The 115,343-nt window shown below is 51.5% G+C and carries 115 protein-coding genes and 1 tRNA gene (2 of these 116 running past the window's edge); 12 read left to right on the forward strand and 104 right to left on the reverse strand.

Translation table 11 applies throughout. The features are described from left to right. The 13 genes from CXIVA_RS11475 to CXIVA_RS11535 form a co-directional block, all read right to left on the reverse strand. Positions 1-11, reverse strand: partial view of a Holliday junction resolvase RecU gene (locus CXIVA_RS11475; RefSeq protein ID WP_013978206.1) — the start only. The gene continues 532 nt to the left of window position 1, outside the view; the window shows 11 of its 543 coding nt (coding positions 1-11); the start codon lies at positions 9-11; its stop codon lies beyond the left edge, outside the window. Beyond that, on the reverse strand, positions 11-979 hold the full coding sequence (locus CXIVA_RS11480) for an RluA family pseudouridine synthase (RefSeq protein WP_013978207.1): 969 nt from the start codon (positions 977-979) through the stop codon (positions 11-13). The genes CXIVA_RS11475 and CXIVA_RS11480 overlap by 1 nt, the downstream gene beginning before the upstream one ends. Before the next feature lie 3 nt (positions 980-982). Continuing rightward, positions 983-1,636 (reverse strand): HAD family phosphatase, encoded by a 654-nt coding sequence (locus CXIVA_RS11485; RefSeq protein ID WP_013978208.1) that lies wholly within the window; start codon positions 1,634-1,636, stop codon positions 983-985. 151 nt (positions 1,637-1,787) lie between these two features. Then, positions 1,788-2,414, reverse strand: a complete 627-nt coding sequence (locus tag CXIVA_RS11490) for a hypothetical protein (RefSeq protein WP_013978209.1) — start codon at positions 2,412-2,414, stop codon at positions 1,788-1,790. Positions 2,415-2,425: 11 nt separating this feature from the next. Then, on the reverse strand, positions 2,426-2,917 hold the full coding sequence (gene coaD / locus CXIVA_RS11495; RefSeq protein WP_013978210.1) for a pantetheine-phosphate adenylyltransferase: 492 nt from the start codon (positions 2,915-2,917) through the stop codon (positions 2,426-2,428). Positions 2,918-2,963: 46 nt separating this feature from the next. Beyond that, positions 2,964-3,566 carry a 16S rRNA (guanine(966)-N(2))-methyltransferase RsmD gene (gene rsmD, locus CXIVA_RS11500; protein WP_278244628.1) on the reverse strand — a complete coding sequence of 201 codons (603 nt, stop codon included), beginning with the start codon at positions 3,564-3,566 and terminating at the stop codon, positions 2,964-2,966. A 20-nt stretch (positions 3,567-3,586) separates the two neighbouring features. After that, positions 3,587-4,057, reverse strand: coding sequence for a CinA family protein (locus CXIVA_RS11505; RefSeq protein ID WP_013978212.1), 471 nt, complete (start codon positions 4,055-4,057; stop codon positions 3,587-3,589). A gap of 12 nt (positions 4,058-4,069) precedes the next feature. Then, the gene (gene pgsA / locus CXIVA_RS11510) at positions 4,070-4,612 is read right to left on the reverse strand and encodes a CDP-diacylglycerol--glycerol-3-phosphate 3-phosphatidyltransferase (RefSeq protein WP_013978213.1); all 543 of its coding nucleotides are present in this window, start codon (positions 4,610-4,612) and stop codon (positions 4,070-4,072) included. Continuing rightward, complete coding sequence (gene rimO / locus CXIVA_RS11515; protein ID WP_041729101.1) at positions 4,609-5,937, reverse strand: 30S ribosomal protein S12 methylthiotransferase RimO; 1,329 nt, start codon at positions 5,935-5,937, stop codon at positions 4,609-4,611. Before rimO ends, pgsA begins: the two co-directional genes overlap by 4 nt. Further along, positions 5,937-6,269, reverse strand: coding sequence for a DNA-directed RNA polymerase subunit omega (gene rpoZ / locus CXIVA_RS11520; RefSeq protein ID WP_013978215.1), 333 nt, complete (start codon positions 6,267-6,269; stop codon positions 5,937-5,939). Before rpoZ ends, rimO begins: the two co-directional genes overlap by 1 nt. A gap of 1 nt (position 6,270) precedes the next feature. Further along, on the reverse strand, positions 6,271-6,909 hold the full coding sequence (gmk, locus tag CXIVA_RS11525) for a guanylate kinase (protein ID WP_013978216.1): 639 nt from the start codon (positions 6,907-6,909) through the stop codon (positions 6,271-6,273). Between the two features lie 3 nt (positions 6,910-6,912). Further along, positions 6,913-7,167 (reverse strand): DUF370 domain-containing protein, encoded by a 255-nt coding sequence (locus CXIVA_RS11530; protein WP_013978217.1) that lies wholly within the window; start codon positions 7,165-7,167, stop codon positions 6,913-6,915. Positions 7,168-7,174: 7 nt separating this feature from the next. Then, positions 7,175-8,053 (reverse strand): YicC/YloC family endoribonuclease, encoded by an 879-nt coding sequence (locus tag CXIVA_RS11535; protein WP_013978218.1) that lies wholly within the window; start codon positions 8,051-8,053, stop codon positions 7,175-7,177. A 164-nt stretch (positions 8,054-8,217) separates the two neighbouring features. On the opposite strand from CXIVA_RS11535, the gene CXIVA_RS11540 reads away from it, so the two are divergent. After that, positions 8,218-9,960, forward strand: coding sequence for an NFACT RNA binding domain-containing protein (locus tag CXIVA_RS11540; RefSeq protein WP_013978219.1), 1,743 nt, complete (start codon positions 8,218-8,220; stop codon positions 9,958-9,960). A gap of 32 nt (positions 9,961-9,992) precedes the next feature. Here the strand turns inward: CXIVA_RS11540 and recG are convergent, their stop codons facing one another. From recG to CXIVA_RS11555, 3 genes are all read right to left on the reverse strand, one after another. Then, the gene (gene recG / locus CXIVA_RS11545) at positions 9,993-12,050 is read right to left on the reverse strand and encodes an ATP-dependent DNA helicase RecG (protein ID WP_013978220.1); all 2,058 of its coding nucleotides are present in this window, start codon (positions 12,048-12,050) and stop codon (positions 9,993-9,995) included. 144 nt (positions 12,051-12,194) lie between these two features. Beyond that, positions 12,195-13,826 (reverse strand): DAK2 domain-containing protein, encoded by a 1,632-nt coding sequence (locus CXIVA_RS11550; RefSeq protein ID WP_347475650.1) that lies wholly within the window; start codon positions 13,824-13,826, stop codon positions 12,195-12,197. Between the two features lie 50 nt (positions 13,827-13,876). Beyond that, a complete protein-coding gene (locus CXIVA_RS11555) occupies positions 13,877-14,233 on the reverse strand; it encodes an Asp23/Gls24 family envelope stress response protein (protein WP_013978222.1) in 357 nt (118 codons plus the stop codon). A gap of 203 nt (positions 14,234-14,436) precedes the next feature. On the opposite strand from CXIVA_RS11555, the gene rpmB reads away from it, so the two are divergent. Further along, on the forward strand, positions 14,437-14,622 hold the full coding sequence (gene rpmB / locus CXIVA_RS13950; RefSeq protein WP_013978223.1) for a 50S ribosomal protein L28: 186 nt from the start codon (positions 14,437-14,439) through the stop codon (positions 14,620-14,622). Positions 14,623-14,816: 194 nt separating this feature from the next. On the opposite strand, the gene CXIVA_RS11560 is transcribed toward rpmB, so the two are convergent. The 17 genes from CXIVA_RS11560 to proB form a co-directional block, all read right to left on the reverse strand. Then, the gene (locus tag CXIVA_RS11560; RefSeq protein ID WP_013978224.1) at positions 14,817-15,266 is read right to left on the reverse strand and encodes a GerW family sporulation protein; all 450 of its coding nucleotides are present in this window, start codon (positions 15,264-15,266) and stop codon (positions 14,817-14,819) included. A gap of 9 nt (positions 15,267-15,275) precedes the next feature. Beyond that, entirely contained in the window at positions 15,276-16,193 is a 918-nt protein-coding gene (locus tag CXIVA_RS11565) for a hypothetical protein (protein ID WP_013978225.1), read from the reverse strand. Continuing rightward, positions 16,190-16,537 (reverse strand): hypothetical protein, encoded by a 348-nt coding sequence (locus CXIVA_RS11570; RefSeq protein WP_013978226.1) that lies wholly within the window; start codon positions 16,535-16,537, stop codon positions 16,190-16,192. The genes CXIVA_RS11565 and CXIVA_RS11570 overlap by 4 nt, the downstream gene beginning before the upstream one ends. A gap of 32 nt (positions 16,538-16,569) precedes the next feature. Then, a complete protein-coding gene (locus CXIVA_RS11575) occupies positions 16,570-17,010 on the reverse strand; it encodes an NUDIX hydrolase (RefSeq protein WP_013978227.1) in 441 nt (146 codons plus the stop codon). Between the two features lie 61 nt (positions 17,011-17,071). Then, a complete protein-coding gene (locus CXIVA_RS11580; RefSeq protein WP_013978228.1) occupies positions 17,072-18,583 on the reverse strand; it encodes a penicillin-binding transpeptidase domain-containing protein in 1,512 nt (503 codons plus the stop codon). Further along, a complete protein-coding gene (locus CXIVA_RS13955) occupies positions 18,468-19,961 on the reverse strand; it encodes an FtsW/RodA/SpoVE family cell cycle protein (RefSeq protein ID WP_013978229.1) in 1,494 nt (497 codons plus the stop codon). The genes CXIVA_RS11580 and CXIVA_RS13955 overlap by 116 nt, the downstream gene beginning before the upstream one ends. Before the next feature lie 9 nt (positions 19,962-19,970). Beyond that, positions 19,971-22,145 (reverse strand): U32 family peptidase, encoded by a 2,175-nt coding sequence (locus CXIVA_RS11590; protein ID WP_013978230.1) that lies wholly within the window; start codon positions 22,143-22,145, stop codon positions 19,971-19,973. 25 nt (positions 22,146-22,170) lie between these two features. Beyond that, positions 22,171-22,506 (reverse strand): cell division protein ZapA, encoded by a 336-nt coding sequence (locus CXIVA_RS11595; protein ID WP_013978231.1) that lies wholly within the window; start codon positions 22,504-22,506, stop codon positions 22,171-22,173. Between the two features lie 9 nt (positions 22,507-22,515). Continuing rightward, a complete protein-coding gene (gene ruvB / locus CXIVA_RS11600) occupies positions 22,516-23,520 on the reverse strand; it encodes a Holliday junction branch migration DNA helicase RuvB (protein WP_013978232.1) in 1,005 nt (334 codons plus the stop codon). Between the two features lie 21 nt (positions 23,521-23,541). Further along, the gene (ruvA, locus tag CXIVA_RS11605) at positions 23,542-24,159 is read right to left on the reverse strand and encodes a Holliday junction branch migration protein RuvA (protein WP_013978233.1); all 618 of its coding nucleotides are present in this window, start codon (positions 24,157-24,159) and stop codon (positions 23,542-23,544) included. 3 nt (positions 24,160-24,162) lie between these two features. Further along, the gene (locus CXIVA_RS11610) at positions 24,163-24,669 is read right to left on the reverse strand and encodes a Gx transporter family protein (protein WP_013978234.1); all 507 of its coding nucleotides are present in this window, start codon (positions 24,667-24,669) and stop codon (positions 24,163-24,165) included. A 16-nt stretch (positions 24,670-24,685) separates the two neighbouring features. Continuing rightward, complete coding sequence (locus CXIVA_RS11615) at positions 24,686-25,087, reverse strand: NusG domain II-containing protein (RefSeq protein WP_013978235.1); 402 nt, start codon at positions 25,085-25,087, stop codon at positions 24,686-24,688. Beyond that, positions 25,080-26,543: a tRNA (N6-isopentenyl adenosine(37)-C2)-methylthiotransferase MiaB gene (miaB, locus tag CXIVA_RS11620; protein WP_242822933.1), complete on the reverse strand. Its 1,464-nt coding sequence runs from the start codon at positions 26,541-26,543 to the stop codon at positions 25,080-25,082. The genes CXIVA_RS11615 and miaB overlap by 8 nt, the downstream gene beginning before the upstream one ends. Before the next feature lie 26 nt (positions 26,544-26,569). Then, complete coding sequence (larC, locus tag CXIVA_RS11625; protein ID WP_013978237.1) at positions 26,570-27,946, reverse strand: nickel pincer cofactor biosynthesis protein LarC; 1,377 nt, start codon at positions 27,944-27,946, stop codon at positions 26,570-26,572. Further along, positions 27,939-28,697, reverse strand: coding sequence for a nickel pincer cofactor biosynthesis protein LarB (gene larB, locus CXIVA_RS11630; RefSeq protein ID WP_242822900.1), 759 nt, complete (start codon positions 28,695-28,697; stop codon positions 27,939-27,941). The genes larC and larB overlap by 8 nt, the downstream gene beginning before the upstream one ends. A gap of 11 nt (positions 28,698-28,708) precedes the next feature. Beyond that, a complete protein-coding gene (locus CXIVA_RS11635; protein WP_013978239.1) occupies positions 28,709-29,278 on the reverse strand; it encodes a 5-formyltetrahydrofolate cyclo-ligase in 570 nt (189 codons plus the stop codon). Next, the gene (proB, locus tag CXIVA_RS11640) at positions 29,275-30,162 is read right to left on the reverse strand and encodes a glutamate 5-kinase (RefSeq protein ID WP_013978240.1); all 888 of its coding nucleotides are present in this window, start codon (positions 30,160-30,162) and stop codon (positions 29,275-29,277) included. The genes CXIVA_RS11635 and proB overlap by 4 nt, the downstream gene beginning before the upstream one ends. A gap of 120 nt (positions 30,163-30,282) precedes the next feature. Between proB and CXIVA_RS11645 the strand changes: the two genes are divergently transcribed. Continuing rightward, positions 30,283-31,320 carry an FAD:protein FMN transferase gene (locus CXIVA_RS11645; protein WP_083835030.1) on the forward strand — a complete coding sequence of 346 codons (1,038 nt, stop codon included), beginning with the start codon at positions 30,283-30,285 and terminating at the stop codon, positions 31,318-31,320. Between the two features lie 104 nt (positions 31,321-31,424). On the opposite strand, the gene CXIVA_RS11650 is transcribed toward CXIVA_RS11645, so the two are convergent. The 7 genes from CXIVA_RS11650 to rsxC all read right to left on the reverse strand — a co-directional run bounded on the left by CXIVA_RS11650 (position 31,425) and on the right by rsxC (position 37,362). Further along, entirely contained in the window at positions 31,425-32,087 is a 663-nt protein-coding gene (locus CXIVA_RS11650) for a hypothetical protein (protein ID WP_148267822.1), read from the reverse strand. Positions 32,088-32,270: 183 nt separating this feature from the next. Next, entirely contained in the window at positions 32,271-33,101 is an 831-nt protein-coding gene (locus tag CXIVA_RS11655) for an RnfABCDGE type electron transport complex subunit B (protein WP_013978243.1), read from the reverse strand. Between the two features lie 12 nt (positions 33,102-33,113). Further along, positions 33,114-33,689 (reverse strand): electron transport complex subunit RsxA, encoded by a 576-nt coding sequence (gene rsxA, locus CXIVA_RS11660; protein WP_013978244.1) that lies wholly within the window; start codon positions 33,687-33,689, stop codon positions 33,114-33,116. Between the two features lie 12 nt (positions 33,690-33,701). Then, positions 33,702-34,454 carry an electron transport complex subunit E gene (locus CXIVA_RS11665; RefSeq protein ID WP_013978245.1) on the reverse strand — a complete coding sequence of 251 codons (753 nt, stop codon included), beginning with the start codon at positions 34,452-34,454 and terminating at the stop codon, positions 33,702-33,704. Further along, the gene (locus tag CXIVA_RS11670) at positions 34,451-35,080 is read right to left on the reverse strand and encodes an RnfABCDGE type electron transport complex subunit G (protein WP_013978246.1); all 630 of its coding nucleotides are present in this window, start codon (positions 35,078-35,080) and stop codon (positions 34,451-34,453) included. The genes CXIVA_RS11665 and CXIVA_RS11670 overlap by 4 nt, the downstream gene beginning before the upstream one ends. Beyond that, the gene (locus CXIVA_RS11675) at positions 35,080-36,018 is read right to left on the reverse strand and encodes an RnfABCDGE type electron transport complex subunit D (RefSeq protein WP_041727915.1); all 939 of its coding nucleotides are present in this window, start codon (positions 36,016-36,018) and stop codon (positions 35,080-35,082) included. The genes CXIVA_RS11670 and CXIVA_RS11675 overlap by 1 nt, the downstream gene beginning before the upstream one ends. Before the next feature lie 18 nt (positions 36,019-36,036). Continuing rightward, positions 36,037-37,362 (reverse strand): electron transport complex subunit RsxC, encoded by a 1,326-nt coding sequence (gene rsxC / locus CXIVA_RS11680; RefSeq protein WP_013978248.1) that lies wholly within the window; start codon positions 37,360-37,362, stop codon positions 36,037-36,039. A 160-nt stretch (positions 37,363-37,522) separates the two neighbouring features. Between rsxC and CXIVA_RS11685 the strand changes: the two genes are divergently transcribed. Then, on the forward strand, positions 37,523-38,653 hold the full coding sequence (locus CXIVA_RS11685) for a ribonuclease H-like domain-containing protein (protein ID WP_041727918.1): 1,131 nt from the start codon (positions 37,523-37,525) through the stop codon (positions 38,651-38,653). A gap of 81 nt (positions 38,654-38,734) precedes the next feature. On the opposite strand, the gene CXIVA_RS11690 is transcribed toward CXIVA_RS11685, so the two are convergent. The 46 genes from CXIVA_RS11690 to nuoE all read right to left on the reverse strand — a co-directional run bounded on the left by CXIVA_RS11690 (position 38,735) and on the right by nuoE (position 89,838). Then, on the reverse strand, positions 38,735-40,657 hold the full coding sequence (locus tag CXIVA_RS11690; protein WP_013978250.1) for a bifunctional 4-hydroxy-3-methylbut-2-enyl diphosphate reductase/30S ribosomal protein S1: 1,923 nt from the start codon (positions 40,655-40,657) through the stop codon (positions 38,735-38,737). Continuing rightward, the gene (cmk, locus tag CXIVA_RS11695; RefSeq protein WP_013978251.1) at positions 40,654-41,358 is read right to left on the reverse strand and encodes a (d)CMP kinase; all 705 of its coding nucleotides are present in this window, start codon (positions 41,356-41,358) and stop codon (positions 40,654-40,656) included. Before cmk ends, CXIVA_RS11690 begins: the two co-directional genes overlap by 4 nt. 2 nt (positions 41,359-41,360) lie before the next feature. Next, the gene (locus CXIVA_RS11700) at positions 41,361-42,611 is read right to left on the reverse strand and encodes an NAD(P)/FAD-dependent oxidoreductase (protein ID WP_041727920.1); all 1,251 of its coding nucleotides are present in this window, start codon (positions 42,609-42,611) and stop codon (positions 41,361-41,363) included. A 7-nt stretch (positions 42,612-42,618) separates the two neighbouring features. Continuing rightward, complete coding sequence (gene scpB / locus CXIVA_RS11705) at positions 42,619-43,188, reverse strand: SMC-Scp complex subunit ScpB (protein ID WP_013978253.1); 570 nt, start codon at positions 43,186-43,188, stop codon at positions 42,619-42,621. Continuing rightward, positions 43,169-43,960, reverse strand: coding sequence for a segregation/condensation protein A (locus CXIVA_RS11710; protein ID WP_013978254.1), 792 nt, complete (start codon positions 43,958-43,960; stop codon positions 43,169-43,171). Before CXIVA_RS11710 ends, scpB begins: the two co-directional genes overlap by 20 nt. A 148-nt stretch (positions 43,961-44,108) precedes the next feature. Further along, complete coding sequence (locus tag CXIVA_RS11715) at positions 44,109-46,193, reverse strand: polyribonucleotide nucleotidyltransferase (protein ID WP_013978255.1); 2,085 nt, start codon at positions 46,191-46,193, stop codon at positions 44,109-44,111. A gap of 156 nt (positions 46,194-46,349) precedes the next feature. Next, positions 46,350-46,616: a 30S ribosomal protein S15 gene (gene rpsO, locus CXIVA_RS11720; protein WP_013978256.1), complete on the reverse strand. Its 267-nt coding sequence runs from the start codon at positions 46,614-46,616 to the stop codon at positions 46,350-46,352. A gap of 186 nt (positions 46,617-46,802) precedes the next feature. Next, complete coding sequence (locus CXIVA_RS11725; RefSeq protein WP_013978257.1) at positions 46,803-47,723, reverse strand: bifunctional riboflavin kinase/FAD synthetase; 921 nt, start codon at positions 47,721-47,723, stop codon at positions 46,803-46,805. A gap of 11 nt (positions 47,724-47,734) precedes the next feature. Next, positions 47,735-48,673: a tRNA pseudouridine(55) synthase TruB gene (gene truB / locus CXIVA_RS11730; protein ID WP_013978258.1), complete on the reverse strand. Its 939-nt coding sequence runs from the start codon at positions 48,671-48,673 to the stop codon at positions 47,735-47,737. After that, positions 48,666-49,640, reverse strand: a complete 975-nt coding sequence (locus CXIVA_RS11735) for a bifunctional oligoribonuclease/PAP phosphatase NrnA (RefSeq protein ID WP_013978259.1) — start codon at positions 49,638-49,640, stop codon at positions 48,666-48,668. The genes truB and CXIVA_RS11735 overlap by 8 nt, the downstream gene beginning before the upstream one ends. 5 nt (positions 49,641-49,645) lie before the next feature. Next, positions 49,646-50,056: a 30S ribosome-binding factor RbfA gene (rbfA, locus tag CXIVA_RS11740; RefSeq protein ID WP_013978260.1), complete on the reverse strand. Its 411-nt coding sequence runs from the start codon at positions 50,054-50,056 to the stop codon at positions 49,646-49,648. Between the two features lie 6 nt (positions 50,057-50,062). Continuing rightward, positions 50,063-52,768, reverse strand: a complete 2,706-nt coding sequence (gene infB, locus CXIVA_RS11745; protein ID WP_013978261.1) for a translation initiation factor IF-2 — start codon at positions 52,766-52,768, stop codon at positions 50,063-50,065. 17 nt (positions 52,769-52,785) lie between these two features. Continuing rightward, entirely contained in the window at positions 52,786-53,094 is a 309-nt protein-coding gene (locus CXIVA_RS11750) for a ribosomal L7Ae/L30e/S12e/Gadd45 family protein (RefSeq protein ID WP_013978262.1), read from the reverse strand. Beyond that, positions 53,081-53,356 (reverse strand): YlxR family protein, encoded by a 276-nt coding sequence (locus CXIVA_RS11755; RefSeq protein WP_013978263.1) that lies wholly within the window; start codon positions 53,354-53,356, stop codon positions 53,081-53,083. The genes CXIVA_RS11750 and CXIVA_RS11755 overlap by 14 nt, the downstream gene beginning before the upstream one ends. A 29-nt stretch (positions 53,357-53,385) precedes the next feature. Further along, positions 53,386-54,678, reverse strand: a complete 1,293-nt coding sequence (nusA, locus tag CXIVA_RS11760; protein WP_013978264.1) for a transcription termination factor NusA — start codon at positions 54,676-54,678, stop codon at positions 53,386-53,388. 79 nt (positions 54,679-54,757) lie between these two features. After that, entirely contained in the window at positions 54,758-55,225 is a 468-nt protein-coding gene (gene rimP, locus CXIVA_RS11765; RefSeq protein WP_013978265.1) for a ribosome maturation factor RimP, read from the reverse strand. Positions 55,226-55,437: 212 nt separating this feature from the next. Continuing rightward, positions 55,438-55,509 (reverse strand) — tRNA-Glu (locus tag CXIVA_RS11770). Between the two features lie 155 nt (positions 55,510-55,664). Beyond that, on the reverse strand, positions 55,665-56,021 hold the full coding sequence (gene rplT / locus CXIVA_RS11775; protein WP_013978266.1) for a 50S ribosomal protein L20: 357 nt from the start codon (positions 56,019-56,021) through the stop codon (positions 55,665-55,667). Between the two features lie 42 nt (positions 56,022-56,063). Beyond that, positions 56,064-56,261, reverse strand: coding sequence for a 50S ribosomal protein L35 (gene rpmI / locus CXIVA_RS11780; RefSeq protein ID WP_013978267.1), 198 nt, complete (start codon positions 56,259-56,261; stop codon positions 56,064-56,066). Positions 56,262-56,289: 28 nt separating this feature from the next. After that, positions 56,290-56,829: a translation initiation factor IF-3 gene (gene infC, locus CXIVA_RS11785; RefSeq protein ID WP_013978268.1), complete on the reverse strand. Its 540-nt coding sequence runs from the start codon at positions 56,827-56,829 to the stop codon at positions 56,290-56,292. Between the two features lie 223 nt (positions 56,830-57,052). Further along, entirely contained in the window at positions 57,053-57,916 is an 864-nt protein-coding gene (locus CXIVA_RS11790; protein WP_013978269.1) for a chorismate mutase, read from the reverse strand. 41 nt (positions 57,917-57,957) lie between these two features. Next, the gene (locus CXIVA_RS11795; protein WP_013978270.1) at positions 57,958-62,445 is read right to left on the reverse strand and encodes a PolC-type DNA polymerase III; all 4,488 of its coding nucleotides are present in this window, start codon (positions 62,443-62,445) and stop codon (positions 57,958-57,960) included. Between the two features lie 2 nt (positions 62,446-62,447). Further along, entirely contained in the window at positions 62,448-63,494 is a 1,047-nt protein-coding gene (gene ispG / locus CXIVA_RS11800) for a flavodoxin-dependent (E)-4-hydroxy-3-methylbut-2-enyl-diphosphate synthase (RefSeq protein ID WP_013978271.1), read from the reverse strand. A gap of 17 nt (positions 63,495-63,511) precedes the next feature. After that, positions 63,512-64,552, reverse strand: a complete 1,041-nt coding sequence (rseP, locus tag CXIVA_RS11805) for an RIP metalloprotease RseP (protein WP_013978272.1) — start codon at positions 64,550-64,552, stop codon at positions 63,512-63,514. A 1-nt stretch (position 64,553) separates the two neighbouring features. Next, positions 64,554-65,696, reverse strand: coding sequence for a 1-deoxy-D-xylulose-5-phosphate reductoisomerase (gene dxr / locus CXIVA_RS11810; RefSeq protein ID WP_013978273.1), 1,143 nt, complete (start codon positions 65,694-65,696; stop codon positions 64,554-64,556). Positions 65,697-65,716: 20 nt separating this feature from the next. Further along, positions 65,717-66,517, reverse strand: a complete 801-nt coding sequence (locus CXIVA_RS11815; RefSeq protein WP_041727924.1) for a phosphatidate cytidylyltransferase — start codon at positions 66,515-66,517, stop codon at positions 65,717-65,719. Positions 66,518-66,595: 78 nt separating this feature from the next. After that, positions 66,596-67,318 carry an isoprenyl transferase gene (locus CXIVA_RS11820; RefSeq protein WP_013978275.1) on the reverse strand — a complete coding sequence of 241 codons (723 nt, stop codon included), beginning with the start codon at positions 67,316-67,318 and terminating at the stop codon, positions 66,596-66,598. Between the two features lie 104 nt (positions 67,319-67,422). Continuing rightward, complete coding sequence (gene frr / locus CXIVA_RS11825) at positions 67,423-67,977, reverse strand: ribosome recycling factor (protein ID WP_013978276.1); 555 nt, start codon at positions 67,975-67,977, stop codon at positions 67,423-67,425. 27 nt (positions 67,978-68,004) lie between these two features. Continuing rightward, entirely contained in the window at positions 68,005-68,706 is a 702-nt protein-coding gene (pyrH, locus tag CXIVA_RS11830) for a UMP kinase (RefSeq protein WP_347475630.1), read from the reverse strand. Positions 68,707-68,793: 87 nt separating this feature from the next. After that, complete coding sequence (locus tag CXIVA_RS11835) at positions 68,794-71,637, reverse strand: DNA translocase FtsK (protein ID WP_013978278.1); 2,844 nt, start codon at positions 71,635-71,637, stop codon at positions 68,794-68,796. A gap of 15 nt (positions 71,638-71,652) precedes the next feature. Further along, positions 71,653-72,525, reverse strand: coding sequence for an undecaprenyl-diphosphate phosphatase (locus CXIVA_RS11840; RefSeq protein ID WP_013978279.1), 873 nt, complete (start codon positions 72,523-72,525; stop codon positions 71,653-71,655). 22 nt (positions 72,526-72,547) lie between these two features. Beyond that, positions 72,548-73,999 (reverse strand): glycogen synthase, encoded by a 1,452-nt coding sequence (locus CXIVA_RS11845; RefSeq protein ID WP_013978280.1) that lies wholly within the window; start codon positions 73,997-73,999, stop codon positions 72,548-72,550. A 17-nt stretch (positions 74,000-74,016) separates the two neighbouring features. Continuing rightward, positions 74,017-74,745, reverse strand: a complete 729-nt coding sequence (locus CXIVA_RS11850; protein ID WP_013978281.1) for a YebC/PmpR family DNA-binding transcriptional regulator — start codon at positions 74,743-74,745, stop codon at positions 74,017-74,019. A 98-nt stretch (positions 74,746-74,843) separates the two neighbouring features. Beyond that, on the reverse strand, positions 74,844-75,752 hold the full coding sequence (locus CXIVA_RS11855; protein WP_013978282.1) for a hemolysin family protein: 909 nt from the start codon (positions 75,750-75,752) through the stop codon (positions 74,844-74,846). A gap of 18 nt (positions 75,753-75,770) precedes the next feature. Next, complete coding sequence (alr, locus tag CXIVA_RS11860; protein ID WP_013978283.1) at positions 75,771-76,943, reverse strand: alanine racemase; 1,173 nt, start codon at positions 76,941-76,943, stop codon at positions 75,771-75,773. Then, the gene (locus CXIVA_RS11865) at positions 76,930-78,471 is read right to left on the reverse strand and encodes a bifunctional ADP-dependent NAD(P)H-hydrate dehydratase/NAD(P)H-hydrate epimerase (RefSeq protein ID WP_013978284.1); all 1,542 of its coding nucleotides are present in this window, start codon (positions 78,469-78,471) and stop codon (positions 76,930-76,932) included. The genes alr and CXIVA_RS11865 overlap by 14 nt, the downstream gene beginning before the upstream one ends. A gap of 87 nt (positions 78,472-78,558) precedes the next feature. After that, the gene (locus CXIVA_RS11870) at positions 78,559-79,194 is read right to left on the reverse strand and encodes a redox-sensing transcriptional repressor Rex (protein WP_013978285.1); all 636 of its coding nucleotides are present in this window, start codon (positions 79,192-79,194) and stop codon (positions 78,559-78,561) included. Positions 79,195-79,246: 52 nt separating this feature from the next. Then, positions 79,247-81,178, reverse strand: coding sequence for a ribosomal protection-like ABC-F family protein (gene abc-f, locus CXIVA_RS11875; RefSeq protein WP_013978286.1), 1,932 nt, complete (start codon positions 81,176-81,178; stop codon positions 79,247-79,249). A gap of 17 nt (positions 81,179-81,195) precedes the next feature. After that, a complete protein-coding gene (locus CXIVA_RS11880; RefSeq protein ID WP_013978287.1) occupies positions 81,196-82,407 on the reverse strand; it encodes an NADP-dependent isocitrate dehydrogenase in 1,212 nt (403 codons plus the stop codon). A 92-nt stretch (positions 82,408-82,499) separates the two neighbouring features. Then, positions 82,500-83,156: a GntR family transcriptional regulator gene (locus CXIVA_RS11885; protein ID WP_013978288.1), complete on the reverse strand. Its 657-nt coding sequence runs from the start codon at positions 83,154-83,156 to the stop codon at positions 82,500-82,502. 13 nt (positions 83,157-83,169) lie between these two features. After that, a complete protein-coding gene (locus CXIVA_RS11890) occupies positions 83,170-84,552 on the reverse strand; it encodes a 2-isopropylmalate synthase (RefSeq protein ID WP_013978289.1) in 1,383 nt (460 codons plus the stop codon). Positions 84,553-84,817: 265 nt separating this feature from the next. Continuing rightward, positions 84,818-86,569, reverse strand: a complete 1,752-nt coding sequence (locus CXIVA_RS11895) for an NADH-dependent [FeFe] hydrogenase, group A6 (protein WP_013978290.1) — start codon at positions 86,567-86,569, stop codon at positions 84,818-84,820. Positions 86,570-86,582: 13 nt separating this feature from the next. After that, entirely contained in the window at positions 86,583-88,370 is a 1,788-nt protein-coding gene (gene nuoF, locus CXIVA_RS11900; protein WP_013978291.1) for an NADH-quinone oxidoreductase subunit NuoF, read from the reverse strand. Positions 88,371-88,380: 10 nt separating this feature from the next. Beyond that, positions 88,381-88,758, reverse strand: a complete 378-nt coding sequence (locus CXIVA_RS11905; RefSeq protein WP_013978292.1) for a (2Fe-2S) ferredoxin domain-containing protein — start codon at positions 88,756-88,758, stop codon at positions 88,381-88,383. Between the two features lie 22 nt (positions 88,759-88,780). After that, entirely contained in the window at positions 88,781-89,344 is a 564-nt protein-coding gene (locus CXIVA_RS11910) for an ATP-binding protein (protein WP_013978293.1), read from the reverse strand. Next, positions 89,344-89,838, reverse strand: a complete 495-nt coding sequence (gene nuoE, locus CXIVA_RS11915; RefSeq protein ID WP_041727927.1) for an NADH-quinone oxidoreductase subunit NuoE — start codon at positions 89,836-89,838, stop codon at positions 89,344-89,346. The genes CXIVA_RS11910 and nuoE overlap by 1 nt, the downstream gene beginning before the upstream one ends. Positions 89,839-90,056: 218 nt before the next feature. On the opposite strand from nuoE, the gene CXIVA_RS11920 reads away from it, so the two are divergent. From CXIVA_RS11920 to CXIVA_RS11940, 5 genes are all read left to right on the forward strand, one after another. After that, a complete protein-coding gene (locus CXIVA_RS11920; protein ID WP_013978295.1) occupies positions 90,057-90,410 on the forward strand; it encodes a DRTGG domain-containing protein in 354 nt (117 codons plus the stop codon). Beyond that, positions 90,403-90,825 carry an ATP-binding protein gene (locus tag CXIVA_RS11925; RefSeq protein WP_013978296.1) on the forward strand — a complete coding sequence of 141 codons (423 nt, stop codon included), beginning with the start codon at positions 90,403-90,405 and terminating at the stop codon, positions 90,823-90,825. Before CXIVA_RS11920 ends, CXIVA_RS11925 begins: the two co-directional genes overlap by 8 nt. Before the next feature lie 62 nt (positions 90,826-90,887). Further along, positions 90,888-92,261 carry a [Fe-Fe] hydrogenase large subunit C-terminal domain-containing protein gene (locus tag CXIVA_RS11930; protein WP_013978297.1) on the forward strand — a complete coding sequence of 458 codons (1,374 nt, stop codon included), beginning with the start codon at positions 90,888-90,890 and terminating at the stop codon, positions 92,259-92,261. 20 nt (positions 92,262-92,281) lie between these two features. Continuing rightward, positions 92,282-92,626 (forward strand): hypothetical protein, encoded by a 345-nt coding sequence (locus CXIVA_RS11935; protein ID WP_013978298.1) that lies wholly within the window; start codon positions 92,282-92,284, stop codon positions 92,624-92,626. Next, entirely contained in the window at positions 92,610-93,329 is a 720-nt protein-coding gene (locus CXIVA_RS11940) for a PHP domain-containing protein (RefSeq protein ID WP_013978299.1), read from the forward strand. The genes CXIVA_RS11935 and CXIVA_RS11940 overlap by 17 nt, the downstream gene beginning before the upstream one ends. Positions 93,330-93,438: 109 nt before the next feature. On the opposite strand, the gene leuS is transcribed toward CXIVA_RS11940, so the two are convergent. From leuS to CXIVA_RS11955, 3 genes are all read right to left on the reverse strand, one after another. Then, positions 93,439-95,850, reverse strand: a complete 2,412-nt coding sequence (leuS, locus tag CXIVA_RS11945) for a leucine--tRNA ligase (protein ID WP_013978300.1) — start codon at positions 95,848-95,850, stop codon at positions 93,439-93,441. 259 nt (positions 95,851-96,109) lie between these two features. Continuing rightward, positions 96,110-96,370, reverse strand: a complete 261-nt coding sequence (locus CXIVA_RS11950) for a hypothetical protein (RefSeq protein ID WP_013978301.1) — start codon at positions 96,368-96,370, stop codon at positions 96,110-96,112. A 170-nt stretch (positions 96,371-96,540) separates the two neighbouring features. Next, on the reverse strand, positions 96,541-98,616 hold the full coding sequence (locus CXIVA_RS11955) for an elongation factor G (RefSeq protein WP_013978302.1): 2,076 nt from the start codon (positions 98,614-98,616) through the stop codon (positions 96,541-96,543). Between the two features lie 225 nt (positions 98,617-98,841). On the opposite strand from CXIVA_RS11955, the gene aroF reads away from it, so the two are divergent. Beyond that, positions 98,842-99,855 (forward strand): 3-deoxy-7-phosphoheptulonate synthase, encoded by a 1,014-nt coding sequence (gene aroF, locus CXIVA_RS11960; RefSeq protein WP_013978303.1) that lies wholly within the window; start codon positions 98,842-98,844, stop codon positions 99,853-99,855. Continuing rightward, entirely contained in the window at positions 99,855-100,955 is a 1,101-nt protein-coding gene (locus CXIVA_RS11965) for a prephenate dehydrogenase (RefSeq protein ID WP_013978304.1), read from the forward strand. The genes aroF and CXIVA_RS11965 overlap by 1 nt, the downstream gene beginning before the upstream one ends. A 101-nt stretch (positions 100,956-101,056) precedes the next feature. Here CXIVA_RS11965 and CXIVA_RS11970 read toward each other — a convergent pair whose 3' ends face one another. From CXIVA_RS11970 to CXIVA_RS13565, 9 genes are all read right to left on the reverse strand, one after another. Then, the gene (locus tag CXIVA_RS11970) at positions 101,057-101,959 is read right to left on the reverse strand and encodes a radical SAM protein (RefSeq protein ID WP_013978305.1); all 903 of its coding nucleotides are present in this window, start codon (positions 101,957-101,959) and stop codon (positions 101,057-101,059) included. Positions 101,960-101,971: 12 nt separating this feature from the next. Next, on the reverse strand, positions 101,972-102,985 hold the full coding sequence (locus tag CXIVA_RS11975) for a polyprenyl synthetase family protein (RefSeq protein WP_013978306.1): 1,014 nt from the start codon (positions 102,983-102,985) through the stop codon (positions 101,972-101,974). A 26-nt stretch (positions 102,986-103,011) separates the two neighbouring features. After that, positions 103,012-103,992, reverse strand: a complete 981-nt coding sequence (locus CXIVA_RS13560) for a prenyltransferase (protein ID WP_013978307.1) — start codon at positions 103,990-103,992, stop codon at positions 103,012-103,014. Between the two features lie 122 nt (positions 103,993-104,114). Next, entirely contained in the window at positions 104,115-104,399 is a 285-nt protein-coding gene (locus tag CXIVA_RS11985) for a 4Fe-4S dicluster domain-containing protein (RefSeq protein ID WP_013978308.1), read from the reverse strand. Then, positions 104,400-105,692 carry an FAD-dependent oxidoreductase gene (locus tag CXIVA_RS11990; RefSeq protein WP_013978309.1) on the reverse strand — a complete coding sequence of 431 codons (1,293 nt, stop codon included), beginning with the start codon at positions 105,690-105,692 and terminating at the stop codon, positions 104,400-104,402. Positions 105,693-105,713: 21 nt separating this feature from the next. Continuing rightward, the gene (gene tatC / locus CXIVA_RS11995; protein ID WP_013978310.1) at positions 105,714-106,517 is read right to left on the reverse strand and encodes a twin-arginine translocase subunit TatC; all 804 of its coding nucleotides are present in this window, start codon (positions 106,515-106,517) and stop codon (positions 105,714-105,716) included. After that, positions 106,501-106,755: a twin-arginine translocase TatA/TatE family subunit gene (gene tatA / locus CXIVA_RS12000; RefSeq protein ID WP_013978311.1), complete on the reverse strand. Its 255-nt coding sequence runs from the start codon at positions 106,753-106,755 to the stop codon at positions 106,501-106,503. The genes tatC and tatA overlap by 17 nt, the downstream gene beginning before the upstream one ends. A 165-nt stretch (positions 106,756-106,920) precedes the next feature. Further along, positions 106,921-107,565, reverse strand: a complete 645-nt coding sequence (locus CXIVA_RS12005) for a response regulator transcription factor (protein ID WP_013978312.1) — start codon at positions 107,563-107,565, stop codon at positions 106,921-106,923. Beyond that, positions 107,562-108,716, reverse strand: a complete 1,155-nt coding sequence (locus tag CXIVA_RS13565; protein WP_013978313.1) for a sensor histidine kinase — start codon at positions 108,714-108,716, stop codon at positions 107,562-107,564. Before CXIVA_RS13565 ends, CXIVA_RS12005 begins: the two co-directional genes overlap by 4 nt. Before the next feature lie 224 nt (positions 108,717-108,940). On the opposite strand from CXIVA_RS13565, the gene CXIVA_RS12015 reads away from it, so the two are divergent. Further along, on the forward strand, positions 108,941-109,987 hold the full coding sequence (locus CXIVA_RS12015; RefSeq protein ID WP_013978314.1) for a 4Fe-4S binding protein: 1,047 nt from the start codon (positions 108,941-108,943) through the stop codon (positions 109,985-109,987). 79 nt (positions 109,988-110,066) lie between these two features. Here the strand turns inward: CXIVA_RS12015 and CXIVA_RS12020 are convergent, their stop codons facing one another. The 6 genes in view from CXIVA_RS12020 to CXIVA_RS12045 are tightly spaced (at most 33 nt apart) and all read right to left on the reverse strand, a layout consistent with a single transcriptional unit that may run on beyond the window. Continuing rightward, complete coding sequence (locus CXIVA_RS12020; RefSeq protein ID WP_013978315.1) at positions 110,067-111,062, reverse strand: electron transfer flavoprotein subunit alpha/FixB family protein; 996 nt, start codon at positions 111,060-111,062, stop codon at positions 110,067-110,069. Between the two features lie 14 nt (positions 111,063-111,076). Continuing rightward, positions 111,077-111,874, reverse strand: a complete 798-nt coding sequence (locus tag CXIVA_RS12025) for an electron transfer flavoprotein subunit beta/FixA family protein (protein ID WP_013978316.1) — start codon at positions 111,872-111,874, stop codon at positions 111,077-111,079. A gap of 33 nt (positions 111,875-111,907) precedes the next feature. Continuing rightward, positions 111,908-112,252 carry a twin-arginine translocase TatA/TatE family subunit gene (locus CXIVA_RS12030; RefSeq protein WP_013978317.1) on the reverse strand — a complete coding sequence of 115 codons (345 nt, stop codon included), beginning with the start codon at positions 112,250-112,252 and terminating at the stop codon, positions 111,908-111,910. 31 nt (positions 112,253-112,283) lie between these two features. Beyond that, entirely contained in the window at positions 112,284-113,534 is a 1,251-nt protein-coding gene (gene nrfD / locus CXIVA_RS12035; protein WP_013978318.1) for an NrfD/PsrC family molybdoenzyme membrane anchor subunit, read from the reverse strand. Further along, entirely contained in the window at positions 113,531-114,223 is a 693-nt protein-coding gene (locus tag CXIVA_RS12040; RefSeq protein ID WP_013978319.1) for a 4Fe-4S dicluster domain-containing protein, read from the reverse strand. The genes nrfD and CXIVA_RS12040 overlap by 4 nt, the downstream gene beginning before the upstream one ends. Further along, a protein-coding gene (locus tag CXIVA_RS12045; RefSeq protein WP_013978320.1) for a molybdopterin-dependent oxidoreductase crosses the window boundary here: on the reverse strand, positions 114,223-115,343 show its 3' portion. It continues 1,468 nt past the right edge of the window; only the last 1,121 of its 2,589 coding nucleotides appear in the window; the start codon falls outside the window, past its right edge; its stop codon occupies positions 114,223-114,225. Before CXIVA_RS12045 ends, CXIVA_RS12040 begins: the two co-directional genes overlap by 1 nt.

Below are 115,343 nucleotides of genomic sequence, written 5' to 3' on the forward strand. Positions count from 1 at the left end.
CAGGTAGACATCAGCGGGCGCACTCCTTTACTACTGTTTGGTAATCTGCCGGAACGTCAGCAGTTACTGTGGTTCCGTCCGGAAATTCCATGCGCCAGGCATGGAGAAGCTGACGGTTCAGGCCGGTGCGGCGGCGCCACTCCTGATTACGCTGGGCATCCCCGTACTTGGGATCTCCCAGAATCGGATGCCCCACCGAGGCCAGGTGTGCCCGGATCTGGTGGGATCTTCCGGTAATCAGATGCACGCGGAGTTCGGTACAGCCCTCCAGAAACTGTATGGGTTCATAGACCGTTTCGATCCGGACACTGCCCGGCAGTTCCTGATCCGATACGGAAACCCGGTTGGTTTTCCGGTCTTTGGCCAGCCATCCGGTGAGATGACGGCCTTCCTGCATGGTCCCGCATACGACACAGCGATAATATTTTGCCGCGGTACGGTCTTTCAGCAGACGGCTCAGCTCCTGCAGGCCGGCGATGGTCTTTCCTGCCAGAATCAGTCCGGAGGTATTGCGGTCCAGACGGTTGCAGACGGACGGCCGAAAATCACGGAGATCCTCTTTCCGGAGGCTTCCGGTCTCCAGCAAATAGGAAAGGATCCATTCGTTTACCGAATAGTCTGTCGGTTTTGCCTTCTGGGAAAGCATGCCCGCCGGTTTGTTCAGTACCAGGATGTCTGCGTCTTCATATACCACAGGGATCTGTTCCCGGCGGTACCGTGGATCTGCGTTCGGTTTTGCAAAATCTTCTGCCGGCGTATGGGACGCGAATTTTACAAACGTGTCATGTGAAAAATAGATTTTGATGGAATCCGCTTCTCTCAGGATTTCCTGGCCGGTCATTTTCCGGTCATTTAAGACAATATTCTTTTTCCGCATCATTTTGTGCAGAAATCCGGAAGATGCACCGCCAAGCAGCTTGGAAAGATATTTGAAGGATTTCTGTCCGGCCTGATGTTTCCCGATAATAAACTCTTCCACTGCTTAACTCTCCTGTTCCATATGAAGAAAATCTTTAATATAATAATCTGCCATCTGCTGTTTTACAGTTTTCAGATCAGCGGAATAGGAGTCTTCTACGGCGCATACTTCCATTCCCGCGTTTTTTCCTGCCAGGATGCCATTGGGCAGATCTTCGAATACCAGACACCGGTCGGGCTTGATCTGCATTTTGCGGGCAGCGCGCAGATAAACATCCGGGGATGGTTTGCCCTGCTTTACTTCATCGCTGGTGGTCAGGGCGTCAAACAGCCCTTTCAGATGGTTGCGGTGGAGAAACACATCCAGCAAAAGCCTGGAGTTGCTGGTGGCAATGCCGGTCCGGATTCCTTTGCGTTTCAGGTGGTGCAGGTATTCCAGCGCGCCGGGTTTCAGTTTTACTTCTGTGGCATACCGTTCCATGGCCATGCGGTTCCACAGTTGCTTCAGTTCCTCCAGTGTCTCGGGAAGATGGAAGGTATCGATGAAATACTGGGCTGTCTCAGTAAAACTCATACCTTCGATATCCTTCTGCAGGCTGTCCGGCACCGGGATCTGTCTGGAGGCAAAAAACGTCCGGTCAATATCGGTCCAGACCCACATGGAGTCAGCGAGGGTTCCGTCCAGGTCAAATAAAACCGCCTGTTTGTCTGTGAGCATAAATTCTTTCCTCTTCTGCTTCTGTTCTGCCGGAAAATCCCATGGGAACCCCAGAGGAACGACAGTCCAACAAAAAATCCGGCATCTGGATATTTGTGCAAATTCCGGATGCCGGTTATAAACAAGGGATATCTGTGTTCTTGGATCCCGGTTACTCCTCGTCTCCGGAGGAAGCAATGACCGAGATGCCGTCTGCCGCAGCGTCAGCGGACGCAGTCTGGGAATCTGTATCAGCAGCCTGGTCCTGTTCGTGGAGTTCGCCGCGGTTGGTGTTGACCAGGTTCAGGTTTTCCTGCAGGGACGCAATGAGATTGGTGTAGTTTTCATTGTTTACTGCAATGGCATTGCTGATGATCGAGGCCAGGTTCGCCAGAAGCTGGTCTGTATAGGTGATGGCGCTGGTGCGGATGTCATTGGCGTCATCGGTGGCCTTGTCCAGAATCTCCTGGGCCTGGTTGGAAGCGATGGTCACTACTTCATTGGCCTGGGCGTATGCCTGCTGCATGATCTCATGCTCGGTAATCATCTCCTGGGCGCGCGCCTTGGTCTGTTCGATCAGGGCGTCTGCCTTTTTCTGCGCGTCTGCCAGAATGGCATCCTTATTGCTTACCATTTTGGAATACCGTTTGATCTCATCCGGTGTGCTGTTTTTCAGGGCATCGATGATCTCATCCACTTCATCTTTGTTGACGATGATCTTTGTATTGGACAAGGGCTGAAATTTGCAGTTTTCAAAGTAATCTTCCAGTTCTGCGATAATTTCTTCTATACGACTCATGCTGTGCTCCTTTATGCTTCCTTGTTTTTGCTGAATTTCGACCGAACCCTGTCCGCAATGGACGGGGGAACAAAGTGAGAAATGTCGCCGTTGTACTGAGCGACTTCCTTGACAATGGTCGAACTCAGATAAGAATATTTGAGATTGGTTGTCAGAAAAATCGTATCCAGTTTCGGGTTTACGATACGATTGGTCTGCGCGATCTGCAGTTCATATTCAAAATCCGTCACTGCGCGCAGCCCCCGCACAACGATGGTGGCTCCGACCCGGTCGGCGTATTCCGCCGTCAGGCCGTCAAAGGTATCTACGCTTACATTTGGAATATGCGCAGTCAGATCTTTAATCATACTAACACGTTCATCCGTAGAAAACAACGGATTTTTTGCGCTGTTGCACAAAACAGCCACGATCAGTTTGTCTGCCATCTGCGCAGAACGCTCAATAATGTCAAGGTGACCGTAAGTTAACGGGTCAAAGCTGCCCGGATAGATTGCAATGCTCATATTGTTTCAGCTGAAATTTCAGCTCTCCTTTCCTGAATCACCGTGATCAGTTTCTGACACGTTTCAAAAATACATGCTGGTTTGTTTTGTATCGTTTGTCTTTCGTAATTTCGTAGATGCCGTCCCTGGTATAGACAGAAATATCCGTATCCATAGAGGTTTCCACAATAATCAGCGTCTCTTCCGTAATCGCAGAGGAGCGGGCCAGATAGTCCAGAGCCTGGATTTCCAGCTCTTTGCCATACGGCGGATCCAGAAACACCAGATCAAACACATACCGGCGCTCCATGGTCGGCAGTGCTGTCAGCGCATCCATAACCAGAAGATTGCATCTGGACTGAAACTTTGTGAAATTGATGTTTTCCTGAATGACTGCTGCCGCCTTGCGGCTGTTTTCCACAAGGACCGCTTTTTCTGCTCCGCGGCTGACTGCTTCCAGCGCCAGACTGCCGCTTCCAGCAAAAAGATCCAGCACTACGCTTCCCGGCACTCTGGTCTGGATCATGTTAAACAGCGTTTCTTTTATTCTGTCCGTCGTCGGTCTGGTATCAGAACCGGGCAGGGATTTCAGGGGGAGACTGCGGGCAGTTCCTGCAATTATTCTCATAGGGTTCCTTTCTGTATGAAATCTGTTTCCCGCCGGGGAAATTCCAACAGGGTTTCATCGATTCAGGGGTTCTTTAACTTACACAGAAGAATCTCCAGGGCGCGCTGTACGGCCTTGTCCCTGATCCGGCTGCGGTCCCCGGTAAATAGATTCCGGTAGACACTGACCGTCCCGCGGGCATAGCAGCCGAGATAAACCAGTCCCACCGGTTTGTCTGCTGTTCCGCCGGTGGGTCCGGCAATTCCGGTAGACACGATGGCGTAGTCACTGCCTGCCGCCCGCGCGCATCCGGACGCCATCTCCGCCGCAGTCTGCGGGCTTACGGCGCCAAAGGTATCCAGCGTGTGTCTGGATACGCCCAGAAGCTTATGCTTGGCTTCGTTGGAATAAGTAATATATCCTTCCTGATAGACGGCAGAGGCCCCGGAGGGATCAATCAGAGCCGCGGCAATCCGGCCGCCGGTACATGATTCTGCCGTGGACACACAGCAGTGCATCCGGGTCAGTTCCGCTACGATCGCATCCTGTATCATACTTTATCCCCTCTAACTCTGTTCTTTCATCACATCTTTGTTTTTGATCAGATAATCCACCAGGGAAACCACGGTTAAAACCAGGGCGGCATAGGTGAGCACGGTGGTGAAAATCCAGTAACCCGGAACCGGAAGGTTCAAAAGGAGGAAAATGACCATCGCCATCTGGCAGACAGTTTTTGCCTTGCCCCACATGCTCGCGGCAATGACCACCTGATTGTCTGCGGCAATCAGCCGGAAGCCGCTGATAATGAATTCCCTCGCGATAATGATGATCACAATCCAGGCCGGAAGCCTGCCCATGTCTGTCAGGCAGATCATCGCCGAACACACCAGCAGTTTGTCCGCCAGCGGATCCATAAACTTGCCGAAATTTGTAATCAGGTTATATTTTCGGGCGATTTTTCCGTCCAGCATATCCGTCAGGCTGGCAACAAGAAATATCACCAGAGACAGATAATCGCCTGCAGTTCCAAGTACGTCCGTCAAAAGGAAAAAGACAAAAAACGGAATCAGAATCACCCGGAACATCGTCAGTTTATTTGGTAAATTCATAGCTGCTTCAACTCTCCAATCAGGTCATATTCATGGGCCCCGGTAATGACCGCTTCCACGATACTGCCGGACATCAGTTCGTAATCGCAGCCGACAAATACATAGCCGTCTACATCCGGGGCATCCCGGTAACTGCGTCCGATATAAGTGTCTTCCTCGGCAATCCGGCCCTCAATGATTACCGGCAGGGTCCTGCCGATCATTTCCCGGTTTTTGTCAAAGATTACCTCTTCCTGCAGTTCCATCAAAGCGTCCCGCCATTCTGCTTTCTGCTCTTCCGTGTGCTGCTGCGCAAAGGCCGCCGCCGGTGTGTCTTCTTCCCTGGAATAGGCAAATACTCCCAGACGGTCAAATTCGGCATCATTGACAAACTGCATCAGTTCTTCGTGCTGTTCTTCTGTCTCGCCCGGGAATCCGGCAATCAGTGTGGTGCGAAGAGCCGCATCCGGCATTTTTTCCCGTATCATATGTATTTTTTCGATAATGTCTTCCCGGCTGGTACGCCGTCCCATCCGACGCAGTATCTCCGAATTAATGTGCTGGATCGGCATATCCAGATAATGGCAGACCTTGCGGTTGCGCACCATGGCGTCCAAAAGCGCTTCGTCGATTTCTTCCGGATAGCAGTACATGATACGGATCCATTCCAGGCCTTCGACTGCGTTGAGACGGTCCAGAAGCTCCGGCAGAGCCTTTCTTCCATACAGATCGGTGCCGTAGACTGTGGTTTCCTGGGCGACTAAAATCAGTTCCTTCGTGCCGCCCGCTGCCAGGCGGCGGGCTTCCTCCACAAGATCTTCCATGGGTACGCTGCGGTACGGTCCCCGCAGGGACGGAATAATGCAGTAGGTACAGTGTTTGCTGCAGCCTTCGGAAATTTTCAGGTAAGCATAATAGCCTCCGGTGGTCACGCTTCGTCCCTCCGGATGTGCCTCAATATCATCCAGGCTGCGGAACGATTCATAATACTGTCCTGCCAGCACGCTGCGGATGGCCCGGGCAATCTCTCCGGTTGTATTTGTGCCGATGACCGCGTCCACCTCGGGAATTTCCCTGTGGATCTCCTCCCGGTAGCGTTCTGCCATGCAGCCGGCAACAATCAGGGCCTTCAGTCTGCCGGATGTCTTATACTCTGCCATTTCCAGTATGGTCTGGATGCTCTCTTCTTTTGCGTCATTAATAAAGCAGCAGGTATTTACTACGATGACGTCTGCCTGGGATTCCTCATCGGTAACGGTGAAATCCTCATGCACCAGGCTGGAGAGCATATATTCCGAATCCACCCGGTTCTTGTCACATCCCAGGGAAATAAACAACACTTTCATCATAAGGACGGTTCTTCCGATTCTTCTGATTCTTCTGGTTCTTCCAGGTCTTCAAAAAGATCCTCGTCTTCGGCATCTGCCGCGCTGTCTTCTGCCTGGTAGCCTTCCGGTACAATATTTACTTCACCGCGGTACAATTCTTCAACGGCAATGGATAACGGCTTCCGGTCCGGATCCTTGACTTCGATGGTGGGCTCATCCCCGTCAATCAGCTGACGGGCCCGTTTTGCGGAGGCGATGACAATGGAATATCTGCTTTTGATAAAGGGCTCGTCCCCTCCTTCGCGTTCATTGATTGCTGCGATTAATTCCGTAAAAGATGGATGGATCATTTCAGTGTTCTCCTTTCGAAAATGCTCTGAGTTCTTCTTTGATTCTGTGGATTCTGTCCATATTGTAAACCATGCGGTGCTTTTCATTCTGAATCAGATCATAGACCTGTCTGACACAGGCATCCAGCTGATCGTTGATCACCAGATAATCATAGGCTTCACATCCGTCAGCTTCTTCATAGGCCCGGCTAAGCCGCGACAGAATAACCTCCGCCGTCTCGGTGTCTCTTCCCACCAGACGCTGCTTCAGCTCTTCCGCGGAAGGAGGCGTTACAAAAAGCAGAAGGGTATCGGGATATTTCTCCCGGATTTTCATTGCGCCCTGCACTTCTATTTCCAGGATCACATTTTTTCCCGCTGCCAGCTGCCGGTCCACATACGCGCGGGGAGTCCCGTAATAATTATCGACATACTGCGCGTACTCCAGCAGTTCATCCTGCAGAATCATCTGTTCAAACGCTTCCCGGCTCTTGAAAAAATAGGAAACGCCCTCTTTTTCCCCTTCCCGGGGAGCTCTTGTGGTTGCTGAAATGGAAAGGGCGAATTCATCCGGATGCTGTGCCATCAGCTCCCTGACAATTGTGCCTTTTCCGGATCCGGAAAATCCGGATATAATAGTTAAAATTCCCTGTTGACTCATGGTTTATTCACCGCCTTGTTCTTTTTCTGCAAATCTGCTGCTTAAAGTATCTGTCTGCAACGCCGACAGAACAATATGACGGCTGTCCATGATCAGGATACTCTTGGTTTTGCGCCCCTGGGTTGCATCAACAACGTCGTCTGTTTCTTTTGCTTTCTGGATCATCCGCTTTGCCGGCGCGGAGTCTGAATTGATCACTGCCACGACGCGGTCCGGGTTCACCAGGTTGCCATATCCGATATGAATCATTTTTTTCATGTGCCGCCTATTCTATATTCTGAATCTGTTCACGGATTTTTTCAATACCGGTCTTTAAATCAATTGCCAGGTCAGAGGTGGCCAGGTCATTGGCTTTGGAAAGAATGGTATTGGCCTCGCGATTCATTTCCTGGGCGAGGAAATCCAGCCTGCGGCCCACATCACCCCCGTTTTCCAACACCTGCCGCATCGAATGGATATGGTTTTTCAGGCGTACGGTTTCTTCATCGGTGCAGATTTTGTCAGAAAACAGCACCAGTTCCGATGCCAGCCGGTTTTCATCGATCTGAACATCTCCCAGCAGTTCCTTGGCCTGGGCTTCGATCCGGCTCCGGTAATCCGATACAATTCCCGGGGCCCGGGCTTCGATCTGCGCCACGTCTGCATCCAGCTGCTCCAGCTTGCCCAGCAGATCCTTTCTAAGGGAACTGCCCTCTTTTTTGCGGGCCTCGATAAGCTGTTCTGCCGCTTCGCAGACGGCAGTCTGCAGATCCTTCCACACTTCTGTTTCGTCCGGTTCTGCATCTTCTGCTGTCAGTACATCCGGAAAATGCACAATGGAAGACACAGAGATATCATTCTTCAGGGAAAAATCCTCCGCGACCTGCCGGAAATATCTGACATATTCGGCCGCAAGGCTCTGATTGTAACGAAGCGACGATGCTTCCTCTGACAGCTCTTCGCAGTAAAGACTGAGATCCACCTTGCCGCGGTGGATCATAGTTTTCAGAAGGCTGCGGATCTGTACTTCAAAAGCATTCAGCCGCCGGGGCATCCGGATATTCAGTTCCAGGAACCGATGATTCACGGACTTGATTTCTACGGTGATTTTTCTGGCGGAATTGGTGATCTCACTTCTGCCAAATCCGGTCATGCTTTGAATCATAACAGGAACATCCCTCCTTGTGATGACATAATTCAATACATTATACTTTTTTTTCCACTTCAAGTCAAACAGAAACCGTTGAAATTTTATCCTGTCCGGCTATAATGATTAGAGCGCGAAAAACTGCGCATGGATGAAACAACAGGAAAGAAAGGAAACTGCTTATGGCTTATGATGGAATTGCGGTATCCAATATACGGCACGATCTGGCAGAAGAATTCACCGGGGGACGCATCAGCAAAATTGCGCAGCCGGAAAAAGACGAACTGCTTCTGACACTGAAGGGGACGGACGGACAAAAACGTCTGCTGATTTCCGCCAGCCCTTCTTTGCCGGTGATCTATCTGACAGAGGAAAATAAAAAAAGTCCCATGACTGCCCCTAATTTCTGCATGCTGCTGCGCAAACATGTTTCCGGGGGACGTATTGTAAACATTACGCAGCCGGGCTTCGAAAGAATTCTTATTTTTGAAATCGAGCACCTGGATGACCTGGGAGATCTCTGCAGGAAACAGCTGATCGTCGAACTGATGGGCAAGCACAGCAATATTATTTTCTGCGACGCGTCCGGCAGGATCCTGGACAGCATCAAACACATCTCCGCCAATATCAGCTCCGTCCGGGAAGTGCTTCCGGGCAGACAGTATTTTATTCCCAGACAGGAGGGAAAAACATCTCCTCTGGATCTTACGGATGGACAGGCGCTGATTCAGAGACTGAAGAGCCGTCCCATGCCGGCTGCCCGGGCCATTTACTCCTCCTATACCGGATTCAGCCCGCTGGCTGCACAGGAAATCTGTTACCGGGCCGGTATTGACGGAGATGCCCCTGTGGACTCTGTCACTGCGCTGCAGTGGGACCGGCTGGCCGAAACATGGATTCATTTTATGGATGCCATACGAAACGGTGACTTTTACCCGAATATGATTCTGGATGAGGGAAGACCCCTGGAATTTGCCTCTTACCATCTCACGATGTACCGTGACAAGGAAACCGTACCCTATGATACCGTTTCCCATCTGCTGGTGGATTACTACGCGAAAAAAGCCGCTGATACAAGAATCCATCAGAAATCTGCCGATCTGCGCCACCAGGTCAATGTGCTCCTGGAACGCACGCGGAAGAAATATTATCTTCAGCAAAAACAGAAAAAAGACACGGAAAAAAGGGATAAATACCGGAAATACGGGGAAATGATCCACGCGTACAGCTATCTGCTGAAAAAAGGTATGGCCGGCTTTGAAAATACGGATTACGAAACAGGAAAACAGATGCAGGTCCCCCTGAACAAGGATCTGACTCCTATGGAAAATGCCGCGAAATACTTTGCCCGCTACAACAAGCTCAAACGCACGGACGAAGCGCTCACGATCCAGCTGCAGGAAACCAAAGATGACCTGACCCACTTGGAATCCATTGCCGCATCGCTGGAAATTGCGGAAAATGAAGCCGATCTTGTCCAGATCCGCCAGGAACTGGCAGATGCAGGCTATCTGAAACGTCCTTCCGGAAAACAGAAGAAAAGCAGGGAAGTCAGCCAGCCGTACCACTATCGCTCTTCCGACGGCTTTGACATTTATGTGGGAAAAAACAATATTCAGAACGATGCCCTGACCTTCCGGTTTGCCCAGGGGAACGACTGGTGGTTTCACGCCAAAGGCATGCCGGGCTCCCATGTAATTGTCCGCTGCAAAACCGGTGAACTGCCGGACCGTACCTTTGAAGAAGCCGGACGGCTGGCAGGATACTATTCCGCCGGACGGGGCAGCGAAAAAGTGGAGATCGACTATCTGCAGAAAAAAAATGTAAAAAAACCAAACAAGGCAAAACCCGGTTTTGTGGTTTACTACACAAACTATTCCCTTACGATAGATACTGATATTACCGGCATAGAGCGGATCGAATAACCCGGGAGCAGCGGATCTGATGAAAACCGTCTTTACAGATTTAAATCCGTCCCATCTGCCTGCTGCAGCTCCTCCAGGCGCTGTGCCAGGCGGATGTGTTCCGGCCGGGTCAGATCCGGATCCTCCCGCAACGTATCCGCGGCTTCCCGGGCGGCATCCTGCAGCAGCTTCATATCCCGAAAGACATCGCCCACCTGAAAGGAAAAGGATCCGCTCTGCCGGATACCGAAAAACTCACCGGGACCCCGCAGTTTTAAATCTTCCCGGGCAATTTCAAATCCATCGTTGGAATGATTCAGAATCTCCAGACGGGGATTTTTTTCTTTGCCCTGGTTTCCCTGCATAAAAATACAGTAAGACTGAAGATCCCCCCGTCCGACCCGTCCCCTGAGCTGATGCAGCTGCGCCAGGCCGAAGTGCTCCGCGTTTTCAATCATCATTACGGTGGCATTCGGCACGTCCACGCCTACTTCAATCACCGTAGTCGCCACCAGAATCTGTATTTTCTGCTCCAGAAACTGTTCCATAATCCGGTTTTTTTCGTCCGGTTTCATTTTTCCGTGCAGGACGCCCACCTGATAGTTTCCGTTATAGTATTCCCGCAGCCGCCGGGAATAGTCTGTCACATTCTCCCCGTCCATCCCTTCGGACTCTTCCACAAGGGGACACACAATGTAGGCCTGATGGCCGGCCTGAAGTTCCTTTTCAATAAATGCATAGGCTTTCTGACGGTAGGAACCGGTCACAACACAGTTTTTTACCGGCAGCCGGCGGGCAGGCAGTTCATCGATGACAGAAATATCAAGATCTCCGTAAAGAATAATGGCCAGTGTACGCGGAATCGGCGTCGCGCTCATCACCAGAATATGGGGATGTTCGCCCTTGGCCGCGAAGGCAGCCCGCTGCCGGACACCGAATCGGTGCTGTTCATCGGTAACCACCAGCGCGAGCCGGCGGTATGCGACAGCGTCCTGAATCAGCGCATGGGTCCCGACAATCAGGGCGCCCTGTCCGGTGCGAATTTTTTCCAGCGCTTCCCTGCGGGCAGCTGCCTGCAGGGAACCGGTAAGCAGCACGACTTCGCAGTCCGCCCCCGCGCGCTGACAGAAATCGGTCAGTTTCTGATAATGCTGCCGAGCAAGCACATCGGTAGGCGCCATAATCGCCGCCTGGTAACCGCTGTGCACCGCATCCAGCATGGCAAGAAAAGCGACAATGGTTTTTCCGGATCCCACATCCCCCTGGATCAGGCGCTGCATCACTGATGCGCCCCGCATGTCTGCCTGCACTTCCCGCAGCGTACGCAGCTGAGCATGGGTCAGGGCATAGGGCAGCTGCCGGATCCGGCGGTCCGTAAATCCGTCATCCACAAAGGAAAAACTGTTGGGTTCCTGAAGGGTCTGGGACCGGGAACGATGCATCTGCAGCAGAAACAGATAGAATTCATCAAAGGCGAAACGGGTTCTGGCCGCGATACAGGCGGTTTCATCCTCCGGGAAATGCATGTTGCGGACCGCAAAATCATAAGGCATCAGATGGTGTCTCTGCCGTATGTCCTCCGGCAGATATTCCATATCCCGGGGCAGATCTTCCAAAACTGCCGTCACCGCCTTCCGTACTGCCTGATTTTTCAGACCTTTTGTAAGGGCATACACCGGCTGGATGGTCTGCGCCAGGGCAGCATATTCTTCCGGTGTGTAAATTTTCGGCTGTTCCAGGAAATAATCCCTGTTTTTCTGTATCAGCCGGCCGTAAAACACATAGTCGCGTCCCCGCTGCAGCAAAGAACGTATATACGGCATCCGGAACCAGATCATACGGATGCGGCCGAAGGAGGCCGGTACATCCATGATGGCTGTTTTTTTCGGGGTTTTCGCGTTTACCACAGGTGGACGCATCACCTGCAGGTGCAACGCCGTCATCGTTCCCGACACACAGGCATCCGGTTCGCGGACCGGCGGATACTGCTCATAATCTCTTGGAAAATACAGCAGCAAATCCCGGATACTGAAAATCCCCAGTGCATGATAATATTCGGCTGTTTTTTTTCCGATTCCACGGATTGCTTCGATCGGTTCCTGTGCCTGCATGGTCCGCTCCTTCTATATTATATAAAATCTGCTGCTGTCCGCCGCGTCTGTCTGTAAACTATTTGAAAAAGGACTGCTCCATCAGCAGAAAGATCTGATCTAGCAGTCCTGTACGCCCGTTGCGCATACGGTATGTGAAAATACTTATTCCACGGAAATAATATAGTAATATACCGGCTGTCCGCCATACTGAATATCGACTTCGCATTCCGGGAACAGCGTTTCGAATTTTTTCCCCAGTGCCTCTGCGTCCTCCTCGGCAGTATCCGCCCCGTAGTACAGGCTGATAATCGAGGACTCCTCATCTACCATTTTTCCAGTCATGGCAGCGGCAACTTCGGCAAGATCCGTCCCGTTGCTCAGGATCTTCTTCCTGCCAATTCCCATATAATCCCCTTTGCTGATCGTGATTCCGTCAATTACGGTATCCCGCACCGCATAGGTGACTTCGCCGGTTTTGACCGTCTGAATCACTTCTTCCATGCCGGCCCGGTTTTCTTCCGCTGACTGTTCCGGAATGTAATTGATCAGCGCTGTCACTCCCTGGGGAACGGTAGTGGTGGGGATGACGATCACTTCTTTTTCTCCGGACAGAGAAGCGGCCTGGTTAGCGGCAAGGATGATATTGGAATTGTTGGGGAATACAAAAACAGATTTTGCGTTCACCTGTTCGATTGCCTTCAGAAAATCATCCGTGCTCGGATTCATGGTCTGTCCGCCGGAAATCACATAATCCGCGCCAAGGCCTTCAAATACCTCGGTCAGGCCATCGCCGGCAGCCACCGCGATAAATCCCACTTCCTTCATTTCCTTCGGCTTTGCCGGTGCGGAACCGGCAGCCTGCTCTTCCGACAGTTTCTGGCTGTTCTTAAAGAGACGCTCCTGGTGCTCTTCCCGCATGTTGTCAATTTTGATCCGGCTCAAAGAGCCCATGGTAAGACCGCGCTGCAGCGCATTGCCCGGGTCATTGGTATGGACGTGTACCTTCACCATATCATCATCCGCCACCAGAACGATGGAATCACCGATCCGGTTCAGATATGCCCGGAATTTGTCTTCTTCTTTTTCCGACAGGGGCCGGTTCAGTACAACGATAAATTCCGTACAGTAACCGTACTTGATTTCGGCTTCCGTCTCTTTTGAAATCTTCATGACCCTGGCAGCAGGCGCGGCCTCGATGGTATAATCAATCTCTTTTCCCTGGAAGGCGTCTCTGGCTCCCTTTAACACCTGAACCAGGCCCTGTCCGCCGGAATCCACGACACCCGCTTCCTTTAATACCGGAAGCATCTCCGGTGTTCTGGATAATACATGGTCCGCTTCCTGAATCAGCGCATCGATGTATTTTGAAAGATCATAGGCGTCATCACCGGCCAGTTCCAGCGCCTTATTGGCGACTCCTTTGGCAACGGTAAGAATGGTGCCTTCCTTCGGCTTCATAACAGCTTTGTATGCCGTCTCCACCGCTTTGTCAAAGGATTCGGAAATCACAAACTTATCGATGGTTTCGTATTTTTCAATGACTTTTGTAAATCCGCGAAACAGCTGGGAAAGAATTACGCCGGAATTGCCCCGCGCGCCCCGCAGGGATCCGGATGAAATGGCTTTTGCCAGGGTTTTCATCGTCACTTCCGTCAGGCTGTCCACTTCTCTTGCGGCTGACAGGATTGTCATGCTCATATTCGTTCCGGTGTCGCCGTCCGGAACCGGAAAAACATTCAGTTCGTTAATCCATTCTTTCTTTGCATCAAGATTTTTCGCCCCGCTCAGGAACATCTTCTGCAGAAGATTGGCGTCAATCACAGTTTTATCCACAGTCCTTCCCCCTAATCAATTACACGGACACCTTCAACGTAGATATTGATTTCGTCGATGGTCATTCCTGTAAATTCTTCTACTTTATATTTGACGGTACTGATCAGATTGTCCGCTACTGTTAGGATGCTGACGCCATAAGATACAATGACATGAAAATCCAGTACAATATGGTTGTCCTGCATCTGTACGGTGATGCCGTGATGCAGATAATCTCTTTTCAGCAGTTTTACAAGTCCGTCTTTCATATTGACTGCAGCCATTCCAACGATGCCGAAACATTCTACGGCCACAGATCCTGCATAGGTGGCAATGACCTGTGAGTCTATGATTACAGTTCCTAATGAATTATCAATCTGGCCTTTCATACTGGTCCTCCAACTTACTGCGGCAGCCGTTCATCCGTCTGCCGCATTATCAGTTCAAAACTATACAACTTATTATACAGAAATTCAACTCAAAAATAAACAGTACCGGGGAATATCATGAAGTTTAAAAAAAGTGTTGCATTATCCGGTTTCATCTGTTAAAATATCGTTTGTTGTAATGATTATTCGAGGAGGTGTTACGCATGGCAAAATGTAGTATTTGTGGAAAAGGTGCTCATTTCGGTAACAATGTCAGCCATTCACATAGACGTTCAAACAGAATGTGGAAGTCCAATATCAAGAAAGTGAAATGCAATGTCAACGGTGCTCCGAAAAGAATTTACGTTTGCACTTCCTGTCTTAGATCCAATGCTGTAGAGCGTGCATAAGTACAGAATACAACCAGAAAAGAGATCGCCTGATACAGGCGGTCTTTTTATTTTGTCCGTTTCCGTCATCGGAACCTGACGAAGGCTGTCCATGGATCGAAAAAACTTCCCGCCGCAGTTACAGACGGGAAGTTTTTTTCGATCATTGAAATCCGGATCCTGACGGGAAGCAGAATCCGCAAAACCGGCTTCTGCTACTCGGTCTCCAGATCCAGCTTTTCTTTCAGCTCTTCTTCTGCTTTTGCCCGGGCTTCCTTACGGGCTTTTGCCTTCTCCGGATACTGTTTTGCCTCTCTGTGATCCATAAAGCGATTGACAAAATCCGGTATCATATCGATCAGTTTGGTAATGCCGTCCTGACTTTTAATATTTACCATACGGACCGAACCATCCTGTACGACAATGACTGCGGTGGGGGAAATCTTCCCGCCGATGCCGCCTCCGGTTCTTCTCTTTTTTTCTCCCGCAAAGGCTCCGGCGCCCATACCGAAGGAAACATCGGTCAGCGGAAGCAATGTGGTATTGCCCAGCTGCACCGGTTCGCCGATGACTGTCTTGCTGGACAGGAATCCTTCCATGCCTTTCATGAGAGATTCTACCGTAGTTCCGAAAGAGTTTTTGTTTGTTGTATTGCTGTCTGTCATGAGATTTCGTTAACCTGCCTTTCGTATGGTGCGAATCAGTGTTCTGACTTCTTTTCTTCGAATCAGTGCCACCAGGAATATCAGAAGATATATCAGCTGGATCCTTCCGCCTGCGCGGAGGGTTCCGTTAAAATAGGTAACATCCGTTTCAAAATCCGGCTGCAGATCCAGATCACTGGCCATAAGAGCCGGCAGAAGGCTGATCCCGCCGCACAGAAGACCGGTGTAAGAGGGATCCGCAAAGCCAAAGGCGATGCTGCCGGTGAGCTTTCTCGGCCGGTAATGGTAAAGCAGTCGTTTTACCCTTGGAATCAGTATGGGCAGAACTTCGCTTTCCCGTATCCGGCGGATAACAGCAGGAAGTCTGTGGGCCATCCCGCCCAGCGCGGAAGCTCTGTCTGAAAATTTTTCCTTCTTGTTTCCCTTTCTGCTTCTGCCGGTGTCCCGGAAGGTTTCCCCGCTGCTGTCTTCCAGGAATTCCTCCTGCGGCGGTATGCCATCTGCCTGCTGTCTGTCAGCGGCATCCGGTTCTACTTTCGGTCCGGCTGTCTGACGTACCGATTCCTGACCGGCTGCCTGGAACTCTGTCTGGTCCGGAATATGATTCGGAGATTCTTCTGCGTGTTTTCGCCTGCGCCTTTTTCGTGAATGTCTGCGCCGCCCGGTCTTCTCTTTTCTCGGAAACAGCTGTACGCCAAACAGCCGGATGCTGTACCTGGTTCCGGTATCCGGATCATAGGCAAACGACAGGCGCAGGACACCGAAAAGCCAGCGGGCGCGCGCAGCTGCGGTACGGGCTTCACTGTCCCCCTGTGCCTGGTATACAATCGGCGCAAAGAGAACCAAAGCCAGGAGCGCCAGAATCACACAGAGAACGCAGAGAAGCACCAGACCGATAATTTTGAGGACTGCAAACAGAATCATCATAAGCAACGGTTCCTCCTGCTTCCCGGTGACGGTCTGCCCTGTTCCATATAGCTGCGGACATCAAAATCGCCCCGGGCATGATACACCTCACGAATCACTGTTTCCGTCAGATCCAGCGCCTCCTTCCGATACCCCGCAATTCCAAGAATATGCAGCTGCCGGGAGGGATATCCCTGCTGGAGCAGGCAGCTGCTCGGAATAATTTCAAACAGGGCGCCTTCTGCCCCTGACCATGCCAGAAGATATACCGAAGGATGTATCATACGGTTGGAAATTCGATATTTCAGCATGGCGCATCTGCCTTTCACAGACGCTCCCAAAAACAAGTTTTCGTACCAGTGCATACAAATTCTCCCATCTTTCCGAAGACGACGGCTCAGTTCTCCCACTGTCTGTTTCGGCGCAGTGCCTGGTATTGCCGGTAGGCCTGTTCCAGAATGCTTTTTTCATTGGAAAACTTCAGCAGATGGATTGCTTCATGGTACTTGTAATATCCGCTGTCTGTAAAATACTCTTCTCTTTGCGGTCTGCTGAAATAGCTGTTGCTCTGCATCAGGTACCAGTGAACGGTCTTTTCCACCTGGTTGTTGGGAATATGGAAGGAATAGGAACTTTCTCCGACGTAGCGCACAATCTGCGCGGAAACGCCGGTCTCTTCCTTCACTTCTCTGAGTGCTGTGTTTTCACAGGTTTCGCCTTCCTCCATGGTTCCCTTTGGAAGCACCCATCCTTCATAACGATTTTTATACTGCTTATACAGAAGCAGTATTTTTCCCCGATAGATCACTATTCCACCGCAGCTTGTTGCTTGGATCATATCCAGCCTCCAGACATTCGACTTTTTTCAAGTATACGCTTTTTCCGGCAGGGATGCAACTTCAGGCAAAGTAGGTGTCAAAAACTTTTTCCGCAACCGGAACTGCAGAGGAGGACCCGCTGCCGCCGTTTTCCACGATTACGGCAATGGCGATATCACGTTTTCCCTTTTTACTGGCAAATCCCACAAACCAGCCGTGGCTGTCCCCCTTTTCATTGTATTCCGCGGATCCGGTCTTGCCATAGGCCTGATAGGAATCATCTGCCATGGCTCTGGCCGTGCCTTCCGTCACCACGCCGCGCATAAATTTTTTCAATACCGCGGCATCCGACGGATCCATAATGGACCCGTATGTTTCCGGGGACCAGGAGCTGACCGTCAGACCGGTATCATTTTTCACACGATCCACCGCATAGGGTTTCATGACGACACCGTTATGATCAATGGCAGCGGCGATCATTGCCATGTGCAGGGGGGAAACCAGGGTATCGCCCTGTCCGATTGCCGTGGTCATGATCTTTGCGGTTCCCTGTTTTTTCTCTAAAGTAAAACGGCTGGACGCCGCGGAAAACAGATTTGTGGGCAGAGGCTGGTTAAACATCATACGGTCAGCAAGGGTACGGTATTTCTTTATATTCAAATCCAGCCCAATGGTGGAAAAAGCGGTGTTGCAGGATTTTTCGAATGCTTTCTGCAGATTCACCGTGCCGTGGGCCGTATTCCCATAGCAGTGAATCGTGGTTTTTCCCTTTGTCACGCTTCCGGTACAGTGATGGGAATAGTCTTTGTAATTTTTATGCTCATGTATGTACTCCAGGGCTGTCAGGATCTTAAAGGTGGATCCCGGTGGATACAGACCGTTGGAGGCCCGGTTTAACAGGACGCTGCTGCTGCCGTCACTGGTGACCTTCTTCCATTTAGCTGCCAGTGTTTCCGGATCAAAATCCGGCTTGGATACCATGGACAGCACTTTTCCGGTTTTTACGTCCAGGACGACTACCGCGCCCTTCCGGTCGCCCAGCGCCTGATAGGCCGTTTTCTGCACCTTGTAGTTCAGGGTCGTAACGACTGAATCTCCCTGGGATTTTTTTCCAAGCAGGTCATTGTAGATCTGCTTCAGAAAAAAGGTGTGGGAACGGAGCAGGCTGAAGTTATATTTTGATTCGATTCCGGATTTTCCGTTATTTGTATATCCTGCCACATGGGCAAACATCCTGCCGCTGGGATAGCTGCGTGTTTCTTTCCCTTTTTCGTCTGTTTTGCTTTCCGCGATTGTTTTGCCATCGGCGGTGAGAATACTGCCCCGCAGCACACGCTCCGCGTAAAGATTCATGCGTGTATTATGGGAATTGCTGATGACACTTTCACTTCGGACCACCAGGAAAAATATAAAGTAGGCAATCAAAGCGAGGAACAGGAGAATGAAAAACACGTTGATCAGATGAAATTCGAATTTTCTACCACCGTTCCTCCTCAGATTCTCCGGATTCCCCTCCGGACTGTCCGGATAACGGATTCCTCTTCTTCTGTTTTCTTCTGCTGCCGCTCTGCGGGACGCGGTTGTCTGATCCATATTCTTCTGCTTTCCGGTTCTGCGGCTGGTATTGTGCGATTTGTCTGATTTGGTTTTCCGAAGCATAGAGTTCTCCCTCGTTATGACGCAAAATATATAATCCCTGAATAATGGCAAACATGAAAATGCTGACAAAGATCGAGCTTCCTCCGTAGCTTACAAATGGAAGCGTCAGTCCTGTAGACGGAATGAATTTGATGACACCGCCGATATTCAGAAAGACCTGTACCCCGTATACGCAACTGAATCCAAGGGCAATCAGCTTGTAAAACAGATCCTGGATCGACATGGCCACATTAGTGATGATAATAAAGCAGCTTAAGCATACCAGAATGATGCAGATGGAAAAAATCCCGCCGAATTCCTCTCCGATGGCGGCAAACACGAAATCGGAAGACCCTACCGGAATAGACTCCGGTTTGCCCTGAAACAGGCCGGTTCCGAACCATCCGCCGGTACCGATGGCAAACATCGCCTGGGCCACCTGGTAACCGCCTCTGTTGTAATTGGCAAAGGGATCCTTCCAGGCCGCCACACGTACTTTCACATGGCTGAACATCTTGCCTGCCGCAGCTGCGGCCAGAGCGCCCAGGCCAAATCCGCCAAGCAGATAGATTCCCTTGCGGGATGCCACATACAGCATCACAATATAGGTACAGAAAAAAATCAGCGCGGCCCCAAGGTCGTTGGAAGCCACCAGAATCATGACATGCAGCGCGGCCACCACCGTCGTAAGGACCACCTGTTTGAACTCTGTCGTTTTGGCATACATACAGGCTACGTAGAATACAAACAGTATTTTCACAAATTCGGAAGGCTGGAAGGTAATGCCGCCTACTGTAAATGTGATGTGGGCACCGCCGGAAGTCCGGCTGAATACCAGCACGGCACCCAGGGCAGCGATTCCTATGGCTGCATAAACCCAGGTGAATTTCCGCAGAAGCCTGAACTTGACAATCAGCTGGGGAATAAAAATGGATACCACCACTGCCAGTGCCGCCATCTCCAGCTGCCGGACTGCGTAAGCGGGATTCAGCCGGGTCAGAACAATAAAACCGATGAGCAGAAGCATGCACATATGATTGATGATTAAGCGCTCCGCGTATTTATAGATGACCCGATAGATCAGAAATACCACCAGTATCAGAGCAACCCCGGCGGCATAAAGAAGCCAGACCGTCAGCTCCAGCCGGACCGTAAATATCACCAGATAACAGATAAAATGCAGGGCAAACATGCACCGCGTCTGTCTGGCAAACAGCGAACGGGTTCGCCGTTCACTCATACGGGTATTTAATAACAGAAAGCTGGTCAGGGTATATTCCGCAAACAGAATCAGCACCACATATTTTGCCAGCTGTGACAGTAAATGAACCATAGGTACCTCTTATTTTACCCCGCGGTGAAAATGTCCGCGGCTGAATTTATGTTCAAAAGTCTTTTTATCAGGCGCCTGATAGCCGCCGGCAGTTCCCAGCGCCTGCTCATATTCCCTGAGAATGCGTCCCGCTTCCTGTCCGGTTTCATCCGTAAAAACAATTCTCCAGGCGGAGGGATGGATCGCATGTAATTTTTCCGCATGATCCAGCAGATATAAGGGCCGGCTCTGGTAAATTATATTCATGCAGTTGGAGCAATCCCGCTTCACCGGCAGATAATTCTGATATCTGTCCGCAAGGAGCAGTCCCTCTGCCGCGGAGGGATTCTCTTTGGCGCAGCTGTCATAATTGCGGTACAGACACTGGGCCGACAGCATCAGGGGGATTCTTCCGTAAATCATCAGTTCCGCGCCTTCGGAGCACTGATGCATCAGCTCGCCGGCATTCAGTTCCAGGGGCAGGGTATAATTCTTAATTCCCATTTCGCGGAATGCCCCGCAGGCTCTGCGGGAAAAGACATATACGCCGGCATCCAGCACTATCTTCTGTCTGGAAATGGAGGGATTGTTCCACACAAGTCCGAGACTGTCATAGCTTCTGACCAGATAGCGGTCAAATCCCAGCAGATGAGCCCGGTCATCGCTGCGCATCACATAGGAAAAACAGTAACCTGCCTCTTTGCCGGATCTGCGGATCCTGTCACGGTCCTCTTCCAGAATTTCCAGCAGGGTTTCCTTCGGATAGTCCAGGTCGATTCCCTGTACAAAATCACATGCCGCGGCTGCCTGCATCTGTTCCCTGGTGGCGGCAGTCACATACAGCAGCGGAGCATCTCCGGAAGATACGGGATCGGAAGCGTCCGAAAAAAGCGCAGGCTGTTCCGAATCCCCGGATCTGCGGTAGGAGGAGGCGATCTGCGCTTCCAGCTGTTCCAGCGCCTCCCGGCGCAGTTCGTTGATTCTGCCAATGGGGAGGAACAGTCCCTCTTCCAGCTCCACTTCCGCCTCCGTCAGTACAAAGGGCGTATCCCCGGTTTTTTTCAGCTGTTTTTTTATCTCCCGGGCTGAAATCGGCCGTTTCTGCGCCGGCACCAGTTCCTCTGACATGGCTGCGGCAGTAAAGTCCCCGGCCTGGGCCGTCAGCACCGCCGGCGCACCCAGACTGCCGTAAAACGCCATCTGCACCGGAAGCCTCCGTTTGTGCGTGAAAGACGGACTGCCGCTGCCGGAACTGTGGGAAGGACTGTGATCCGCAAGCATTTTGCGGCCGTTTCGGCAGAAATAATAGCCAGCAGTAAAACCGGAACGGTTTCCATATGCCAGCAGCCGATCCCGGTCTTTCTGACGGACGGCAAACCCGGAAGGATCCGATTCATACAGATCCAGATAATAGCGGTAGATTTCTGTCACTCCCGCGGCGTACTCCAGCTGCTTCATGCGTCCCTCAATCTTGAAGGAGTCGATGCCTGCGCGGCACAGGTCCGGAAGCAGGTCTACCGTACACAAGTCTTTCATGCTGAGGGGATACAGTTCCCCGGAGGAAAGGGGCTGCCGTCCGTCTCCTTCCTTTTTCCAGAGTGTATAGGGAAGGCGGCAGGGCTGCGCGCATCTGCCCCGATTGCCGGAACGTCCCCCATACAGACTGCTCATCAGACACTGTCCGGAATAACTGTAGCACAGCGCGCCGTGGATAAAGGTCTCAATTTCCAGTCCGGTTGCCTTCCGGATGGCGGAGATCTCTTTTAAGGAAAGTTCCCGGGCCGTTACAATCCGCTCCGCTCCTGCAGCTTTCAGAAATTCTGCGCCGGTCCTTCCGGCGACAGACAGCTGGGTGCTGCCATGGATACTCAGTTCCGGAAAATTGCGGTGCAGGAAGCGGATAACGCCAAAATCCTGCACAATTGCCGCATCCAGACCATGCATGTACAGAGGACGGATAAAATCATACAGATCCCGGTCAAATTCCCTGTTTTTCACCAGGGTATTCACCGTCAGATGAATCCTGCTTCCCCGGACATGGGCGTAATCAATGATTTCAAATAATTCTTCCTGCGATAAATTGCCTGCGTAGGCTCTGGCCCCAAACTGGTTTCCGGCCAGATATACCGCATCCGCCCCGGCATCAATCACTGCCTTGGCGATGGAAACGGATCCTGCCGGTGCCAGTAATTCGTGCTGTTTCATGCCGTTCCTCCATATGTTCCGAACTTCAGTGTTTCTTTCTGCGTGTCAGTTCTTCATATCTGGTCTGGAGAGCTGCCAGCTCCTGCCGGGTCATGTTCAGTTCCTCCCGGACCTGTTTTAAATCTGTCTCCATCTGTGCAGACAGTTCCCGCTCCTTCATCAGATCATCCGCAATATTGATCTGAATCATCAGCTCCTTTGTGTCTGCACTCATGCGGCGTCCGACAGATTCCTGGTCAATCTCCGCGATTTTCCGGTTCAGATAGGCCGCAATTTTCTGGAGATATTCTTCATTTTCGTTTCCTGACATGGTGAAGATTTTTCCGCCAATGAGTACCTGTGTATTCGATTTGCCGTTCATACTTCCTCCTTACTGCCGATCCGGACAGTCCAGACCAAAATGGCGGTATGCGTATTCCGTAACTACGCGTCCGCGGGGAGTACGGTTAATCAAGCCGTTTTTCACCAGATATGGTTCATAAACATCTTCGATCGTTCCCGCGTCTTCTCCGACCGCCGCTGCCAGAGTATCCAGCCCGATGGGGCCGCCGTTGAATTTCTGAATCATCGTCATCAGAATCGTCCTGTCGTTTTTATCCAGTCCGAGGCGGTCCACTTCCAGCAGATCCAGGGCAAAGGCGGCAATTTCCTGCGTAATGACCCCGTCATATTTTACCTGGGCGAAATCCCGGACCCGCTTCAGCAGGCGGTTGGCCAGACGGGGCGTGCCTCTGGACCGGGAGGCCAGTTCTTTTGCCCCTTCTGCGTCGATGGTAACCCCCAGGGTATCTGCGGACTGCCGAATAATCTGTTCCAGCTGGGGCACGGTATAGTATTCCATATGTGAAATTACACCAAAGCGGTCCCGCAGCGGTGCGGACAGCAGTCCGGCCCGGGTGGTGGCGCCCACAAGAGTAAACCGGGGCAGGTCCAGCCGGATGGAACGGGCCGCTGCTCCTTTCCCGATCATAATATCGATGGCGTAATCCTCCATCGCCGGATAAAGCACCTCTTCTACCTGCCGGTTCAGACGGTGAATTTCATCCACAAACAAAATATCGTTCTCCTGCAGGCTACTTAAGATGGCCGCCATTTCTCCCGGTTTTGCGATGGCCGGTCCGCTGGTCACCTTGATCCGCACGCCCATTTCGTTGGCAATGATTCCGGCCAGGGTGGTTTTCCCCAGTCCCGGAGGGCCGTAAAAAAGCACATGATCCAGCGCTTCCTTCCGCTGCCGGGCTGCTTCGATATAAATCCGAAGCATGCCTTTGATCTTATCCTGACCGATATAATTATCCAGAGTCATGGGACGCAGACTTTTTTCTGTTTTCAGGTCTTCTTCCTGCACCTGTGTGGCTATGACTTTTCTTTCCATAATATCCGTCTGCCTCTTCTCTTATAACGTAGACAGCCGCTTTAATGCCTCCTTCAGAATCGTTTCCGTGTCACTGTCGTCGGAAATGGAAATCTGGGACAGAATCCTTGCGGCGTCAGAAGCGGAATACCCCAGAGCCACCAGGGCCATGGATGCCTCGGACCGCTGCCGGGATCTGCTGTCTGCAACGGCAGCATCCGCAGGCGCTTCCGCATCTGTATCGGGCAGAATATCCTCCGGGTGTATTTTGTCTTTCAGTTCAATAATCAGCCTCTGGGCTGTTTTTTTGCCGATCCCAGGCGCCCGCGCAATCGTCTTGTCGTCCCCGCTCAGGACTGCGAAGCGCAGTTCATCCGCCGAGAAAACAGAGAGAATCGCCAGTCCTCCTTTCGGACCGATTCCGCTGACTGTGATCAGCATACGAAACAGATTCACATCTTCACGGTTTAAAAACCCAAACAGCGTGAAGCTGTCTTCCCGCACATTGGTATAGGTATACAGCTTCACCGGTTCGCCCAGCGCAGGCAGCTGATCCAGAATTCTCCCGGATACCTGTATATTGTAGCCGATTCCGTGATTATCTACAACAATATGGTCAGCAGCCGTTTCTTCCAGCGTGCCTTTAATGTATGCATACAACGCTTAATTCGCTCCTTTCTGGAAAAATTTTCTGACGCGCAGAATCAGCTCCTGGGACACCAGACCGATGATCAGGCCGGTGACCAGCCCAGCAATCAGAAGAACCGGCAGATAGCTGAAAATATTATAAGAATTCACGACAAGAGCCGCCACGATCAGCTGGCCGATGTTGTGGCAGATTCCGCCCACCGTACTGACCGTAACCACCCGGTACCGCCCGGTCTTCTTGATCAGCATCATAACCGTCAGACTCAACAGGGCGCCGGCCAGACTGTAGATGATACTGAACAGATTGCCAAACAGAAAGCCTGCCAGGATCACACGGACGATGGAAATCAGATACGCTTCCCTGCTGCCCATGCAGTACAGCAGGACCACAATCACCAGATTCGTGAGCCCCAGCTTCATGCCCGGAACCCCGAAAAAAAACGGAATCAGAGATTCCACATAACTGAGAATCAGAGCAAGCGCCAGAAATATTCCAAGAAAGGCAAGATTTTTATGTTTCATCTGTTAAAACTGCTCCTCACTTTACAACTGCATCCACAGAAGAGTCCTCGCCTCCCCGGATGCTGACCACTACCTTGTTTGGAAGGCAGACAATCGTCTCCCCCTTTGCGTGGATCTTTCCCTGATGAACACAAAGTTTATCGGGGCAGTCCGCCTCTATCATTTTTGCATAACCGTCTGAAATCTGAAGGACGTTTGCAGTGGTTCCGTGAATACGGATCGGTATTGTTCTGGATTCCGACAGACGGTAGGTTCCATAGACCTTGCCGTCCACCGTAACGACTGCCTGAGCGCCGGATGCGCGATGTCTGATCTTCCATACTCCAAACACAGACAGGCAGACGGCCAGAAGAATCAGAATGAGAATCAGATCCCGACGGCCCATTCGTTTATTTGCGTTCTGCTTGTTTTCACTCATCCGCTTCCAATGCTCCAATGTAATAAAATCCCCGGCATTCTTTCAGATGCACCGGAAGAATCTTGCCGATCATCGCCTCGGTTCCCGGGAAATGGACGATGCTGTTGTTCTCCAGACGGCCGGTGACCAGAGAGGGATCCTGCCGGTTGATGCTCTCTACCAGTACACGCCGGGTCTGTCCGCAAATTTTCTGCGCATTGCGGGCACCGCTTTGCTGGACTTCCTTCAGCAATCGGTCAAACCGCCGGTTGATCACATCCTCCGGGACCTGATCCTCCATGGAAGCCGCAGGCGTTCCGGTCCGTTTGGAATAAATAAATGTAAACGCGCTGTCAAACTGTACACGCCGGACCACATCCATGGTTTCTTCAAAGTCTTCATCCGTTTCCCCAGGAAAGCCCACAATAATATCCGTTGTCAGGGCGATATCCGGCATAGCTGTACGGATCCGGTCAACCAGGGCCAGATAAGATTCCTTCGTATACCTGCGGTTCATGGCCTTAAGAATCCTGCTGCTGCCGGACTGCAGCGGCAGATGAATATGGCGGCAGATTTTGCGGGAGGATGCCATCACCCCAATCAGCTCGTCAGAGAGGTCCTTCGGGTGGGAAGTCATAAAACGGATGCGCTCCAGGCCGTCAATCTGTTCGACCTGCTGCAGCAGCCGGGCAAATGTGATTTCCTCCGGAAGGCCTTTGCCGTAGGAGTTTACATTCTGTCCCAGAAGCATAACTTCCTTCACGCCGTCCGCCACAAAGTTCCGGATTTCCTGCAGAATTTCTTCCGGTTTGCGGCTGCGTTCCCGTCCCCGCACATAGGGTACAATGCAGTAGCTGCAGAAATTGTTGCAGCCGAACATAATATTTACGCCCGTTTTAAAAGAATAGGTCCGCTCGTTTGGAAGATTCTCCACGATATCCTGCGGCGCATCCCAGACATCCACCACCATGCGGTCGGACTCCAGTGTCTGGACAATCAGTTCCGCGAATTTATAAATATTGTGGGTACCGAAAATCAGATCCACAAAGGAATAACTCTCCCGGATCCGCTGCACAACGGTCTCTTCCTGCATCATGCATCCGCACAGCGCAATCACCATATGGGGATTTTTCTTTTTGTATCCGTGCAGATATCCCAGATGGCCGTATACTTTATTGTTCGCGTTTTCCCGTACGGTACAGGTGTTGTAAACCACAAAATCCGCGTCTTCCCGGTCAGTTTTCCGATAACCCGCAGCCTCCAGAATTCCGGTCAGCTTTTCGGAATCCCTGGCATTCATCTGACAGCCAAACGTACGAATACAGAACGTAAGTCTCCTGCCCGCCTGTGCGCAGCGCTCTGCCACCAGCTGTCTGGCCCGGCTGACAAAATAATACTGGCGCCAGGGTTCCTCCTTCGGCGCGGGACGGTTCAGGTCCACTGCCTCCAAATAATCCTGCATGGTTCTGGTATCCATTGTATTCATATTGCTTTATTCTTCCTTTATTCTTTGATTTTGGAAGCTTTTCCTGATTCGAAGGCTTCCAGTTCCATGATTACCCGCCGGTAAACATCCGGATAGCGCAGGCCGGTATTTCTGCAGATTGCCGCAATGGAGTCGTATTCCGGATAAATACGGGTCCTGCCGCCAAATTCGGTGGATTTCACAGCTACTAACCCCAGTGTGGTATCCACCGTATCTTCTTTTCGCTTCAGAATCGTGCGTTCCATCTCTGCCCGGCGAATTCCGATAGTCGTGGTCTGGGCAAAGATGATGTCTTCCATTTTCTCCCGGTCCCGCGGACTGCAAAGCACATTCAGCTGATAGGCGGGCCGGTTTTTCTTCATAAAAATAGGAGTGTAATTCACATCTCTGGCGCCCTGTTCCAGCAGCTGTTCCATAACAAATCCCAGTTCCTCACCCGGGCAGTCATCCAGATTGCATTCCAGCTTGATGACACGGTCCGCTTCACCCGATGCACTGCCGGAGCCGTCTGCGGACGCGATCATGTAAACACGCAGCACACTGGCAGCTTCGTATTCACGTTTTCCCGCACCCATGCCGCATTTTAATACACGATAGGTTTCCGGAAGCTGCGCAGATGTCATAAGCGCAGCGGCAATCGCTGCTCCTGTGGGGGTGACATATTCTCCTTCCCGGTTCATGGAATGAAGCATCAGCCCATTTGCCGCCGCAATATTTGCCACTGCAGGCACCGGGATCGGCAGAATGCCATGGGCACAGCGTACGGTGCCGCTGCCCTCGCAGATCCTTGGAATAATCACCTGATCGATTCCCAGATTGTCAAAGCAGACTGCGGCAGCCGCGATGTCCACGATGGAATCCACGGCACCCACTTCATGGAAGTGAACCTCCTCCAGTGTGCTTCCGTGCGCTTTTGCCTCCGCTTCTCCGAGAATGGTGAAAATCCGTTCTGCGATTTCCCTGGCGTGTTCGGTCATGGCAGACTGCCGGAGAATGTCTGTCACCTCCCGGTACCCTCTGTGACAGTGGGTATGGGAATGCCCTGCATGGTGATGTTCTTCATGGGTATGCGCTTCGTGGTGATGGTCTGCATGGTGATGTCCTTCCTGCGCATGTTCGTGTTTCGGATGTTCCTCTTCCCTGTGCGTATGTCCGTACAGATAGTCCATATCATGATCATGGTTTTCAAGAGCTTCATCCAGAATCACCTGGAAATCACAGCAGTCCAGGCCTGATTTTTTTACGCGTCTGATTTCTGTGCGAAACCCTTTCAGGGGCAGCGATGCCAGCGCTTCCTGAAGCACCTGGGGATCGGCGCCCAAATCCAGCAGCGCAGCCACTGTCATGTCTCCGCTGATTCCGGAATTACATTCAAAATATAAACTTTTATTCATGATTCTTTACTCCCAGTCGATTGATCTGTGTGGCAAGATAACCTGCGCCAAACCCATTGTCGATATTTACAGCTGCCACTCCGTTGGCACAGGAATTCAGCATGGAAAGCAGGGCGGATACTCCGCCGAAGCTGGCTCCGTATCCCACGGAAGTCGGCACGGCAATCACCGGGCAGCTGACCAGTCCGCCGATTACGCTGGCCAGGGCTCCTTCCATCCCGGCACAGGCAATCACACAGCTGGCCCCCTGAAACACATCCAGGTGGCGCAAAAGCCGGTGCAGGCCGGCCACTCCCACGTCATACAGCCGTTCCGTCCGGGTGCCGAAAAATTCGGCGGTCTGGGCCGCCTGCTCTGCTACGGGAATATCGGAAGTTCCGCCGGTGCAGACAACGATCTTGCCGATGCGTGTTTTCCCCGGTTTTTCTGCTTTTAATATTCCGGACTGCGGATCATACTGCAGCTGCGGCAATTCTTTGGCGCAGTACCGGTACTGTTCCAGAGATGCCCTGGTTCCGAAGGCTTCTCCGTCCACTTCAATGAGACGCTTATATATGGCAAGCAGCTGTTCGTTGGTCTTGCCGGAACAGTAAACCACTTCCGGAAAGCCGGAGCGAATCAGCCGCTGGCTGTCCAGCCGCGCAAACTCCATTTCCTCAATGGGTCTGCGGGCCAGAAGGCCTTCCGCTTCTTCCACGGTCATGGAACCGTCTCTTACCTGTTTTAAAATATCTGATATACTTTGCATCATCTATATCCTGGCTACTCGTTCATTCTTTCATTATAATATACGCCGGTTTCTGTAAAAATCCGGTCCACTGACACATCCCGCTCATCCACAGGGATTTCCGGAAGAAAAAAACGGTTGGAGCAGATACCGGCAGAATCAATCTGCGGGTAAGCGGACAGATATCTGTCATAGTATCCCTTCCCGTATCCCAAGCGGAAAAAACGGCTGTCATAGACCAGACCGGGCACAAAACAAATGGAAGACCGAAGGTTTGCCGGGACTTCGGTCTGGGGTTCCATCACATGAAAACAGCCTTCTGCAAAATCTTTTCTCAGATTCGTTACCTGATAGAAATCCATGGTATCCCCATGCACACGGGGAAACGCCACCTGTTTTCCGATCTGAAGCAGCTGCGCGGCAAGGGGCAGAAGATTGATTTCATGCTCCAGCGGATAAAACAGCAGATATTCCTCATAGGCATCGAAATCCAGATGCTCCATAATCTGTTCGATAATCTGTGCGGAAGCCTGATAATTATCTTCTTTTGAAACAGCATTCCGCAGCGCCATATACTCTTTTCTGACTTCCTGCTTGCTTTTCATTGTTCTCCTCCATTATCCTCGCCGATGTCTACGCTGTCCCGGATAAATTCCCGCAGATCGAAGGAACTCTCTTTCTGTCCGCGGAAAAATGTGCCGCGGAACTTTCCTTCCATAATCTGATGGAGAATTCCCACATCCGCGCCATTGGCAATGATCATGTCCGCGCCTGTGCGGGTGACAATTTTAGCTGCGGTAAGCTTTGTGGTCATCCCGCCGGTGCCGACGGTGCTTCCGGTGCTGTCTTTTGCCATGGCGGAAATGTGATCATCCATGGATGTGACCTGTTCAATCAGTCGGGCGTCGGGATTTTCTCTGGGATCATCGGTATACAGTCCGTCAATATCTGACAGAAGGATCAGAAGATCCGCGTGAATCAGGGATGCCACAATGGCTGACAGGGTATCATTGTCCCCGAACTGCATCAGACAGCTTAACTCATAGGTGGATACCGTGTCATTCTCATTTACGACAGGAATGATTCCCAGGCGGAACAGCTCTTCAAAGGTGTTTTTCGCGTTGGACCTGGAATGGTCATGGAACATCGTGTTTTTTGTCAGAAGCACCTGCGCAGCCGTCTGATTGTATTCGCTGAACAGACGCTGGTAGGCCATCATCAGTCTCCCCTGTCCCACTGCGGCACAGGCCTGTTTGGTGGCGATATCAGCCGGCGGTTCCTGCAGGCCGATGGCTGCCCGGCCTACCGCCACCGCGCCGGAACTGACCAGGCAGACATCCATGCCCTGATTCCTGTAGTCACACAGTTCCCGCACCAGTTTTTCCAATTTGATATAATCAGTTCTGCCGCTGTTCACATGCTGCAGCGAAGAGGAACCGATTTTTACAACGATTCTTCGTTTATACTTAAAATAATCGTGATAATCCATTTTTGATTCCCTTTCATAAAATCGCACAAGGCGCCATCATGTTTAATAGCTTACCACATCAATCGGAAAAAATCACCCTTTTCCTTGTCACTGCGAAGCGGGTATGGTATATTTTTTCTTATGATTAAAAGGAAACAAACAAAGAAAAAACGCTTCCGCTTCTGTGCTGCCGCGCTTGCCGGCATCACTGCCGCCGGTGCCGTGCTTCTGAGCGGATGCGGAACAGACAGAAATGAATCCTACACAAAAACCGGCACGTATTTCGATACGGTGATTACCGTTGCCGTCTATGGAAAAGAGAACCAGAAATATCTGGACGGCTGCTTTGATCTGGCCGGGCATTACGAAAAACTCCTGAGCAATACGGTTCAGACCAGTGATATTTCCCGCATCAATGATGCAGACGGGAAGTATGTAACCGTGGATTCCGATACCATTGAAGTCCTGAAGGACGCGCTTTACTACTGCCGGAAAAGCCAGGGAGCCTTCGATATTACCATCGGGAAAACCGCTGATCTCTGGAATTTCACAAACAACAAAGGCACCATACCGGCCGCTTCCAAAATCAAAGACACTGTTTCCCATGTAAATTACAGAAATATCTCGATCCGTGGACAGAAAGCGGCTCTGAAAGATCCCAAAGCAGAAATCGACCTCGGAGCCATCGCCAAGGGATATATTGCCGATCAAATGAAAGATTATCTGGAAAAACACCATGTTTCATCCGCAATTATCAACCTGGGCGGAAATGTCCTGCTGGTGGGAGACAAACCGGACGGAAGCAGCTACAAAGTGGGGGTCGAGAAACCTTTTCACACCGAACAGTCCCTGGGTACCCTGACCCTGTCCGGCAAATCCGTCGTCACTTCCGGCGTATATCAGAGGTATTTCAGGAAAAACGGCACCATTTATCATCATATTCTAAATACCCGTACCGGCTATCCGGTTTCCAATCAGCTGTACAGTGTCACAATCATTTCCGATTCCTCGGTGCAGGGAGACGGTCTCAGCACCACCTGTTTCGCCCTTGGTCTGAAGAAGGGCATGCGTCTGATTGAGCAGACCGACGGGGTGGAAGCCATCTTTGTCACCAGTGACTATCGACTGCATACCAGCAGCGGCATTGGCACATCAGTTTCCTTCCAGCCGGAAAGCTGAGTCTGACCCAAAAGAACTCATCGGATTTCCGTCTGTGACAAAAGCCGCCGGCGACTGGTCTGCTGTATTTTATACAGTGGTCCGGTCGCCGGCGGCTTCTGTCATTACTGGTTATTTATTTTATCTGCGATTATCTGCGCCAGGGCATTCCAGTGCGCCTTGGCATCACTGCGTTTTCTTGCTTTTTCTGCTTTCTTTAAAGCTCCCGCGTCATCCAGGGTCCCCCGGATGCTGTTAAAATCCGAGAAAATAGTGTCGCCGTTGCTCTTGATGTATTCCCAGTTTTCCTTAAATGTCTGCTGCTGCCCCTGATCCAGGGTTTTCCAGAATTCATCATAAATATCTCCTGCGGATACTGCCAGGGCCGGATTGGAAGAGGCCCAGGATACCAGACCGGCTGCAGCTGACGCGCATTTTAAGGTGGATCCGCTATCGCTGCCCCACCCGATGCAGGCGTTCAGCGCGTTGGTCAGCCCCTTCGCATCCACTGCGGCTTCTGTCTTATCCGGTTTTGCCTTTGCATTGTCTGCTTTCTCTGTTTTTTTATTATCCGTCACGGTTTCTCCGGCAGCTGAGGAATCACCGGAATTCGATGTGCCACCGGATGCAGACGTCTCTGCGGATCCGGAAGATTCACCTGCCGCCGACGCGGATGCCGCGGAAGATGTCTGAGTCTTTGGACTGGATGTGTCTGTTTTTGTTCCGCAGGCGCACAGACCGGTCATGACCAGTGCTGCCGCCAGCAGAAGAACTGCTTTTCGTTTCATACATACACCTCTCGTTTGTTTTTCCATTGATTCACTTCCTGTTTATATTACCACATTTCTCTCCATCCGTGAAATCACAGAAATGAAAACCGATGCCTTCCCATTTTTGTTTCGATGATAAAAAACGCCGGGACAGCAATCCTACCATTACTGTCCCGGCGTTTTTATTAAGCAGCAGATGCCTTACGCAGTTGCTTCTTCTTTTTTCTCCGGTTCTGCCGGTGTGCCGAGAATAATATGTCTCGGACACTTTGCCGCGCATTTTCCGCAGCCGACACACTTGGACTGATCGATATGCGCCAGTGAATTTTCCACTTTTACAGCGTCATACTCACAGGCTTTCACGCACATCATACATCCGATGCATCCCACGTCGCAGACAGACATCAGCTGTTTGCCTTTGGCATTGGAGTGGCAGTTTACCAGATGTGTGGAATCGTAAGGAACCAGCTCAATCAGATGCTGCGGGCATACCTTAATGCATTTCTCGCAGGCTTTGCACTGCTCCTTATCCACTACGGCAATGCCGTTTACCACATGGATTGCGTCAAAGGGACATACTTTTACACAGCTGCCATATCCCATACATCCATAGGTACAGCCCTTCGGGCCCCCGTTCGGCATGTTTTTGACTGTCACACAGTCTTCCACACCGGTATATTTATAAAGGTCTTTTGTTTTGGTACAGTCACCGCCGCACATTACAAATGCTACGTTGCGGACAGTTTCTTCCGCAGCGACACCCATAATCGCGCCGACTTTTTCTCCTACCGGAGCGCCGCCTACCGGGCAGGCATTTACAGGCGCTTCCCCTTTGGCGATCGCTGCCGCAAGGCCGGAGCAGCCCGGATATCCGCAGGCACCGCAGTTGTTGCCCGGAAGTACTTCCAGTACTGCTTCTTCTTTCGGGTCTACTTCTACTTTGAATTTTTCACCGGCAATTCCAAGAACAATACCGATGACAATTCCCACACCGCCGACTACGCAGGCGGCAATAATAATAGCCATACTCATGGTCTGTCCTCCTTAAATTACACCGCTGAATCCCATAAACGCGATTGCCATGAGACCGGCGGTAACAAGAATAATCGCGGATCCCTGGAATGGTTTCGGAATACTGTTGTATTCAATCTTTTCACGAATACCGGCCATAATCACAATTGCGATGGTGAAACCTACTGCAGTCGCGAAACCGTTTAATGTGCTGACGCCGATGTTGTAGTTTTTCTGGACATTTGTCAGAGCCACACCTAATACGGCACAGTTTGTCGTAATCAGGGGAAGATAAACGCCCAGCGCATTGTACAGGGAGGGAGATGATTTCTTCAGAAACATCTCTACAAACTGTACCAGAGCGGCAATAATCAGGATAAAGACGATAGTCTGCAGGTAGGTGATATTTAACTTAACCAGTACAAACTGATTAATGACCGCAGTCACACAGGAGGCAATGGTAATGACAAAGATTACCGCCGCGCCCATGCTGGCTGCTGTATTAACTTTTTTGGATACGCCAAAGAACGGACACAGGCCAAGGAACTGGCTTAAGATAACGTTATTGACGATGGCCGAGCTGACCATAAGCAAAATTACTTCTTTCATCTAACGCTCCCCCTATTCTTCCGTTTTCTGTGCTGCGGTATCGCCAACAGCTACTACTGCACTTCTGCTGATGCATACACCGTTGCCGCAGGTAGCGCAGTCGCCGCCCAGACAACCGGAAGCCGCCGGCAGCGGTTTGCCTTTTTTCTCGGCTTTTGCGCGTATGGTGTTCATGATTGCGATCAGCATAGCCAGAACAAAGAAGGCACCCGGTGCAAGGACAAAGATGGTGATCGGAGTAAAGCCGGCTTTTCCGGATGCTGCGTCAGCAAGGGGCAGCACCTGCACGCCAAAGATCTGGCCTGCGCCCAGAAGCTCACGGACAATACCGATCATGGTCAGTGCCCAGGTAAATCCGAGACCCATACCGATACCGTCGAAAATGGACGGAAGGACAGGGTTCTTGGATGCATAACTTTCGGCACGGCCGAGAATGATGCAGTTTACAACAATCAGAGGGATATAGATTCCCAGTGATTCATACAGATCCGGAATGTAGCCTTCCAACAGGAACTGAACGATTGTTACCAGGGAAGCAACTACTACGATAAACGCGGGGATACGTACCCCGTCCGGAATAATATTACGAAGCATGGAGATAATCATATTGGAGAGAACCAGTACCACGGTTGTGGAAAGGCCCATACCGATACCGTTGGCTGCCGAAGTGGTAACTGCCAGTGTCGGACACATACCAATCAGCATGACCAGGGTAGGGTTCTCCTTGATCAGACCATTGTAGATACGTTCGATACATTTACTCATTTGACTACTTTGCCTCCTGTCTGATTCAGCAGATATTTGCCATATGCAATACCGGAATCCACCGCGTAGGTGACGGCTTTTGAAGTAATGGTGGCACCGCTGATTGCGTCAATCTGATCTTTCGACTTGGCACCTGATTTCGTTACTTCAAAGAAATCCACTTTTTTGTTTTTAAACTGTGAACTGAAGGCTTCATCCTTAGCTTTCATACCAAGGCCGGCGGTATCATTGATGGTGGTCAGTGAATATCCGGTAACTGTTCCGTCTTTTAAGATACCCATGGACAGGACAATGTCGCCGCCGTAGCTGTTGTCGTCTTTTACTGTAATGACATATCCCACCAGCTGTCCGGAACCGTCGAGTCCCTGGACACATCCGTTGATGGTATTGTGTTCACTGAGTCCGGCCTTTTTCAGGATCGTCTCTGTGTCATCTGCTTTGAAGGTCGGAAGATCCACAAACTTCTTGGCATCCGGCATGACTTCCCGATATGCGGACTGGATCTTATTATATTCCGCCTGTGCAATCGGCGCTTTTGTTACATAATATACTGCGCCCAGGGCAACACCTGCAATAATTGTAATCAGGAAAAGAATCAGAGCGTCTTTTATGCGTGATTTCGTCATTACTTCTCTCCTCCTTTCCCGAAAGGTTTCGGAATTGTCCAGCGCTCAATCAGCGGAACCAGAAGGTTCGCGAAGATGATGGAGTAGGAACAGCCCTCTGCCATGGAACCGAACATACGGAAAATACCAAGCAGGATACCTGCGATAATACCGTAAATGATTTTTCCTTTTGGCGTAATCGGCGAGGTGACATAGTCTGTCGCCATAAAGAATGCACCCAGCATCAGGCCGCCGCCGCATAACTCAGATACTACAAAAGTTCCGAAATCACCGGTGGTAAGGTGTCCGCCAAACAGGACGATAAATACTACAAACGCAATAATATAGGAAGCCGGGATCCGAAGATCAATGACTCCCATGGCGATCAGGAACGCCGCGCCGATCAGCAGGCAGATGACAGAAGTCTCGCCGATGGTACCTGCGGTTTTGCCCAGAAACATATCCAGGGTGTTCACAGATTCGCCGCTGCGGATCAGGGCCAGCGGAGTGGCTCCGGTATAGGTATCGGTCTGGAAATTGCTCATCTGGCTGGTAAAGGACAGCAGAAGGAAACACCGGGCACCCAGTGCCGGGTTCATAAAGTTCTGGCCCAGACCGCCGAACAGGCATTTTACAACAATGATTGCAAACGCACCGCCAAACAGGGCAATCCACCAGGGGAGCGTGCTCGGGAAGTTCAGTGCGAGAAGCAAACCGGTTACAACAGCCGAAAGATCTCCGACTGTATTCTTCCGATGGGTGATTTTATCAAAAATCCATTCGGATACAACTGCTGCTGCAATTGTTAATACAATAAGAATCAGCGCCCGGTATCCAAAATTGAAAATACCGAAAACCGATGCAGGCAAAAGAGAAATGATGACATACAGCATAATCCGTTGTGTATTGTCTTTTGCTCTCACATGCGGGGATGACGCCACATTATACATGTTACTCACAAATTCCACCTCTTTCTCTTATGCTTTTTTCTTCCGCTTTTCAGCGATTACGGATTTCTTCATGGCACGGATTGACTGTGCCAGGTTGCGCTTCGCCGGGCAGATGAAACTGCAGCTGCCGCACTCGACACACTCCAGACCATTCCATTCTTCAAACAGTTCCGGACGGTCATTTTCCGAATAATCCGCCAGCCGGGACGGAACAATCCGTGAAGGACAGACTTCCACACACCGGCCGCAGTTAATGCAGGCGGAAGTTTCGCATGCGGATACCTGGTCCTTGCACATGCACAGAAGCGCGGAGGAGGTCTTGGTAACCGGGAAATCAGTGGTCAGAACCGCAAAGCCCATCATAGGGCCGCCGGAAATCACTTTTTCCGGTTCCTGACGGAATCCGCCGGCAGCGGCGATCAGTTCATTGAAATTGGTACCGGTAGGGCAAAGGAAGTTGCCCGGTTCCGCAATCGCGTCACCGGTAATGGTAACCATACGTTCCATCAGAGGACGTCCTTCTTTTACCGCCTGATGGATAGCCACCAGTGTTTCTGTATTGTCTACAATACAGCCGGCATCTGCCGGGAGCATGGTAGAATTAATCGCTCTTCCGGTAGTGGCAAAGATCAGCTGACGCTCAGATCCCTGCGGATATTTGGTGCGAAGCGCCATCACTTCCATCTTCGGTTCGTTCTTCGTCATTTCCTGAAGTTTCAGGATGGCGTCTTTCTTATTGTCTTCAATCGCAAAGATGCCCTTTGCGCCGTCAAACAATGAAAGAACGATACGCATACCGTCAATCAGTTTTTCCGGATAGTCCATCATACGCTTGTAATCCGCGGTGATATACGGCTCGCACTCGGCGCAGTTGGCGATGATGTAGTCAATTTTGTCCGGTTCTTTCGGAGAAAGTTTTACATGAGTAGGGAATCCTGCTCCGCCCATGCCGACAATACCGGCATCCTGAATTTTTTTGATGATTTCCTCTTTGGTTAATGCGGATGGATCTTCCACCGGAGTGAATTCTGCCTCAGTAAACTGTCCATCGTTCTCCACAATAATGGAATCCACCATATCACCTACGGCAACACGATGTTTTTCAATGGATTTGACTGTACCGGAAGCTGATGCATAAATCGGAGCGGATACAAATCCGCCTGCTTCTGCGATAAGCTGTCCGCGCAGAATCTGATCTCCCTTTTTCACAACGGGCTTCGCCGGAGCACCTATATGCTGGGACAAAGGATATACCAGGTCGCCGGATGGTTTGAATTCCACCACAGGCCGATCCTTGGACAGCTCTTTGCCATCATATGGATGAACCCCGCCCTTGAATGTGCGTAGACTCATTTTCGTTCAACCCTTCTTTCTTTTTCTCTCTTGAAATGTTACACTTAATAGCAATATTTCCGTAGTATTATACCACATATTGCACAAATAATACTCAAAAAAAAAAGAATATAGGAATTAAATTTAATGCAATCTTCAGAAAGTTTATGGGTGTTTTATTATGACAGAATTTAGATATAATTATAATAAAAGGGATATTTTGGCACCTGCACGGCAGTTTATCACCGATCATCTTCTGGTTCTGGATATCGAAACCACCGGATTGTCTCCAAATAAAAACATGATATACTGTATCGGTCTCGGCTATCAGGACGAAGGCCGTATTCAGGTTCATCAGCTCTTTGCGGAAACTCTGGAAGAAGAAGCGGAGATTCTCTCCCGGCTGAATCAAATCAGCCGCCGGTTTTCCCAGGTACTGACCTTTAACGGCACCACCTTTGACCTGCCGTTTCTGCGCAGGCGATCTGCTTTCCACGGCATTTCCTGCGGAATCGACCATCTGCGTTCCCTGGATCTCTACCGGGAGGCGATGCGCATCCGGCGCATATTTCCAATGCGGGAATACCGGCAGAAATCCTTTGAACAGTTCCTTGGGATGCAGCGGGAAGATACCATGGACGGCGGAGCCCTGATTCCCGTATTCAGGCGCTATACGCGTCAGCATCAGCCGGAAGATCTCCATCTGCTGCGCATCCACAACCAGGAAGATGTCTATGGCCTGTTTCCCCTGCTCTCGCTGCTGGCATACAACCGTCTGGTGGAACAGGGCGCCTTTCAGATCGCGGAAGCAGGCATGACCCGTGAGGAACACCCCAGGCTTTCTGTGCGGATCCGCCTGGACCATGAACTGCCGGTATCCCTTCAGCTTCTGACCGAAGCCTCCGGCGGCGCTTTTTTGAAGAATACCGACGGCCTGCTGGAATTCCCGGTGCATCACGGTGTGCTGCGCCACTATTTTCCGGATTACAGAAACTATTACTATCTTCCGGAAGAAGACACCGTAATTCACAAAAGCATCGGAAAATATGTGGATTCCGCCCATCGAAGCAAAGCAACACGGGAAAACTGTTTCCTTTCCACAGAGACGGACTACCTGCAGCTGAAGAGGTTCCGGAAGGATTCCTTTTTGAAACGTTCCCTGAAGGACAAAGACACCTATATCGATCTGACCCCCTGGAAAGAATCCCTGCAGTCCGGAATCGCCGGCCTTCCTGCCGATGCGGATCCGGCGTTTACAGATCTTTTGAACCGGGTCATCTGCCACTGGCTGTCTGAATACCCGGAGCCTTAACCGATACATAATCGTAAGAAATTCAAAAAGAGACAGTCCGTAATGGACTGTCTCTCATTCTTTTTCCCACAGGAAGTCGGATTACTCTTCTTCCGCTTCTTCCGGCTCGTCTTTCATCAGTGCTTTCATGCTTAAGCTGATCTTGCGCTCGTCTTCGTTGAAATCAACGATCTTCGCTTCGATCTCCTGGCCTACAGAAAGTACGTCAGACGGTTTGTTGACATGATCTCTGGAAATCTGAGATACATGCAGCAGCGCGTCAACACCCGGTGTCAGTTCTACAAATGCACCAAAGTCTGTCATACGGGCTACTTTACCTGTTACAATATTGCCTGCCGCAAATTTCTCCGCTGCGTTGTTCCACGGATTCTCCTCCGGGAATTTTGCGCTCAGGGCGATCTTGGTGTCACGGATATCTTTGATCATGACTTTCACTTTGTCGCCGTTTTTGTAAATCTTGCGCGGGTTATCCACACGGCCCCAGGACATCTCGGAAATATGAAGCAGTCCGTCTGCGCCGCCCAGATCAATGAACGCACCGAAATCTGTAATATTCTTAACGGTACCTTCCATCACGTCGCCTACATGGATCTTCTCCAGAAGCTCTTTCTGCTTCTCAGCTTTCTCCTTCAGGATCAGCTGCTTGCGGTCGCCGATGATTCTTCTCTTGCGCGGGTTGAACTCTGTAATAATGAACTCAATCTCCTGACCGTCATATTTGTTCAGGTCTTTCTCATAGATGTCGGAAATCAGGCTGGCCGGAATAAATACTTTGGTTTCGTCTGCTTCTGCGATCAGGCCGCCGGAACGTACCTGTGTAACAACACCTTTGACAACTTCGCCTGCTTCTGCTGCTTCCCGCAGTTTTTCGCTGCACTTTTCAGCATCCAGACGTTTTTTGGAAAGGATTACCTGACCTTCGCCGTCATTTACTTTGACAACTTTGGCTTCCAGGGTATCTCCTTCCTTCACAACGGTAGTAAGATCAAGGTTTGCATCATTGGAATATTCATTGCGAGAAATGATTCCGTCTGATTTATAGCCGATATTTAACGCTATTTCATCTGGTTTTACAGCAATGACAGTACCTTCGACTACATCTCCGTTCTTAATTGTTTTAAATGATTCGAATTCATCAAGCATTTGTTCAAAACTTTTCTCTGACATGTAATTTTGAACCTCCTCTATAATATAGTTTGGGGTCGAAGCCCCTGCAGTAATACCTACGTAGCCGAAACAGTCAAAGTCAATCTCTCGCAAATCTGCTTTTGTCTGTATGAAGTAAGTATTCTCACAGTGCTCCGCACAGATCTCCTTCAGCTTGCGTGAATTGGAACTGGACGGATCACCTATCACAATCATAGCGTCTGCCTTCTCCGAAAGCTTCCGGGCAGCGTCCTGACGTTCCCGAGTGGCAGAGCATATCGTATTATGAACTTCTATATCATAACCTTTTTCGGCAATAATTTCAACTAATTCTTTGAAAATTGTGGAATTACTTGTTGTTTGTGCCACAACACACAGTTTTCGGTTTCCGGAACAGGAAAAATTCTCCGCTTCTTCCCTGCTGCTGAGGACAATCGGTTCCCTGTCGCCGCACCAGCCGCAGATCCCTTCCACTTCCGGATGCCCCGCATTGCCGATAATCACCACCTGCCGGCCGGCTGCGTCTGCCTCCTGCACAATCCGGTGAATATTCCGGACAAAGGGACAGGTTCCGTCAATGACTTCACATCCCGTCTGTTCCAGCGCCTCTTTTTCTCTCCTGGTAATCCCGTGGGACCTGATGATCACCACAGCATCCGGTCTGCCCGCCAGCTCTTCCGGCCGGTGAATCACCTGTACGCCTGCGGCTTCCAGCCGTTTTACCACCTGGGCATTGTGAATCATGGGGCCGTAGGTAAAGACTTTTTTTCCGGTTTTCGCGGCCTGTACCCGCACAGCTGTCATGGCCCGTTTTACCCCGAAGCAGAATCCTGCCTTTTGCGCTAATTCGACTCTCATTTCCTGACGGATTCCTTTCCCTGTCCCTCCGTCTGAAGTCCTGCTTTTTCCGCCAGCGCGCGGATGCAGGTGACCACTTCCTCAATGGACATATCCGATGAGTCCACGAGAACTGCGTCTTCTGCCTGTTTTAAGGGGGAAATCTCCCGGGTCATATCCGCCCGGTCCCTGGCTGCGATATCCTGTTCGATTTCTTCCAGACTGCAGGTTTCTCCCTTTTCCACCAGTTCTTTGTAACGGCGCATTCCTCTGGTATGCACACTGGCCGTCAGATAGATTTTGAGCTGAGCATCCGGAAGCACGCAGGTTCCGATATCCCTGCCGTCCATAATCACATCATTGGCAGCTGCGATTTCCTGCTGGGTGCGCAGCAGTTTGCTTCTTACAAAATCATAACCGCTGGTACCGGAAGCCATTTTTCCGACTTCTTCCGCCCGGATTTTATCAGAGATATCCCTGCCGTTCAGAAGCACTTTCTGTCTGCCGTCCTCATAAGCCAGCGCCACACGCACGTTTCCGCATTCTTTCTGAACCGCGTCCCGGTCATCCGCCGCGATACCCGCAGTCAGAAAATCGTATGCCAGCGCGCGGTAAAGCGCCCCGGTATCCACATACAGAAACCCCAGGTCTTCTGCCAGCGTTCTTGCGATTGTACTTTTGCCTGCGCCCGCAGGCCCGTCGATTGCGATATTAAAGCCCATTCTTACTTCCTTTCTGCTATACTGCTTCCTGCAAGATGTCCGGTAGACCAGGCAATCTGCAGATTAAATCCTCCGGTAACCGCATCCGTGTCCAGCATTTCCCCCGTCAGATACAAGCCGGGTACCAGGCGGGATTCCATCGTGGAGGGATCCACTTCTTTTACCGATACCCCGCCCCGGGTAACAATTGCCTCCCGAAACCCGCGAAGGCCTGTAATGGTACCGGGGAAAGCCTGGATCAGTTCTGCCAGACGGCGCCGCTCTTCCCGGGTAACGGCATTCACTTTCTTGTCTTCCGGAATCCCGGAAAGACGGATGATCACCGGAATCAGTTTGGAAGGCAGCAGATGGTTCAGGGAATTGCCGAACTTTCTGTTTGCCTGCCCGGAAAAATCTCTTAAAATCCTGTGATCCAGGGTTTCCCGATCCAGGGCCGGCTTCAGGTTGATCCGAAATGACAGCTCTTCTTTCAGCGCCCGGTCCGGGAGAAGACTGGAGGCCCGCAGCACCAGCGGTCCGGTGATCCCGAAATGGGTAAACATCAGCTCGCCGAACTCTTCAAACAGGCAGCGGTTTTTCTGCCAGACTGTCAGCTCTACGTTGCGCAGCGAAAGTCCCTGGAGTTCCCGGATGTAGGGTTCTTTCGTTTCCATCGGAACCAGGGAAGGCCGGAGCTCGGTTACCCTGTGTCCCAGTTTTTTCACCAGACGGAAGCCGCTTCCGTCAGATCCGGTGGAAGGATAGGACATGCCGCCGGTGGCCAGTATCACTGCTTCGGCTGCCAGGTCCTTTTTCTGTCGCCGGGGATCGCGGATTCTCACACCGGACACCTTTCCGTCCGCCGTCAGTATTTCTGTCACTTCTGTGTTCAGACAGACCTGCACTCCCGTTTCCTTCAGTCCCCGGTTCAGGGCCCTGATAATGTCCGAAGCATGGTCGGACCGGGGAAAAACCCGTTCGCCCCGTTCTGTCTTCAGCGGCGTCCCATGTGCTTCAAACCACTGCATAACTGCCTGATTGTCAAAAGAGTATACCGCACTGTAGAGAAACTTTTCATTTCTTGATACATGGGAAAAGAAATCGGATGTCTCACAGGCATTGGTCACATTACAGCGCCCTTTTCCGGTAATATATATTTTTTTCCCGGTTTTTTCCGTATGTTCCAGCAGGGTCACCCGGTTCCCGGCTTCTGCGGCGGAAATCGCCGCCATCATTCCGGCGGCCCCTCCTCCGACTACAAGTACCTCTGTCATATTCCTCCTAGATATCCAGCGTGATCTGCGCTTCCCTTGCGGCTTCTTCCTTAAATTCCTCAATTTTTTCCTGGGAAATCTGCGGAAGGTCATCGGTGGAATGTACCGAGAAGCAGCGCAGAAATTCTTCTGTGGTGCCGAACAGCAATGGTTTGCCCGGTGCGTCCAGGCGTCCCAGCTCCTTAATCAGACCGTATTCCAGAAGCTTATTGATGGAATGGGCGCAGGACACGCCCCGGATCCGCTCGATTTCCGCCCTGGTAACCGGCTGTTTGTATGCAATGATTGACAGGGTTTCCAGGATTACATCCGTCAGGATCTGCTGTTTCGGCTGTCTTGCGATCCGTATCAGATATTCGTAGAGTTCCGGCTTGGTGCACAGCTGATAGGATCCGTCCAGCTCGATGATCTGGATTCCGCTGTCTGCCCGGCTGTATTTATCCTTCAGGCCGGAAACCACGCGGACCACATCTTCCCGGCTGATGCCCGCTGCATGGGCCAGGGCCTCTGCCGACACAGAGTCTCCCATGGAAAACAATATGGCCTCAATGGCAGCCTCACACTCTTTGGGGTTCATGATCCGCCTCCTTCCGTCTTTCGTCCGGAACCTTTGATTCAATCAGAATATCATCAAACAGATGCTCCTGACGGACTGCGATCAGTCCGGATTTCATCAGTTCCAGGACTGCCAGAAACGTAACAATCACCTCTGCTTTGGAGTGCTGCTTCTGCAGCAGATTCCGAAAACTGAACTGATGATGCGCAGCCGCGTACTTTTTCAGAAAATCTGTCCGGTCTTCGATGGATACTTCTTCTTTGCGGATTCTGCCGAATCCGGACCGTACCGGATCGATCTTATCCGCCTGCCTGCGCATTACCGAGAGAAAAATCTCATGGAGTCGGTTCATATCATAGCCGGCAGTCAGCTGCTCCAGATCCAGCGGCTCTTCATAGGAAACCACTGCTTCCGGCAGATGACGGCGGCGGTAGATCACTTTTCCGGCGTCCAGCTGACGGTCCTTCAATACCATGGACATGTATTTATACATCTTATACTGCAGCAGCTGTTCCACCAGTTCCGCCCTGGGATCCGTCTCTTCTTCCCCCTCCTCTTCTTCCTTGTCGGGAAGCAGCATACGGGCCTTGATATCCAGCAGGGTGGCAGCCATCACAAGAAAGGAACTCATGGAATCCAGGTCTTCCCGATCCATCTGTTCCAGATAGTCCAGATACTGGTCGGCGATCACCGCAATCGGAATATCATAGATATCCACCTTGTTTTTCTCAATCAGATGCAGAAGAAGGTCAAGGGGTCCCTCAAAAGCCTCCAGCTTCACGTTCAGTTCCACTTTTTCTCTCCTTTCCCCATGCGCGGTCGCTCCTTCTGATCTTCTCGTGTTCCGGTCTGTCTGTTTTTCCCCTTACGCGGATAAGCGGACACTTACATGCCCGCTTATCCTTCTTTCTTCTGTTCTGTCAGAAATATCTTCCGGGGGACTATTTTACGTCTTTCATGCTGAAACTGATCCGTCCCATTTTATCCTTGCCCAGGCATACCACTTTCACGTGATCTCCCAGGGTCAGGACATCCTCCACATGATTGATCCGATGATCCGCGATCTTGGAAATATGAACCAGGCCTTCTTTGCCGGGAGCAAATTCAATGAACGCGCCGAATTCCTTAATGGAAACCACCGTTCCTTCCAGGATCTGGCCTTTTTCAAAATCGGTCACAATGATATGGATCAGTTCTTTTGCCCGTTCCATGCCTGCCGGATCCACACCGCAGATGGATACGACACCGTCATCATTGATATCGATCTTGACACCGGTTTCATCAATAATCGCGTTGATGACTTTTCCCTGTTTGCCGACCACATCACCGATCTTGGAAGGATCGATCTGCATGGTGATAATCTTGGGCGCATACTGGCTGAGTTCTTTCCGCGGCTCACGGATGCAGGGCTCCATCACATTGGTCAGAATATACTCACGCGCGGCGCGGGTACGGGCAATGGCTTCCTCCACAATGGGGCGGGTCAGGCCATGGATTTTAATATCCATCTGGATGGCTGTGATACCGTCATGTGTGCCGGCCACCTTAAAGTCCATATCGCCGAAGAAATCTTCCAGCCCCTGGATATCTGTCAGCACCAGATAATCATCATCGGTTTCACCGGTGACCAGACCGCAGGAAATACCGGCTACCGGTTTGCGGATCGGCACGCCGGCTGCCATAAGGGACATGGTGGAGGCGCAGATACTTGCCTGGGATGTGGAGCCGTTGGACTCAAAGGTCTCCGATACCAGACGGATGGCATACGGGAATTCCTCTTCCGGCGGAAGCACCGGTACAAGCGCCCGCTCTGCCAGTGCGCCATGGCCGATTTCCCGGCGTCCCGGTCCGCGGGAGGGCTTTGTTTCACCCACAGAATAAGACGGGAAATTATACTGATGCAGATACCGTTTGGAGGTGATGTTTTCATCCAGTCCGTCCACGCGCTGGGATTCGGAAAGGGGTGCCAGGGTGGTTACCGTGCAAATCTGTGTCTGTCCTCTGGTAAACATGGCAGATCCATGGACACGGGGAATCAGATCCACCTCTGCAGCCAGGGGACGGATCTCATCAATGGCACGTCCGTCCGGACGCTTGTGATCTTTCAGGATCATCTTGCGGACGGTCTTTTTCTGATACTGGTATACCGCATCGGAAATAAACGGAAGCACTTCCTCATCCTCGGCAAAGGTCTCTTCCAGACGGTCGGTAATTTCACGGATATTGGCATCACGGGTCTGCTTGTCATCCGTAAAGACAGCAGCTTCCATTTCTGCAGGCGGAACCAGTTCCATGATCTTGGCGGTCACTTCTTCCGGAACGGCGCTGGATTCATAGCTGTGCTTCTCTTTGCCCACTTCCGCAACGATCTTGTTGATGAAATCGATAATGGTCAGGTTCACATCGTGCGCACGGTAGATCGCCTCGATCATTTTCTCTTCTTTGATTTCATTGGCTCCGGCTTCGATCATGATTACCTTCTGAGCGGTAGAAGCCACAGTCAGCTGAAGATCACCCTCATCCCAGTCCTTCTGACCCGGGTTGATAATAAATTCGCCGTCAATCATTCCCACCTGTGTCATGGCACAGGGGCCGTCAAACGGAATATCGGAAATGCAGGTGGAAATTGCGGAGCCAAGCATCGCCACCAGCTCCGGTCTGCAGTCCGGATCCACACTCATTACCAGGTTGTTCAGTGTGACGTCATTTCGGTAATCTTTGGGGAACAGCGGACGCATCGGGCGATCAATGACACGCGCAGTAAGAACCGCATTGTCAGAAGCACGGCCCTCTCTCTTCTTGAATCCTCCCGGAATCTTGCCGACCGCATACATTTTTTCTTCAAATTCTACGGAAAGCGGGAAGAAATCAATTCCGTCCCTCGGCTTCTCCGAAGCGGTCGCCGTGCTTAAAACAGTGGTATCTCCATAGTGCATGAATGCTGCTCCGTTTGCCTGCGCAGCAACACGCCCGATATCAATACGCAGCGTTCTGCCTGCCAGTTCCATCTCATATGTCTTGTACATTCTCGTCTCCTTCTTCTTCTGCGTCTGACAGACAAAATATCCTGTCTGTCCGTATCCCGGCTGCGGCAGTTCGGTTCCGCTGCTTCGGATACCCCAAAAATACAATTGGTCTTGAAAAAAAGAGCGGAAAAATCCCGCTCTTTTTCACAATTTCTATTACTTTCTGATTCCCAGTCGTGCGATTAAAGTACGATAGCCTTCCAGATCTTTTTTCTGAAGGTATGCAAGTAATCTTCTTCTCTGACCAACCATCTTCAGAAGTCCTCTTCTGGAATGATGATCCTTGGGATGCTCTTTCAGGTGATCGGTAAGCTCGCGGATACGCTCGGTCAGTAAAGCGATCTGTACCTCCGGTGAACCTGTGTCATTCTGTGTACGTCCGTACGCAGCGATAATCTCCTGTTTTTTTTCTGCTGAAATCATTCTTAATTCCTCCTTGTTTTTCATACGCCCGAATCCGTGTGCTTACTAAGTACAGGGTTGGAGATTCCCCGAACTGAGTATGGGCAAATTCACACTTCCGATAATATAGCACAGACCGGATGCTCCCGTCAACTGGCAAAACATGGATTCCGCGGGAATTTTTCAAAGGCCCCTCCGGCTCCGGTTTTACGGAAGAATATTGTCCAGGATTTCCCGGCAGGCGTCCATATCCTTTTGAATCTGCACCATCAGGCTGTCCAGGGAGGCAAACTTCTGTTCCGGACGCAGGAAATGGTGGAAACAGACATCCAACGTCCTTCCGTACAGACTGCCGGAATAATCGAACAGATGGGTCTCCACACCGATGGGAAACGCGCCGACGGTGGGCTTGTATCCGATGTTGCTGATTCCGCGGCAGACTTTCCGGTCAATTTCCACGGTAGCCGCATAGACCCCGGCAGGCGGCAGCAGCTTATTTTCCGGCGGAATCATATTGATGGTAGGCATGCCCTTGGTATGGCCCAGCCCTTCGCCGTGCACCACGGTTCCCCGCAGGAAATAGGGATAGCCGAGCAGCAGATTGGTCTCTTCCATCGCGCCCCGTTCAATTAATTCCCGGATTCTTGTGCTGCTGATATCCTTTTGCTGATACTGCAGTTTTTCCACCACACGGCAGGTATAGCCGAATTCCTCTTCATAGTTCTGCAGCGTCAGATAACTGCCCTGACGCCCGCTGCCAAAACGGAAATCTGTCCCCACCACAATCACCCGGATATTGATGCGGTCATTCAGCATCCGCAGAAAATCATAGGGTGACATGTGCTTGAGCTGCTCGGTAAACGGAAGCTCAATTAAGACGTCGATGCCTGCTTTTTCAAATATGGCCTTTTTTTCCTCATTGGTAGACAGTACTTTATAGCTGCCGGACTCAAGAGAACGCGGCGGCACACTAAAGGTAATGGCCACAGATTTACAGCCGTTTTCTTTTTCTTTTTTCATCTGTTCCATCAGACATTTGTGTCCCATGTGCAGCCCGTCAAATTTCCCAAGGGAAATGACGCAGGGCTCCTCAACAGAAAAATCAAAGGTATCCTGATAATACTTCATTGGCTCCTCACTTACAGAAACATTTTCAGCGGACGTAAAACCGACGCTTCCTTTGCCCGGTGATAAATCCCGACAAAAGTTCCGTCTGACAGATACATGCGGATCCAGTCCGGCTCCGACGGAAGGCCGAAAGCGTCAGCCCCACCCTGTAACGGGTCTGAGGCATCTTCCTGACAGATTCCGTCTTCCGGCACTTTGCCGCCGTTTCTCAGAATCACATCCCATTCCGGCCGCACCCGGCAGAAGGAAACTGACCCGAACACACGGTCCACCGGAATCAGCAGGGTATCCAGATTCCCCCGGTCCCGCAGGTCCTGAATCTCACCCAGCGTATGTGCCTGCTCCAGGCGAAATCCCGCCACACGGGTCCGCTGCAGCTCCGTCATCACTGCGCCGCAGGACAGTTTCTGTCCCAGGTCATGGCAGATCGTACGGATATAAGTGCCCTTGGAACATACGATCCGCAGGGAAAGTTCCGGCAGACACATGCGGGTAACGGCAATTTCTGATACATGGATCCGGCGGGGCTTCCGTTCAATCTCAATCCCCTGCCGGGCAAGTTCATACAGTTTTTTCCCCCTGACCTTCAGTGCGGAATACATCGGCGGAATCTGTTCCGTGAAGCCGTGGAACTGTTCTGCGGCTTCGCGGACTTCCTCCGGAGTAATGTGTTCCGTCGGGAATCTGCCGGTAACCGTGCCGCTGCTGTCCTGGGTGTCTGTGGTAATCCCCAGCCGGAGGGACGCTTCATATTCTTTGTCTGTACCGGCAAGGAGTTCGCATATTTTGGTCGCTTTCCCCAGGCAGACCGGAAGCACGCCGGTGGCGTCCGGATCCAGCGTTCCGGTATGTCCGATTTTTTTCTGGCCGCAGATGCCGCGCATCTTCGCCACTACATCAAAGGATGTAAATCCCTTTTCTTTCTTTACGATAATTATTCCATTACGCATCGGCAGTTTCATGGGCCTCAATCTGAAGCCGGATATCCCGGAGCAGATCCTGCAGCACCTGCTGCGGCGGATCGTAAATGGTGGCTCCCGCAGCCCGTACATGACCGCCGCCGCCATATGCCGAAGCAATCGCTGCCACATCCACATAAGAACCGGAACGCAGACTCAGTTTGTAAGTACCGTCCGGATTTTCATACAGAAAAACAGACACTTCCACGTCCTTTGTATTGCGCATGGCACTGGCAATCCCGTCCAGATCATCCGGCGTGACATCATAATCCTTCAGTTCTGCACCTCTCAGCATACAGGAAATCACTTTTCCATCCTGATGCAGAACGCTTTTTTCCAGGGAATGGCCGAGAATCCGCTGCTCCTGATAAGTTTTCTCAAAAAATGTATGTGTTACAATCCAGGGATAATCAATCCCGCAGTTCATCAGTTCGCCGCCCACCTGCATCGTATGGGCCGAAGTACAGGAATACTGAAAAACACCGGTATCGGTAACCAGACCGACATAGAGGCATTCCGCAATTTCCTTCGTGATTTTCCGGCGGTCAAAAACGCCGAAAAGCAGTTCACAGGTTGAGCTGGCATCCGGTTCCACCAGGTTGCAGTCCGCGAAACTGGAATTGCTCACATGGTGGTCAATACAGATGCGCTGCTTTGCCGTGTGATAATACTGCGCGGCGTCGCCGAGACGGCTCACATCTCCGCAGTCCAACACCAGAAACAGGTCATACTGACGTTCCTCCGGCTCCGGCGGAATCTGCCGGATTTTATCCGCATTCTTTAAAAAGGAAAATTTTTCGATCACGGATTCCAGATATACATCCACCTGAATGGAAGGATAACAGGCAGTGATATAATTATACGCCGCCAGGCAGGAGCCCACGCAGTCGCCATCCGGACGCACATGCCCGGAGACGGCCACGCTGTGAACCCCCTGTAAATAGGTATCTAATTTCATCCGGATCACTCCTTGTCTGTATCCGCCGGAAGCCCGGTTTCATCCGGTTCTGAATTCCGGGCGTCTGAACGGGCGATTTCATCAATTTTTTTCGACATTTCCACGCCGTAGGCGATGGAACGGTCTGAAATAAAACGGATTTCCGGTGTGTTGCGCAGATTCAGGGACTTTGCCAGACATCTGCGGATATAGCCGGCAGCGCTTTTCAGCCCTTCCACCGTTTTTTCCTGTTCTTCTTCTGTGCCCAGAACACTGATATAAGCTTTGCAGGTTTTCAGGTCCGGCGCGACTTCCACGCCGGACACACTGGTCAGCGGATGAATCCTGGGGTCTTTGATTTCATTCCGGATAATGCTGCTCAGTTCCCGCAGAACCTCTTCATTGATTCTGATATTTTTAATACTGTTTTTTCTCATAACTGTCTACTGTCTTGGCACCTCTACCATCTTGTATGCTTCCACTTCATCCCCTTCACGGAGTTCATTGAATCCGTCAAAGACAAGACCGCATTCATAGCCGGCTTTTACAGATTTCACATCATCTTTAAACCGTTTCAGAGACGCAAGGGCACCTTCATAGATCTGTTTGCCTTCCCGGCGGATCCGGATTTTGCAGTCCCGCTCAAACACGCCGTCCAGCACATAAGATCCTGCAATGGTACCCACACCGGAAGCCTTGAACAGCTGTCTTACCTCGGCATGTCCGATCACTTTCTCTTCGTAGATCGGTTCCAGCATACCCTTTATAGCATTTTCCACATCTTCAATTGCTTTGTAGATTACGCTGTACGTACGGATTTCCACATTTTCGTGTTCCGCAATACTCTTTGCGTTGGAATCGGTCTTTACATTAAATCCGATGATCACCGCGTTGGAAGCAGATGCCAGGTTGACATCAGACTCACTGATCACGCCTACGCCGCCATGGATTACCTTAACCACAACTTCGTCGTTGGAAAGTTTTTCCAGGCTTTCGCGTACCGCCTCCACAGACCCCTGTACATCGGCTTTGACAATCAGCTCCAGTTCCTTCAGATTGCCGGCCTGAATCTGGGAGAAAATGTTGTCCAGATTGCGCCGTGCCCGGGTCTCTTCCAGGAGTTTTTCCTTGTCATTGGATACAAATGTTTCCGCGAAATTACGTGCTTCCTTCTCGGAATCAAAGGCCATGAATACTTCACCGGCATGCGGAATATTGTTCAGTCCGATGATTTCCACCGGCATGGAAGGACCTGCTTCTTTGACCCGTTTGCCGGTATGGTCGGTCAGCGCGCGGGCCTTGCCGTAGCATGCGCCTGCAGCCACCGGTTCTCCCTGCTTCAGGGTACCCTTCTGAATCAGGACAGTGGCTACGACACCGCGTCCCTTATCAATTTTTGCCTCGATGACCAGTCCCCGGGCTTTTCGCTTCGGATTTGCCTTCAGTTCCAGCACATCGGCGGTCAGAAGGATCATTTCCAGAAGCTCGTCGATTCCCTCATGGGTCTTGGCGGAAACCGGAACACAGATGGTGGATCCGCCCCAGTCTTCCGGGATCAGTCCCTGTTCCGCGAGTCCCTGTTTCACCAGGTCGATATTCGCGCCCGGCTTGTCGATCTTGTTGATGGCCACGATCACCTCAATACCGGCTGCTTTCGCATGGTTGATGGCCTCTATGGTCTGGGGCATGATTCCGTCGTCCGCAGCCACTACCAGAATCGCGATATCGGTGGATTTGGCGCCGCGCATACGCATGGCAGTAAATGCCTCATGGCCCGGCGTATCTAAGAAGGTGATCTTTTCGCCGTTGATGGTGGCCACCGAAGCACCGATGTGCTGGGTAATGCCACCGGCCTCCCGGTCTGTCACATGGGTCTGGCGGATTGCGTCCAGCAGGGAAGTCTTTCCATGATCCACGTGGCCCATAACGCAGACAACCGGCGGGCGCTTCTTCAGGTCTTTTTCCGGTTCTTCCTCTTCTTTCAGAAGTTCCGCGATGACATCGACTTTTTCTTCTTTCTCGCAGATACAGTTGAAATCCAGGGCGATTTCCTCGGCCTTTTCATAATCAATCTCCTGGTTCATGGTGACCACCTGGCCGGCCAGGAACAGTTTTTTGATAATGTCAGACGGCTGAATATGCATGCGGTCTGCCAGATCATGGATGGTGATGTAATCCGGTACCTTGATGGAGATAATCTCGTTTTTATCCCGTTTCTCAGATGCCGGAACCGGAACCGCGTTTTTCTTCTTATGGCCGGTTTTCTTTTCCAGATTTACATACCGCTCCTGTCTCTTCGGCTTTTTGTCGTAATTCTGCTGGTGCTTTCTTCCCCGGTCCCTGCTGTCTTTTCTTCCGTTTCCATCCGGTGCGGAAGCAGCTGCCGGGCTGCCGTTTCTGCGGTCTGCGCCGCCGCGTGATGTCTTCGCACGATCCGTATCGTTCTGACCGCCGCGTCGGCCGCCTGTCCGAGAAGCGCTATTGCCGCGACTGCCCTGACTGCTCTTTGATACGGATTGTTTCTTTCTTTCCTGGTTTTCACGTCTGTCACCACCCTGTGTTCTTTCGCTGTTCGGACGTTTTTCTCCATTTTTCTTTCTGGTTTCCGCTTTTGCCTGGCTGTTTTTTTCGCCGTGGTTTGCTGCTTCGCTGCGGTTTTTCTGCAGCGCATGGGAAGAATTATCCACGGAAGTCGCACTGCCGGGCTGTACAGAATCGTACTTGATCGTCGGTTTGCGCAGCGGTACACGGGTGCCTGCCTGCGGTCTGCCGGACTGCTGACGTTTCATTCCGCCGCCCTGGCCCCGCTCCCTCCTGCTGCGGCTTCCGTTTTTCTCCTGCTGGCTGGAACGACCTTTTACGATGCTTTTCTGGTTGCGGTTGCCGTTTTTACTGTTCTGCGGATTGAATACCGCTGAAATCATTTTTTTCTTTGGCTTCTGTCCTTCTTCCTGGGAAGCTGCTTTTTTCGGTTCTTCCGAAGATTTCTTCTTATCTGAAAAAGCTTTTTTCACGCTCATTGCGTCTTTTTCATCAATAGAGCTCATATGATTCGACACCTCGATTCCTTTCCCTGCCAGATAAGTGATGATATCCTTTGCGGGAACATTCAGTTCTTTTGCAAGTTCGTATATTCTTGATTTCGCCATAAATCTCCTTCCTGCTGTTATTGATCGGGTAATTTCTTCTGTATCGATTCCGCGAATCCCTGATTCAGAACAGCCAGCATCGAGCGGTAGTTTTTACCGACACAGTGTCCAAGCTCTTCTTTGGTACCAAGGACAATCAGCGGGATTTCAAAATAAGCCGCCATGTTCCGCATCTTCTTTCTGGTATTGGCAGAAGCATCTTCCGCAACAATAAGAAGCCGCGCTTTGTCTTTATGCACTGCGTCCTCTACTGACTGCTCGCCGCTGGATACCGCGCCGGCCTTCATCGCAAGACTCAGCAGTGAAAAAATTCTACTGTTCTGCAATTTCCTTTTCCATCTCCTTGATCAGTGCCTGCCAGATCTCTTTCGAGATATGTGTTTTCAGGGAACGCTCCAGCCCGTGGTTTTTTACGGCTGCCTCCAGACACGCCCGGTTTTTGCAGATATACGCGCCCCGGCCGTTTTTTCTGCCTCTGGCATCTACGCAAAAACCATCCTCTGCCGTATGAAGAATACGGATCAGCTCTTTTTTTTCTTTCAGCTGTCTGCATCCTACGCAGACGCGCATCGGAACTTTCTTACCCATATCACGCGGGACCTCATCTTTTCTGGATTTTATGACTCTGTTTCTTCATTTGCCGTGTCTGCCGCAGAATCTTCCGCTTCGATTTCAGATTCTTCTGCATCTTCCGTTTCTTCCGCGTCGCTCTCTTCCAGACTGTCCATATCGATAAACCCTTCTTCATCCAGGTCATCTTCAAATCCGGAAATATCATCAAAGTCATCTTCATAGCCGTCTTCATAGTCGTCGTAAGCTTCGCCGAACTGGTCGAATTCCCCGGACTCCCGTGCCTGGGTTTCGCTCTTGATATCAATCTTGTATCCGGTGAGCCGGGCAGCCAGCCGGGCATTCTGTCCTTCTTTTCCGATGGCCAGGGACAGCTGGTAATCCGGTACTACAACTTTGGCTTTTTTCTCTTCTTCATCCGCGATGACGGAAATTACTTTTGCCGGACTGAGGGCATTCTGAATCAATATCGCAGGGTTGATATCCCAGTTGATGATATCAATTTTTTCGCCGCCCAGTTCCGCCACGACATCATTGACACGATTGCCTTCTTTTCCGACACAGGCTCCCACCGGATCCACATCCGCGTCATTGGACCAGACAGCCATTTTTGTCCGGCTTCCGGGCTCTCTGGCAATGTTTTTGATTTCCACGATGCCTTCCCGGATCTCGGATACTTCTTCCTCAAACAGACAGCGCACAAAGTCCGGATGTGTACGGGATACCAGAATTTTGGCTCCCTTTGGTGTATCACGCACTTCAATCACATAGACCCGTACCCGGTCGGTGGGTTTGAAATTCTCTCCCGGAATCATTTCGTTTCTGGTAAGGATCGCATCCGCCCGTCCCAGGTTTACGCTCAGGTTATTTCCTACGTAACGCTGTACGATACCGGTAATAATCGTATGCTCTTTATCCTTGAAATAATCGACAATGGACTTTTTCTCTTCTTCCCGGATTTTCTGCAGGATCACATTCTTTGCATTCTGTGTGGCAATCCGCCCGAATTCCTTGGACTGCACTTCCACCTGGCAGATATCGCCGAGGTTCATGGAGGGATCCTGCATTCTGGCATCTGCCACACTGATCTCGATGGCCGGATCAAATACCTCTTCCACCACTTCCTTATCTGCATATACATGATATTCGCAGGTCTCGCGGTTCATGACCACACGAATATTCTCTGAAGTACCAAAGTGATTGTCGCATGCGTTCAGCAGGGATTTCTCGATTGCATCCAGCAGCGCGTCTTTGGAAACATTTTTTTCTTTTTCAAGAATCGTTAAAGCATCTAACAGCTCCTGGCTGTCGCTTTTTGTGTTCTTGTTTGCCTTGGCCATTTCAATTTCCTCCTAAAGTAATGAGCCTCTTTTCCCGGCTGTCATGCATCCGGGTATTCCTGAAAATCCCCGGGACCGGTTAAAAATCAATCGCCTGACGGATCAATGCAATCTCCGGTCTGCGGAATGTCCGTGTCTCTCCGTCTTCGGTTTCGATTGTAACGGAATCTTCGTCGTAGCTGCGCAGCAGGCCGGTAAATTCCTTCTGCCGGTCAACTGCCTGATAAGTGCGGATCTCAATCAGTTTGTTCAGATTGCGCACATAATCCCGTTCTTTTTTCAGCGGGCGCTGCAGGCCCGGACTGCTGACTTCAAAGATATACTGTTCCGAAATGTAGTCTTCACTGTCAAGGATCTCATTCATCTGCCTGGATACCAGTTCGCAGTCATCAATGGAAATGCCCCCTTCTTTGTCGATGTAAATCCGAAGGTACCATTCGCCGCCTTCTTTCACATATTCCACATCCACCAATTCGAAATTATGTTCTGCAAGAATCGGGAGTACATATGCTTCTGTCTTAGATTCATAAATTTCTTTTTTTGACATATCTTCACCTTCTTTCGAAACAAGTATACGGAACGAAAAGAGTGGGCCAAAGCCCACTCTCACTGTCACACGATATTCCTGTTAATTCTATCACGCAAAGCACTGCTTTTCAAGTGCTTTCTCTGAATCAGGAAACAGGATGCAGGCCGAAAAAAAATCTTCGCATAAGCGAAGATCTTCTCGGGTTGGGCTGTTCAGTTGTAAACAGTCAGTAGTTCATAGGGGAATCGAACCCCTGTTTCCGCCGTGAGAGGGCGGCGTCTTAACCGCTTGACCAATGAACCGTACAAAACAATAATACCAAAGCCAGAGACAGAATGCAAGTACTTTTTCTCTCTTTTTATGTATTTCCATCTGTACACTTTTCGGCTTTCGAAAAGAAACAGAGTTCCCGAACCCGCTGTCCGGGAACTCTGGAAATTACCGGGATGCGCAAAACTTAAGCAAGTTTTTCCTTTGCCACATCTACCAAGCCTTTAAATCCTTCGGCGTCATTCACTGCGAGATCAGCCAGCATCTTGCGGTTGATGTCAACATTTGCCAGCTTAAGGCCGTACATGAATTTGCTGTAAGACAGGCCATTCAGGCGTGCTGCCGCATTGATCCGTGCAATCCAGAGCTGTCTGAACTGTCTCTTTTTCTGTTTTCTGCCGGCATACGCGCTGGTCAGCGCACGCATAACGGACTGCTTTGCCACGCGGTACTGTTTGGAACGGGCGCCTCTGTAGCCCTTTGCCAGTTTTAAGGTTCTGTTATGTTTTTTCTTGGCGTTTAAGCCGCCTTTAATTCTTGCCATGTCAAATTCCTCCTACAATATCTGTTACTCTGCTGCTCTTCCTTACAGGTAAGGTAAGATTTTCTTCATATTCTTCTCGTTGGTAGAATCTGTCATAGCAGCTTTTCTGAGATTTCTCTTTCTCTTTGTCGTCTTCTTTGTCAGAATATGGCTTTTGTATGCTTTGTTTCTTTTTAATTTGCCGGATCCTGTCTTTTTAAAACGTTTTGCGGCAGATCTGTTTGTCTTCATTTTCGGCATAGTAATTTCCTCCTGAACTGTCTTGGTCTTATTTTTTCTCGCCGAGCATCATGGTCATGCTCCGCCCCTCCATCTTCGGGGCCTTGTCCACAACAGAAATATCACTCAAAGCTTCCGCAAAATCATCAAGTATATGACGGCTGCTGGATACATGTGCCATCTCACGTCCGCGGAACCGCAGTGTGACTTTGACCTTGTTGCCTTTGCTTAGGAATTTTCTTGCTGCATTGATCTTGGTATTCAGATCGTTGGCTTCAATATTCGGAGACAGACGCACTTCTTTGATTTCCACGGTTTTCTGGTTCTTCTTCGCCTGCTTCTCCTTCCGGCTCTGTTCATAACGAAACTTTCCGTAATCCACAATCTTGCATACCGGCGGCTTAGCATTCGGTGCGATCTTAACCAGGTCAAGGTCGGCCTCTCTCGCAATCTGCTGCGCTTCTTTCGCGCTCATGATTCCAAGCTGCTCACCGTCCGCGCCGATCAGGCGCACTTCTCTGTCTCTGATCTGTTCATTGATCTGATGTTTGCTGCTAATAGCTGTACCCTCCATCTTATCTGCATACATTCTGCTTTGCTGAGCTGTTATGACGCGTTATCAGGCAGAAATAAAAAAAGCGGATCAGCCCGCAGCTCATCCACTTAGTTATCTACAGCAAAATCCTTGTGCTGTTATATCAAACCACAGGTCACTGAATCGTGCGAGGGTGAGAGTGGATACTCTGCTTTCTGTCTAACAACGCTGTTAATCATAGCACATCGTGTATGTTAAGTCAATTACTTTTTTGAAATTAATAATTGCCGATGATGCGGAAATTTCTCGCTTCATCCTTGAGTCCCTGCAGGGCGTTCCAGATGGCCCCGTCCTGAAGACTGCCGGTTACATCCACAAAGAAGCGGTAATCCAGAGGCTCGGTACTGATGACGGCGGAACCGATCCGGTTTAAATTCAGATTGTTATAAGTAATATGGGACAGCAGATGATACAGAGCCCCGCATTCATCCGGCGCTTCAAAGCAGATGCTGATCTGATCCGCTCCGGCCAGAGCTTCTTTTCTGGCAGACAGAAGCAGACAGCGGCGGGTTTCGTCCCGGTCATCCGCGTAGCTTGCCACAATCTGACAGTTATTTTCCGCGATTTCGTTATAGTAGCCGATGACATTGCCGCCGAACCGGTCTGTGCCGACTTCGATAAATCCGTAGCTGACCTCTCCGTTTACCAGCCGCTCAAACATGGTCTCTATTTTTTCCGTCTGTTCCAGTCTGACTCCCTTCGGAAGAAATGCCCGGGCGGATGCCCCGGAGGTCATGGACAGCAGTACGGTTTTCCCCTGAAAATCCAGGGTGTCCACCGTCTGAAACTCGCTGTCAAATCTGCGGCCGCTTTCGGTCAGAAGCTGATACTGTTTCTTGCGGCTCATGGCCATAATATGCTCAAACAGTTCGTGTACCCCGTGTCTGGTAAATTCCGAGTGGGTCAGATCTTCCACTGCTGCCAGTTTCTGCAGCTCCCGGGCAGAATCAAAGACTTCTCTGCCGTTGGCGATCTTGTAGGCAGCCACTTCGGAAGTAAGCTTCATCCGCTCTTCGTATAACGCTACAATCTGTCGGTCAATTTTATCAATATCTGCTCTGATATTTTTTAAATCCTGCATCGCTCTGCTCCTTCTCTTCTTCTATATTTCTGCCGGCGGCATCACAAATCAAACAGTGAGTACTGGTTGGATTCCGGAAGGCTTTCCAGCATTCCCAGCTCATCCATCAGATCGGTTACTGTCTTGCTGACTTTCGTACGGTTGCGGAAATCATCCCGGGAAAGGAAGGGGCCTTTTTTCGCTTCTTCCTCCACACATACCGCCGCCTTGTCTCCCATGCCGTCAATGGTGCTTAAAGAAGCCATCAGCTTCCCGTCAATGATCTGAAAATGCTTTGCCTTTGCCCGATAGATATCCAGCGGCATAAATTCAAACCCTCTGGCATACATCTCCTGCACAATTTTCAGGTCACGGAGGGTGCCCTTTTCCTTTTCCGACAGTTTTTCTGTTTTTTCACGGTTCTTCAGGTCGTTGATATGATACTCGACCCGGTCTTTGCCGAGACACATTTTCTCGTAGTCAAAGGCAGTGGCGCGTATACTGAAAAAGGCCGCGTAGTAGGCCAGCGGATAAAACACTTTGCAGTAGGCAATCCGCCATGCCATCATGACATAGGCAGCCGCGTGAGCCTTCGGGAACATATATTTGATCTTTTTGCAGGACCAGATATACCAGTCCGGTACATCATGGGCTTTCATCATTTCTTCCCATTCCGGCTTCAGGCCCTTTCCCTTGCGGACGGCTTCCATGATTGTAAAAGACAGCTCGCTGTCCATTCCCTGGCCGATCAGATAGATCATGATATCATCCCGGCAGCAGATCGCTGTGGAAATTGTGGCGGTTCCTTCTTTGATCAGCGTTTCCGCATTGCCCAGCCACACATCCGTTCCATGGGAAAGTCCGGAGATCCGCACCAGATCGGAAAACTGCTTTGGCTGCGCGTCGATCAGCATGTTCATCGCAAAATCTGTTCCGAATTCCGGGATTCCCAGGGCGCCCAGCGGACAGCCCATCAGATCATCCGGCGTAACGCCCAGGGCTGAGGTATTCTGAAACAGGGACATGACCTCTTTGCTGTCCAGAGGGATTGCCGTGGGATCCAGTCCCGTCAGATCCTGCAGCATACGGATCATCGTCGGATCATCATGCCCGAGGATATCCAGCTTCAGCAGGTTGTGATCGATGGAATGGTAATCAAAATGGGTCGTGATAATATCCGTGGTCATATCGTTTGCCGGATGCTGTATCGGCGTAAACGAGTAGATGTTTTCCCCCAGCGGCAGCACAATGATGCCGCCCGGATGCTGCCCGGTCGTACGCCGCACATTGACGCATCCCTGGACAATCCGGTCGATTTCACAGTTCCGCTTGCGGACGCCCCGCTCCTCGTAATAATTTTTCACATAGCCAAAGGCGGTTTTGTCCGCCAGGGTACCGATGGTTCCGGCCCGAAAGGTCTGACCGTCACCGAAAATCACTTCCGTATACTTATGCGCTTTACTCTGATAGTCGCCGGAAAAATTCAGGTCGATATCCGGCTCCTTGTTTCCTTTAAACCCCAGAAAAGTCTCAAACGGGATATCAAATCCCAGTTTATCCAGACGCTCCCCGCACACCGGGCAGACCCTGTCCGGCATGTCGCAGCCTGCTCTTCCGGCATAGGCTTTGACTTCCGGGGAGTCAAAATCCACATAGTGGCATTTCGGGCACAGATAATGGGGGGACAGGGGATTCACCTCGGTGATTCCCGCCATCGTGGCTACAAAGGATGATCCCACCGATCCGCGGGAGCCCACCAGATATCCGTCTTCGTTGGACTTCCATACCAGTTTCTGCGCAATGATATACATAACCGCGAACCCGTTGGAAATAATGGAATTCAATTCCCGCTCCAGACGTTCCGTCACTACGTCCGGCAGGTTTTCCCCATAGATTTCATGTGCACGGTTATAGCAGATCTCCCGCAGTGTCCGGTCGGAATCCGGGATCACCGGCGGACATTTATCCGGACGCACCGGAGATATCTTTTCAATCATGTCCGCTATTTTTCTGGTGTTTGTAATAACTACCTCTTCTGCCAGATCGCTGCCCAGATAACGGAATTCCGCCAGCATTTCCTCCGTGGTGCGCAGATACAGGGGCGCCTGGCTGTCCGCGTCTTTGAATCCCTTGCCTGCCATAATAATCCGTCGGTAGACTTCATCCTCGGGATCCAGGAAATGCACATCGCAGGTGGCTGCCACCAGTTTGTTAAATTCCTTCCCCAGGCGTACAATCCGGCGGTTCAGGTCTTCAATGTCTTTTTCCGAATGCACCGGGTATCGGTCTGACAGGATCATGAACGCATTATTTCCGGTGGGCTGGATTTCCAGATAGTCATAAAACCGCACAATCCGCGCGATATCCTCATCGGAAGCGCCTCCTACCAGCGCCTGGTACAGTTCGCCTGCCTCACAGGCAGAACCCACTAAAATTCCCTCCCGCCAGCGGTTCAGTTCACTTTTCGGCACAAGGGGCCGCTTGTTGAAATAGTGCAGATGGGAATCCGATACCAGCCGGTACAGATTTACACGCCCAATATCATTCTGTGCCAGAAAAATAGCATGATAAGAAGGCAGTTTGCGGATCAGGTTTTCATCTGACGTCCCGGCAGCTGCCAGTTCTTCCATGGTATCAATGCCCCGGTCATGGAGCATATCCATCATTTTCAGGAAAATTTCCGCGGTACATTCCGCGTCATCCACGGCGCGGTGATGATGGTCCAGGGACACTTTCAGCGCCTTGGCCACGGTATCCAGCTTGAACCGGTTCAGCTGGGGCAGCAGATACCGGGCCAGCATCACTGTATCCAGGATGGTTTTTTCACAGGGGATTCCCTGTTCGGCACAGTTTCTCTGAATAAATCCCATATCAAAGTCCGCATTGTGGGCCACCATCATGCACCCTTCACAGAATTCCATGAATTCCGGCAGTGCCTGGCGGATTACAGGCGCATCCATGACCATGGCGTCATTGATGGATGTCAGCTGTTCAATATGATAGGGAATCGGTTCCTGAGGATTGACAAACGTGGAAAACCGGTCCGTAATCCTGCCCTGTTCCACTTTTACGGCTCCGATCTCGATGATCCGGCACGCGCTTGCGCTGAGTCCTGTGGTTTCCAGGTCAAATACCACAAAGGGGTCCTGAAAATTCTGTCCGGCAGGATTCGTCACCAGTCCCTTCAGATCATCCACCAGATACGCTTCCATCCCATAGATTACCTTGAAATCTTTGGGCACATGTTCCATGGCATGGTTTGCTTCCGGAAACGCCTGTACGTCCCCGTGATCCGTTACCGCAATGGCCGGATGCCCCCAGGAAGCAGCCCGCGCAATAATGTCACCCACTTCACTGACGCCGTCCATGTCGCTCATTTTGGTGTGGCAGTGCAGCTCCACGCGCTTGACGGGGCTGGTATCCATACGGGTTGCTGTAAAATCAGGAATTTTACGGATTCCGGTCACCGAACTGATCGACAGTTCCCCGTCGAACCGGTCAATGGACGCAACGCCCTTTAATTTATAGAAACCGCCCTTCTTTACCCGTGCGGCAAATTCATCTGCCCACTCTACTTTCGGAAACATCTTCACGGTAAAGGTATCAGTAAAATCCGTGATTGTAAAAATCACCATTTTACGTTCCCCTTTTCTGGTATCCCGCATTTCAAACGAAAGGATTTTTCCCCGGAGAATCACGTCTCCCATACTCTCATCCACCTGAGACATTTCCACTGCCTCGCCGTCGAAATCTCTTCCGTACACCAGGTTTTTGCTGTCTGTTTCCATAGGGTTCCATCCGGCTCTGCGCGCGCCGTTTCCGGAGAAACGCTTTCCCTTAAAAGCTCCGGCTGACGGCCGGGTGTTTGCCGTATGTCCGGAATCCGGAGCCGCCTTCTTCCCGTTCCTGGCTGTCTCCGTATCCGGAGCGCCCGGTGCCTGGCCGGCGTCCGGCCGTTCCTCCGCATGACTGTCCTGCACCCGCTGCGAAATCAGATGGATCTTGTTTTTCAGCTGTATTTCGGCATTCTGCAGCGTACGGGAATCCTCATGTGCCCGATACGTTATGTGAAGTCTGGCATCCAGTCCGCACCGCTCACAGAAAATTTTTTCCAGAATCCGGCAGAGTTCCGTCTCCTGCTGTCTGGCCGGAATCGTGTCCTCCAGTTCCAGCTCCAGCGCGCCGTCTTCCGGAAAGGTCAGTTTTGCTTTGCGGATCACTGTATAGAGCACTTTGCTGTAATTGCGGATTTCCGTCTTAATACTGTCCCAGTAAGCGTTAACCAGGAATTTCAGATTGTACTGGGCGGATAAATGGAATTTTTCAATGATGATTACTTCCATTTTTTTGTGAAACAGCTGCCGTGAAATAAGATCCTGAAGCTGAAAAATCCGCATCTTGTCAATCAGATGCGGGCTTTCCATATAAACGCGCAGACGGGTATGTTCCCGGTTTGTTGTCACCCGGGACACCGATACATCCTTCAGAAATGTCTGCATATCTTCTGTCAGCTGCAGTTCACAAAATACATCAGAAAACAGTTTTTCCATAATCAATCACTCCAGTGCAGCAGTTCCTGGCGAAGCGCCTCCAGCAGCTGGTTTTCCGGCACTTTGCGGATCACTTCCCCATGGCGGATAATCAGGCCTTCGCCCTTTCCCCCACAGATGCCGATATCCGCTTCCTTTGCTTCTCCAGGTCCGTTGACCGCGCATCCCATCACTGCCACTTTGATATCCAGCGGAATATCCGCCACAGCCCGTTCCACCTGTTCCGCCAGATGAATCAGATCAATCTGGGTCCGGCCGCAGGTAGGACAGGATACGATCTCGATTCCGCCCCTGCGCAGTCCCAGGGTCTTTAAAATCAGTTTGGCCGACCGCACTTCCTCCAGCGGATCTCCGGTCAGTGAAACCCGGATGGTGTCGCCGATTCCCTGATAGAGAATCAGCCCCAGGCCGATGGCTGACTTGATATTCCCGCTGGTAAGGGTGCCGGCCTCCGTAATTCCTACATGAAGCGGGTGGTCGGTCCGCTTGGAAATCAGTTCGTGGGCCCGGACACACATCAGTACATCCGAAGACTTGATACTGATCACCAGATTGTCATACCCAAAGGACTCAATCATGCGGACTTTGTCCAGCGCGCTTTCCACCAGTCCCTCGGCCGTGACTCCGCCGTACTTTTCAATCAGCGGCTTTTCCAGAGAACCGCTGTTGACTCCTACACGGATTGGGATTCCGGCAGCCGCGGCAGCCTCTGTCACTGCGCGGACCCGGTCCGGCGATCCGATATTTCCCGGATTAATCCGGATCTTATCGGCTCCGTTCTCAATCGCCGCAAGAGCCAGCCGGTAATCAAAATGAATATCCGCAACCAGCGGGATCCCAATCTGTTTCCGAATCTGCCGCAGCGCCCGGGCTGCTTCCATCGTCGGCACCGCGCAGCGGATAATGTCGCAGCCCGCCGCGGTCAGGGCCTGAATCTGCGCAACGGTAGCTGCCACGTCTTCCGTTTTTGTATTTGTCATAGACTGGATCGCCACCGGATGGCCTCCGCCGATCGTTACAGAGCCAATCTGCACTTCTCTGGTTTTCATCAGATTCTCCTTTCCTGTCAAAACAGTTTCAGCACATCACTGACCATTATGATTCCCATAAAACCGAACAGACACAGGATCCCGATAAAATGCACCATGGCTTCCCGTTCCTGCCGGACCCGTTTGCCCCGGATCACTTCCAGGAAAAGAAAAACCAGACGGCCGCCGTCCAGGGCGGGCAGCGGAAGCAGATTAATGACGCCCAGGTTGGCGGAAAGGAGAATGCCGAAATTCAGCATACTCATAATTCCGTAAAACAGACTGATATCCGCAGACTGCTGATAGGTATCCCCGATGGTTTTTACGATTCCGACCGGTCCGGACATATCGCGGATGGAAGCCTGCCCGGAAACCAGGAATTTCAGGCTGGAATAGGTGTACTGGATCCAGTACTTCATGTTGTACACGCTGTACTGCACGGTTTTTAACGGTCCCAGCCGCGTTCGGACCCCGCTGCCGGACACGCCGAAGAGATAGCGGCCGGATGCTTTATCATAAGCCGGTGTAATGGATGCGGTATGTTTTTCCCCGTTTCTTACATAGGTCACCTGCACGGTATCATCACTGTGGAAAAACAGATACATGCTGATCTCATTAAAAAAATGAATGGGTTTGCGGTTCAGCTTTATGATCTCATCTCCCGGCTTAATTCCCGCCTCCTGGGCCGGAGATCCCTGTGTCACCGCCGCTGCCGTCGGTTTCATCACGCCGATGGAGCCGATAACCACCAGGGAAAGCAGAAACGCCATGATAAAATTAAACACCGGACCCGCGGCCACCACACTGATTCTGCCCCAGACAGAAGCCTTCTGAAAGGAACGGCTGTCATCGCTTTCCTCATCCTCGCCTTCCATGATGCATGCGCCGCCGAAGGGAAGCAGTTTGATGGAATACTTGGTTTCACCTTTCGTAAACCCGACAATGGTGGGTCCCAGACCGATACAGAATTCATTGACCCGGATGCCGTTGGCTTTTGCCAGCCAGAAATGCCCCAGTTCATGAAACATAATCACGGCACATAATACAAGAATCGCAATGATATATTTTCCAACTGCCAAATTACCACCTGCCTCTGATGAATTCTTCTGTCTGCGCCTGCGCCGCGAGAATCTGGGAAACATCCGGATTCTCGCAAAACGGGATTTCCCTCATGCAGGATTCGATGATTTCCGGAATTTCCAGAAAACGGATCGCTCCGTTTAAAAACAGCGCCACCGCATATTCATTGGCTGCATTAAAGACTGCAGGTACATTGCCGCCGGCCTTCAGCGCTTCGCGCGCAAGCTTCAGCCCCTGGAACGTGTCCGGATCCGGACGCTCGAAGGTCAGCGCGCCTAACGCAAACAAGTCCAGACGTTTTCCGGGAAGATGCGGCCGGTGCGGGTAATACAGGGCATACTGGATCGGTATCTTCATATCCGGCGTGCCCAGCTGCGCCATAACTGCCCCGTCTTCGTACTGAACGGCGGAATGAATCACGCTCTGGGGATGCACCAGGATTTCAATCTGTTCCTCTGACACACCGAACAGCCACTTTGCTTCCATGACTTCCAGTCCCTTATTGACCAGGGTAGCCGAATCAATGGTGATCTTTTTTCCCATCGACCAGTTCGGATGTTTCAGCGCATCCGCAGCGGTCACATCCGCAAGCTGCTGCAGTGTGCGTCCGCGGAAAGGGCCGCCGGAGGCGGTCAGGAGAATCCGTTCGATCCTATTGCCCTCATTGCCCTGCAGCGACTGGAAAATTGCGCTGTGTTCACTGTCTACCGGCAGTATGGAAACCTTGTGTTCCGCTGCCAGAGGCATAATGATATGTCCGGCGGTCACCAGGGTCTCCTTGTTTGCCAGCGCGATATCCTTTCCGGCCTTTATGGCTGCAATGGTGGGCAGGATCCCCACCATTCCCACGACTGCGGTCACGAGAATATCCGCCTGGGGGTCTGTCGCCGTCTCAATCAGTCCTTCCGGTCCGGACACCACTTTCACATCCAGATCCGCCACCGCCAGCCGCAGCTCTTTTGCGGCCTTTTCCTCACGGACAGACACCAGGTGCGGATGAAACTCCCGGATCTGCTTTTCCAGCAGTCGGATATTGTCTCCGGCGGAGAGCGCTGTAACCTGAAGATCCTGATGGATCCGGATCACATCAAGGGTCTGGGTTCCAATGGAACCGGTGGAGCCTAAAATTGCAATTTTTCTCATGTTGAAGTCCTCCCTTCCGCTTAAAACAGATAAAGCGAAAGAAAATAGATAATCGGCGCGGTAAAAATCACGCTGTCAAACCGGTCCATGATTCCGCCATGCCCCGGGATCAGTTTTCCGTAATCTTTGATATCATAATTTCGCTTGATGGCAGACGCGCACAGATCCCCCACCATCGACAGCAGGGCCCCTGCAGCGCAAATGCCCACCATCACCAGAATATATGTAACGTCCGCATGCATCGGCCCGCGGAAAATCAATCCGTAAATCAGCGTAAGCAGCGCCGCGCCGATCACGCCGCCAAAGGCGCCTTCCACGGATTTCTTGGGGCTTAATTTCGGTGTCATCCTGTGCTTTCCGAACAGTTTTCCCACACAGTACGCGCAGGTATCACAGCCCCAGGAGCACAGAAAGATCATCCACACCAGATACCTTCCTCCCGGAAGCATACGAGTCAGATAGAGGCAGGAAATCATCACAGCCACATAAAAGACACCGAAAAACGCCTCCATCACCTGAGCGGCCCGGTATTTGGGGTAATTAAATACCATGGCACACATATAGGCAATAATCATTGCCATGGCCAGGAGCCGCAGATCCGGAAGGAAATGAAACTGCAGATCCAGGTAATAGACGATCACCGCCAGATAACCGATGATCCCCAGGGGTGTCTTCTGTATCTGAAAGACCCGGTACAGTTCAAACAGTCCGATCATGGATATGATCCCGCAGACCGCCAGCAGCAGCGGGCCTCCGGTATGGATAAAAAATATTGCCAGTATGACCAGAATCACACCGCTTATCAATCTTGTACGAAACATAGTAGTCCAGTTTTTCTCCTCTTTTTTTGCAGCCAGTCCGAAGGGAACTGTCTTCCACAACATGCGGCAGACAGCAAACTATTCGCTGATTCTGCCGAACCGGCGGTCCCTTCGGGTATATTCTTCGATGCAGCGGATCAGCTCTTCTTTGTGAAAATCCGGCCAGGCCACATCGGTAAATACAAATTCACTGTAGGCGTGCTGCCACATCATCCAGTTGGACAGCCGTTCTTCCCCGCTGGTGCGGATCATCAGATCCGGATCCGGGATGTCGGCCGTATCCAGGTAGGACGCGTACTTCTCTTCTGTCAGCGTCTCCGGGCTGATTTTTCCTGCCGCCTGATCCCGCATGAGTTTTTTCATGGCGCGGATCATTTCATCCCGGCTGCCATAGTTCATGGCAATCTGGAACTGCATGCCGTCGTTGGCGGCCGTGTCTGTTTCCAGCACACGGATAATCTCCTGCAGCTCACTGTCAAACCCGGATTTATCCCCGATGATCCGCACTCTTGTGTTATTGGCCATTGCCTTCCGGTAACAGATCTTCAGGTATTTGCGAAACAGGCGCATCAGGGTTTTTACTTCGTTTTCCGGGCGGTTCCAGTTTTCCGTGGAAAATGCATAGACCGTCAGATATTTAATGCCGATGGCATCCGCGTCCTCCACAATCTTCATTACATTGTCCGCGCCGGCCGAATGGCCGTAAGTACGCGGCATATGTCTCTTTTTGGCCCATCGTCCGTTTCCGTCCATAATCAGTGAAACATGGACGGGGATCTTCAGCGCGCTCATATCCTGCATGGGTTCCTCTCTCCATAGAAAAGGGACACGGCAAGCTGCTATGTCCCCTTATTACATACTCTGCTGCATCTGAGCAGGCAGCTGTTTCGCTGCGCTGCGGCAGATTATACTGTCATGATTTCTTTTGTCTTCTCTTCGACTGCTCCGTCAATTTCCTTAATGCGGGCATCCGTCATTTTCTGTACTTCATCCTGAAGATCCTTGATTTCATCTTCGGATACGTCCTCTTCCTTGCCAAGCTTTTTCAGCATTTCATTTGCGTCCCGGCGAATGTTCCGGATTGCGACCTTGGCGTCCTCTCCCTTTTTGCGGACTTCCTTACTGATATCCTTTCTCCGTTCTTCTGTTAATTCCGGAAACAGAAGGCGGATGCTCTGCCCGTCATTGATGGGGTTGATTCCCAGATCAGAAACCATGATCGCCTTTTCGATTTCCTTGAGCATTTTCTTTTCCCAGGGAGCAATCATAATCATGCGCGCTTCCGGAACAGATACATTGGCCACCTGCTGCAGCGGGGTCGGCGCGCCGTAATAATCGATCCGGATCTGGTCAAGTACATGGGGATTCGCACGTCCCGCGCGGATAGATCCGTATTCCTCCAGAAGATTATTATAGCTTTTCTGCATTTTCTCATCGTAAATTTTCAGTCTTTCATCCATGATGGGTTCCTCCATTGATCGTCTTGTTCAGGCGGTAACGACGGTTCCGTTAAAGCTGCCTGTAATTGCTTTTGTAATGCTGTTTTCCTCCTGCAGCGCAAATACATACATCGGCATGTGATTTTCCATGGCCAGAATGGAAGCTGTCAGATCCACCACTGCCAGCTGTTTGTCGATAACCTCCTGAATACTCAGGGTATCGTAGCGCTTTGCGTCCGGATTGACCTTCGGATCGCTGTCATAGACTCCGTCAATGGCCTTGGCCAGAAGAATGCCGTCTGCCTCGATTTCCACCGCGCGGAGAACAGCGGCCGTGTCTGTGGAAAAGTACGGATGTCCGGTTCCGCCGGCAAAAAAGATCACATGATCTGCTGCAAACAGCTGGCTGACGCGGTCTTTGGAATACAGTTCCGTAAAGGATCCGCAGGCAAATGGTGTCAGTATGCCGGTCTTCATGCCCTGGGACCGGAAAATCTCAGACACATAGATGCAGTTCATCACGGTGGCAAGCATGCCGATCTGATCTGCCTTGGTGCGCTCAAGGGACTCGCTGGACCGTCCGCGCCAGAAATTGCCGCCTCCGATGACGATTCCCACCTGTATGCCCTGCTTCTGCAGCGCAAGGACCTGTCCGGCCACTTCTGTCACAGTCGGTTCGTCAAATCCGGTTTTCTTATCTCCTGCCAGCGCTTCTCCGCTTAATTTTAATAATACACGTTTCATACTCATGCTCCCTGTTCTTTTGATATTGGAATTATTATATCATATCTGGATAAATCCGCCAGATGCAATTGCGGATATCCCGGCAAACTGCCGTTACTGCTTCTGGCTCTGAAGATAGGCTTCAAACTCTTCCGCCGTCATCAGCACACGCCGGGGCTTGGTTCCCTCTTCCGGGCCCACAACTCCCGCTTCCTCCAGTTGGTCCATAATGCGGGCGGCCCGGTTAAATCCCACTTTGAACATACGCTGCAGCATACCGATGGATCCCTTTTCCTTTTCCACCACAAATCTGCCGGCTGCCTCAAAATGTACGTCCCGGTCCGCGGCACCGGAAGTAAATCCGTTTCCGCCGCCCATCGAAGATTCGGATGCCTGATTAATGGTATCCTCGATCCCGGAATCATATTCTGTGTCGCCGTTCTGTTCCACAATATATTTTACGACAGCAGACACTTCCTCATCCGATACAAATGCCCCCTGGACGCGAAGGGGTTTCTGGTAATTCTGGGGATCAAACAGCATGTCGCCTTTTCCCAGAAGCTTCTCCGCCCCGTTCATATCCAGGATTGTCCGGGAATCCACACCGGATGTGACAGAAAAGGCAATCCGGGAAGGCATATTCGCCTTGATCAGTCCGGTGATTACATTCACGGAGGGACGCTGTGTGGCAATCACCAGATGGATGCCGCAGGCGCGGGCCAGCTGGGCCAGCCGGCAGATGGCGCCTTCCACATCCCCCGGCGCTGCCATCATCAGATCCGCCAGCTCGTCTACCACAATCAGGATCTGGGGCATCGGCTGCGGTTTCTCTCCATCCTCTTCTGTCATGGAAGCCGCCACATTCTTAACCTTCTGATTGTAGGCCTTGATATCCCGCACATGATATTCCGCAAACCTGCGGTACCGGTCGGTCATTTCCGCCACGCCCCAGTTCAGGGCCCCGGCCGCTTTTTTCGGATCGGTCACCACCGGAAGGAGCAGATGGGGAATCCCGTTGTACACCGAAAGTTCCACGACTTTCGGGTCGATCAGAATCATTTTTACCTCATCCGGCGATGCCTTGTACAGAATACTCATGATAATGGTATTGATGCATACGGATTTTCCGGATCCTGTCGCGCCCGCAATCAGCAGGTGCGGCATGGTTTCAATATTGGCGATGATGTTTTTGCCGGCAATATCCTTGCCTGCGCAGAAAGCAATCTTTGATTTTTCGTTTTTGAATTCCGCGGATTCCACCAGGCTGCGGAAGGCCACAGGCACGGTTTCCCGGTTGGGGACTTCAATTCCGATGACCGATTTGCCCGGAACCGGAGCTTCAATACGGATATCCGCAACGGCCAGATTCAGTTTGATGTCGTCCGCCAGATTGACTATTTTGCTGACTTTCACACCCATTTCCGGCTGAATTTCATATCTGGTAACCGTAGGACCGCAGGTCACGTCTGTCACCCGCGCGTTTACGCCGAAATTGGTCAGTGTCAGCTGCAGCCTTCTGGACATTTCCTCCAGATGTTCCCGGGAATCGCCGGAAGCACTCGGATCCGCCCTGGTCAGAAGTTCCGGTTTCGGGTAATGATACTCTTTTTTCGGCACTGCCTTTGCCTGATTGATTTCCTTCATTACCGCCGCATTATCCGCCGGGTCCGAAGGCGCGTTTTTCCGTCTGGTTTTTTCTGCTTTTTCCGGTGCAGAAACTGTTTCCTCCGGCTGTTCCGCCTCCGGCAGAGTTTCTTTGTGTGCCGCTGCCGCAGCGGATGCGACGTGCGTCTCTTTCCCGGCGCCTGAAGGATCTGCGTCAGAAACGGCTGCTTCTGTCCCCTCCTGCTCCGGCAGATGGATCTGTGGCCGGAATTCCGTATCCCAGCTGGAACCCGGAATGTTTCCTGTCTGCTGCGGCTCTGCGGAACCTTCTTTACCTGCGGAAAAATCCGCCGCCGGGGCGCTTTTTTTCCTTTTTCCTGCTGTACCGCCGGTGGTTCCGACTGTGGTTCCGGCTGTCTGTGCTCTGCCGGCAGACAGTTCCTCTTTGACCAGCGCGCGGATTTTTTCCGTCAGCTCGCTCATGTTGTCCGTGGAAACTGCCGCTTTATCCGGATTCAGCTTGGTATCCGGGGAAACTCCGTATACTTTTCTGCGGAATCTGCGGCCCGCGCAGGCGTCTTCGGACTCTTTTTCCCCTCGCCGTGCCGGCCGCTGTACACTTCCTCCGGCCTGACGGAGTTCTTTTTCTCTTCTCCGGTCCCGCCGGATTTCCTTTTCTCTTTTCCGCATCTGACTGCGGTTTTTGCTTTTCTGCTGCCGTTTTTCCGACTGTTCCCTGGCACGTTTTGCTGCCATACGGGAACTTGCGGAAACAGAATCAAAGAAGGATTTTTCGGAAATCAGCGCAGCAGCGAGCACCAGAAGAATAATAACAATGACAAAGCCGCCGGCCAGGCCAGTTCCTTCCGCCAGCGTCCGGCCTACGGCACCTCCCAGCACGCCGCCGCCATTTTTTCTGGTAAGTCCGTTTTTAAAAATCACCGAAAGCGTCGGCGACGCGTTTAGATAGCATACCAGATGGGCAAAGGCGCACAGCGCAATCAGAAGGATAACCGCCGCGCATGATTTCATGACCGTTCTGGGCCTGTTTCTGCGTACGCCATAGGTATTGGCTGCAAGAAAAGCGCCGAAAAAGAAAAGCCAGAAGGGGAAGAGATAGGCAATTACCCCGAAAACGCCAAAAAAGAAGACGCGAAACGCATCTCCCGTTTTTCCGCCAAATCCGATGTTGCTGATAAACACAAGCACAGCAATGGCCAGCAGTGCAAAAAGGAAGACTTCACGCTTCCATGGAAAATTCACGGAAGAAGACGCCTTCCTTTTCTTTGCGCCGGATGATGCTCTGCCGGAAGTTTTTTTCTTTGTGGATGGCCGTTTTTTCTTGGCTGCCATAAATCTCAATACCTCTTACATTGCAGCATATCCGATGACGGAAACCACTCCAACGATCAGACAGTACACTGCAAAATATTTAAATTTCTTTTCTTTGACAATTGCCAGCATCAGTTTGATGGCAATATAGCCCACAACTCCTGCAATGATCATGCCTATGATATAATTGCGCACTTCGGCACCGGTAACAGACACATTGCCCGCTCCGTGGAACTCCAGAACCAGCGCGCCTAAAATAGCCGGTATGGACATCAGGAAGGAAAACTTCACAGCAAATTCCCGCCGGAGTCCCAGAAATATAGAGGCCGCAATTGTGCTGCCGGACCGGGAGATCCCGGGCATGGTCGCGATTCCCTGTACAACACCTATCACCAGCGCGTTGGAATAAGTCATCTGTTTCGGACCTTTCCTTCCATCCGGAGCCCGGTCCGACAGATATAACAATACTGCGGTGATGATCAGGCAGATTCCGGGGATAAAAAGAATATTCGAAGCTGCTTCCACAAAATCCGCTCCTGCGTAACCAATCAGTCCGGTGGGAATGGTGGCCGCGATTACCAGAAGGACAAATTTGCGGTAGCTGTTTGTTACAATCCGCTTCATCTGCAGTTCCGGCTGATTTCTGCGCCGGAAAAAAACGGTCACGTTATAGAACGCGTCTGCAATAATCTTTACAAATTCCACAATCATGCGCGCCACATCCCGGTAATAGACGCAGACAATAGCAATCAGCGTGGCAATATGCAGGAGCACATCATACAGCATACCGGTATCTGTATTCACATGAAACAGTATTTTAAATAAAGCCAGATGGCCGGAACTGCTGACCGGAAGAAACTCCGTCAGCCCTTGAATCAGCCCCATTACCGCAGCTTGAATAAATGACATCTCTTATACCCTTTCCTGATGCTTATTTTCCCAGCAGATAGTTGTACAGTCCGGCATACCGGTTGGCGGATACTTTCCAGGAAAAATCAATTTTCATTCCCCGCTCCGCAATCAGATTCCATTTTCTCTTTTTCTCGAAATAAATCTGTTTTGCGTAATTAATGGTATGCAGCATCTCATCTGCATTGTAATTCGCAAAGGAAAAACCGTTGCCGGTATTCTCATATTCGTTAAACGGCTGCACTGTGTCACGCAGGCCGCCGGTTTCCCGTACGATCGGAACGGTTCCGTACCGGCAGGCAATCATCTGTGTCAGGCCGCAGGGTTCGAATCGGGAGGGCACCAGGAAGGCATCCGCGGCCGCAAACAGCCGGTGCGACAGTTCGTCGCTGTAGCAAATGTTGGCTGATATCCGGTCGCTGTGCTTCCCGGCGTAATAGCGGAACATATTTTCGTAGCGTTCCTCGCCGGTTCCCACCACTACGAACTGGGTGAATTCATCCGCGATCCCCTCGATGGCATAATCCACAAGATCCAGCCCTTTCTGGTCCGTCAGTCTGGACACCAGCCCGATTAAGAATTTGCTGTGGTCTACGGTCAGATGGAAATCTTCCTGGAACCGTATCTTGTTTTCTTTTTTTATTTTGCGGAAATTATCCACGGAATAGTTCTTATAAATATAAGGGTCGGTCTCCGGATTATATACGTCATAATCGATGCCGTTCACGATTCCCTGCAGATCAAAATGGCGAGCAGACAAAAGGCCGTTCAACCCCTCCCCGTAATAATCCATCTGAATTTCGCCGGCGTAGGATTCACTGACGGTGGTGATATAATCCGCGTACACAAGGCCGCCCTTCAGCATGTTGGCGTCCTTATGGTACTCCAGTTTATCCGGGGTAAATAACTCTTTCGGCAGCCCGGTGATTCCCTGCACCGTTTTCACATCCCACACGCCCTGGAACTTCAGGTTGTGGATTGTCATGATGGATTTCATTCCCCAGAAGAACATATCTCCCTGGAATTCGTTTTTCAGGTATACCGGCACCATCCCGGTCTCCCAGTCATGACAGTGAATCAGTTCCGGCTGGAAACCGATCAGCGGCAGCATGGAAAGCACTGCCTTGTCAAAAAAGCAGAATTTTTCCACATCCCAGCGGATATCTCCATAGGGAACCGCGCAGTCAAAATACTCCATATTATCAATGAAGTAATAGGTGATCCCATCCAGTTCACAGGTCAGCACACCCACATACTTATCCGGTAGAGCCGGACCCATATGCATGTAAAAATGTGTCAGGTACCGGAACTGGTTTCTGAAATGTTCCGGGATACAGGTGTAGTTCGGCAGAACGACCCGCACATCCCATTCTTCGCTGCTGAGGTTCTTCGGCAGAGAGCCGCATACATCAGCCAGACCGCCGGTTTTGATAAATGGCACACACTCGGATGCCGCAAAGAGTATTTTTTTCATAAATGATTCTTCCCAGATTATTCTTCCCAGTTGTGATAAACCTGCTGGACATCGTCATCTTCGTCAAGCAGATCAAGCAGCTTATTCATATGATAAATATCCTGTTCATCCGTCAGGGTCACATATGTCTGCGGAATCATAGTAACTTCCGCGTCAGCCATGGGAATTCCCTGATCCTCCAGTTTCTGGCGGACCTCACTGAAGGCTGCCGGATCGGTAAGGATCTCGAAACTGTCCTCTTCCTCCGAAAAATCATCGGCGCCCGCATCCAGTGCCAGCATCATCAGATCATCCGGTTCCATATCACAGGCTTCCCGGTCAATGAGGATCTGTCCCTTTTCATCGAACATAAAGGATACGCATCCCTGTGTGCCGATATTGCCGTTTCCTTTGGAAAAAGCATTGCGCACATTGGCTGCGGTACGGTTCTTGTTGTCTGTCAGCGCCTTGACAATGATCGCGGTTCCGTTCGGTCCGTATCCTTCATAGGTGGCCGTCTCGTAATTCACGGAATCCGCGTCTCCGGCTGCCTTCTTAATGCCTCGCTCAATGGTGTCGTTGGGCATATTATTGGCTTTGGCCTTGGCGATCACATCCCGAAGTCTGGAATTGTTGTCCGGATCCGGGCCGCCTTCCTTAACCGCAACCGCGATTTCACGGCCGATTACGGTAAAAATCTTTCCTTTTGCCGCATCGTTTTTTTCTTTTTTATGCTTGATGTTTGAAAATTTTGAATGTCCTGACATATTTCTGTGCTCCTTTTATTCTGTTTGAATTCCGAACGCACTGCAGATCAGAATCCATCGTAATACTATAACATATACCGGGCAGATGTGACAAGGGATCACTCGGCCTGCTCTGTTTTCTCTGTTTCCTCTTTGCCGGGATCCGGCGCCCGGGAGGCACGTACGGCCTTGATCATCTTGTTCTCCACCTGCAGTACATCAAAATCATATCCCAGGGCATGTACCGTAAAGACTTCCCCATCATTGGGAATCCGGTTGATCTCGGCAATCAGGAATCCGTTCAGGGTATCAAAATCTCCCATCAGGGATTCGTCGATCCCCAGTTCCTCACACACGTCATCAGTCTCCATCTCCCCGTCAATCAGGAAACTGCCGTCTTTCTGCTGAATGATTTCACTCTCTTCCGAATCATGCTCATCCATAATATTTCCGACGATTTCCTCCAGGATATCCTCCATGGTCACCAATCCGGCAGTCTGACCGTATTCGTCAATTACGGCTACCATATGGATTTTCATGGCCTGCATCCGGCGGAACAGATCGTCAATATGCCTGGTTTCCGGAATAAACGCGATCCTGCGAACCAATCCCCGGATCTGCCGGATTTCCCGGTCCATCAGTCCCTCCCGGCAGACATAGTTCAGTAAATCCTTAATGTGAATGACTCCGGTGATATTGTCTATGTTCTCCATATAGACCGGATAACGGGAATATTCCTTTTCGTTCACAAAGGACAGAACCTCTTTTAATGTCATGGAAGCATCCACTGCCACAATATTCTTCCGGTGGGTCATAATATCCTTGGCGTCTTTGTCGTCAAAATCGAAAATATTGCTGATCATCCGCGCCTCACTCTCGTGAAGCACGCCCTTTTCATGTCCTTCTTCTACCATGGACATGATTTCTTCTTCTGTGGTTGCTTCTGTGCTGTCCGGCTCCTGCCGGCCGGAAAAAAGATTCCGGAATTTTCTGCGCTTCTGACTTCGCGGTTTGCCGTCGTTCTCCATCTGTCATGCTCTCCTTGCTTATTCAGCGAAAAAATCGTACTGGCTGACAATCTCTCCGTTTTTCAGATAATTACGGGGGATGCGTTTGCTCAGATCGCAGGCCAGCTCATAGTTAAAGCGTCCGGACAGTTCCCCCAGTTCTTCCATCGTAATCTCCTGTTCGCCGTCACGGCCCAGCAGGATAACCGGTTCTCCCTGCTGAACATCCGGAATATGGGTAACATCCACCATAAACTGGTCCATGCACACCCGTCCGCGGATCGGCGCCCGGCATCCGCGGATCAGAACATACCCCTTGTTTGACAGGGAACGGGGATAGCCGTCCCCGTATCCCACCGGAACCGTTGCGATGACCTCATCCGTGCTGGTTTTGTATGTGCCGCCGTAGCTGATGCTCCTGCCCGGCCCCAGTTTTTTCACTAAAACCACCTGACTGTGAATCGACATCAGCGGTTTTAAGCGGATCCTGCTTCTGTCCACTTCGTCCGAAGGCCACAGTCCATAGAGAATAATCCCGGCGCGTACCATGTCTTTGTTATACTGGGGCAGATCAATGATTCCCGCGCTGTTGGAAATATGGTGAATGGGGATCCGAAGCCCCCGTACCATCAGAAGATCAATCATCCGGTCAAAGGCCTCTGCCTGGCATTCGGTAAAACGCTTGTCCTTCTCATCTGCCCGGGCAAAATGAGTGAAAATTCCCTCAATTTCCAAATTCGGCAGCTGGCTGATGCTTACAATATCGTCCGCGGAATCTTCCGTAATGGAAAATCCGATCCTGCTCATGCCAGTATCCAGTTTGATATGAATTTTCGCGGTTTTGCCCAGTTTTCTGGCTGCTTTGGAAATCTGCCGGGCCGTTTCAAAGGAAAAAACCGCGGTGCGGATATCCAGATCAATCATTTCCTCATACTGATCCGGAAAGGAGTATCCGAGAATCAGGATCGGTTTTCTGCGTCCTGCCCGGCGAAGGATCTTTCCTTCGTCCACGGAGGCAACCGCATACCCCCAGATGTCTTCCTCCTGCTCCAGAACCTCCGACAGCGCCAGGGCCCCATGCCCGTATCCGTCGGTTTTAATGACTGCCATGATCTTTGTGCTGCTGTCTGCGCGGCAGTTTTTGATCTGCTGAAGATTGTAGGAAAACGCATCCAGGTCAATGTCTGCGTGCACTCTGCTATATGCTTTCATGAAAATATACCTTCTTTAAAATTATTCCGATGCCATTGATCAGGTCTTCCGCCTGCATACTGTAAGGTCCCTTTTCCCTGGCTGCCGCATCGCCTGCAAGCCCGTGGATATATACCGCCAGCGGTACCAGTTCCTCCGGACCGGCATCCTGCGCCAGGATTCCTGTCAGGAGCCCGGTCAGCACATCGCCGGAACCGCCCACAGCCATGCCGTGGTTTCCGCTGCAGTTAATAAAACAGCGGCCGTCTTCTGTCACGCTGACGGTTCTGGCGTCTTTCATCACGACAGCCGCCCCTGTATCTTTCGCGAAACTTCGGGCCGCCTCCACCGGTGAAACCTTCAGTTCGGCAATCCTCCTGCCGGTAAGCCGGCTCATTTCCCCCATATGGGGGGTCAGAATACAGCCCCGCAGCAGCGGCCGCAGTTCCGTATGGGCAGCAATCAGATTCAGGCCGTCTGCGTCAATCACACACGGGAACCCGCTGCCGCCCTGCTTTTGGGCAGAGCGCCTGCGCACTTCGGTCAGCAGTCCCTTCAGCAGATGAAATGACGCCTCTGACTGTCCCAGTCCGGGACCGATGGCCGCCGCGTCTGCCCAGCCGCACAGTTCCTGAAAATCTAGGGATTCGCACCCCTCCTCGTCATATACGGTCAGGATCGCGCCCGGCACTGCGGTCTGCAGGGGGATGCGATTGCATTCCGGCGTCAGGATACGCACCAGGCCGCAGCCCGCCGCATATGCCGCCCGGGCTGCCAGGATCGCGGCTCCGGCCATATTGCGGCTGCCGGCCGCCAGAAGCACCCGTCCGCAGGATCCTTTGTTGGAGTCATTGCGGCGTTCCGGCATCCGAACCAGGTCATTTTTCTCCATGCTCCAGGCATCCGGCGAATGTCCCAGGAGACTTCGATGATCAATGCCGATCTCCGCACGGATCAGACGGCCGCAGCAGGCGGCTCCGGGATAGAGCAGCTGCCCCATCTTGTAAAATCCCATAGTTACCGTAGCATCCGCGCGAAACGCGCACCCCATAACCTGTCCTGTGTCCGCATGGATCCCCGACGGGATATCCACTGCGATTTTTCTGGCTTTACTGTCATTCAGCCGGCGAATCAGCTCCGCGTATCTTCCGGAAACCGGTCGGCTTAGCCCGATGCCGAACAGGCTGTCCAGCAATACCGTCCATCTGCCCGGGGGATATTCCGTATGGATCGGGATCCCGTATTTTTCCGCGATGGAAAGCTGGCGGCCGCATTCCGTGCTGGCATGTTCCCTGTTTCCTGCGAAATAAATTTCCGCGTGATATCCGGCCAGACACAGCAGCCTGGCGGCGGCAATTCCGTCGCCTCCGTTGTTTCCGCTGCCGCAGACAGCCAGAATACGATCCTTTTCCCGATCCGCTGTATGAATGATATACTCTGCGATTTTCAGTGCGGCACGCTCCATCAGAACCGGTGAAATCACACCGAAGTATTCCATCGTACTGCGATCACACTGCTGCATGGTGCTGCCTGAAAGAATTTCCTGCATCGCTGCCTCTCTTTCCGACACTCTTTGTAAGATGCTTGCTTTCCTGCCGTTTTCGTACGGCCATGGCCCCCTTTTTCCAAAAATCCGTCAGGACTGGCGCTCTTTGTCTGTAATCAGATAGGACAGATGCATCAGACTGTCGGACAGATGCACGGATTCAATCGTCACGTCCTCCGGCAGGTCCATTTCCATATGGGCAAAATTCCATATGGCCTTGATCCCCAGGGCGATCACATGCTCCGCCGCTTCTCTGGCATAGGCCTTCGGCAGGGTCAGTGCTGCCACATGCACCGGGGTTGACTTTACAAACTCATCCAGTTCTTCCATCATATGGATTTCAACACCGCCGGATTTTTTTCCCTTCAGTGCCGGATCCACATCAAAGAGCGCCACTACTTCAAACCCTCTTTTTTTGAAATTGGAATAATTGGCGAGTGCCTGGCCCAGATGTCCGGAACCGATGATAATCATATTATGCGTATGGTCAATTCCAAGAATTTTGCCGATTTCATCATGAAGATACTGCACATTGTACCCATATCCCTGCTGGCCGAATTCTCCGAAATTGTTCAGATCCTGACGGATCTGGGATGCAGTGACTTTCATTCTTCTGCTTAATTCTCCGGATGAAATACGTTCGGTTCCCTCTTCCAATAACTCTGTCAGATACCGATAGTATCGCGGCATCCTGCGTATTACCGCAGGAGAAATCTGTTTATCCACTTGTCGTCTACCTCCGTTATCATGTAAAGATTATAGCAGAATTTCCTGTTGATTACGACATGAGACTTTCCCATGTTTCGTAACAGGTCTCCAGCTCTTCCTTTAATTCCTGCTGCTGCGCGCTCAGCTCATTCAGCTTCGCGGAATTTTTCGCCGTTTCCGGGTCCATAAACAGCTGGTCAATCTGCCCGATCTTCTCTTCCAGTTCTGAAATCCGTTCTTCCACGTTCCGGATTTCCCGTTCCTGTTTTTTCCTGGCTGCTTTCTGTGCCTTCTGATCCGCGTAATCTTCTTTTCCGGAATTTTCCTCGGATTGGGCAGCAGATGAAGCTTCCGCCGCGGCAGTCTCTGTTTCGCCGCCAAACACAGCCTGTTCGTTGACTTCCCTTTTTTCTGCGAAATAATCGTAATTTCCGATATAGTTTACCAGCGCATGTCTGGTCAGGTGCAGAATTCTCGTAGCCACCCGGTTAATAAAATACCGGTCGTGGGACACAAACAAAACGGTCCCCTCATATCTGCGCAGGGCGGATTCCAGAATTTCTTTCGACTCAATGTCCAGATGGTTCGTAGGCTCATCCAGAATCAGGAAATTCGCGTCAGAAAGCATCAGCTTCGCCAGGGAAAGGCGTCCCCGCTCCCCGCCGCTCAAATCAGCGATCCTCTTAAAGACATCATCCTCGGTAAAAAGGAATGCCGCCAGCACATTCCGGATCTTTGTCTCCGTCATATGCGGATACGCATCGGAAAGTTCTTCAAACAGGGTCTTTTCGTCATGCAGTTCCTGCTGCTCCTGATCATAGTACCCGATGGTTACATTGGTTCCCAGGCGGAAGCTCCCGGCATCCGCCGGCAGCTTCCGGTTCAGAATTTTCAGGATCGTCGTCTTTCCCGTTCCGTTCTGGCCGATCAGCGCGACCCGCTCTCCCCGTTTGATCTGAAAATCAATGGAAGAAAACAGCGTGTGGCTGCCAAAGAACTTGCTTAATCCCTCCACATCCAGCACATCATTTCCGCTGATGACCTCCGGCTGAAGGGTCAGAGTCATTCCGCCCTTTTCTTCCTCCGGTTTTTCCAGACGCTGTATTTTATCCAGCGCTTTCTGCCTGCTTTCCGCCCGCTTAACAGATTTCTCCCGGTTAAAGGACTTCAGTTTGTCGATCACCTGCTGCTGCCGGGCAATTTCCCGCTGCTGATTCATGTAAGCGCGGATCTGCTCTTCTCTGCGCTGTTCTGCCTTTTTCGCGTATTCGGAATAATTCCCCTTATATACATGGGCCGCATGACAGCTGATCTCCACGACTTTGGACACCACCCGATCCAGAAAATAACGGTCATGGGCAACAATGATCACCGTTCCTTTATAGTTCAGGAGAAAATTTTCCAGCCAGTTGATGGATTCAATGTCCAGGTGGTTTGTGGGCTCATCCAGCAGAAGGAGATCCGGCTGCGTCACCAGCAGCCGGGCCAGGGCCACCCGGGTCTTCTGACCGCCGGACAGTTCATCACAGTATTTGCTGAAATCCTCTTCCGCGAAACCGAGTCCCTTTAATACGCCTGAGACTTCACTGTGCACCGCATATCCACCATTCCGGTCAAAATCACTCAGCAGCCGGTGGTACTGCACCAGGTAGCTGTCCATCTGTTCGGGCGCCACCCGGCTCATATTCTGTTCCATCTCATGGATTTTCTTTTCCTGATCCAGCAGATCCTGTTTTCCGGTCAGCACCTGATCGTAGATGGTTTTGTGATCCTCCACATTCTGGTACTGCGCCAGGTACCCGACGGAAGTGCCGCGGGCAATGGTCACTGTGCCGGAATCCGCGGTTTCCTCGCCGGTAATTATTTTTAATAACGTAGATTTGCCGGCACCATTGATGCCGACAATTGCTACTTTTTCATATTCATTTACATGAAAGGATACATCATTTAAAATGACATCCGTTCCATAAGATTTTGTTATATTCTGACAGCCTGCTATCATTGCATCATACTCTCCTGCTATGCGCGAACCGCATCAAGAGCCTCCCGCACTGCCTTGATAAAGTCAAAGCTGTTTAATACCACCGGATTCTCCATGGTGGTAATCAGCGCAAGATCCTTGGTCATGCGGCCGGACTCAATCACGCCGATGGTTGCTGCCTCCAGCTGGTCCGCAAAGGTACGCAGTTCGGAAATGCCGTCCAGTTCGCCGCGTTTTCTCAGTGCGCCGCTCCAGGCAAAAATAGTTGCCACCGAGTTGGTAGAAGTCTCTTCGCCCTTCAGATACTTATAGTAATGTCTCTGCACCGTTCCGTGAGCCGCCTCATACTCATAGACACCGCTGGGGGACACGAGCACAGATGTCATCATGGCCAGGGAGCCGAAGGCGGAAGAGATCATGTCGCTCATCACATCGCCGTCGTAATTCTTGCAGGCCCAGATGTATCCTCCTTCGGATTTCATGGTACGTGCCACGGCGTCATCAATCAGGGTGTAGAAATAAGTAATGCCCGCTTCTTCAAAGGCACTCCTGTATTCCGATTCGTAGACTTCCTGGAAAATATCCTTGAAGGTATGGTCATATTTTTTAGAAATGGTGTCCTTGGCCGCAAACCAGAGATCCTGTTTGGTGTCCAGGGCATAGTTGAAGCAGCTGTGAGCAAAGCTGTCGATGGACTTGTTGATGTTATGCTGTCCCTGAACGATGCCCGGGCCGGTAAATTCATGCACTAACTCCCGCTGCTCGCTGCCGTCCGCAGCCGTGTAAACCAGCTCCACTTTACCTGCTGCCGGAATTTTCATCTCTACATTTTTATACAGATCCCCGTACGCGTGACGCGCGATGGTAATCGGCTTTTTCCAGTTCCGTACAACCGGTTCAATTCCCTTTACAACAATGGGGGTACGGAATACGGTTCCGTCCAGGATGGCACGAATCGTTCCGTTCGGGCTCTTCCACATTTCCTTCAGATCGTACTCTTCCACACGGGCCGCGTTTGGCGTAATGGTCGCGCATTTCACGCCGACGCCGTATTTCGCTGTGGCATTGGCTGCGTCAAAAGTCACTCTGTCATCGGTTTCATTTCTATGTTTCAGTCCAAGATCGTAATATTCTGTCTTCAGATCAATATATGGAAGCAGAAGCTCTTCTTTAATCTCCTTCCACAGGATACGGGTCATCTCATCTCCGTCCATCTCCACAATGGGAGTCGTCATTGTAATTCTGCTCATATCTTCCTCCTCTAACACGGGCACGGCGTGCGTATTCCCGTTTTTTGCAGATCGGGCCTTCTTCAGCGTGACTGCAAAAGAAGTCTCACATGCTATAATACATTATCCCAGCCTACTTCTTCAATGTTTTTTATTGTATTCATAATATGATCGTTTGCCAGTTTTTTGGCCAGTTCCCCATCATGCGCACGGATCGCCTGCACGATTGCCTTGTGCTCATCATTGGAAAAAGCCGCCCTCGTCCCGGATGCCAGCGTCACCTTGCGCACCCGCTGCAGATAATGATGAAAATTACTCAGCACATGTTCCAGGATTTTACTGCCGGAAGCCCGGTACAGGGTTTCATGGAAACGGTTGTCTTCTTCAAACACCTGCTCCGCGTTTCCCCTCTGCACATGAAAATCCGTCAGGTATACGATTTCTTCCAGTTCTGCCACCTGATCATCCGACGCGTGACGGGCAGCTTTCTGGGCGCAGTATCCTTCCAGCATGGACCGGATCTCCAGAATGTCATACATATCCTCCCTGGAAATCCCCACCACCTGGGCGCCCCGATTGGGCGTAATGGTCACAAGACCCTGCAGTTCCAGCTGGCGGAGGGCTTCCCGCACAGGCGTCCGGCTGACACAGAGTTCATCTCCGATGGCTTTTTCCTTCAGTTCCTCGTTGGGTTTGTATTTGCCGGACAGAATGTTTTCTTCCAGAATATGGTACACTTTCGAGCTTAACGAATTGCTTTCACTGCTCATAGCTTCTCCTCCGTTACAATGTAATCTTCAGCTGCTGGCAGATCTCTGTGATCTTGACCACCAGTTCCCGGTCGGTCAGCACTGTGACACGGCCTTCCTCGTACATCGTATCCACCCACTTTTTCAGCCGGGTTACCAGTTCTGAATTCTTATCAATTTGGCGCTCCTGGGGCAGACGGTAATAGGTATTGATCCAGTGGGCAATGCCGGCGGCCCCGGATGTATTGGAAACAGATACCAGCGGCGGACGGTTCAGGAACTTTTCTGTATCAAAAATATTGTAGATTTCCTCATTTTTCAGCAGTCCGTCCGCATGGATTCCGGCACGGGTTACGTTAAAGTTTTTCCCCACAAAAGGGGTCCGCTCAGGAATATGATACCCCAGTTCTTTCTCATAATATTCCGCAAGTTCTGTAATCACCGTGGTATCCATGCCATCCAGGCCGCCTTTAAACTGCGCATATTCAAAAACCATGGCCTCCAGCGGCGTATTGCCGGTACGTTCCCCGATTCCGAAAAGCGCGCAGTTGACACCGGAAGCCCCGTACAGCCATGCAGTGGACGAATTAGACACCGCCTTGTAGAAATCATTGTGGCCATGCCATTCAATCATGGAAGATGGCAGCCCGGCATGGGTTTTCAGTCCGTAGATAATGCCAGGCACACTGCGGGGAATCACGGCGCCGGGATAGTTCACGCCATATCCCATGGTATCGCAGGCCCGCACTTTGATGGGAATTCCGTATTCTTCGGAAAGCTTTGACAGCTCGTTGCAGAAGGGAATCACATATCCGTAAATATCCGCTCTGGTAATATCTTCCAGATGGCAGCGGGGACGAACTCCCGTTTCAAGGCATTCCCGAATCACATCCAGATAGTGATTCATGGCTTCTTTTCTGGTCATCCGCAGTTTGTAAAAAATATGATAATCCGAGCAGCTGACCAGAATGCCCGTCTCTTTCAGTCCCAGATCCTTTACCAGCTGGAAATCCTTCTTGCTGGCGCGGATCCAGCTGGTGATTTCCGGGAACTCATATCCCCGCTCCATACATTTATACACGGCGTCCCTGTCCTTTTTGCTGTACAGGAAAAACTCGCTCTGCCGGATAATGCCCTTTGGCCCTCCCAGCCGGTGGAGATAGTCAAAGATCTGAACCATCTGTTCCGTGGTATATGGCTCCCTGGACTGCTGGCCGTCACGGAATGTGGTATCGGTAATCCAGATTTCCTCCGGCATATTATGGGGAACCACACGGTCATTAAAAGCGATTTTCGGAATTTCTTCATAAGGAAACAGATTGTGAAAAGTCACCGGCTTCTTCACATCCACCAGTTCATAAAACCGCTCCTCCAGCTGAAGCAGATTATTATGGTCATTCATATAAACATTGCGCATGTAAGACTCCTTTCCGTACTGCGCCCGTACCTGACATCGTCTGTATGGAAACCTGCACCTGTTCGCTTCTGCCTGTTTCTCAAATGCGCGACTGCCGGACCGCTGTATTAACGTATAATTGTATACGATTATACGTTAATACGATAAAGCAGTCAAGAGGATGGCCCCTCTTTTGCATGAAAAAAACGCAGAAACCACGAAGGAAGCGGTCTCTGCGTTTTTCTGTCCTGCGGTATTCCAAAGAGGAATCCTTCAGAACCTGCTCTTATTTGATTTCATGAACGGTACGCGGGATATAGGTGGTATGCAGCAGTTCATGGGCCAGATGGCTGCCCGGCTGGCCGAGGAACTCGTCATACAGCTGAATAATCGCAGGGTTTTCATGGGATTTTCTGTATGTGCAGTTCCGGTCATTTTCATAAAGGGCCTTGGCACGCTCTTTAGCCAGATCCACTGTGTTGCGGACATAGCCCGGCTGCTGGGGCTGACCGCCGCCGTTGACACATCCGCCCGGACATCCCATGACTTCAATAAAGGTATAGTCGGCTTCGCCGGACTGTACTTTTTTCATCAGATCATGGGCGCATTTGGTGCTGGAAGCCACTGCGACTTTCATCTTTGTTCCCTTCAGATCATAGGTTGCTTCCTTGATTCCGTCGGTTCCGCGCACTTCCTTGAAATCAAGTGCCGGCAGCTCCTCGCCGGTGATTTTCTCATAGGCGGTACGAAGGGCTGCTTCCATAACGCCGCCGGTGGCGCCGAAAATAACTGCGGCTCCGGTGCCGAGTCCCAAAGGCGCGTCAAATTTTTCATCCGGAAGATCCCGGAACTGGATGCCGGCCATGCGGATCATCCGTGCCAGCTCCCTGGTGGTGATAACAATATCTACATCGGGTACGCCCGCGCCGTCTTCATCCGGACGGGTGATTTCGAATTTCTTCGCGGTACAGGGCATTACGCTGACCACAACAAGATCCTTTTTATCCACGCCGATTTTATCCGCATAGTAGCTCTTTGCGATGGCGCCGAACATGGTATGGGGCGCCTTGCAGGATGACAGATGTGGCAGCAGGTCAGGGAAATAATGCTCGCAGTATTTGATCCATCCCGGTGAACAGGAGGTCATCATGGGAAGCACGCCGCCGTTGGTGACACGTTCGATCAGTTCGTTCGCCTCTTCCATAATGGTAAGGTCGGCTGCAAAATCCGTATCAAATACATCATCAAATCCAAGGCGCCGCAGCGCAGCTGCCATCTTGCCTTCCACATCTGTGCCGATGGGATAGTCAAATTCCTCACCCAGAGCAGCCCGTACTGCCGGGGCCGTCTGTACAATGACCCGCTTGGTCGGATCCGCAATGGCGTCAAAGACATCTTTTGTATTGTCTTTTTCCTGCAATGCGCCGGTAGGACACACCGCGATACACTGTCCGCAGGATACACAGGCGGTGTCTCCCAGGCCTTTGCCGAAGGGGGATCCGATATTGGTCTCAAATCCACGCTCATTGGCGCCGATGACACCGATTCCCTGTACCTTTTCACAGGTGGCGCTGCAGCGGCGGCACAGGATGCATTTGTTGTTATCCCGGATCATATGCGGCGCGCTATCATCGATGGGATACACATTGCGCACGCCGTCAAAGTAATCATCCTCATCGATATGGTAGTCATAGCAGAGCTTCTGCAGCTCACATCTGCCGCTGCGGGCGCAGGACAGACATTTTCTCTCATGGATGGACAGAAGCAGCTGCAGGGTCTTTCTTCTGGAATCCCGTACTTTCTCCGTATTGGTCCATACTTCCATTCCTTCCGCTACCGGATAGACGCAGGCAGTGACCAGGGTTTTGGCGCCCTTCACTTCCACCACGCAGATTCGGCAGGCAGCGATTTCATTAATATCCTTTAAAAAACACAGCGTCGGGATCTCGATATTCGCCTGACGGGCAGCCTCTAAAATTGTGGTGCCCTCCGGAACGGAAACAGCAATCCCGTTGACAGTCAGATTTACGTTACTCATTTCCAATTCCTCCTTAACCTTTCCGTACAGCATCTACTTTACAGTTTTCCATGCAGACACCGCATTTAATACATTTGGTCACATCGATGGTATGCGGTTTTCTGAGTTCTCCTGTAATAGCGCCTACCGGACAGTTTCTTGCACACATGGTACATCCCACACATTTCGTGCCGTCGATATACATATGTACCAGATCTTTACATACACCTGCAGGGCATCTCTTCTCTGTTACATGGGCAATGTACTCATCTCTGAAATACCGCAGGGTAGAAAGAATCGGATTCGGTGCCGTCTGGCCAAGGCCGCAGGCGGAATTTTCCTTGATATAATTTGCCAGTTCCTCCAGTTTGTCGATATCTTCCAGGGTTCCGTTTCCCTTGGTGATTTTTTCAAGAATTTCCAGCATCCTTCTGGTGCCCACACGGCAGGGCGTACATTTTCCGCAGGACTCATCTACGGTAAACTGCAGGTAAAATTTGGCGATATCCACCATACAGTTATCTTCATCCATGACAATCAGTCCGCCGGATCCCATAATGGAACCGATGGCGCCGAGGTTTTCATAATCCATGGGTACGTCCAGGCATTCTGCTGGAATGCATCCGCCGGAAGGTCCGCCGGTCTGCGCGGCTTTGAACTGCTTGCCCTGGGGGATGCCGCCGCCGATTTCTTCAATTACCGTACGCAGCGGAGTTCCCATAGGCACTTCCACCAGACCTGTATTGTTGATTTTTCCGCCAAGGGCAAAGACTTTGGTTCCTTTTGATTTTTCCGTGCCGATGGAGCTGAACCAGTCCGCGCCCTTTAAGATAATCTGCGGAATATTCGCGTAGGTTTCCACGTTGTTCAGAATCGTGGGTTTTGCGAATAAGCCCTTGACTGCAGGGAACGGCGGTCTCGGACGGGGCTCACCCCGGTTTCCTTCAATGGACGTCATTAACGCGGTCTCTTCGCCGCAGACAAAGGCGCCTGCGCCCAGACGGAGCTCAATGTCAAAGTCAAATCCTGTTTCAAAGATATTCTTTCCTAACAGGCCGTATTCATGGGCCTGATCAATGGCGATTTTCAGACGTTCCACCGCAATCGGATATTCCGCGCGGACATAGATGTATCCCTGATTGGATCCGATGGCATAACCGGCGATGGCCATTGCCTCCAGAACCACATGAGGATCACCTTCCAATACAGACCGGTCCATAAATGCGCCGGGATCCCCCTCGTCCGCATTGCAGCATACATATTTCTGAACATTTCCGCGGTTGCCGGAAGCGAATTTCCATTTCAGTCCGGTAGGGAATCCGGCGCCGCCGCGTCCCCGCAGGCCGCTGTCCAGAATCGTTTGGATGACTTCGTCCGGTGTCATGGTGGTCAGGACCTTGCCCAGTGCCTGATAGCCGTCCATGGCAATGTATTCATCAATATTCTCCGGATTGATAATACCGCAGTTGCGCAGGGCGATTCTCTTCTGCCGTTTATAAAATACGGTCTCATTCAGAGAAGCCTGTCCGCCGCTGTTGTCCTCGTGATATTCCAGACGGGTCACTACCCGGCCTTTCAGCAGATGTTCCGTGACAATTTCTTTTACATCCTGCGGGCGGACTTTCTGATAGAATGTGCCATCCGGATACACGACAACAATCGGTCCGTAGGAACACAGCCCGTGACAGCCGGTTTCGATGACTTTAATCTCATTCTCCAGTCCGTTGGCTTTGATTTCCTGTGTGAAATTATAAAGGATTCTGCCGCTTTCCGAATCCTTACAGGACGATCCGCCGCAGACTAATACGTGTGAACGATACATGATTTCCCTCCTACTTTAATTTGTCGGCTGCCTTCAGCGTATACTGGTCTACGACGTTTCCGTTTACCAGATGCTGTTCCACGACTTCCTTTGCCTTTTTTGCGTCCATCCAGATATAGGTAACTTTTGGTTTGCCCGGTTCAAAGACTTCCACAATCGGCTCATACTGGCACAGGCCAATACATCCGGTCTGGGTCACCATGACGTTGTCAAGATTTTTATTTCTAACCTCTTCCGCGAGAGTGTTTAATACCGGTCTTGCCCCGGAAGCGATGCCGCAGGTAGCCATGCCGACCACCACGCGGGTCTTGTCGCTGGAAGCATCCCGCAGGCCGATCTCGCCCTTCATTCTCTCTTTTATCTGCTGAAGCTCAATTAGTGATTTCATAGAATTCCTCCATATACATGTCTTATATCTGCTGTTCCCCGTACGCATCTGTCTCATCTGTATTTTCTTTCAGATAGGAGTGAATGAATTCCGCAATTTCTTTCTGTGCGAAGGATGTATCACCGATGATTTTACGGATTTCATCCGTGTCGAGATCAAATCCGTGTCCATTCACCCGATAGTGATACACAAAATGAATCCCCTCATTAAAAACAACCAGCGAATAGATGGTCTCCGCAATGTCCCCCAAAGGCATGCAGTCAATACTGTCCGTACAGTATACGGCCTGCATGGATGTACCTTTGCCTTTTTCGGATGCAATGGAAAAACTTCCGCCGGTGCATTCCGCCGACTGCTGAAGGAACGGAATCCCCAGTCCGATCTTTCTTGTGGTCCGTGTGGTATAAAACGGATCTACGGCGGCTTTCAGCTGTTCCTCATCCATACCTGTCCCGTTATCACGGATTGTAAAAGTGAGTGTATGATTGATGGTATCTCTCAGAACAGAGATGAATATATCAGCTGCTTTTGCGGTGATTGAATTCTGTGCGATATCCAGAATTGTCAGAGAAATTTCGGGAAGCATCAGTTATATTTTGCCAGGATCTGATCCACGTCACGCGCGGTCAGGCGGCCATATACATTTTCATTAATCATCATTACCGGTGCCAGTCCGCAGGCGCCGACGCATCTGCAGGCATCTAATGAAAATTTTCCATCCGGTGTGCATTCGCCGGTCTGGATACCCAGCACTTCCGTGACGCGTTTGAGCACATCTCCGGATCCCTTTACATAACATGCTGTGCCAAGACAGACAGAAATCTGATATTTCCCCTTTGGAGTCAAATTGAACTGTGAGTAGAATGTAGCGATGCCATATATCTTTTCCATCGGAATTTCAAGTTCGTCCGCAATGATCTTCTGAACCTGCTCCGGAAGATATCCGTAGATATCCTGGGCTCTCTGCATAATCGGCATCAGGCAGCCCTTTTCATTCCGCAGTTCTTCGATCGCAAGGCGAAGCTCCTGTTCCTGTTCATTGCTTCCGTGAAAGGAAGCGGTTCTGTTTTCTGCCACAATGTTACCTCCTCATTGTTTTAAGTTAGATACAATCCATGTATACTATAGCACCCCTTTCACTTTAATGCAATGAAATATTGTTTAATGTTTCGTACAATTTTGCGTTTGTCATGCGACAAATGTTGAATCCAGCCGAAGCATGGACATTATGCACATAATTTGATACAATTGCTACTGGCATCTATTACATTTCAACTAGTAATCTGGAGGAACCCACATTGACAATCCGACAAATTGCCTCCATTCTCGAAGCCGAAATCTGTGTGCCGGGTCCTGACCTGGATCAGGAAATCGCCATTGCATACGCCTCTGACATGATGGCGGATGTACTGGCTTTTGCTGTGCCCGGCTGCGCGCTGATTACCGGCCTGCGCAGCCAGCAGGTCATTCGTTCCGCGGAACTGAAAGATCTTGCATGCATTATCTTCAGCCGGGGAAAAGTTCCGGACAGCGGTATGATCGACCTGGCCCGGGACTGCGGCATGAGCATTATGTACACAAAACTGCCGATGTTTACCACATCCGGCATTCTTTACGAACACGGGATCAGGGGGGTAAAAGCAAGTGACTAGTATCAAATATCATTATACCGTTGACGGAGAGGATTTTACCCGCGCCGGGGAAGCCAGCAGCGATCTGAAACGAAAGCTGAAACAGATGCACATTTCTCCGGAAATCATCCGGCGGGTCTCCATCGCCCTGTATGAAGGAGAAATCAACATGGTGATCCACGCCAACGGCGGAACCATTGATGTGGAAATCGATCCGGAAAAAATCGATATGCTGCTCAAGGACACGGGCCCTGGGATCGAAGATGTGGACAAAGCCATGCAGGAAGGCTACACCACCGCCACCTCCCAGATTATGTCCCTGGGATTCGGCGCGGGCATGGGACTGCCCAATATGAAAAAGTCTTCCGACACCATGTCCATTGACACCAAAGCCGGCGTCGGAACCACGGTGCATATGACCGTTAACCTGCGCTGAAGGCAGGCGGCACCGTTCTGCGGTCCGCAAACAGATAATGAAACAGAGGCAAGTATCTGATTATGAATCAAAACAAATTTTATCACTCGGTTTACCTGCGCAGCGAATTGTGCGAAGGGTGCATCCACTGTCTGAAACGATGCCCCACTGCCGCGATCCGCGTCACCAGCGGGAAGGCCAGCATCATCAAAGAATTCTGCATCGACTGCGGAGAATGTATCATTCACTGTCCCCACAACGCAAAGGAAACCCGGCGGGATGACTATCATTTTGTCCGAAACCAATACGACTATCTTGTGGCCCTGGTCGATCCGTCGATTTACGGACAGTTCAATCATCTGACCGATATCAACATCATCCTGTCCGCCCTGATTGGCATGGGATTTGATGACGTGTTCGAAGTGGGCCTGGCCTATGAATACATTATGGATAAAGCCAGGGACTATATCGCCGAGCATCCGGACATCCGTCCGGTGATCAATCCGACCTGCCCGTCAGTGGAACGGCTGATCCGCGTGCGTTTTCCCAGCCTGATCGAGAATATTCTCCCTTATGTGCCGCCCACGGAAATAGCCGCCCAGGCCGCTCTGCATATCGCACTGGAAAAATCCGGCCTGCCCGAGGAACGGATCGGCATCATCTATATTTCTCCCTGTCCGGCACAGATTTCCTTTGTACATGATCCCTTCGGCACGGATACCCAGACGGTGGACAAGACCATCGCCCTGAAGGACATTTATCCTGATCTGATCACAGCCATGAAAGATGCCGCCGCCCACCCGCTCCATCTCTCCCGCTGCGGAAAAATCGGCATTACCGTGGGAACCACCTGTTCGGAGGCCAAAAGCCTAGGGACCCGCAACTACCTGGCCGCCGACGGCATCGAAAACGTGATCCGGGTGCTCAATGACATCGAAGACGGCAAGATCACCGAAGAGCTGGTTTACGCGGAGTTAAAGGGATGCAGCGCCGGCTGTGTCGGCGGAGTCCTGAATGTGGAAAATCCCTACTATGCCCGCGCCAAGATCAAACAGCTGGAGGAGCGCACCGCGCCCAGCCAGTCCCACCGGGAATTCTTCGAGGACCGGTGCGGGATCCATCCGGAATGGACCTCTCCGCTGTTATATGAACCGGTATACCGTCTCGGTGATGACCTGTTTGACAGCATGCAGAAAATGACGGATGTGGAGGAAATCTTAAAGACACTTCCCGGCCTGGACTGCGGTTCCTGCGGCTGCCCCACCTGCCGCACCCTGGCAGAAGATATTGTGCGGGGAGCTCCCGGTGCCCAGCGGGAAAACTGCATCTACATGCTGCGGGGACTCTACAGCCGTATGATAAAAGAACAGAAACAAGCAGCTGCCGCAGCCGAAACACCGGATACACAGAAACCACCGGCTGCTGATTCCGCGGATACCGGCAGCAGCAAAGACTGAACACCCCAAGGAGGACAAGGATGCAAATAAAAGATCTGAATACGTTACCGGATTTTGAAGAACTGGTTCCCTCTGATTTCCCGGAAGATGAAATCAGCACGTCCTACTGCTGTGATCTCCTGAGTGTGGCCATGAAGGGAGCGCCGGCGCAGTGTGCCTGGTGTACCGTAATGAACAATATCAATACCCTGGCCGTCGCGTCCCTGACAGATGCCGCCTGCGTCATCCTGTGCTGCGGCATTCATCCCACTCCGGAAGTACTGGAAAAGGCAGCGCAGCAGCATATCTGCCTCTACCAAACAAATCTGCCTGTTTTCCAGGCTGCTCTGGAGGTATATAAGAAACAGCATGAAACTGACCTATGATCTGCATATCCATTCCTGCCTGTCCCCCTGCGCGGATGACGATATGACGCCGGAAAACATCGCCGGAATGGCACATTTAAATCATCTGCACGTCGCGGCGCTGACCGACCACAACACCTGCCGCAACTGCGAAGCCTTTCTGAAGGCTGCCGCGCGCTACGGTATTTTCGGAATCTGCGGCATGGAACTGACCACAGCGGAAGAAGTCCATGCAGTCTGCCTGTTTCCTTCCCTGGAACGGGCCATGGATTTTGACGCATATGTCGCCGACCGCCGTCTTCTGCTGCAAAACACCCCCGAACTATTCGGCCGGCAGCTGCTTTACGCGCCGGATGATCAGCCGGCGGGCGAATACGACCCGTTGCTGCTCTGCGCCACGGATATCTCGTTTTCCGCATTGACGCATCTGCTGCCGGAATTCGGAGGCATTTATTTCCCGGCCCATATCGACAAGCCCAGCAATTCCCTGCTGTCCAACCTCGGTTTTATTCCCTATGACAGCGAATTCAGTTTTTACGAACTGAGCAGCCGGTGTACCGAAGACCGTCAGCAGGAACTTCTAGAACGGAATCCCCGCCTGGTCCCATGCAGACCCCTGTGGAATTCTGACGCCCACAGTCTGGGACAGATCAAAGAAGGAGGGATCCCTCTGGAGGCAGATGACGTAACCTTTGCTTCCCTCTTTCGTACAGCCCCCTGCTGACCGGTTCCTTTGAAGCAAAAGAGCTGCCTGCGGCCGATGGAACTTCCATTTCCACTGGCCGCAGGCAGCTCTTTGTTTCTGCATCTACTGAATTGCAGCTCTTTTTCTGTTATTTCTGCACAATATTTACGATCCGTCCCGGCACATAAATCTCCTTGACAATCGTACCTGTCAGTTTGTCTCCCAGCACTTCTTTTGCCGCTGCCAAAGCATCCTCCTTGGACGCATCTGCAGCAATGGTTACCACACCTTTGGTCTTTCCGTTGATCTGTACTGCGATCTCTTTTTCATCATCTTTCATGGCTTCTTCATCATAGGAAGGCCAGCCGGCAGTAAAGACAGAATCTTCATGCCCCAGCTGATGATAGAGTTCTTCGCTGATGTGTGGTGCGAAGGGAGACAGCAGAACCACGAATGTCTCCAGTGTCTCTTTGTCCACGCCGCCCTTCTTCGCCAGATCATTCAGCTTGTTATTGTATTCCATAAATCCGGAAATTACCGTATTCAAACTAAAGCTCTCCAGACGTGTGGTAATGTCATAAATCAGTTTATGCCGGAGTTTCACCAGTTCTTTTGTCGGTGCCGCATTGGCATCCTTCTGATCCATCACCAGTTTCCAGAACTTGCTGATAAAGCGGTATACACCGTCGATTCCTCGGTCATCCCATTCGGAGTCCAGTTCCGGCGGTCCTACAAACAGCTCGTACAGCCGCAGCGAATCACAGCCGTAATCTCTGACCAGATCATCCGGTGAAATGACATTTCCCTTGGATTTGCTCATTTTGATTCCGTTCTTGCCGGTGATCATGCCCTGGTTGAACAGTTTCTTAAACGGCTCATCGAAATCAATGACACCAATGTCATACAGGAATTTGGTATAAAATCTGGAATACAGCAGATGCAGCACCGCATGCTCCACGCCGCCGATGTACATATCCACCGGCAGATATTTGTCTGCTTTCTCCCGGGATACCAGTTCTTTGTCATTCTTATTGTCAATATAGCGCAGGAAATACCAGGAAGACCCTGCCCACTGGGGCATGGTGTTGGTTTCGCGCTTGGCCGGTCTGCCGCAGCAGGGACAGGTGGTGTTTACCCAGTCCGTAATCGCTGCCAGCGGGGATTCCCCTGTTCCGGTGGGCTGATAGGACTCCACTTCCGGAAGCAGCAGAGGAAGCTCTTCTTCCGGTACCGGCACAGCTCCGCAATGGGGGCAGTGTACGATCGGAATCGGCTCGCCCCAGTATCTCTGGCGGGAGAATACCCAGTCTCTGAGCTTATAGTTCGTCGTTGCCCTGCCGCATCCCATCTCTTCGATGATGTGGGGTGCCTTTTTCTTTAATTCCGAAGATTCCATGCCGTTCCAGCTGCCGGAATTAATCATGGTTCCCCGGGCTTCCGTATAAGGCTCTGTCATGTGCTCAATTTCTTTTCCGTCTTTGGCAATGACCTGAACCACCGGTATGCCGTACTTCACCGCGAATTCAAAATCACGGTCATCATGGGCCGGCACACACATCACCGCGCCGGTACCGTAATCCGCAAGCACATAATCGGCCAGCCAGATCGGCACTTTTTTGCCGTTGATCGGATTAATCGCATACGATCCGGTGAACACACCTGTCTTCTCCTTGTCCTGCATCCGGTCTACTGAAGATTTCAGAGAAGTCTGATAAATATAGTCTTCTACGGCCCCTTTCTGCTCCGGTGTCGCCAGTTCCGATGCCATGGCATGCTCCGGCGCAAGCACCATAAATGTGGCGCCATGCAGGGTATCCGGACGGGTGGTATATACCGTAATCGTACGGTCAGAGCCATCTACGCGGAAGTTCACTTCTGCCCCGTAACTCTTGCCGATCCAGTCGGTCTGCATTTTTTTGACTTTTTCCGGCCAGTCCAGCTTGTCCAGATCATCCAGCAGACGATCTGCGTAATCTGTGATTTTCAGCATCCACTGGTTCAGATTTTTCTTGGTAACATCAGCCCCGCACCGTTCGCACTTGCCGTTAACCACTTCTTCATTGGCCAGTCCGGTCTTGCAGGACGGACACCAGTTAATGGGCATTTCCTTCTGATACGCCAGTCCCTTTTTAAACATCTGCACAAAGATCCACTGGGTCCATTTGTAAAAGGACGGATCTGTGGTGTTGACTTCCATATCCCAGTCATACAGAGCGGAGATTTCGTTGATCTGCCGCTTGATATTTTTGATATTGGAAGCGGTGGTGATCGCCGGATGGGTTCCCATCTTGATCGCGTAATTCTCAGCCGGCAGGCCGAAGGCGTCCCAGCCCATCGGATGAATAATATAATGACCTTGCTGCAGCTTATATCTGCTCCAGACATCTGAGATCACATATCCCCTCCAGTGTCCCACATGGAGTCCGTTGCCGGATGGATACGGAAACATATCCAGGCAATAGTATTTCGGCTTTTTGCCGTCGTTGACATTTACTGGTTTTTCTTTCCAGATTTTCCGCCATTTCTGCTCCACCTCACGGTGGTTATATGGTACTGACATATCTCATTTTCCTCCGTATCTGCACACTATATGTGTACTAACTCTAAAATTCTATCATAACAGCCGGATATGTCAACCCGGGTTCCCTGTTCCGGGCACACCAAAACCTGATTTCCCTTCACGCAAAAACGCGCCGCACAGAAGCGAAAAATCTCCCGCACGGATTCAGGAAAGAAATCAGTGCGGGAGATCTCAGGTATGTTTCTGTTTTTGTGATCTGCCGGATGCCTTCCGGCCTCCGACTCTGCCGGCTCCGGTCTTACAGATGCATCATAGCATTGATTGCCGAGCCCATGGATACAAATACGATAATGACGATTACATAGCAGATAATGGATAAAATCAGCTGCGCGATTGCCCAGTTTCTTCTGGACGGTCTGTTGTGGCCGCTGACAGCCCAGACGATCAGCATGATCAGGCCGACAATCGGAATTGCCGCAACAATCAATGTCCCGATCCAGCTGCCTACCCCCATATCACTTTCCGGTCTTACTGCTTCATTTTCCTGCATATCCTGCATAGGTTCCTCCTTGTCTGCGCAGCGCATGTTCTTCGGCAATCGCCGACATACACCGCATGATACATCTTTTTCTTTACCTATTCAGTATACCGGACTTCTTCAGGAATTGCAATTTTTATACCATTCTGCATCAAATGCCGTACATTCCTGCCGGATTTTCCGGAAAATCTTTATTCATCCGCAGCCCTGGCTGCCACTTCCTTCTCCTGGATTTCCTGCGGCGCCTGTTCATAGCGTGACACTTCATAGGAATATACGCCGGCGCCTCCGGTCATGGACCGCAGATCGGTGTTATAACCATCCAGCTCTGCCACAGGAATGTCTGCGACAATCTCCTGTTTGCCGCCGTCCATGGGATTCATGCCAAGCACACGTCCCCGCCGTTTGTTCAGATCTCCCATCACATCGCCGGTAAACCGGTCCGGAATCTCCACCTTCAGAGACGCGATGGGCTCCAGAAGAACCGGAGAGGCTTCCATAAATCCTTTTTTAAAAGCCTGAATGGTCGCTGTCTTGAAGGCCATTTCCGAAGAATCCACCGGATGATAGGAACCGTCATATAAAACAGCTTTAACGCCCACCACCGGATAGCCTGCCAGCGGTCCGGCCGTAACGGCCTCCTGAATTCCCTTTTCCACTGCCGGGAAATAGTTCTTCGGCACAGCGCCGCCGACTACCGTCTGTTCAAATACGTAGGGCGTATCCAGATCACCGGAAGGCTCGAAGGTCATCTTGACATGTCCGTACTGGCCATGACCGCCGGACTGTTTTTTGTACTTGTTTTCCACATCTGCCTTTTTCCGGATTGTTTCCTTATACGCAATCCGCGGTTTGCTCAATGTAATGGACACTTTATATTTTTCCTGCAGTTTGCTGACCACAACATCCAGCTGCTGCTCCCCGATTCCATACAGCAGAGACTGACGGTTCTCGCTGTCAATCACGTTTTTCAGGGTCAGGTCTTCCTGCATCATCCGGCCGAGGGCCTGGGAAATCTTATCCTCATCCCCCTTGTTTACTGCCTGATATGCCTTGCAGGTGTAAGGCTGTGACAGAACGGTGCGGATATAAAGCACCGGTGAGGCCTTGGTTGACAGCGTATCTGTCGTCACTGCCTTGGTGAGTTTGGCCAGGGCGCCAATGTCCCCTGCATGCAGTTCCGGTACTTCTTCCGGCTTGTTTCCCCGCATGACATAGATCTTTCCGATCTTGTCATCCATGCCCCGCTCCTCGTTATACATCACATCATCGGTCTTGAGGACACCGGAATTGACTTTAATAAGGGAATATTTTCCGATAAAGGGATCCACAATCGTTTTGAAAATATACGCGGTTTTCGGTTTGGAAAAATCATAGTCCGCGTCAAAGACCTGATTGGTTTTGGTGTTGATTCCCTTGCACTGCCGTTTGTCCGGACTGGGAAGATATTTCACAATATCATCCAGCAGCGTGTAAATACCCCGGGCATTGATTCCGGAGGCGAAGGAAATCGGCACGATGCTTCCGTCCAGCACATTGACACGCAGAGCCGCCCGGATCTCGTTTTCGGAAAATTCCTCTCCGCTGAAATAACGGTCCATAAATTCCTCGCTGGTCTCCGCCACGGATTCCATCAGAGTCTCCCGCAGAAGCTCCAGATTCTTCTTGCTGTATTCCGGCACTTCCATTGCTTCGACTTCATGCCGGTCATTCCATCTGCCGCCCTCCCGGGTAATGATATTTACATAACCGATCAGTTTTTCATCCTGACGGACCGGAATGTGGAACGGCGCGATCTTCTTGCCGTATAACTCCTGCATATCCATCACAGTCTGACGGAAGCTGGCATTGTCATCATCCATGCCGGTTACGCAGATCAGGCGGGGAATATTATAACGGTCGCAGATTTCCCAGGCTTTCTGGGTTCCCACCTGAATCCCGGATTTGCCGTCGACAACAATGACCGCCGCATCTGCAGCGGAAACCGCTTCTTCCACTTCCCCGACAAAATCAAAGAGGCCCGGGGTATCGAGAATATTGATTTTTGTATCATTCCATTCAATGGGGATTACCGATGTGCTGATGGAAAACTTTCTTTTTATTTCTTCTTTATCATAATCACTGATCGTATTTCCGTCACTGACGGTGCCCATGCGGCTGGTCAGTCCGGAAAGATATGCCATAGCCTCTGCGATCGTGGTCTTGCCCACTCCGCCATGGCCTAAAAGAACGACGTTACGGATTTTGTCTGTAGTATAAACGTTCATATGCTGGATCCTCCAATACAATTTAGTAATTATGAGTACATTTTACTAAATTTCATGGTACAATACAACTATATTCATACATTTTTACCATTTCATTTGATTTTTCTTCCAAAAAAACCGCTCCTGTTTTGTCACTTTTACACTTCGACGCTTTAAAGTGTTGACGAAGCACGGGTTTTGCGTTAGAATCATCAAAAGACAACGAATACAAAGGGGTATACAGCTATGATTATTGTAATGAAACCACACGCAAAAGAAGCGTCTGTACAGAAGGTTCTCCATACGGTCACCGACAGCGGACTGAAGACACATCTGTCCAAGGGTGAGTCAGTCACCATCATCGGTGTGGTCGGAGATAAAACAAAACTGGACACCAATACGATCCTGGGTCTGAATGAAGTGGAAAAAATCGTCAACGTAACCGAAAGTTACAAACTGGCCAACCGCAAATTCCACCCGGAGCCCACCCGGATACAGTTAAACGGGACCTCCATCGGTCCGGATACCTTTACGCTGATGGCCGGACCCTGTGCCATCGAATCGGAAGAGCAGATTGTATCCACTGCCCTTGCTGTCAAAAAAGCCGGCGCAACCATGCTGCGGGGCGGCGCCTTCAAGCCCAGAACCAGTCCCTACTCTTTCCAGGGTCTGGAAGAAACCGGATTAAAATATATGAAAACCGCATCGGAAGAAAGCGGTCTGCCGACCATCTGTGAAATCACCAGCGCCCGGGCGCTGGAGCTTGCGGTACAGTATGTGGACATGCTTCAGATCGGCGCCCGCAACATGCAGAATTTCGAACTGCTGAAAGAATGCGGCAAAGCCGGCAAACCGGTTATGCTTAAGCGCGGCCTTTCCTCCACCATTGACGAGTGGCTGAATGCCGCGGAATACATCATGTCCTCCGGCAATCCGGATGTGGTGCTGTGTGAGCGCGGAATCCGCACCTTTGAGACTGCCACCCGCAATACCCTGGATTTAAGCGCGGTCTGCGTCTTAAAGGAAAAAACCCACCTGCCTGTTATTGTGGATCCGTCCCACGCCACCGGCGTCCGTTCCTACATTCCGCCGCTGGCAAAAGCGGCTGCGGCCTGCGGAGCAGACGGCATCATGGTGGAAGTACATCCGAATCCGCCCTGCGCCTTATCTGACGGTCCCCAGTCCCTGACTTTTGAACAGTTTGACCGTCTGGTGAAGGAACTGAATCCGATTGTCATCCTTACAGAAAGGAGTCTGTAATGTTTCCCAACCGCATCGGTTACATCGGACTCGGCCACATCGGCGGTTCCATTGCCAAGACTGTGCACCGTCTGTTTCCGGACACCTTTCAGATTGCCTGTGACCCGGATCCGGACACCATTGCCAGCGCGCTGCGGGAAGGCGTCATTTCCGAGGGATACGACCGACTGAATGACGCCTTTGCCGCCTGCCAGCTGGTGCTTCTGTGCGCTCCGGTTCTGAAAAACTCCGAATATATCAGCCATCTGCTGAACATCATCCATGAGGATATGATACTGTCCGATATCGGCAGTGTGAAAACCGGCATCCATGAACAGGTGGCAAAATATCCCGATCTGGAGCGCTGTTTTGTCGGCGGACATCCCATGTGCGGCACTGAGCATACCGGGTACGAATATTCCGCGGATTATATGCTGGAAAATGCCTACTACATCCTTACCCCCTCGGATACTGTTCCGCAGGAAAAGACGGATGCCATGTACGCCTTTGCCCAGTCCATCGGTGCCCTTCCCATGGTGATGGACTACCGAAAGCACGATCATGTGGTGGGATCCGTAAGCCATCTGCCCCATGTCATTTCCGCCACTCTGGTCAATCTGGTCAGCCGGCTGGACGATGAAAACCAGACCATGCGCACAGTGGCAGCCGGGGGATTCAAAGACATTACCAGGATTTCCTCCTCCTCTCCGGATATGTGGGAAAATATCTGCCTGGCCAACCGGGATGAAATTCTCCGCCTGGTAGACACTTATGTGGCCTCCATCCAGCAGATCCGGGAGCGGATTGCCGCTTCCGACGGTTCCGGTATCCACAGCTTTTTTTCCAGCGCCAAAAACTACCGGGATTCCATCAACGTATCCGGTCAGGGATCCGTCCATCCGATTTATCAGCTCTTCTGCGACCTGATCGATGAAGCTGGCGGTATTGCTACGATTGCCACGATTCTGGCGTCCAACAATATCAGCATCAAAAATATCGGCATCATTCACAACCGGGAATTCGAACAGGGTGTTCTGCAGGTGGAATTCTATCAGAAGGAAGCCTTTGAAAACGCCCGGGATCTTCTGAAAAAGTATCACTATACCGTCTATGAACGATAAAAACTGCTGCACAGACAGGAAAGGGCGCGGTGTGCCTGGTCTTCCGACCGCACCTCACGGTTCCTGCCGCGTGCAGCAGTTCTTTTTCTCCCCGACAGCCTTTACATCCGGAGCCGGATTCCCGCCAGCAGGGTATCCGGTTTTAAATGCATCACCGCGTACATCTCACCGGCCATGCAGAAGCCGCAGTCATCACAGACCTTCCAGATGCTTCCCGGACACTGCGGCAGTCTGGTTCCGTCAACCAGAATATAATTGGCCATCCAGCAATATTTCGGAAAGCCCCTTTTTTTCATGATTTTTAAGCCGGATACGGAATTCATAATCGGATATCCTTTTTTCTTATAGGCGATAATTTCATCAATGACCTCCCGTTTTTCCTCCGGTGACAGCATCAGTTCCTCGGTCTCCGGAAATGGTGTGTGAAAATTAAAGGCTGCGGATTCGATCCGGGGATTTTTCCGTACATACCGGATCAATTTCCCCACGGAGGAACGGTTCAGCTGATTGACAGACATGGCGATACTCAGATGTCTGACGCCGCTTTCCCGGATATTTTTCTCCAGACGGGCAAAGGTCCCCTTTCCGCGGACCGCGTCATGACTGGCGCCGTAGCCGTCCGTGCTGACCCACACAGCATCCGCCCTGGTTCCGCGAAAGGGAAGCTGTCCGTTGGTCGTCAGAGTTCCGCTGAAAAATCCGATTTTCTTTGCCAGGTCGTACAGATCGTTCAGTCTGTACGCTCCGTCTCTCCACAGGGTCGGCTCACCGCCTTCGAAATCCACAAACCGGGAACCCATGGCATAGGCATCCAGCAGTTCCCTCCGGATCTGATCATAGGGTTTCATGAATCTGCACTGATGGCCTTCCGGAGTACAGTGCCTGCAGGACAGATTACAATAATCAGTAATCATCAGCACCGTCTGCAGCGGGCGTTTTTCTCCAAGTATTCTGCTCCGGAAGTACCACCGGGGCAGATACATCATCTGTTTGAAAGCTGTCATATCTGTCTCCTTCTACGCTACGGATCCCTGCTTGTGAATACTGTCCGGAAGACGGAGCATCTGAATCACTGCCGCCAGCGCTTCCCTTGCGTCACATGCCGGAAGCTGCCGGATGCTGCGTTCCGCCGCCGCGCCGTAATTCTCCATGATACGGACTGCCTGCTCCATACCGCCGGACTGCCGGATCAGGGCATCCAGCCGCTGCATCTCCGTGTCCGTTCCCTCTCCCCGGTGGAAGCGTTCAATCAGCCCGGTGATCTGCTCCCTGCTTTCATCACACTCCAGCGCGCACAGGACCGGAAGCGTAAGAATCCCTTCCCGCAGATCTGTATGGACCGGTTTGCCCTCCGCCTGTTCTTCCGACAGGAAATCCAGCAGATCGTCCCGGATCTGAAACAGAAAGCCGAAGGAATTTCCCAGCTGCAGCAGCTGTCCCACTGTTTCATCGGAGCACCCGCCTTCTCTCCCGCCGGAAACACAAGCCAGTTCACAGACGGCCACTGTCTTTCCGTATATATTTTCCAGATAACGGTCTGCTGTCATGGAAGTATCAAAATAGCCGGCCAGCTGACCGATTTCTCCCCAGCACATGGACTCCACGGTTCTCCCGAACAGCATGCCTGTTTCTGTGAGATTCTCCCGCATCAGGATCTGCAGGATACGGCTCAGGAAGAAATCACCTGCGTATACTGCCATATCCTTGCCATATTTCGCCTGCACAGAAGGCCGTCCCCGCCGCAGCGGGGAATCATCCACGATATCATCGTGAATCAGCGAAGCCATATGCACCATTTCAATCAGCGCGGCAGTTTTACACAGCCGACTGCGGGTCCGGGAATCCGGATTTCCCAGCCTGCCGGACAGAAGCACCAGCAGCGGACGCAGCCGTTTGCCCCGGATTTCCAGCTGTTCCCGGATAATTTCTGCCAAAGCGTGGGATCTTTCTCCGGTATCCAGAAACTCCCGCAGATTTTCTTCCACCTGCAGCATATCTTCACTGAGTCCGGCTAATTCCAGATATTTCATTCTTCTCTCCTTTTCTTTTGGCTTTTCTAACTGCCGAATGACGGAAACAGCAGCAGATGCAGCAAGATTGATACCGGATATCCGATGGCCACAGAAAATGCCACCTGCGTCAGGACCAGAGTGGCCGGCAGTTTGGTCTCCCTGGTACGGGGTACGCGGAAAATACCCATAAGTCCCTTTCGGCAGATAAAAACTGCCGCGGCCATAAAGGGCAGCGCCCCCGGATACCAGACCGCCAGGATTCCGAATATCAGGCCCATCCAAATGACGGTCAGCACATGGGCCAGCCGTTCGGACGCTTTTCTGCCTATGAGGATCGGCAGTGTCTTTCTGCCGGCTGCTTCATCACGGACCATATCACAGGTATTATTGTCCAGCATAAACATGGTAACGATCAGCATCATAGGCACTGCTTTCCACAGAACCATCCAGTCCAGACGGTCCGTCAGCGCAGCCGTGACCGCCAGCGGAACCAGACCTCCCAGGGTAAAGCCGGACAGGGGTTCTCCCACAGGCAGATAGGAGGTGGATACTTTGCTTCCGGAATAAGTCAGCGCGATACCGGCGCCGATCAACCCGATCAGCAGCGGCTTCCAGCTGCAGAATACCAGTACCGCAATTCCCAGGACTGCCGCAGCGGCAAACAGCACAAATCCGAGGGTTCTTGCCGGCCGGGCATCGAGAATTCTGTAGTAAGCCAGCGGTCCTTCTTCTTTTGCCACAATATTTTCCGGGGTATCATTTCCGTTCCTGTAGTCATAATAATCATTGACAAGATTGACGCCCGCATTCAGAAGACAGGGAATCAGCAAAACCAGCGCCACATTCCAGACCTTCAGATTTCCTCCCTGTTCCAGGGCCAGAACCACGCCAAAGACGGCCGGCATGAGGGCAGACAGGAACACCGCCCAGGGTGTCGTCATTGACCACAGAATCCCGGGAGTCAGCCTGCCATTCCCTGCTGCCTGTCCTTTGTGTTCCCCATGACCGGTTTTTCCATCGCGCATAAGGCCTCCTGTAAAACTTTATTCTATCCGGAAAAGCGGGCATAACTGCCCGCTGTCCGCCGGTGATACACACCGGAATCTCTCTCTTGTCTTTCAAACGTCTGCATTCTGCCAGGTACGTTTTATCCCTGGCGGAACTGTACCCCCATTTCGCCCATGGGATGATTCCAGGACCGAATCGCTCTTCCTCCCGCGAGTACCCGGCAGGTGCCGCATTCCAGGCAGCCTTCGTAATTGAATTTGAATTCGCCCTGTTCATCGATGCTGTAAAGCCTGGCCGGACAGGCCAGAACCACGCGGCGTTTCAGCTCTTCATCCGTGCATTCTGCGTTGATTTCGATGTGCTGATAATTGTTGTCCACATGGAAGACGTTATGCCCTAATTTGTCCTCAATCGTCATTGCCATTTATACCGCCCCCAATCCTTTCCGTACATCTTTTGCAAGATTCATCAGACCGATTTTTCTGGCTGCCCGCATCGCCTTTTTGCGGAATTTTTCCGGCTCCTGTCCGTACATCACAAACAGATCCGTCATAATTTCATCCGCAAGCTCCGGATACTGTTCAAAAATCCTGTGATTTTCAATAAACGCAGGCATCCGATGAAAGTGTTTCATATCTTTCATGACAAAACTGTCATTTAACGTGTTCTCATACCGGGATAAGAACTGTTTGCTGTAATCCCCCGCCGCATGGGCCGCCAGAATGGTTTCCGCCGCCAGGCGCGCGGATTCAATGCACAGATCCATGCCGCGAATGGTATATCCCAGATTCATGACAAATGCCGCCGCATCACCGGCCAGCAGCACGCCGTCCCGATACAGTTCCGGAATCATGTCATAGCCGCCTTCCGTTACCAGATGGGCGGAATACTCTTCCAGTTCCCCTCCCGCAATCAGCGGGCGGACAGCCGGATGCTCCTTCAGACGCTCGACCATATCCCGGGGCGCGATGTCATTGCGTCCGATGTCCTCAATGGTGGCTACCACTCCGATGGATACGGACTCCTTATCGGTATACAGGAATCCGCCGCCAATATTTCCTTTTGTGGTGTCTCCCGCAAACAGCCAGGAAACCCCTTCTTCAGAGGATACGCCAAACCGCTCATTGATCCTGTCCTCTCCCAGGCGGATGACTTCTTTTACACCAACCGCCGTCTGGGAAGGCTTCAGTTCTTTTTTCATTCCCAGCTGCTGGGCAAGAAGGGAGTTGACACCGTCCGCCAGAAGAATGCAGTCTGCATACATTTCTTCCCCGCCGGCATTTACACCAATCGCCTTGCCCTTGTCATCCACCAGGACTTCATCCACGCGGATGCCGTTGATTGCCATGGCGCCGGCTTCTTCCGCCTTTTCCGCCAGCCAGGGATCGAATCTGCTTCTCAGGATGGAATAGGTCGCTTTGCCCTGTTCTCCCAGTTTCGGCGCCGCATACTCTACGGTGGTCGCCCCGTCTTCCGTCACCAGGGAGATCCGTTCTCTGGTGATCTTTCGTTCCACCGGCGCCTCCTCTGCAAAGTTCGGAAAAATCTTCTCCAGGCTGTGGCTGTACAGCCGTCCGCCTGTTACATTTTTTGCTCCCGGCTTGCTTCCACGCTCGACAATAAGGACTTCCAGACCGCCCTGTGCCAGCAGATAAGCAGCAATATTGCCAGCCAGGCCGGCGCCTACAATAATGACGTCAAATTTTTCTTCTTCCATGTTTTCTGTAATCCTTTCCATTTATGAAGTCGTCTGACAGGCCGGCGCCTGTTCACGTTTTTCCACCAGTCTGGAACAAAGCACGCTGATTTCAAACAGTCCCAGCAGGGGGACGGCCAGCATCATCTGAGATACCACATCCGGCGGGGTCAGGACTGCCGCGATGATAAATATCCCGAGAATCACAAATTTCCGCGCGCCTTTCAGATCGGACGGAGACACGAGCCCCAGTTTGGTCAGCCAGACCACCGCTACCGGCAGTTCAAACATAATGCCGAAGGGAAGCAGGAAGCCAAACAGAAAGCTGACATATTTCCCCAGGGACAGCATCGGATGTGCCACAGAGTCTCCCGCAGTTACGAAAAATCGAATTGCCAGGAAAAATACAAAACGGTATGCGAAGAGCACGCCAACTGCAAACAGAAGCACCGCCAGCCCGATATAAAACAGAGCTGTTTTTCTTTCTTTTCCGGATAAGGCCGGGCGGACAAACCACCAGACCGCGCCGAAAATCACCGGGCTCACCAGAAGGATGCCGAAGATCAGTGATAATTTTGCCTGCGCCGCAAAGGCTTCTGACACATCGGTAAAGATGATCTGAATCCCCATCTGCTTCACAGGTTCCATGACCAGAGCCAGCACCCGCTCTCCAAACCCGAACAGCAGCACCCCGAAGGCAATGCCGACAGCTGCCATACAGATCATCAGAACCTTGCGCAGTTCATTCAGATGCACCAGGAGCGGCTGTGACTCCATCGGGGCATCCGGTCGGTTCCTGAATTTCTCCAGTCTGCCGGCAAAGCCTGCTTTACTGCTGCGTTCCATGATCTGCTGCCTGCACAGCGGCTGCCGTCTCAGCCTGTACCGGAGCCGCCTGCACAGCGGCCGGGGCCTCCGCTTCCGCGGTTTCCCTCTGCGCTCTGCCGTCCGCATTTACTTCTTCCTTAAACTCACGGATGCTCTTTCCCATGGATTTGCCGAGTCCTGCAATCTTCTTGCTTCCAAACAGAATGACAATCACAGCTACAATGACTAATATTTCGGTAGGTCCAAGTCTTCCCATGTTCTTTCCTCCTCTGGTTTTCCTTGATCACTGGTTTTTTTGTTATCCCAAGTATATCGGCCGGCAGAAAGAAAAAAAACGGGGGATTCCCTTTCTGTCGAATGGGAATCCCCTACTTCCATAGCCTCGCTGAAATCCTGCCGTTTTCTTATGCTTCCGCAGAAATCAGTACTGCACCAGTTTCTTTTTTAACGCATATTCCACCAGTTCCGGCCGGCTCTTTACATCCAGCTTATTCATGATTTTGGATTTATAGCTTTCAACTGTTTTTACAGAAATAAACAGCTTTTCGCTGATTTCCTTATTACCGTATCCTTTGGCAATCAGCGTAAGGATTTCGATCTCCCGCTCTGTCAGCCGCAGGTAGGCATCCTCTTCTTCCCGGTTGCGGTTTACAAAACCCTGCACCAGATAAGGCAGCATTTCCTTGCTGACGTAGACGCCTCCGTCCTGAACTGTCCGGATCGCATCTACAATGTCCGCTTCCGGCGCGTTTTTCAGCACATATCCGGAAACCCCGATCTGCACGGTATATAACAGGTACTCCTTTTCCGCGTACATCGTAATCATAATGATCTTCGTATCCGGCCAGTCGCTGTGAATCCGTCCGGCGGTCACTACGCCGCTCTCTCCCGGAGGCATACTGATATCCAGCAGTACAATATCCGGATGCAGCTCCTCTACCAGATCATATGCGCCCTGTCCGTCCGACGCGGTTCCGATGACTTCGATACCCGGCTGATGATCCAGCATCAGTTTCAGTCCTTCCCGCACGATTGTGTGATCGTCTGCAATAACAATCCTGATCAACGTCCATCCTCCCTGTCATGTATCGGCGCGGACAGATGCACCTTGGTTCCCCTGCCCGGCGAAGAGATCACGCGAAACTCCCCGTCAATGGTTCTGGCCCAGTCTGCCATGCTTTTCATTCCCTGGCCGCCGCCCCGGATCTCCGGATGATCGGTGTCAAATCCCGCACCGTAATCTGTCACTTCCAAGGTCAGTGTATCTCCTGCATCGTACAGGGAAACATGGATCACATCCACTTCCCCGTACTTGCAGGCATTCATTGTCGCTTCCTGACAGATTCTGTAAAAAACGGTTTCTATGTCTTTATTATACCTTATATTTGCCGTATTTTGCAGAAAATCCACCGTCACATGATATCCTTCTTCGATCAGACGGAAATGACTGTTCAAAGCGGCGGTAATCCCAAAATCATCCAGGGAATTCGGACGCAGTCCATGGGAAATCCCCCGCAGTTCATTCTGGATGTTATTCAGCCAGCTGTCCGCCTGTACCAGCACCTCTTCCCGTTCTTTCTCACTGTTTTTGTATTTTAAAGAACGCAGGAGCATCTGCACCCCAAGCACATTCTGCACCACGCTGTCATGGAGGTCTCTGGCAATTCTCTGCCGCTCTTCCTCTCTTGCTTTCATCACCGGATAACGGGCCAGCTCATAGATCGGCACGGAACGGTAGTCGCCGGACAGCCGGAAATCCCTGACCGCTTCATAGGGTTCCGGATACAGTTCCAGTCCCAGCTCCTCCACTGCTATTTCATGCACAATCTTTTCATAACAGGCTTTGGAGAATTTTGAAGGTGTACGGAACGCCATCATCAAAACCCCTTCCACCTGATCTTCCTTCCAGAGCGGAAGCGCCAGAAGACTGGCCAGATTCTCTGCGAGAATAATCGGCGTTTCCACCAGATCCATTCCCGACAGCTCTTCCTGTACGGAATTAATTAAAATCCCCCGCTTGTCCTGATAAGTATTCCCTGCAATGCCCTTGCCGGATTCCAGAACAATATCATGGTAGTACTGATTCTGATTGCCGCTGGCACTGATCCAGGACAGCAGCGGACGGGGCCGCTGTACCACCAGCGCGATGCTGACAAAATCAAAGTTATATTTTTTCCTGATTGCCTGTAAAAATGTGCTGTAGTCCCTGTTTCCCATATTCTCCTCATTTTCCGGATCCTTCGTTTCACTGGAAACCGTCCTTATTTTCTATCCTATCAATTCCCGCCGTCTCTCTCAATAGCATTAGCGGAGTTCTTTTCCCGGAAACCCTTCATTGCGGATCTCTCTGCGGCGATGTATACTCATTTTGTACAGATTCGCGTATCTGTACCTGTCTTTCCAATCAAATCGTTACACACTTGATTCCCGGAGGTATCCCTATGGCAATCTGGAGTGATTATCTTACCAGAAAACTGATATTTGAAGAACACCCCAACCGCTGCAATGACTTCTGCCTGGATCATATCCAGACACATACCCCCTGCCACCGGTGTGAAACAATCTGCCCCCGGCAGGTTTTTTCATCCGATCCGCCCGCCTGGGGCCTGTGTGACGGGTGCGGTCTCTGTGTCAGCGTCTGTCCGTCCCGCTGCATTGCGCCTGCGCAGATTCAGGCACAGAATCTGTACGAGCGCATCCGCCGGAACCGGGAGCATCTTCTGCTTTCCTGCAGCCGTCAGACCGCGGACACCGACGGTCTGGTGCCCTGTCTGGCTTCCCTTCCCTGGGAGCTGATCGCCCTGGCAGCGCTGAACGGGCAGGGTGTCACTTTACTGAAAGGGCCCTGCAGTGACTGCCCGATGGCACCGCACATGGAATTGTTCGCGCAAAGCCTGGATACTCTGAATGAATTCTTCGGATCAGAATTCTGCGACGCGCATATCCGCGTCACAGATTCCCCGGAGGGTGCCGCACAGCAGACCTATTCCCGCCGGGAGGCATTTCAGCTGTTCTTTTCCCGTTCCAAACAGACGGCCGGACAGCTGCTGCCCTCTTTAGAGTCTGCCGTACCGGACGGCACCCTGTGGCGTCAGCTTCTTGTCCGCCGGCTTCAGTCTCTGCCTGAGCCGCTGCCTGTTCAGCTGCCTCTTCCATCCTTTTCCGACAGCTGCTACGGATGCACCGTCTGCAGTTCTGTCTGCCCCTCCCGCGCCATTCACCGGATTCCGGATGAAACGCATCCGGACCTCGTTTACCTTGCCCTGATTCCCTGGCGCTGCACCGGATGCGGGATCTGTGTACAGGCATGTCCGGCCGGGGCGCTTTCCGACCCGGTTCCCCGGCAGACAGAAGACCTGACCCGCCCCCTGCTGCACCGCGCGCCTCTTTCTGTCTGCCGCAAATGCGGACAGCCCCTGCCGAAGCCTTCTTCCGACGGCCTCTGCGCATCCTGCAGGGGAATTACGCCGGATCAGCTCCACTGGTAGCAGCGTTTTTGTATTTTTCTGCACAGAGACCCTGCGCAAAACTGCGCAGGGTTTTCTGATTTTCAGGAACTGTCTCCTGTTATGCTTTTATTTTTCGAATTTCCTCCGTCAGTATCGGAAGAGCTTCTTTCAGATCCGCCACGATTCCGTAATCTGCCACTGAGAAAATCGGAGCATCCGGATCTGAGTTAATGGCCACAATACATTCCGATCCGGTCATTCCTGCCAGATGCTGCACCGCGCCGGAGATCCCGCACGCAATGTAAAGCTTCGGCGCTACGATCTTTCCGGTCTGACCGACCTGGCGCATATGGCCGACCCATCCAGCGTCCACAGCAGCACGGGAAGCTCCCACGGTTGCGCCCAGTTCCCGCGCCAGTTCAAATACAAGCGCGAATTTTTCCTCACTGCCGACGCCCCGGCCGCCGGATACTATGATCTCAGCGCCTTCCAGATCCACGATTTCCTCTCCTTCATTCCGGATCAGCTCCAGTATTTTCGTCCGAACCTGGGATACTGCCACTTCCTCACGGATCACTTCCGCAGCCTGCTCAGACCGCTCCGGACGCGGAAAGGAGCCGGGACGAATCGAAGCCATCTGCGGACCTTCTGCCGTATTCTTTACCTTTACCATCAGGCTGCCGCCGTAACAGGGACGGGTCCAGGTAATGTTCCCCTCCGCGTCTGACTCGGCTCCGGTACAGTCCGCTGCCATACCGGTACCCAGCCTTGCCGCCGCACGGGGGCCGAAATCTCTGCCGATCTTTGTCGCCGCTGTAAGAATCACGGACGGTCCATACTTTTCTGCCAGCTGACACAGGGCATCGGTATAGGCCTCGGTGGAATATGCCGCAAAATCTTCCTGATCCACAGCCAGCACCTGATCTGCGCCTGCCGCTCCTGCTGTATTCACTGCCTCTTCTGCACCGGAACCGATCACCACGGCCACCAGTTTTCCGCCGGAAGCATCTGCCAGTCCCCGGCCGGCACCCAGCAGTTCCAGGGCGGCTTTTGTCACACTGCCCGTTTCATCCGTTTCCATTACGGCCCAAATATCTTTCGTTTTTCTTTCCATGCCGGTATCCTCCTCTAAATGAATCCCCTGTCGCTCAGTACATGGGCCAGCTTAACCGTTGATTCTTCCGCAGAACCTTCATCAATCACGATGCCTCCTTCCCGTTTCGGGGGAAGAAATGCTTCAAGGATCGCAGATACGGATCCTGCCGTTCCCACGGTATCCGGATCCAGGCCGAGATCAGCAGCCGTCAGCACCGGCACTTTGACCTTTTTCGCGGCCAGTTTGCTCTTAATGGTCGGATAACGCGGCTCAAAGGACGTCTGGGTGATGGCTACCAGACATGGTTTGGATACGCTGATCACTGTATATCCCGCATCGCTTTCCTGTTTCACTTCTACCCGGTCTCCCGCGTCCGATGCGTCGACTCCGTAAGTAACCTGCGGGATTCCCAGCAGTTCCGCGGTCTGCGGCCCTACCTGCGCCGTATCTCCGTCTGTGGCCTGGTTGCCGAAAAACAGGATGTCAAACGCGCCGGATTCTGCCTCAATGTTACGGATGGCAGCTGCCAGCACCCTGCTGACTGCCAGCGTATCACCGCCTGCGAAAGCCGGATCCGAAACGAGCCAGGCCTGGTCCGCCCCTACGGCCAAACAGGTCTTTAACGCTTCTTCTGCATGTTTTTCGCCGGCGCTCAATACGGTTACTGTCGTGTCCGGATTACTGTCCTTGATCCGGACAGCGGTTTCCAGCGCATAGGTGTCAAAGGGATTAACCACCAGCGCCGCCCCTTCTTTCCGCTGTGCGGTATCCGGATCAAACGTTACTTCCTGCGCATCCGGTACCTGTTTGATACATACGAGAATGTTCATGGTAAAAACCTCCTTACTGTCCCTGAAGATTCTTCAGGCTTCCTGTTTCTTTTCATCTGCCGGTGCATGGACCGCGTCCTCCAGCATCCGGTATTCTTTGCTGATTTCCTGATGAATACGGTTCAGTTCCCCTGTACTGTCTCCGGCATGAATCGTCCGGTCCGCAGACTCCCGCGCGGAGTCCACGGAATTCCGCACAGAAGCAAGCTCATGATCCAGATTCAGGTCTCCCTTGATCTCCGTCCCCATACGTTTGATTTCACGGATCCCTCCTGCCAGTTTTCTCACCGCCCGCTTCATATCTTTCGGTCCCACAACTACATAAGCAATCAGGAACACAATCAGAATTTCACCGAGTCCAAGTCCTGTACCGGTCATCGCTCTCTCCTTCCTTCTCTTTCTTTCCCTGCTACTTTTCTTCTTCTATGACCTGTTTCTCCCAGGTATGCGGAATCAGCGGGAAGAATTTCACCCCAAGGGCAATTGCCAGGATCACAATTCCAACCGGAAGCATCGCCGCGCACCACTCAAGCGGCGTAGGCGTATAATTCCAGAAAGTGGCAAACACTTTCTCTCCCGGTTCAAATATGCCAAGTGCCGCCGGATAGGTCCACAGACTGCTCTCCGCCCCATTGATCTGCAACGTCATGGGCACAGCATTGAACGCCGGAAGCAGCAGCATCATGCGCTGGATAAAAATTCCGATCATGACAAAAACGCTCAGGATGCCATATACCTTCCGCCCGGGCCGTCTGACTGCGAAAAAGCCGATCATGGCTGTCAGCGGCAGAAGGATCTGCAGCCAGAACAAAAGGCCGTAAGTTCCGGTCACCAGATGCAGCAGTTCCCTGGTTTCCGCCGAATGGTTCCAGGCCAGCGTCACCATTTCCACTGCCGTAAAGATCAGATAGGCGAGAATGGCCCATCCGGTATATCTGGCGATTCTGCGCAGTCCTTCTCCCCAGACCTGCATGCCTCCTTTTGGTGAAAGAATCGCTGCCAGAAGAAGCATAAACGCCAGTCCCACGGCAAAAGCCTCTGCCACCGCATTGACGGGAATCAGCGCGGAATGCCACCATTCTCTTGTATTCTGCGTAGCAAACATCAAACTGGTCACCAGATTTAAAATCACCACAAAGGGAAGTGCGAAATAACTGAGCTTTGCTGAATACAGCTCGCAGTCCAGTCGTACATTTCTCCGGTCACGGAACCGTTTTGCCCCGGGAACCAGCTGTAAAAGCATGGCGATCAGCGTCAGGATGGCGTAGATTCCAAGCACTGCCACATCCCACATCAGCGGCGAATAGAGATTCGGGTGAAGCAGCATATGCACCGAATGCAGCGGGTAGCCCAGATCCTCCATAATGGCCACACCGGCCGCGATGACGCTGGCAAAAGAGGCGATACTGGCCACCCGGGTATATGGCTTTAAGGAAGCCACCTTCCAGATATAGCAGATCGAAAAAAGCAGCATGCCGCCGGAAGACAGTGCGATAAAGAACTCAAAAGAACCCATATACAGCCCCCAGGAAAAAATATTCCTCAGATCTGTCATTGCCATTCCTTTCCCGAGAAGCTGGTAGGCCCAGGCAGCCAGACCGATGATACAGAGGATGCCGCCGATTCCTGTCATGATTGTTTTTCTGTCTGTCTTTTTCATTTTGCCGCCTCCTCAATATTTTTCGTCTTGCTTGAGGAAATATAGTAAACCTTCGGCGCAGTGCCATAATCTTCCCGAAGACGATGGACCTGTTTTTTGCTGATCAGCTGGTTGACTTCGGATTTCGGATCATCCAGATCCCCGAAAAATCTTGCCTTCCCCGGACACGCCCGGACGCAGGCCGGCAGCTCTCCGTTCTGTACATACTGCGCGCAGAACGTACATTTTTCCACCACACCGGTGGGCCGGTTCTGCGTATACACCAGGCGGTTCGGCTTTTCTGTGGCATCATGGGGATATCCGTAGTCATACCCCAGATCCTTTTTTGCCTTTTTCGCGTTCTGCCAGTTAAACTGACGGACCCCGTACGGGCAGGCGGCCATACAGGTCCGGCAGCCGATGCAGCGATTGTAATCCACCAGGACCACTCCCTGTTCGTTCGTATAAGTAGCTCCCGTGGGGCATACCTTTTCGCAGGCAGGATTTTCACACATCTGGCAGGACAGAGGCAGAAATTCGATCTTGTAATTTCCATCCTTTCCCACGGCCGATTCATGATATTCCGCTCCCTGGGTAAACACCCGGTTCCACCAGGTTCCCGGCGGCTGCGCGTTATGCATATGACATACGACTGCGCAGGTCTGACAGCCGATGCATTTATCCAGATCTATTACCATGCCGTAGCGCATTACTGATCACCAGCCTTTCTGTAATCTACCAGGCACTCATTCCACGCGGTATTCGGTGCCCACATCTGGGAAACAAAGTAGACCTCGTGAATCGGATTGATCCACGGATAAATCAGCGTGTTATAAGAAGTTCCATGGGTATACCGGCTCCACCATCCCTCTTCAAATATACACATCTGTGTCCGGATGCCCGGATCGAGTACGGCTTCTGCCAGCAGTTTTCCCCGGTCATTGAAAACTTCCACCATATCTCCGGCAGCGATTCCCTTCTTTGCGGCATCCTCCGGATTCAGGTACACTTTGGCGCTGTCATCCTGCAGTTCCCGCATCATCTCATTATTGGCGTGGGTGGAATGCACACGGTGGATACTGTTTCTTGTTACATATGTAAACGGATACAGCTCCCTGGCCTTCGGATTCAGCTGATACTCCGTTTCCTCAAACGGCGGCTTATGGACCGGCAGGGATTCTCCCAGTTTGAGGAACATGTCTTCATCTTTATAGAATTCCATCCGTCCGCTTTTTACAAACTGGGCGGTTTTCGCCAGGGGAACCGGGTAGCTCTGCGGCGGAAACGGCACTTTGTCGTGAATCTGCTCATAAAACGCGATCCGTTTCCGTCCCGGGTTAGCGTGTTTGAATTTCACCGGACCTTTTTTCAGTTTTTCCAGCGTAACGCCTTCCAGTTCAAAGTTGCCTTTTTCCATCGTCAGTTTAATGACTTCTTCCGTCGCCTTGTCCGGATCCATATCTCCGTAAAAATATTTCTTTTTGTCTCCCGGATGGATACGGTCCGCCAGTTCCCGTACGATCCAGAGTTCATGTTTGCAGTCATACAGGGGCTTGATGGCCGGGTTCATCATCTGGATGTAGGGATGACAGGGGGTAGACACCAGTTCTTCCTTTTCATACCAGGATACTCCGGGCAGATTGACATGGGCATATCTGCTGGTTGTGGTCTGCTGGAAATCAAAGTTCACCACCAGCTCCAGATCGCCGTTTTCCACCTGCTGCCGCAGGATATTGTTCATATTGTGCTGATCAAAGGGATTGCAGCAGTATACCAGCCACGCTTTGATTCCATGCTTCGGATACGGACAGGTCATAGTCTCCGTCTTTC

The organism is Clostridium sp. SY8519, from assembly GCF_000270305.1.
GTDB lineage: Bacteria > Bacillota > Clostridia > Lachnospirales > Lachnospiraceae > SY8519.

Bases quoted from the DNA above. Each gene is read 5' to 3' on its own strand.
- dxr (WP_013978273.1), bottom strand. From the start codon at position 65,696: ATGAGAAAAATTGCAATTTTAGGCTCCACCGGTTCCATTGGAACCCAG.
- CXIVA_RS11985 (WP_013978308.1), bottom strand. From the start codon at position 104,399: ATGGCAATGACGATTGAGGACAAATTAGGGCATAACGTCTTCCATGTG.
- larB (WP_242822900.1), bottom strand. From the start codon at position 28,697: ATGATGCAAAGTATATCAGATATTTTAAAACAGGTAAGAGACGGTTCC.
- CXIVA_RS11715 (WP_013978255.1), bottom strand. From the start codon at position 46,193: ATGTACAAGACATATGAGATGGAACTGGCAGGCAGAACGCTGCGTATT.
- CXIVA_RS12015 (WP_013978314.1), top strand. From the start codon at position 108,941: ATGGCAATCTGGAGTGATTATCTTACCAGAAAACTGATATTTGAAGAA.
- CXIVA_RS11965 (WP_013978304.1), top strand. From the start codon at position 99,855: ATGTTTCCCAACCGCATCGGTTACATCGGACTCGGCCACATCGGCGGT.
- nusA (WP_013978264.1), bottom strand. From the start codon at position 54,678: ATGGCCAAGGCAAACAAGAACACAAAAAGCGACAGCCAGGAGCTGTTA.
- pyrH (WP_347475630.1), bottom strand. From the start codon at position 68,706: ATGAGTATGAAACGTGTATTATTAAAATTAAGCGGAGAAGCGCTGGCA.
- CXIVA_RS11880 (WP_013978287.1), bottom strand. From the start codon at position 82,407: ATGAGCAGAATTACAATGACGACTCCCATTGTGGAGATGGACGGAGAT.
- CXIVA_RS11575 (WP_013978227.1), bottom strand. From the start codon at position 17,010: ATGATCCAAGCAACAAGCTGCGGTGGAATAGTGATCTATCGGGGAAAA.
- CXIVA_RS11735 (WP_013978259.1), bottom strand. From the start codon at position 49,640: ATGAAATTAGATACCTATTTACAGGGGGTTCACAGCGTGGCCGTCTCC.
- rimP (WP_013978265.1), bottom strand. From the start codon at position 55,225: ATGTCAAAAAAAGAAATTTATGAATCTAAGACAGAAGCATATGTACTC.
- rsxA (WP_013978244.1), bottom strand. From the start codon at position 33,689: ATGAAAGAAGTAATTTTGCTTATGGTCAGCTCGGCCATCGTCAATAAC.
- CXIVA_RS11560 (WP_013978224.1), bottom strand. From the start codon at position 15,266: ATGACAGACAGCAATACAACAAACAAAAACTCTTTCGGAACTACGGTA.
- CXIVA_RS11935 (WP_013978298.1), top strand. From the start codon at position 92,282: ATGCAAATAAAAGATCTGAATACGTTACCGGATTTTGAAGAACTGGTT.
- CXIVA_RS11795 (WP_013978270.1), bottom strand. From the start codon at position 62,445: ATGGAAAAACTGTTTTCTGATGTATTTTGTGAACTGCAGCTGACAGAA.
- aroF (WP_013978303.1), top strand. From the start codon at position 98,842: ATGATTATTGTAATGAAACCACACGCAAAAGAAGCGTCTGTACAGAAG.
- CXIVA_RS11845 (WP_013978280.1), bottom strand. From the start codon at position 73,999: ATGAAAAAAATACTCTTTGCGGCATCCGAGTGTGTGCCATTTATCAAA.
- CXIVA_RS11590 (WP_013978230.1), bottom strand. From the start codon at position 22,145: ATGAAACAGCACGAATTACTGGCACCGGCAGGATCCGTTTCCATCGCC.
- alr (WP_013978283.1), bottom strand. From the start codon at position 76,943: ATGAAAGCATATAGCAGAGTGCACGCAGACATTGACCTGGATGCGTTT.
- CXIVA_RS11490 (WP_013978209.1), bottom strand. From the start codon at position 2,414: ATGAGTCGTATAGAAGAAATTATCGCAGAACTGGAAGATTACTTTGAA.
- rplT (WP_013978266.1), bottom strand. From the start codon at position 56,021: ATGGCAAGAATTAAAGGCGGCTTAAACGCCAAGAAAAAACATAACAGA.
- proB (WP_013978240.1), bottom strand. From the start codon at position 30,162: ATGGATTATCACGATTATTTTAAGTATAAACGAAGAATCGTTGTAAAA.
- CXIVA_RS11535 (WP_013978218.1), bottom strand. From the start codon at position 8,053: ATGATTCAAAGCATGACCGGATTTGGCAGAAGTGAGATCACCAATTCC.
- CXIVA_RS11865 (WP_013978284.1), bottom strand. From the start codon at position 78,471: ATGCAGGAAATTCTTTCAGGCAGCACCATGCAGCAGTGTGATCGCAGT.
- CXIVA_RS11990 (WP_013978309.1), bottom strand. From the start codon at position 105,692: ATGGAAGAAGAAAAATTTGACGTCATTATTGTAGGCGCCGGCCTGGCT.
- CXIVA_RS11755 (WP_013978263.1), bottom strand. From the start codon at position 53,356: ATGGGTAAGAAAGTTCCGATGCGCGTCTGCGTAGGATGCAGACAGCTG.
- CXIVA_RS11650 (WP_148267822.1), bottom strand. From the start codon at position 32,087: ATGAAACGAAAAGCAGTTCTTCTGCTGGCGGCAGCACTGGTCATGACC.
- ispG (WP_013978271.1), bottom strand. From the start codon at position 63,494: ATGAAAACCAGAGAAGTGCAGATTGGCTCTGTAACGATCGGCGGAGGC.
- CXIVA_RS11635 (WP_013978239.1), bottom strand. From the start codon at position 29,278: ATGAAAAGCAAGCAGGAAGTCAGAAAAGAGTATATGGCGCTGCGGAAT.
- tatA (WP_013978311.1), bottom strand. From the start codon at position 106,755: ATGGGAAGACTTGGACCTACCGAAATATTAGTCATTGTAGCTGTGATT.
- CXIVA_RS12025 (WP_013978316.1), bottom strand. From the start codon at position 111,874: ATGAACATTCTCGTATGTATCAAACAGGTACCGGATGCGCAGGAAGTA.
- CXIVA_RS11690 (WP_013978250.1), bottom strand. From the start codon at position 40,657: ATGAGAGTCGAATTAGCGCAAAAGGCAGGATTCTGCTTCGGGGTAAAA.
- CXIVA_RS11570 (WP_013978226.1), bottom strand. From the start codon at position 16,537: ATGCACTGGTACGAAAACTTGTTTTTGGGAGCGTCTGTGAAAGGCAGA.
- CXIVA_RS13955 (WP_013978229.1), bottom strand. From the start codon at position 19,961: ATGGTTCATTTACTGTCACAGCTGGCAAAATATGTGGTGCTGATTCTG.
- CXIVA_RS11895 (WP_013978290.1), bottom strand. From the start codon at position 86,569: ATGAGTAACGTAAATCTGACTGTCAACGGGATTGCTGTTTCCGTTCCG.
- CXIVA_RS11940 (WP_013978299.1), top strand. From the start codon at position 92,610: ATGAAACTGACCTATGATCTGCATATCCATTCCTGCCTGTCCCCCTGC.
- nrfD (WP_013978318.1), bottom strand. From the start codon at position 113,534: ATGAAAAAGACAGACAGAAAAACAATCATGACAGGAATCGGCGGCATC.
- CXIVA_RS11700 (WP_041727920.1), bottom strand. From the start codon at position 42,611: ATGACAGAGGTACTTGTAGTCGGAGGAGGGGCCGCCGGAATGATGGCG.
- gmk (WP_013978216.1), bottom strand. From the start codon at position 6,909: ATGAGTCAACAGGGAATTTTAACTATTATATCCGGATTTTCCGGATCC.
- rpsO (WP_013978256.1), bottom strand. From the start codon at position 46,616: ATGATTTCAGCAGAAAAAAAACAGGAGATTATCGCTGCGTACGGACGT.
- CXIVA_RS11610 (WP_013978234.1), bottom strand. From the start codon at position 24,669: ATGAAACATAAAAATCTTGCCTTTCTTGGAATATTTCTGGCGCTTGCT.
- CXIVA_RS12020 (WP_013978315.1), bottom strand. From the start codon at position 111,062: ATGGAAAGAAAAACGAAAGATATTTGGGCCGTAATGGAAACGGATGAA.
- infC (WP_013978268.1), bottom strand. From the start codon at position 56,829: ATGTATGCAGATAAGATGGAGGGTACAGCTATTAGCAGCAAACATCAG.
- CXIVA_RS11950 (WP_013978301.1), bottom strand. From the start codon at position 96,370: ATGCAGGATATGCAGGAAAATGAAGCAGTAAGACCGGAAAGTGATATG.
- rpmI (WP_013978267.1), bottom strand. From the start codon at position 56,261: ATGCCGAAAATGAAGACAAACAGATCTGCCGCAAAACGTTTTAAAAAG.
- CXIVA_RS11820 (WP_013978275.1), bottom strand. From the start codon at position 67,318: ATGCAGGATATGAGCGCGCTGAAGATCCCCGTCCATGTTTCACTGATT.
- CXIVA_RS11855 (WP_013978282.1), bottom strand. From the start codon at position 75,752: ATGGAGAACGACGGCAAACCGCGAAGTCAGAAGCGCAGAAAATTCCGG.
- pgsA (WP_013978213.1), bottom strand. From the start codon at position 4,612: ATGAATTTACCAAATAAACTGACGATGTTCCGGGTGATTCTGATTCCG.
- miaB (WP_242822933.1), bottom strand. From the start codon at position 26,543: ATGGATACCAGAACCATGCAGGATTATTTGGAGGCAGTGGACCTGAAC.
- recG (WP_013978220.1), bottom strand. From the start codon at position 12,050: ATGCAGGCACAGGAACCGATCGAAGCAATCCGTGGAATCGGAAAAAAA.
- coaD (WP_013978210.1), bottom strand. From the start codon at position 2,917: ATGAGCATTGCAATCTATCCGGGCAGCTTTGACCCGTTAACTTACGGT.
- CXIVA_RS11970 (WP_013978305.1), bottom strand. From the start codon at position 101,959: ATGACAGCTTTCAAACAGATGATGTATCTGCCCCGGTGGTACTTCCGG.
- CXIVA_RS11685 (WP_041727918.1), top strand. From the start codon at position 37,523: ATGACAGAATTTAGATATAATTATAATAAAAGGGATATTTTGGCACCT.
- CXIVA_RS11885 (WP_013978288.1), bottom strand. From the start codon at position 83,156: ATGAGCAGTGAAAGCAATTCGTTAAGCTCGAAAGTGTACCATATTCTG.
- CXIVA_RS11905 (WP_013978292.1), bottom strand. From the start codon at position 88,758: ATGAAATCACTAATTGAGCTTCAGCAGATAAAAGAGAGAATGAAGGGC.
- CXIVA_RS11930 (WP_013978297.1), top strand. From the start codon at position 90,888: ATGAATCAAAACAAATTTTATCACTCGGTTTACCTGCGCAGCGAATTG.
- leuS (WP_013978300.1), bottom strand. From the start codon at position 95,850: ATGTCAGTACCATATAACCACCGTGAGGTGGAGCAGAAATGGCGGAAA.
- scpB (WP_013978253.1), bottom strand. From the start codon at position 43,188: ATGAACCCCAAAGAGTGTGAGGCTGCCATTGAGGCCATATTGTTTTCC.
- rpoZ (WP_013978215.1), bottom strand. From the start codon at position 6,269: ATGATCCATCCATCTTTTACGGAATTAATCGCAGCAATCAATGAACGC.
- rsxC (WP_013978248.1), bottom strand. From the start codon at position 37,362: ATGAGTCTACGCACATTCAAGGGCGGGGTTCATCCATATGATGGCAAA.
- CXIVA_RS11955 (WP_013978302.1), bottom strand. From the start codon at position 98,616: ATGAACGTTTATACTACAGACAAAATCCGTAACGTCGTTCTTTTAGGC.
- CXIVA_RS11595 (WP_013978231.1), bottom strand. From the start codon at position 22,506: ATGAACGGCAAATCGAATACACAGGTACTCATTGGCGGAAAAATCTTC.
- CXIVA_RS11890 (WP_013978289.1), bottom strand. From the start codon at position 84,552: ATGCGCAATGTTTATATGAATGACCATAATAATCTGCTTCAGCTGGAG.
- tatC (WP_013978310.1), bottom strand. From the start codon at position 106,517: ATGGAACGCAGCAGTAAAGCAGGCTTTGCCGGCAGACTGGAGAAATTC.
- CXIVA_RS12030 (WP_013978317.1), bottom strand. From the start codon at position 112,252: ATGACCGGTACAGGACTTGGACTCGGTGAAATTCTGATTGTGTTCCTG.
- CXIVA_RS13565 (WP_013978313.1), bottom strand. From the start codon at position 108,716: ATGGGAAACAGGGACTACAGCACATTTTTACAGGCAATCAGGAAAAAA.
- CXIVA_RS11505 (WP_013978212.1), bottom strand. From the start codon at position 4,057: ATGATACAGGATGCGATCGTAGCGGAACTGACCCGGATGCACTGCTGT.
- CXIVA_RS11565 (WP_013978225.1), bottom strand. From the start codon at position 16,193: ATGATGATTCTGTTTGCAGTCCTCAAAATTATCGGTCTGGTGCTTCTC.
- CXIVA_RS11540 (WP_013978219.1), top strand. From the start codon at position 8,218: ATGGCTTATGATGGAATTGCGGTATCCAATATACGGCACGATCTGGCA.
- CXIVA_RS11645 (WP_083835030.1), top strand. From the start codon at position 30,283: ATGATTAAAAGGAAACAAACAAAGAAAAAACGCTTCCGCTTCTGTGCT.
- CXIVA_RS12040 (WP_013978319.1), bottom strand. From the start codon at position 114,223: ATGCGCTACGGCATGGTAATAGATCTGGATAAATGCATCGGCTGTCAG.
- CXIVA_RS11615 (WP_013978235.1), bottom strand. From the start codon at position 25,087: ATGAGTGAAAACAAGCAGAACGCAAATAAACGAATGGGCCGTCGGGAT.
- rpmB (WP_013978223.1), top strand. From the start codon at position 14,437: ATGGCAAAATGTAGTATTTGTGGAAAAGGTGCTCATTTCGGTAACAAT.
- CXIVA_RS11530 (WP_013978217.1), bottom strand. From the start codon at position 7,167: ATGAAAAAAATGATTCATATCGGATATGGCAACCTGGTGAACCCGGAC.
- CXIVA_RS11835 (WP_013978278.1), bottom strand. From the start codon at position 71,637: ATGGCAGCCAAGAAAAAACGGCCATCCACAAAGAAAAAAACTTCCGGC.
- CXIVA_RS11850 (WP_013978281.1), bottom strand. From the start codon at position 74,745: ATGTCAGGACATTCAAAATTTTCAAACATCAAGCATAAAAAAGAAAAA.
- CXIVA_RS13560 (WP_013978307.1), bottom strand. From the start codon at position 103,992: ATGCGCGATGGAAAAACCGGTCATGGGGAACACAAAGGACAGGCAGCA.
- CXIVA_RS11725 (WP_013978257.1), bottom strand. From the start codon at position 47,723: ATGAAGTATTATCAGGATACCTTTGATTTTTCTGTTGAGGAGCCCTGC.
- nuoF (WP_013978291.1), bottom strand. From the start codon at position 88,370: ATGTATCGTTCACACGTATTAGTCTGCGGCGGATCGTCCTGTAAGGAT.
- CXIVA_RS11910 (WP_013978293.1), bottom strand. From the start codon at position 89,344: ATGCTTCCCGAAATTTCTCTGACAATTCTGGATATCGCACAGAATTCA.
- infB (WP_013978261.1), bottom strand. From the start codon at position 52,768: ATGGCGAAATCAAGAATATACGAACTTGCAAAAGAACTGAATGTTCCC.
- CXIVA_RS11670 (WP_013978246.1), bottom strand. From the start codon at position 35,080: ATGACGAAATCACGCATAAAAGACGCTCTGATTCTTTTCCTGATTACA.
- frr (WP_013978276.1), bottom strand. From the start codon at position 67,977: ATGGATGAAAGACTGAAAATTTACGATGAGAAAATGCAGAAAAGCTAT.
- CXIVA_RS11550 (WP_347475650.1), bottom strand. From the start codon at position 13,826: ATGTTCCTGAGCGGGGCGAAAAATCTTGATGCAAAGAAAGAATGGATT.
- CXIVA_RS11485 (WP_013978208.1), bottom strand. From the start codon at position 1,636: ATGCTCACAGACAAACAGGCGGTTTTATTTGACCTGGACGGAACCCTC.
- truB (WP_013978258.1), bottom strand. From the start codon at position 48,673: ATGCGTAATGGAATAATTATCGTAAAGAAAGAAAAGGGATTTACATCC.
- larC (WP_013978237.1), bottom strand. From the start codon at position 27,946: ATGAATAAAAGTTTATATTTTGAATGTAATTCCGGAATCAGCGGAGAC.
- CXIVA_RS11580 (WP_013978228.1), bottom strand. From the start codon at position 18,583: ATGGATCAGACAACCGCGTCCCGCAGAGCGGCAGCAGAAGAAAACAGA.
- CXIVA_RS11555 (WP_013978222.1), bottom strand. From the start codon at position 14,233: ATGAAAGGCCAGATTGATAATTCATTAGGAACTGTAATCATAGACTCA.
- ruvB (WP_013978232.1), bottom strand. From the start codon at position 23,520: ATGGAAAGAAAAGTCATAGCCACACAGGTGCAGGAAGAAGACCTGAAA.
- CXIVA_RS11975 (WP_013978306.1), bottom strand. From the start codon at position 102,985: ATGAAATATCTGGAATTAGCCGGACTCAGTGAAGATATGCTGCAGGTG.
- rimO (WP_041729101.1), bottom strand. From the start codon at position 5,937: ATGAAAGTGTTGTTTATTTCCCTGGGATGTGACAAGAACCGGGTGGAT.
- CXIVA_RS11790 (WP_013978269.1), bottom strand. From the start codon at position 57,916: ATGCAGGATTTAAAAAATATCAGAGCAGATATTGATAAAATTGACCGA.
- cmk (WP_013978251.1), bottom strand. From the start codon at position 41,358: ATGGGCTTTAATATCGCAATCGACGGGCCTGCGGGCGCAGGCAAAAGT.
- CXIVA_RS11840 (WP_013978279.1), bottom strand. From the start codon at position 72,525: ATGTCATTTATTCAAGCTGCGGTAATGGGGCTGATTCAAGGGCTGACG.
- CXIVA_RS11815 (WP_041727924.1), bottom strand. From the start codon at position 66,517: ATGTTTCGTACAAGATTGATAAGCGGTGTGATTCTGGTCATACTGGCA.
- CXIVA_RS11665 (WP_013978245.1), bottom strand. From the start codon at position 34,454: ATGAGTAAATGTATCGAACGTATCTACAATGGTCTGATCAAGGAGAAC.
- abc-f (WP_013978286.1), bottom strand. From the start codon at position 81,178: ATGATAGCAGGCTGTCAGAATATAACAAAATCTTATGGAACGGATGTC.
- rbfA (WP_013978260.1), bottom strand. From the start codon at position 50,056: ATGAGAAAAAACAGTATTAAAAATATCAGAATCAATGAAGAGGTTCTG.
- CXIVA_RS11655 (WP_013978243.1), bottom strand. From the start codon at position 33,101: ATGAGTATGGCTATTATTATTGCCGCCTGCGTAGTCGGCGGTGTGGGA.